The organism is Mesorhizobium sp. BH1-1-5 (assembly GCF_020165615.1).
Classification (GTDB): domain Bacteria; phylum Pseudomonadota; class Alphaproteobacteria; order Rhizobiales; family Rhizobiaceae; genus Mesorhizobium.
In genome coordinates this window covers 1-111907 of the sequence record NZ_JAIUIM010000005.1, presented here as the reverse complement: position 1 = coordinate 111907, position 111907 = coordinate 1, and the positions used below count along the sequence as shown (strand labels likewise).

At 64.4% G+C, this 111907-nt stretch carries 104 protein-coding genes, 2 tRNA genes, 1 pseudogene and 1 riboswitch (1 of these 108 cut by a window edge); of the genes and pseudogenes, 50 read left to right on the top strand and 57 right to left on the bottom strand.

From position 1 onward, the window contains the following. The 3 genes from trmFO to LB572_RS08525 all read right to left on the bottom strand — a co-directional run. On the bottom strand, positions 1-966 hold the 5' portion of the coding sequence (gene trmFO / locus LB572_RS08535) for a methylenetetrahydrofolate--tRNA-(uracil(54)-C(5))-methyltransferase (FADH(2)-oxidizing) TrmFO (protein ID WP_224667416.1). Its footprint begins 444 nt before the window's first position; only the first 966 of its 1410 coding nucleotides appear in the window; its start codon is at positions 964-966; its stop codon lies beyond the left edge, outside the window. A gap of 426 nt (positions 967-1392) precedes the next feature. After that, the gene (locus LB572_RS08530; protein WP_084508100.1) at positions 1393-1533 is read right to left on the bottom strand and encodes a DUF1127 domain-containing protein; all 141 of its coding nucleotides are present in this window, start codon (positions 1531-1533) and stop codon (positions 1393-1395) included. Positions 1534-1584: 51 nt separating this feature from the next. Further along, entirely contained in the window at positions 1585-1725 is a 141-nt protein-coding gene (locus LB572_RS08525) for a DUF1127 domain-containing protein (protein ID WP_006335194.1), read from the bottom strand. Positions 1726-1958: 233 nt separating this feature from the next. Between LB572_RS08525 and LB572_RS08520 the strand changes: the two genes are divergently transcribed. Together LB572_RS08520 and LB572_RS08515 are read left to right on the top strand one after the other, a co-directional pair. Next, a complete protein-coding gene (locus LB572_RS08520) occupies positions 1959-3077 on the top strand; it encodes a DUF2157 domain-containing protein (protein ID WP_224667415.1) in 1119 nt (372 codons plus the stop codon). Beyond that, complete coding sequence (locus LB572_RS08515) at positions 3074-3655, top strand: GDYXXLXY domain-containing protein (RefSeq protein WP_224667414.1); 582 nt, start codon at positions 3074-3076, stop codon at positions 3653-3655. The genes LB572_RS08520 and LB572_RS08515 overlap by 4 nt, the downstream gene beginning before the upstream one ends. Positions 3656-3984: 329 nt before the next feature. Here LB572_RS08515 and LB572_RS08510 read toward each other — a convergent pair. Then, positions 3985-4069, bottom strand: a tRNA-Leu gene (locus LB572_RS08510). Positions 4070-4513: 444 nt separating this feature from the next. On the opposite strand from LB572_RS08510, the gene tig reads away from it, so the two are divergent. Both tig and LB572_RS08500 read left to right on the top strand, forming a co-directional pair. Beyond that, positions 4514-6028 (top strand): trigger factor, encoded by a 1515-nt coding sequence (tig, locus tag LB572_RS08505; RefSeq protein WP_140807061.1) that lies wholly within the window; start codon positions 4514-4516, stop codon positions 6026-6028. Positions 6029-6220: 192 nt separating this feature from the next. Next, positions 6221-6733: a hypothetical protein gene (locus tag LB572_RS08500; RefSeq protein WP_224667413.1), complete on the top strand. Its 513-nt coding sequence runs from the start codon at positions 6221-6223 to the stop codon at positions 6731-6733. 8 nt (positions 6734-6741) lie between these two features. Here LB572_RS08500 and LB572_RS08495 read toward each other — a convergent pair whose 3' ends face one another. Continuing rightward, a complete protein-coding gene (locus tag LB572_RS08495; protein WP_224667412.1) occupies positions 6742-7356 on the bottom strand; it encodes an isochorismatase family protein in 615 nt (204 codons plus the stop codon). A gap of 39 nt (positions 7357-7395) precedes the next feature. After that, complete coding sequence (locus LB572_RS08490) at positions 7396-7917, bottom strand: MarR family winged helix-turn-helix transcriptional regulator (RefSeq protein WP_224667411.1); 522 nt, start codon at positions 7915-7917, stop codon at positions 7396-7398. A gap of 90 nt (positions 7918-8007) precedes the next feature. On the opposite strand from LB572_RS08490, the gene LB572_RS08485 reads away from it, so the two are divergent. After that, positions 8008-8451 (top strand): DUF417 family protein, encoded by a 444-nt coding sequence (locus tag LB572_RS08485; RefSeq protein WP_140807057.1) that lies wholly within the window; start codon positions 8008-8010, stop codon positions 8449-8451. Between the two features lie 40 nt (positions 8452-8491). Continuing rightward, positions 8492-10021 (top strand): MFS transporter, encoded by a 1530-nt coding sequence (locus LB572_RS08480; RefSeq protein WP_224667410.1) that lies wholly within the window; start codon positions 8492-8494, stop codon positions 10019-10021. Between the two features lie 48 nt (positions 10022-10069). Here the strand turns inward: LB572_RS08480 and radC are convergent, their stop codons facing one another. Both radC and LB572_RS08470 read right to left on the bottom strand, forming a co-directional pair. Further along, a complete protein-coding gene (gene radC, locus LB572_RS08475) occupies positions 10070-10831 on the bottom strand; it encodes a RadC family protein (RefSeq protein WP_224667409.1) in 762 nt (253 codons plus the stop codon). Positions 10832-11014: 183 nt separating this feature from the next. Further along, positions 11015-11857, bottom strand: a complete 843-nt coding sequence (locus tag LB572_RS08470; RefSeq protein ID WP_224667408.1) for a LysR family transcriptional regulator — start codon at positions 11855-11857, stop codon at positions 11015-11017. A 97-nt stretch (positions 11858-11954) separates the two neighbouring features. On the opposite strand from LB572_RS08470, the gene LB572_RS08465 reads away from it, so the two are divergent. Beyond that, positions 11955-12923: a quinone oxidoreductase family protein gene (locus tag LB572_RS08465; protein ID WP_224667407.1), complete on the top strand. Its 969-nt coding sequence runs from the start codon at positions 11955-11957 to the stop codon at positions 12921-12923. A gap of 51 nt (positions 12924-12974) precedes the next feature. Here LB572_RS08465 and map read toward each other — a convergent pair whose 3' ends face one another. Further along, the gene (gene map, locus LB572_RS08460) at positions 12975-13802 is read right to left on the bottom strand and encodes a type I methionyl aminopeptidase (RefSeq protein ID WP_224667406.1); all 828 of its coding nucleotides are present in this window, start codon (positions 13800-13802) and stop codon (positions 12975-12977) included. 170 nt (positions 13803-13972) lie between these two features. Here map and LB572_RS08455 point away from each other — a divergent pair, with 170 nt between their 5' ends. The 4 genes from LB572_RS08455 to LB572_RS08440 all read left to right on the top strand — a co-directional run bounded on the left by LB572_RS08455 (position 13973) and on the right by LB572_RS08440 (position 17601). Then, positions 13973-14368, top strand: coding sequence for a hypothetical protein (locus tag LB572_RS08455; protein WP_224667405.1), 396 nt, complete (start codon positions 13973-13975; stop codon positions 14366-14368). A 112-nt stretch (positions 14369-14480) separates the two neighbouring features. Further along, a complete protein-coding gene (locus LB572_RS08450; RefSeq protein WP_224667404.1) occupies positions 14481-14717 on the top strand; it encodes a hypothetical protein in 237 nt (78 codons plus the stop codon). Between the two features lie 148 nt (positions 14718-14865). Beyond that, on the top strand, positions 14866-15837 hold the full coding sequence (locus LB572_RS08445) for an ABC transporter substrate-binding protein (RefSeq protein WP_140808351.1): 972 nt from the start codon (positions 14866-14868) through the stop codon (positions 15835-15837). 162 nt (positions 15838-15999) lie between these two features. Beyond that, positions 16000-17601: an ABC transporter permease gene (locus LB572_RS08440; RefSeq protein WP_224667553.1), complete on the top strand. Its 1602-nt coding sequence runs from the start codon at positions 16000-16002 to the stop codon at positions 17599-17601. 58 nt (positions 17602-17659) lie between these two features. Here LB572_RS08440 and LB572_RS08435 read toward each other — a convergent pair whose 3' ends face one another. Beyond that, complete coding sequence (locus tag LB572_RS08435; RefSeq protein ID WP_224667403.1) at positions 17660-18703, bottom strand: ABC transporter ATP-binding protein; 1044 nt, start codon at positions 18701-18703, stop codon at positions 17660-17662. 213 nt (positions 18704-18916) lie between these two features. Here LB572_RS08435 and LB572_RS08430 point away from each other — a divergent pair, with 213 nt between their 5' ends. Beyond that, complete coding sequence (locus LB572_RS08430; protein WP_140808355.1) at positions 18917-19222, top strand: DUF982 domain-containing protein; 306 nt, start codon at positions 18917-18919, stop codon at positions 19220-19222. Between the two features lie 31 nt (positions 19223-19253). Here the strand turns inward: LB572_RS08430 and LB572_RS08425 are convergent, their stop codons facing one another. The 8 genes from LB572_RS08425 to LB572_RS08390 all read right to left on the bottom strand — a co-directional run bounded on the left by LB572_RS08425 (position 19254) and on the right by LB572_RS08390 (position 31237). Then, a complete protein-coding gene (locus tag LB572_RS08425) occupies positions 19254-19940 on the bottom strand; it encodes an aspartyl/asparaginyl beta-hydroxylase domain-containing protein (protein WP_140808356.1) in 687 nt (228 codons plus the stop codon). A 103-nt stretch (positions 19941-20043) separates the two neighbouring features. Then, positions 20044-21537, bottom strand: coding sequence for an efflux transporter outer membrane subunit (locus tag LB572_RS08420; RefSeq protein WP_224667402.1), 1494 nt, complete (start codon positions 21535-21537; stop codon positions 20044-20046). A 13-nt stretch (positions 21538-21550) separates the two neighbouring features. After that, a complete protein-coding gene (locus LB572_RS08415; protein WP_224667401.1) occupies positions 21551-24709 on the bottom strand; it encodes an efflux RND transporter permease subunit in 3159 nt (1052 codons plus the stop codon). A gap of 3 nt (positions 24710-24712) precedes the next feature. Further along, on the bottom strand, positions 24713-26005 hold the full coding sequence (locus tag LB572_RS08410; protein ID WP_140808365.1) for an efflux RND transporter periplasmic adaptor subunit: 1293 nt from the start codon (positions 26003-26005) through the stop codon (positions 24713-24715). Next, a complete protein-coding gene (locus tag LB572_RS08405; protein ID WP_224667400.1) occupies positions 25989-29135 on the bottom strand; it encodes an efflux RND transporter permease subunit in 3147 nt (1048 codons plus the stop codon). The genes LB572_RS08410 and LB572_RS08405 overlap by 17 nt, the downstream gene beginning before the upstream one ends. Next, on the bottom strand, positions 29132-30274 hold the full coding sequence (locus LB572_RS08400; protein WP_224667399.1) for an efflux RND transporter periplasmic adaptor subunit: 1143 nt from the start codon (positions 30272-30274) through the stop codon (positions 29132-29134). The genes LB572_RS08405 and LB572_RS08400 overlap by 4 nt, the downstream gene beginning before the upstream one ends. After that, the gene (locus LB572_RS08395) at positions 30267-30452 is read right to left on the bottom strand and encodes a hypothetical protein (RefSeq protein ID WP_224667398.1); all 186 of its coding nucleotides are present in this window, start codon (positions 30450-30452) and stop codon (positions 30267-30269) included. The genes LB572_RS08400 and LB572_RS08395 overlap by 8 nt, the downstream gene beginning before the upstream one ends. 128 nt (positions 30453-30580) lie before the next feature. Beyond that, a complete protein-coding gene (locus LB572_RS08390; protein WP_224667397.1) occupies positions 30581-31237 on the bottom strand; it encodes a hypothetical protein in 657 nt (218 codons plus the stop codon). 213 nt (positions 31238-31450) lie between these two features. Here LB572_RS08390 and LB572_RS08385 point away from each other — a divergent pair, with 213 nt between their 5' ends. From LB572_RS08385 to LB572_RS08375, 3 genes are all read left to right on the top strand, one after another. Beyond that, the gene (locus LB572_RS08385; RefSeq protein WP_140807714.1) at positions 31451-32197 is read left to right on the top strand and encodes a response regulator; all 747 of its coding nucleotides are present in this window, start codon (positions 31451-31453) and stop codon (positions 32195-32197) included. Next, complete coding sequence (locus LB572_RS08380; RefSeq protein WP_224667396.1) at positions 32194-33438, top strand: ATP-binding protein; 1245 nt, start codon at positions 32194-32196, stop codon at positions 33436-33438. The genes LB572_RS08385 and LB572_RS08380 overlap by 4 nt, the downstream gene beginning before the upstream one ends. A gap of 158 nt (positions 33439-33596) precedes the next feature. Further along, positions 33597-33890 carry a hypothetical protein gene (locus LB572_RS08375; protein ID WP_224667395.1) on the top strand — a complete coding sequence of 98 codons (294 nt, stop codon included), beginning with the start codon at positions 33597-33599 and terminating at the stop codon, positions 33888-33890. Between the two features lie 112 nt (positions 33891-34002). Here LB572_RS08375 and LB572_RS08370 read toward each other — a convergent pair whose 3' ends face one another. The 5 genes from LB572_RS08370 to phaC form a co-directional block, all read right to left on the bottom strand. After that, positions 34003-34254 carry a hypothetical protein gene (locus LB572_RS08370; RefSeq protein ID WP_140807712.1) on the bottom strand — a complete coding sequence of 84 codons (252 nt, stop codon included), beginning with the start codon at positions 34252-34254 and terminating at the stop codon, positions 34003-34005. A gap of 189 nt (positions 34255-34443) precedes the next feature. After that, positions 34444-35949: a TadE/TadG family type IV pilus assembly protein gene (locus tag LB572_RS08365; RefSeq protein ID WP_224667394.1), complete on the bottom strand. Its 1506-nt coding sequence runs from the start codon at positions 35947-35949 to the stop codon at positions 34444-34446. Between the two features lie 494 nt (positions 35950-36443). Continuing rightward, positions 36444-36518: transfer RNA gene (locus LB572_RS08360), tRNA-Glu, on the bottom strand. A 155-nt stretch (positions 36519-36673) separates the two neighbouring features. After that, positions 36674-37834: a YcbK family protein gene (locus LB572_RS08355; protein ID WP_224667393.1), complete on the bottom strand. Its 1161-nt coding sequence runs from the start codon at positions 37832-37834 to the stop codon at positions 36674-36676. Between the two features lie 326 nt (positions 37835-38160). Then, positions 38161-39996 carry a class I poly(R)-hydroxyalkanoic acid synthase gene (gene phaC, locus LB572_RS08350; protein WP_224667392.1) on the bottom strand — a complete coding sequence of 612 codons (1836 nt, stop codon included), beginning with the start codon at positions 39994-39996 and terminating at the stop codon, positions 38161-38163. Between the two features lie 97 nt (positions 39997-40093). Between phaC and LB572_RS08345 the strand changes: the two genes are divergently transcribed. The 6 genes and pseudogenes from LB572_RS08345 (at position 40094) to recJ (ending at position 46391) form a co-directional block, all read left to right on the top strand. Then, entirely contained in the window at positions 40094-40501 is a 408-nt protein-coding gene (locus LB572_RS08345; RefSeq protein ID WP_181179754.1) for a hypothetical protein, read from the top strand. 47 nt (positions 40502-40548) lie between these two features. After that, positions 40549-41766, top strand: a complete 1218-nt coding sequence (locus LB572_RS08340) for an LL-diaminopimelate aminotransferase (RefSeq protein ID WP_224667391.1) — start codon at positions 40549-40551, stop codon at positions 41764-41766. A gap of 47 nt (positions 41767-41813) precedes the next feature. Further along, positions 41814-43127: a homoserine dehydrogenase gene (locus tag LB572_RS08335; protein WP_140807707.1), complete on the top strand. Its 1314-nt coding sequence runs from the start codon at positions 41814-41816 to the stop codon at positions 43125-43127. Positions 43128-43328: 201 nt separating this feature from the next. Further along, positions 43329-44311, top strand: a pseudogene (gene glpX, locus LB572_RS08330) (class II fructose-bisphosphatase). A gap of 70 nt (positions 44312-44381) precedes the next feature. Continuing rightward, complete coding sequence (locus LB572_RS08325; RefSeq protein WP_224667390.1) at positions 44382-44606, top strand: DUF6434 domain-containing protein; 225 nt, start codon at positions 44382-44384, stop codon at positions 44604-44606. After that, positions 44607-46391 carry a single-stranded-DNA-specific exonuclease RecJ gene (gene recJ, locus LB572_RS08320; protein WP_224667389.1) on the top strand — a complete coding sequence of 595 codons (1785 nt, stop codon included), beginning with the start codon at positions 44607-44609 and terminating at the stop codon, positions 46389-46391. 16 nt (positions 46392-46407) lie between these two features. On the opposite strand, the gene LB572_RS08315 is transcribed toward recJ, so the two are convergent. The 3 genes from LB572_RS08315 to folE form a co-directional block, all read right to left on the bottom strand. Next, positions 46408-47373, bottom strand: coding sequence for a patatin family protein (locus tag LB572_RS08315; protein ID WP_140807703.1), 966 nt, complete (start codon positions 47371-47373; stop codon positions 46408-46410). Positions 47374-47457: 84 nt separating this feature from the next. Further along, positions 47458-47916, bottom strand: coding sequence for a phosphoribosyl-AMP cyclohydrolase (hisI, locus tag LB572_RS08310; RefSeq protein WP_140807702.1), 459 nt, complete (start codon positions 47914-47916; stop codon positions 47458-47460). Positions 47917-47956: 40 nt separating this feature from the next. Next, positions 47957-48589 (bottom strand): GTP cyclohydrolase I FolE, encoded by a 633-nt coding sequence (gene folE, locus LB572_RS08305; RefSeq protein ID WP_140807701.1) that lies wholly within the window; start codon positions 48587-48589, stop codon positions 47957-47959. Between the two features lie 236 nt (positions 48590-48825). On the opposite strand from folE, the gene LB572_RS08300 reads away from it, so the two are divergent. After that, positions 48826-49272, top strand: coding sequence for an iron-sulfur cluster assembly scaffold protein (locus LB572_RS08300; protein ID WP_040981567.1), 447 nt, complete (start codon positions 48826-48828; stop codon positions 49270-49272). A gap of 9 nt (positions 49273-49281) precedes the next feature. On the opposite strand, the gene LB572_RS08295 is transcribed toward LB572_RS08300, so the two are convergent. Further along, a complete protein-coding gene (locus LB572_RS08295) occupies positions 49282-50187 on the bottom strand; it encodes a LysR substrate-binding domain-containing protein (protein ID WP_224667388.1) in 906 nt (301 codons plus the stop codon). A 92-nt stretch (positions 50188-50279) separates the two neighbouring features. On the opposite strand from LB572_RS08295, the gene LB572_RS08290 reads away from it, so the two are divergent. From LB572_RS08290 to blaOXA, 3 genes are all read left to right on the top strand, one after another. Beyond that, positions 50280-50438: a hypothetical protein gene (locus LB572_RS08290; RefSeq protein WP_224667387.1), complete on the top strand. Its 159-nt coding sequence runs from the start codon at positions 50280-50282 to the stop codon at positions 50436-50438. A gap of 61 nt (positions 50439-50499) precedes the next feature. Next, on the top strand, positions 50500-50874 hold the full coding sequence (yidD, locus tag LB572_RS08285) for a membrane protein insertion efficiency factor YidD (RefSeq protein ID WP_224667386.1): 375 nt from the start codon (positions 50500-50502) through the stop codon (positions 50872-50874). A gap of 145 nt (positions 50875-51019) precedes the next feature. Beyond that, positions 51020-51832: a class D beta-lactamase gene (blaOXA, locus tag LB572_RS08280; RefSeq protein WP_224667385.1), complete on the top strand. Its 813-nt coding sequence runs from the start codon at positions 51020-51022 to the stop codon at positions 51830-51832. A 67-nt stretch (positions 51833-51899) separates the two neighbouring features. Here blaOXA and LB572_RS08275 read toward each other — a convergent pair whose 3' ends face one another. The 7 genes from LB572_RS08275 to LB572_RS08245 form a co-directional block, all read right to left on the bottom strand. Continuing rightward, positions 51900-52868 carry an ABC transporter permease gene (locus LB572_RS08275; protein ID WP_224667384.1) on the bottom strand — a complete coding sequence of 323 codons (969 nt, stop codon included), beginning with the start codon at positions 52866-52868 and terminating at the stop codon, positions 51900-51902. After that, positions 52865-53857: an ABC transporter permease gene (locus tag LB572_RS08270; RefSeq protein ID WP_224667383.1), complete on the bottom strand. Its 993-nt coding sequence runs from the start codon at positions 53855-53857 to the stop codon at positions 52865-52867. The genes LB572_RS08275 and LB572_RS08270 overlap by 4 nt, the downstream gene beginning before the upstream one ends. Then, positions 53854-54603, bottom strand: coding sequence for an ATP-binding cassette domain-containing protein (locus LB572_RS08265; protein ID WP_224667382.1), 750 nt, complete (start codon positions 54601-54603; stop codon positions 53854-53856). Before LB572_RS08265 ends, LB572_RS08270 begins: the two co-directional genes overlap by 4 nt. After that, positions 54593-55354 (bottom strand): ATP-binding cassette domain-containing protein, encoded by a 762-nt coding sequence (locus LB572_RS08260; RefSeq protein ID WP_224667381.1) that lies wholly within the window; start codon positions 55352-55354, stop codon positions 54593-54595. Before LB572_RS08260 ends, LB572_RS08265 begins: the two co-directional genes overlap by 11 nt. Before the next feature lies 1 nt (position 55355). Then, positions 55356-56306, bottom strand: coding sequence for a threonine/serine dehydratase (locus LB572_RS08255; RefSeq protein ID WP_140807694.1), 951 nt, complete (start codon positions 56304-56306; stop codon positions 55356-55358). Further along, positions 56303-57319 (bottom strand): succinylglutamate desuccinylase/aspartoacylase family protein, encoded by a 1017-nt coding sequence (locus LB572_RS08250; RefSeq protein ID WP_140807693.1) that lies wholly within the window; start codon positions 57317-57319, stop codon positions 56303-56305. The genes LB572_RS08255 and LB572_RS08250 overlap by 4 nt, the downstream gene beginning before the upstream one ends. A 74-nt stretch (positions 57320-57393) precedes the next feature. Then, positions 57394-58581 (bottom strand): substrate-binding domain-containing protein, encoded by a 1188-nt coding sequence (locus tag LB572_RS08245; protein ID WP_224667380.1) that lies wholly within the window; start codon positions 58579-58581, stop codon positions 57394-57396. A gap of 128 nt (positions 58582-58709) precedes the next feature. Between LB572_RS08245 and LB572_RS08240 the strand changes: the two genes are divergently transcribed. The 4 genes from LB572_RS08240 (at position 58710) to LB572_RS08225 (ending at position 63797) form a co-directional block, all read left to right on the top strand. Beyond that, entirely contained in the window at positions 58710-59579 is an 870-nt protein-coding gene (locus LB572_RS08240; RefSeq protein WP_224667379.1) for an IclR family transcriptional regulator, read from the top strand. Positions 59580-59821: 242 nt separating this feature from the next. Next, positions 59822-61795 (top strand): threonine--tRNA ligase, encoded by a 1974-nt coding sequence (thrS, locus tag LB572_RS08235; RefSeq protein WP_224667378.1) that lies wholly within the window; start codon positions 59822-59824, stop codon positions 61793-61795. Positions 61796-61879: 84 nt separating this feature from the next. Continuing rightward, positions 61880-62821: a lysophospholipid acyltransferase family protein gene (locus LB572_RS08230; protein ID WP_224667377.1), complete on the top strand. Its 942-nt coding sequence runs from the start codon at positions 61880-61882 to the stop codon at positions 62819-62821. A 361-nt stretch (positions 62822-63182) separates the two neighbouring features. Then, complete coding sequence (locus tag LB572_RS08225; protein WP_224667376.1) at positions 63183-63797, top strand: outer membrane protein; 615 nt, start codon at positions 63183-63185, stop codon at positions 63795-63797. Positions 63798-63813: 16 nt separating this feature from the next. Here the strand turns inward: LB572_RS08225 and LB572_RS08220 are convergent, their stop codons facing one another. Continuing rightward, positions 63814-64779 carry a hypothetical protein gene (locus tag LB572_RS08220; RefSeq protein WP_140807413.1) on the bottom strand — a complete coding sequence of 322 codons (966 nt, stop codon included), beginning with the start codon at positions 64777-64779 and terminating at the stop codon, positions 63814-63816. Positions 64780-64950: 171 nt separating this feature from the next. Here LB572_RS08220 and LB572_RS08215 point away from each other — a divergent pair, with 171 nt between their 5' ends. Continuing rightward, complete coding sequence (locus LB572_RS08215; protein WP_224667375.1) at positions 64951-65535, top strand: nitroreductase; 585 nt, start codon at positions 64951-64953, stop codon at positions 65533-65535. Here the strand turns inward: LB572_RS08215 and LB572_RS08210 are convergent, their stop codons facing one another. Next, positions 65536-66264 carry a TetR/AcrR family transcriptional regulator gene (locus LB572_RS08210; protein WP_224667374.1) on the bottom strand — a complete coding sequence of 243 codons (729 nt, stop codon included), beginning with the start codon at positions 66262-66264 and terminating at the stop codon, positions 65536-65538. 141 nt (positions 66265-66405) lie between these two features. Between LB572_RS08210 and LB572_RS08205 the strand changes: the two genes are divergently transcribed. Next, the gene (locus LB572_RS08205; protein ID WP_224667373.1) at positions 66406-67080 is read left to right on the top strand and encodes a methyltransferase family protein; all 675 of its coding nucleotides are present in this window, start codon (positions 66406-66408) and stop codon (positions 67078-67080) included. Positions 67081-67082: 2 nt separating this feature from the next. Here the strand turns inward: LB572_RS08205 and LB572_RS08200 are convergent, their stop codons facing one another. Together LB572_RS08200 and LB572_RS08195 are read right to left on the bottom strand one after the other, a co-directional pair. Continuing rightward, a complete protein-coding gene (locus LB572_RS08200) occupies positions 67083-67964 on the bottom strand; it encodes an HpcH/HpaI aldolase/citrate lyase family protein (RefSeq protein ID WP_224667372.1) in 882 nt (293 codons plus the stop codon). After that, on the bottom strand, positions 67964-68416 hold the full coding sequence (locus LB572_RS08195) for a MaoC family dehydratase (RefSeq protein WP_224667371.1): 453 nt from the start codon (positions 68414-68416) through the stop codon (positions 67964-67966). The genes LB572_RS08200 and LB572_RS08195 overlap by 1 nt, the downstream gene beginning before the upstream one ends. Positions 68417-68567: 151 nt before the next feature. Here LB572_RS08195 and LB572_RS08190 point away from each other — a divergent pair, with 151 nt between their 5' ends. After that, the gene (locus LB572_RS08190) at positions 68568-69689 is read left to right on the top strand and encodes a DUF2336 domain-containing protein (protein WP_224667370.1); all 1122 of its coding nucleotides are present in this window, start codon (positions 68568-68570) and stop codon (positions 69687-69689) included. A 19-nt stretch (positions 69690-69708) separates the two neighbouring features. On the opposite strand, the gene LB572_RS08185 is transcribed toward LB572_RS08190, so the two are convergent. The 3 genes from LB572_RS08185 to parE all read right to left on the bottom strand — a co-directional run bounded on the left by LB572_RS08185 (position 69709) and on the right by parE (position 74426). Further along, on the bottom strand, positions 69709-70146 hold the full coding sequence (locus tag LB572_RS08185; RefSeq protein ID WP_224667369.1) for a VOC family protein: 438 nt from the start codon (positions 70144-70146) through the stop codon (positions 69709-69711). Between the two features lie 86 nt (positions 70147-70232). After that, a complete protein-coding gene (locus LB572_RS08180; RefSeq protein ID WP_224667368.1) occupies positions 70233-72329 on the bottom strand; it encodes an FUSC family protein in 2097 nt (698 codons plus the stop codon). A gap of 42 nt (positions 72330-72371) precedes the next feature. Then, complete coding sequence (parE, locus tag LB572_RS08175; protein WP_140807404.1) at positions 72372-74426, bottom strand: DNA topoisomerase IV subunit B; 2055 nt, start codon at positions 74424-74426, stop codon at positions 72372-72374. A gap of 254 nt (positions 74427-74680) precedes the next feature. Here parE and cpaB point away from each other — a divergent pair, with 254 nt between their 5' ends. From cpaB to LB572_RS08130, 9 genes are all read left to right on the top strand, one after another. After that, positions 74681-75601, top strand: a complete 921-nt coding sequence (cpaB, locus tag LB572_RS08170) for a Flp pilus assembly protein CpaB (protein ID WP_224667367.1) — start codon at positions 74681-74683, stop codon at positions 75599-75601. A 29-nt stretch (positions 75602-75630) separates the two neighbouring features. Further along, positions 75631-77070 carry a type II and III secretion system protein family protein gene (locus tag LB572_RS08165; RefSeq protein ID WP_140807402.1) on the top strand — a complete coding sequence of 480 codons (1440 nt, stop codon included), beginning with the start codon at positions 75631-75633 and terminating at the stop codon, positions 77068-77070. 4 nt (positions 77071-77074) lie between these two features. After that, complete coding sequence (locus LB572_RS08160) at positions 77075-77353, top strand: hypothetical protein (RefSeq protein WP_140807401.1); 279 nt, start codon at positions 77075-77077, stop codon at positions 77351-77353. Positions 77354-77366: 13 nt separating this feature from the next. After that, complete coding sequence (locus LB572_RS08155) at positions 77367-78581, top strand: AAA family ATPase (RefSeq protein ID WP_140807400.1); 1215 nt, start codon at positions 77367-77369, stop codon at positions 78579-78581. Next, positions 78578-79999 carry a CpaF family protein gene (locus LB572_RS08150; protein ID WP_224667366.1) on the top strand — a complete coding sequence of 474 codons (1422 nt, stop codon included), beginning with the start codon at positions 78578-78580 and terminating at the stop codon, positions 79997-79999. Before LB572_RS08155 ends, LB572_RS08150 begins: the two co-directional genes overlap by 4 nt. 4 nt (positions 80000-80003) lie before the next feature. Further along, positions 80004-80969, top strand: a complete 966-nt coding sequence (locus LB572_RS34580) for a type II secretion system F family protein (protein ID WP_140807398.1) — start codon at positions 80004-80006, stop codon at positions 80967-80969. Between the two features lies 1 nt (position 80970). Then, entirely contained in the window at positions 80971-81936 is a 966-nt protein-coding gene (locus tag LB572_RS08140) for a type II secretion system F family protein (protein WP_224667365.1), read from the top strand. Positions 81937-82216: 280 nt separating this feature from the next. After that, the gene (locus tag LB572_RS08135) at positions 82217-82690 is read left to right on the top strand and encodes a tetratricopeptide repeat protein (RefSeq protein WP_140807396.1); all 474 of its coding nucleotides are present in this window, start codon (positions 82217-82219) and stop codon (positions 82688-82690) included. A 179-nt stretch (positions 82691-82869) separates the two neighbouring features. Then, positions 82870-84042, top strand: coding sequence for a GGDEF domain-containing protein (locus tag LB572_RS08130; protein WP_224667364.1), 1173 nt, complete (start codon positions 82870-82872; stop codon positions 84040-84042). A 7-nt stretch (positions 84043-84049) separates the two neighbouring features. On the opposite strand, the gene gcvP is transcribed toward LB572_RS08130, so the two are convergent. Genes gcvP through gcvT form a run of 3 tightly spaced genes read right to left on the bottom strand, consistent with a single transcriptional unit; the run spans position 84050 to position 88354 of the window. Further along, the gene (gene gcvP, locus LB572_RS08125; RefSeq protein WP_224667363.1) at positions 84050-86860 is read right to left on the bottom strand and encodes an aminomethyl-transferring glycine dehydrogenase; all 2811 of its coding nucleotides are present in this window, start codon (positions 86858-86860) and stop codon (positions 84050-84052) included. 17 nt (positions 86861-86877) lie between these two features. Then, positions 86878-87246, bottom strand: coding sequence for a glycine cleavage system protein GcvH (gcvH, locus tag LB572_RS08120; RefSeq protein ID WP_140647821.1), 369 nt, complete (start codon positions 87244-87246; stop codon positions 86878-86880). Between the two features lie 7 nt (positions 87247-87253). Beyond that, on the bottom strand, positions 87254-88354 hold the full coding sequence (gene gcvT / locus LB572_RS08115; RefSeq protein ID WP_224667362.1) for a glycine cleavage system aminomethyltransferase GcvT: 1101 nt from the start codon (positions 88352-88354) through the stop codon (positions 87254-87256). Between the two features lie 149 nt (positions 88355-88503). Next, a riboswitch (glycine riboswitch) is annotated at positions 88504-88590 on the bottom strand. Positions 88591-88919: 329 nt separating this feature from the next. Here gcvT and LB572_RS08110 point away from each other — a divergent pair. After that, positions 88920-89924 carry a hypothetical protein gene (locus LB572_RS08110; RefSeq protein WP_224667361.1) on the top strand — a complete coding sequence of 335 codons (1005 nt, stop codon included), beginning with the start codon at positions 88920-88922 and terminating at the stop codon, positions 89922-89924. Positions 89925-89926: 2 nt separating this feature from the next. Here the strand turns inward: LB572_RS08110 and LB572_RS08105 are convergent, their stop codons facing one another. After that, complete coding sequence (locus LB572_RS08105) at positions 89927-90790, bottom strand: transporter substrate-binding domain-containing protein (protein ID WP_224667360.1); 864 nt, start codon at positions 90788-90790, stop codon at positions 89927-89929. 87 nt (positions 90791-90877) lie between these two features. Here LB572_RS08105 and LB572_RS08100 point away from each other — a divergent pair, with 87 nt between their 5' ends. Then, positions 90878-91480, top strand: coding sequence for a DUF3011 domain-containing protein (locus LB572_RS08100; RefSeq protein WP_224667359.1), 603 nt, complete (start codon positions 90878-90880; stop codon positions 91478-91480). 50 nt (positions 91481-91530) lie between these two features. Here the strand turns inward: LB572_RS08100 and LB572_RS08095 are convergent, their stop codons facing one another. The 7 genes from LB572_RS08095 to LB572_RS08065 form a co-directional block, all read right to left on the bottom strand. Beyond that, positions 91531-91956 carry a GNAT family N-acetyltransferase gene (locus LB572_RS08095; RefSeq protein ID WP_140807388.1) on the bottom strand — a complete coding sequence of 142 codons (426 nt, stop codon included), beginning with the start codon at positions 91954-91956 and terminating at the stop codon, positions 91531-91533. Next, positions 91953-92762 carry a molybdopterin-binding protein gene (locus LB572_RS08090; RefSeq protein ID WP_224667358.1) on the bottom strand — a complete coding sequence of 270 codons (810 nt, stop codon included), beginning with the start codon at positions 92760-92762 and terminating at the stop codon, positions 91953-91955. The genes LB572_RS08095 and LB572_RS08090 overlap by 4 nt, the downstream gene beginning before the upstream one ends. Before the next feature lies 1 nt (position 92763). Then, positions 92764-93636, bottom strand: coding sequence for a cytochrome b/b6 domain-containing protein (locus LB572_RS08085; protein WP_224667357.1), 873 nt, complete (start codon positions 93634-93636; stop codon positions 92764-92766). 98 nt (positions 93637-93734) lie between these two features. After that, a complete protein-coding gene (locus tag LB572_RS08080; protein WP_224667356.1) occupies positions 93735-94406 on the bottom strand; it encodes a DUF1345 domain-containing protein in 672 nt (223 codons plus the stop codon). Between the two features lie 26 nt (positions 94407-94432). Continuing rightward, complete coding sequence (locus LB572_RS08075; RefSeq protein ID WP_224667355.1) at positions 94433-94900, bottom strand: YaiI/YqxD family protein; 468 nt, start codon at positions 94898-94900, stop codon at positions 94433-94435. 64 nt (positions 94901-94964) lie between these two features. Further along, complete coding sequence (gene gfa, locus LB572_RS08070) at positions 94965-95534, bottom strand: S-(hydroxymethyl)glutathione synthase (protein ID WP_140806974.1); 570 nt, start codon at positions 95532-95534, stop codon at positions 94965-94967. Positions 95535-95601: 67 nt separating this feature from the next. Further along, positions 95602-96729 (bottom strand): S-(hydroxymethyl)glutathione dehydrogenase/class III alcohol dehydrogenase, encoded by a 1128-nt coding sequence (locus LB572_RS08065; RefSeq protein WP_224667354.1) that lies wholly within the window; start codon positions 96727-96729, stop codon positions 95602-95604. 252 nt (positions 96730-96981) lie between these two features. Here LB572_RS08065 and LB572_RS08060 point away from each other — a divergent pair, with 252 nt between their 5' ends. Together LB572_RS08060 and dnaE are read left to right on the top strand one after the other, a co-directional pair. Beyond that, complete coding sequence (locus tag LB572_RS08060; RefSeq protein ID WP_224667353.1) at positions 96982-98994, top strand: acetyl/propionyl/methylcrotonyl-CoA carboxylase subunit alpha; 2013 nt, start codon at positions 96982-96984, stop codon at positions 98992-98994. 99 nt (positions 98995-99093) lie between these two features. Continuing rightward, positions 99094-102618 carry a DNA polymerase III subunit alpha gene (dnaE, locus tag LB572_RS08055; protein ID WP_224667352.1) on the top strand — a complete coding sequence of 1175 codons (3525 nt, stop codon included), beginning with the start codon at positions 99094-99096 and terminating at the stop codon, positions 102616-102618. 1 nt (position 102619) lies between these two features. On the opposite strand, the gene LB572_RS08050 is transcribed toward dnaE, so the two are convergent. Further along, positions 102620-103507 carry a DMT family transporter gene (locus tag LB572_RS08050; protein ID WP_224667351.1) on the bottom strand — a complete coding sequence of 296 codons (888 nt, stop codon included), beginning with the start codon at positions 103505-103507 and terminating at the stop codon, positions 102620-102622. Positions 103508-103683: 176 nt separating this feature from the next. Here LB572_RS08050 and LB572_RS08045 point away from each other — a divergent pair, with 176 nt between their 5' ends. Further along, positions 103684-104187: a hypothetical protein gene (locus tag LB572_RS08045; protein WP_224667350.1), complete on the top strand. Its 504-nt coding sequence runs from the start codon at positions 103684-103686 to the stop codon at positions 104185-104187. A gap of 192 nt (positions 104188-104379) precedes the next feature. Here LB572_RS08045 and LB572_RS08040 read toward each other — a convergent pair whose 3' ends face one another. Then, on the bottom strand, positions 104380-105708 hold the full coding sequence (locus tag LB572_RS08040) for a DNA polymerase IV (RefSeq protein ID WP_224667349.1): 1329 nt from the start codon (positions 105706-105708) through the stop codon (positions 104380-104382). Between the two features lie 65 nt (positions 105709-105773). On the opposite strand from LB572_RS08040, the gene LB572_RS08035 reads away from it, so the two are divergent. Then, positions 105774-106349: a GNAT family N-acetyltransferase gene (locus LB572_RS08035; protein ID WP_140808662.1), complete on the top strand. Its 576-nt coding sequence runs from the start codon at positions 105774-105776 to the stop codon at positions 106347-106349. A gap of 99 nt (positions 106350-106448) precedes the next feature. Further along, the gene (locus LB572_RS08030) at positions 106449-108011 is read left to right on the top strand and encodes a hypothetical protein (RefSeq protein ID WP_224667348.1); all 1563 of its coding nucleotides are present in this window, start codon (positions 106449-106451) and stop codon (positions 108009-108011) included. 9 nt (positions 108012-108020) lie between these two features. Here the strand turns inward: LB572_RS08030 and LB572_RS08025 are convergent, their stop codons facing one another. Beyond that, complete coding sequence (locus tag LB572_RS08025) at positions 108021-108674, bottom strand: hypothetical protein (protein ID WP_224667347.1); 654 nt, start codon at positions 108672-108674, stop codon at positions 108021-108023. Beyond that, the gene (locus LB572_RS08020) at positions 108671-108970 is read right to left on the bottom strand and encodes a DUF3572 domain-containing protein (RefSeq protein ID WP_140808668.1); all 300 of its coding nucleotides are present in this window, start codon (positions 108968-108970) and stop codon (positions 108671-108673) included. Before LB572_RS08020 ends, LB572_RS08025 begins: the two co-directional genes overlap by 4 nt. Before the next feature lie 240 nt (positions 108971-109210). On the opposite strand from LB572_RS08020, the gene LB572_RS08015 reads away from it, so the two are divergent. Further along, positions 109211-109582 (top strand): response regulator, encoded by a 372-nt coding sequence (locus LB572_RS08015; protein WP_040995610.1) that lies wholly within the window; start codon positions 109211-109213, stop codon positions 109580-109582. A gap of 33 nt (positions 109583-109615) precedes the next feature. Next, positions 109616-110989: a PleD family two-component system response regulator gene (locus tag LB572_RS08010; protein WP_140808670.1), complete on the top strand. Its 1374-nt coding sequence runs from the start codon at positions 109616-109618 to the stop codon at positions 110987-110989. 549 nt (positions 110990-111538) lie between these two features. Here LB572_RS08010 and rpmG read toward each other — a convergent pair. Beyond that, the gene (rpmG, locus tag LB572_RS08005; RefSeq protein WP_006201775.1) at positions 111539-111706 is read right to left on the bottom strand and encodes a 50S ribosomal protein L33; all 168 of its coding nucleotides are present in this window, start codon (positions 111704-111706) and stop codon (positions 111539-111541) included. Positions 111707-111907: the final 201 nt, after the last annotated feature.

Genomic DNA, 111907 nt, shown 5'->3' with positions numbered 1-111907 from the left:
GCGGTGCAGACCGCCGAGCCGTGCGAAGTCCGCGTTTTCAAGCCCCGGAATGGTGCGGAAGATGCGCACCTGCTCGGCATGCTTCAGCTTGGTCTGGAAACCGACCATGTTGTAGAGCGTGCCCAGCGCATTGTCCTGGCGAAGCTGCACCACGGCATAGGCCTTGACCGTCGGGTTGTGGGCGTTGGTCAGGCCCATCGGCTTCATCGGCCCGTAGCGCAAGGTCTCGACGCCACGTTCGGCCATCACCTCGATCGGCAGGCAGCCATCGAAATAAGGCGTGCCTTCCCACTCCTTGAACTCGGTTTTCTGACCCTCCAGCAGCGCCTGAACGAAGGTGAAATACTGGTCTTTGTCCATCGGGCAGTTGATGTAGTCCTTGCCGGTGCCGCCGGGGCCGACCTTGTCGTAGCGCGACTGGAACCAGGCAGTCTTCATATCGATCGTGTCGAAATGCACGATCGGCGCGATCGCGTCGAAGAAGGCCAGCGCATCGGCGCCGGTGGCCTCTGCGATCGACTGTGCGAGCGAGGGCGCCGTCAGCGGACCCGTGGCGATGATCGCCTGGTCCCAATCCTTGGGCGGCAGTCCGGGCACTTCCTCGCGCTGAATGGTGATCAGCGGATGCGCTTCGATCCTGGCCGTCACCGCGTCGGAAAAACCGTCGCGGTCGACCGCCAGCGCGCCGCCGGCAGGAACCTGATGCGCGTCGCCGGCGCTCATGATCAGCGAGCCGGCAAGCCGCATTTCGGCATGCAGCAGGCCAACGGCGTTGTTTTCGGCGTCGTCGGAGCGGAAGGAATTGGAGCAGACGAGCTCGGCCAGACCATCGGTCTTATGCGCGTCGGTGCCGCGCACCGGGCGCATTTCGTGCAGCACGACCGGGACGCCGGCTTGCGCGATCTGCCATGCGGCTTCGGAGCCGGCGAGGCCGCCGCCGATGACGTGTACGGGATTTTTGCTCATGAGCGCCGGAATAATCGCTTGGCGCAGCGATTGCAATTGCCGGGAAAATGGCTGGCCTGGTGACTAGCGCCAAAAACAACAACACCCGCCGGGGGAGGAGGTCCGGCGGGTGTCGTTTTGGGGGTCGATCCTCGGGAGGAGGTGAAGATCGACCGTATTCATCATCGCCGGGGAGGAGGTCGGCTCTGACGAAATTCCTTTCGTCCTTAAGGACAAAAATTCTTTTCGCCTTTGAGAAGGGGCGAAACCTTGGAAGACGAACTTCGTTCGCTTGGAAGACGAACTTCGTTCGCTTCTGGAGAACAACGCCCGCCGGGGGAGGAGGTCCGGCGGGCGCCGTTTCGGTGGTCAACCCTCGGGAGGAGGTGAAGGTTGACCGTATCCGTCAGGGTCGGGGAGGAGGTCGACCCTGGCGAAATTCCTTACTCAGATCGCCTTGCGGGCGACCATCTTGATCTCGTCGCGAACGATGCCGAGATCATGGAGCTGGCGGTTCGAAAGCCGACCCAGCTCAGTAACGGTGTCGCGGTAGACGCGCCAGTTACGATAGCTGCGGATCAGGTTCATTGTCTTAACTCTCTTCAAAACTGGTTCGGACCATTTGCGGTCCGAAGCGGATTAGACCGCCTTGCGAGCGACGTAGTGGATGTCGCTGCGGCTGATGCCGAGGTCGGTCAGTTCACGGTTCGACAGGCGGCTCAGCTCGGAAACGGTGTCCCGGTAGCGGCGCCAGTTGCGGTAGTTGCGGATCAGGTTCATGGTAGTTCTCGTTTCGTCTTTGGTTCGGATCATTCCGTTTGTGTACGAACAGAAAATAGGTGAGATCATATCGGTTTAAAAGTGCCGTTGGCGCATGGCAGCAATGCAAATTGTGCAATGCAACATTAATGGCCATTCACGCCTGCGTCACAAAGAAGGCCGAATCGGAAAATGCCGCCGCGTCAACGGTTTGGCTGCCCCGGCTAAGGAAATGACCGGGCTCGGGGGAAAGCATGGCGGGCTATGCGACACGAGTGAGGGCGGATATTGCGCGCTGGCGGGAGGCCGGGCTGGTCGATCCCGCCACGGCGGAGGCATTGACGCGCGACGTGGTGGCCAATGAACGCGCGTCGCTGAGTTTCGGCTCCATCCTGGCGATGATGGCAGCGCTTTTGTTCGGCGCCGCGATCCTGATTTTCGTCGCCGCCAACTGGGAGGTCATCCCGCGTCTCGTTCGCGTGGCGGCGCTGTTTGCGCTCATCCTTGCCGGCTATGTCGGCGGCGCGGTGCTGAAGACGCGCGACCATGCCGCGATCGGCGAGGCGCTGTGGATCATTGCCGCCGCGGCCTTCGGCGGGTCGATCGCCCTGATCGGCCAGATGTATCACCTCTCGGGCGACGAGGCCTCGGCTCTGCTCACCTGGTGCGCCGGCACGGCGTTGGCGGCGGTGGCGCTGCGTTCCAACCCGCTGACGGTGGCGGCGGTCGGCATCGCGGACGCCTGGCTGGTCCTCAAGGGGTTCGGCTTCTACTGGCGCGCGGAAATTCCGCATCTCTTCATCGTCATGGCGATCGTCCTGTTCGCCATTTCGTTCTGGACGCGCAGCCAGGCCGCGCGCCACCTCATCATCCTGTCGGTCATTCTCTATCTGGTGCTGCTTGCGACGGATCACGACACGCTGCCGGTGGCGGTTTCGCTGGCAGTCGCCTCGGCGCTGCTCTTTGCCGCCGCGGTCTTTGCGGGCGATCCGATCGAGAGGATCCTTCAGCTCGGCGGCCGGCTGTCCTTGCACGCCTTGCTCGGCTTTCTCACCGGCATGGCGATCATTCAGTTCGAACTGGCGGATGAAAGCACTTACAATAGCGGTTTCGCCGTCGCCTCGATCATAGCGCTTGCCGGCATCGTCGTGGCGATCATGCTGGCGGGCCGCGAGAGCAGGGGGCTGCGCTGGCTGGCCTATGCCGGTTTCGCCTTCGAACTTGCCATCATCTACAGCGTCACGTTGAAGTCGATGCTGGATACGGCCGGGTTCTTCCTGGCCGCGGCGGTGCTGCTCGGCATCCTGGCGCTGATCATCATCCGCGTCGAGAAGCGCATGAGGGCGCCCGCGCAGCAGGGGGCAACAGCATGACCGGCAAGAAACTCATCGTCTCGGCGCTGGTGCTGGCGCTTGTCCAGATAGGCTTTCTCAGCTGGATCATCGCCGGCCGCGCCGCAATCCTGCGCAACGGCAAGGAAGTGCTCTTGAAAGTCGAGCCCGTCGATCCGCGCGATCTCCTGCGCGGCGACTATGTCTCGCTGAACAACAACATTTCGCGCATTCCGGTGAAGCTGATCGCCAACGTCCCGCAAGGCGCGTTTTCCACCGACGACGGCTCGATCACGGTGCGATTGAAGAAGGGCGCGGACGGCTACTGGCAGCCGACCGCGGCCTGGTTCGGCAAGGCGCCGGCCCCGGCCGGCGCGGACGAGGCGGATATCGCCGGACATGTCGCCGCGGGCTGGGACCTGCGCAGCCCCGACACGACGATCGCGCCGGACTACGGGATCAATCGCTTCTATGTGCCGGAAGGCGAGGGCATGGCGATCCAGGACGACATGCGCGTACGCCCGTTCGGCATCAAGCTCGCGCTATCGGCCGATGGCACCGCACAGATCAAGGCGCTGATGGACGGCGACAAGACGCTGTTCGAGGAGCCGCTGTACTGAATTACTAGAACCAAAGCGTCTTCATGCTTTTCAGGAAGACGTCGGTTATCGGGTAGCCTGATTTGTCTCCAAGAACGGAATCGATGCCGCATTTGGGGCAGATGGCCGTCGTCCCACGTCCGGCTTCATCTTCATCAACCCATTCTTGGATATCAGAGGGAGGATAGACGGAAAGGCAAAAGAAACATCCGCAGATTAGGCTGCTCTCCACCTCTTGCCTATGGTTGGAGCCGTGTTTGTGGGCTTGCCTAAGTTCCTCAGGGATTTCCATTATCGAAGCGACATCGGCTAAGGGCGGCCTGCCATCCGAAGCTCGTCAGCGCGAAGGATGGTGCGGATGAAGGGACTCGAACCCCCACGCCTTTCGGCACTGGAACCTAAATCCAGGGCGTCTACCAATTCCGCCACATCCGCTTTTCCCCGGCAATCCCATGTAGCCATCATTCTGTCAATGTCGGGGGTTCAAGTCATGCTTATCCGGCTAAAGCGCGTCGCGTCGGAATGGATTCAGGCGACGCGCCTTGAGTTTCGTTTGATGCATGCCGTTCTCCCAAAACCGCTGCGCACTTTTGGGCGGCATGCATTGCAGCGAAGATAGTTGAAAATTAGCCTAGCCTGTGACAAAAGGCGTGTCGAATGTTACGGAACGTGAATTTCCGCTTCTGCAAGATGTGAAAAGTTATAGGTAAAACAAGAACTTATTCGCAGTTTGCAAAGCTTAGTTCAGGAGAATTTGAACCGCATCGGCGGTCAAATCGCCAGGTTCCGTACCAAAAGCCATTTCCGGCAAGATCATACCGGCAGGCTGTAAACGGTTGGGACCGTTGGCAGTCTCGTTGTTAAAACAAAGGTTCTAGGATGCAGGTCACCGAAACGCTCAACTCCGGTCTCAAGCGCGAGATCAAGATCACCGTGCCGGCCGGTGACATGGAAGCCAAGCTGATGGCGCGGCTGACCGATGCCCGCGACAAGGTGCGCATCAACGGCTTTCGCCCGGGCAAGGTGCCGGTGCAGCACCTGCGCAAGATGTACGGCAAGTCGTTCATGGCCGAGGTCGTCAACGAGATCCTCAACGACTCGACCCGTTCGATCATCTCGGGGCGCGGCGAAAAGGCCGCCATGCAGCCCGAAGTGATCATGACCGAGGACGAGAAGGAGGCCGAGAAGATCCTGGCCGGCGGCTCCGACTTCGAATTCAGCCTCAATTACGAGGTCATCCCGGCGATCGAGATCAAGGATTTCTCCGACATCAAGGTGACGCGTCAGGTTTACGACGTGCCGGAATCGGAAGTCGACGATCAGGTCAAGCGCGTCGCCGAATCGGCGCGCAGCTACGAGCCGAAGACCGGCAAGGCCGCCGAGGGCGACCGCGTCAGCATCGACTATGTCGGCAAGATCGACGGCGAGGCTTTCGCCGGCGGCGCCGGCAACGACCAACCGCTGGTGCTCGGCTCCAAGGAGTTCATCCCCGGCTTCGAGGACCAGCTGATCGGCGCGAAGGCCGGCGACGAGAAGCAGGTCACCGTCACTTTCCCCGAAAGCTACCAGGCGGCACATCTGGCCGGCAAGGAAGCCACCTTCGACGTCACCGTCAAGGAAGTGTCGGCGCCCGGCGCGCTCGAGGTCAATGACGAGACGGCCAAGAATCTCGGCCTGGAATCGCTGGAGCGCCTGCGCGAGATCGTGCGTGGCCAGATCGAGAACCAGTTCGGCTCGATGACCCGCCAGAAGGTGAAACGCCAGCTGCTCGACCAGCTCGATGCTTCGTATTCCTTCGAGGCGCCGTCGAAGCTCGTCGAGGCCGAGTTCAACAACATCTGGGCTCAGGTCAACCGCGACCTCGAAGCAGCCGGCCGCACTTTCGCCGACGAGGAGACGACGGAAGAAGAGGCGCGGGCCGAATATATGCGCCTTGCCGAGCGCCGCGTGCGCCTTGGCCTGGTTCTGGCCGAGATCGGTGAGAAGGCCGGCGTCACCGTGTCGGACGAAGAGCTGCAGCGCGGCCTGTTCGAGCAGGTGCGCCGCTTCCCGGCCAACCAGCAGCAGGAAGCCTTCGAGTATTACCGCAGCAACCCCGAAGCCATCAACGCGCTGCGCGCGCCGATGTTCGAGGAGAAGGTCGTCGACTATCTGCTCGGCCAGATCTCGGTCAACGACGTCAAGGTCGGCAAGGACGAACTGATGGCCGACGACGAGGAGGCCGAGACCGCGACTAAGGCGAAGCCGGCCAAGAAGGCTTCCTCGAAGAAAGCCGAAGCCAAGGCAAGTGAGGCAAAGACGGGCGAGGCAAAGGCGGGCGAAGCCGCCGACGAGGCCGAAGAGCCGAAGAAGAAGGCCGCGCCGAAGAAGAAGGCCGCCAAGGAAGCCGAGTAACAGGTCCCAATTCATCGATTTCGAAAGGCCGCCTCCGGGCGGCCTTTTTCATTGTGATGTGATCCATTGTGGCGGCGCGGCAACACAGACAACTTGTCTTGATGGCCTGCCGCTGGCGATACCAAGCGTTGAACATTATCTGCGCTTCATCGCGTTCGCGGCTGTTTGGAGGCACTGGTGAGGCTGGGGTTCATGATGAGAGACGTGGTCGTCGCCGCGGCGCTCTTCTTTGCCACGACCGCCGGCGCTGCCCGGGCCGAGCCGGATCTCGGCAACTGGAGCGTCGGCGCCGGCGATGACGGCCAGATCACGGCATCGCTGCACGCCAGCAACAAGCTGATCACCGGCGGCGGAGCCCTGGGTTACAGCCCGGTATTGACCTTGGCTTGCCGGCCTGACGGCGAACCGCGCTGGAGCGAATGGCTCCAGCTCAACGATGCCGTCTCCGCCAGCCGCAAGATCACCATCTCCGTCATTGTCGATGGCGGCGGCAAAACCGACGAGAGCTGGTCGGTTGGCCCGCGCGGCAGAACGCTGGTCAGGGATGGAGACGATGGCATCAGGCGCCTGGCGTCAGCCAACCGGCTGACGCTGTCATGGCGCTTCGGTCTGCTCTCGGGGCGCGGCGAGGCCGATTTCGAGCTCTCGGGCCTCTCCGAGGCGATTGGGCAGATTGCGGCAAGCTGCAAGACCGATCCGCCCTGATCCTACGCTTAGAACAGGCTTTCCAGTTCCGCGGCCGTCATCACGCGCCCGAACACCTTGCCAATGATAGCGAGCGTCGCGTCGTGCGATGCCTCGTCCAGCCCGCCATTGGCATCGCTGACGAAAGCCACTTTGTAGTCGCGCATGAAGGCGCTGCGGGCCGTCGATTCGCAGCAGATGCTCGTCACCGTGCCGATGATGATGACGGTGTCGACCTGGCCGGCGCCGCGAATGTTGCGCAGCACCGTTTCCAGCTGCGTGTTGTGGAATGCGTCGTAGCGGTGCTTCTTGATGACCACCTCGCCCGCCAAGGGGGCGAGGTGCGCGACGATCCCGGTGCCGGCGCTGCCTTCGCGCATGCCTTCGGCCTTCAGTCTCGGCTGGTAGGCGGTTTCGAGCGGCGAGATGTTGAAATGGTCGCTCAGCACATGCTGCGTGTAGACCACCGGGACGCCATGTGCGCGGCACAGTTCGATCACCCGCCGCATGACCGGAATGCGATGCCGGGCCATCGCCACTTCCATCACCGCGCCCTCGTCGACGAAGTCGCTCTGCATGTCGATGACCAGGAGCGCGGCGCGTTCTTTGTCGAACCGCCAAGGTTGTTTGTCGTTCTGAGGCATTGGCTATTCGTCCTGTTCGTATCCGTGCCGGGCGGCTCGTCAGATTTCGGGCCAAGACGCCATGTCCGCATGCATCGGGCACTGGTCTCCGGGACAGGCGGTAAATTCGCAAAGGCGGCAAAAATGGCTCACTCCGTAAGCATCCGTCGCCAGTGGCCGCATCAGCTTCTCGAGGAGGCCGGCGAGCTGCTTTTCTTCAGCGGCGGTGAGGACTTCAAGATAGTCCTTGACCGCCGCGCAACGTGCGACGAGCGCGGGCAGTACGGCTTTGCGGCCTGCCGCGGTTACATGGAGGTGGGTGGCACGCTTGTCCTCACCCTTACGAGCTTCGACGAAACCCTGGGCTTCGAGCTTATCGACCAGACGCACCGTTGCCGTGTGCGAGAGGTTCAGCGCTCGCGCGAGCTGCGCGTTGGTGATGCCTTCCCAAAAACCCATGATGTTGAGCGCAGCCGAGGCGGAGTCAGTCTGGTTGGGGTGACTTTTTAGGGTCGCCTCGACGCGTTCGGCAATTTCGCCGGCGAAAGCGGCAAGCATATTGGCGGTTCTCAGACGGGTCATGGCGGCAATCTTTATCATGAGGGGTTGACGGCGCTAGCGATTATATGGCTTATTATGTGCGTGTAGCACGCACTTATCAAGGAGGTAGTCATGGCGAATTTACAGAAATGGACCCTGGCGGCAGGGCAGGTGGTGGCTCGATACAGCGTTGTCCTCTTTTTCGTGGTGTTTGGGGTAGCTAAGTTCACCGCTGCCGAAGCGACGGCGATTCATCCGTTGCTCGTCCACAGCCCATTCTTGTTCTGGCTCCCCAGCCTGTTTGACCAGCAGCTGTCTTCGAACATCATCGGCATCGTGGAGATTGCCTTGGCCCTGATGATGGCCTCGCGTCCCTTTACGCCATGGGTGTCGGCGATCGGTAGTTACGGCGTCGCCGCCTCGCTGGTGGTCACGCTCAGTTTCCTGGCGACCACGCCGCAACTCGACCCGGCGCTCGGCGCTTTCATCGTCAAGGACTTGACCCTTTTCGGTGTGGCGCTTTGGTCGGCTGGCGAAGCTCTGGCGGCAGTAAAGCCGCGCGTGGCATCGCTTTGAAGCGGCAACGTCTGCGGACGTCGGCAATCAGGAGATGGCAATGGGCGCATCCGGCATCACCGATCCGCGCGCAGACCGGGCCACGTATCGCGAATGGATCGGCCTCGGGATCATTGCGCTGCCTTGCATACTCTACGCAATGGACCTGACCGTGCTGAACCTGGCCGTGCCGTCGCTCAGCGCCGACCTCAAGCCGACAGCCGCGCAATTGCTCTGGGTCGTTGACATCTACGGCTTTCTGGCTGCGGGTACGCTCCTCATTATGGGCGCCCTCGGTGACCGGATAGGACGGCGCAAACTGCTGCTGATCGGATCGGCGGCGTTCGGGCTCCTGTCGCTGGTCGCAGCCTTTGCACGGAGCGCCGAGATGCTCATCCTGGCTCGGGCACTGCTCGGAATCGCCGGCGCGACGATGGCGCCTTCGACACTGTCTCTCATCAGCAACATGTTCCGCGACAACCGCCAGAGGACTTTTGCCGTAAGCGTCTGGGTTGCGAGTTTCTCGTTTGGCGGCGCGATCGGCCCGGTCGTCGGCGGTTTGCTCCTGTCGCACTTCTGGTGGGGAGCCGTGTTCCTGGTGCCTATCCCCATCACGGTGGTGCTGCTGGTGGTCGGGCCGGTGCTGTTGCCCGAGCACAAGACCCCAAACGCCGGGCGGCTTGATGTCCTGAGTGCTGCTTTGTCTCTTGCGGCCGTGTTGCCAGTCATCTTTGGCATCAAGCTCGTCGCCGAGGGCGGCGGCCTCGTGTTGTCGGCATCCGCGGTCGCATTGGGCCTGGTGTTCGGGGTGCTGTTTGTAAGTCGGCAGATGGCCCTGCCTGACCCGCTCCTCGACTTGCGCCTGTTCAAGCAGTCCGTGGTGGCAGCGGCGCTCGCAGTCAACGTCCTCGATTTTTTTGTCGGCTTCGGAATTCTCGTTCTTGTGGCCCAATATCTTCAGTTGGTTCTGGGACTAAATCCGCTGGAAGCCGGCCTGTGGAGCATCCCTGCCGGCCTTGGGTTCATAGCGGGCTCCTTGTTGACTTCGGTCGTGCTCAAGCTGATGCGGCCGGCCCATGCCCTCGGCTTCGGCCTCGCTCTCGGAGCGGGTGGTCTTGCGCTGATGGCATATGCGGCGGAAATGCACAGTTTGATCCTAATCGTTCTGGGCAATGTGCTTTTCTCGATCGGCTCGGCTCCGGGCATCGCGATCGTCGCAGACCTCGTCGTCAGCGCGGCGCCGAAGGAACGGTCTGGGGCTGCTTCCGCGCTTTCCGAGACGGCCTCCGAGTTCGGTGGCGCGCTTGGCATCGCCTTGCTTGGCAGTCTGGCAACGCTGCTTTATCGCTCTGCGCTCGGCACGGCCATGCCGACTGGCGCTTCTGACGATGCGATGGAGACTGCGCTGCGCGGTATCGGCACTGCGAGCAGTCTTGCGCCAAGTCTCGGAGAGGGCAACGTGTTGTTGTCGGCAGCGCGAAGCGCCTACACGAGCGCGGCGGCGGGCTCGTTCCTGGCTGCCGCAGGGATCATGCTACTGGCCGCAATTGTTGCTGTGGCAATGCTTCGAAACCTGAAGACGCGTGGATGATGCCTCGCAGGCCTGTCTTAGCGAGCGTGTGGCAGCGACGCAGGCGGTCTAGATCAGCAGCAGGCCCTTCATCGAGGCGTTGCCCTTGCGGCCGATGATGATGTGGTCGTGCACGGCGATGCCGAGGGGCTTGGCCGTATCGATGATCTGCTTGGTCATCTCGATGTCCGCGCGGGAAGGTGTGGGATCCCCCGAGGGGTGGTTGTGGACAAGGATGACGGCGCTGGCGGAGAGCTCGAGCGCGCGCTTCACCACCTCGCGCGGATAGACCGGCGTGTGGTCGACGGTGCCGGTTTGCTGCACCTCGTCGGCGATCAGCCCGTTCTTCTTGTCGAGGAACAGGATGCGGAACTGCTCGCGGTTCTCGAAGGCCATGGCCGAGCGGCAATAGTCGAGAAGCTGCGTCCAGTTCGACAGCACCTCGCGGCCGCGCACTTCGCCGCGCGCCATGCGCTGCGCGGTGGCGGCGATGACCTTGAGGTCGACAGCCACGGTCGGCCCGATGCCTTTCACTTCCTCGAGCAGGGACGCCGGTGCGCCAAGCACCTCGGCCAGCGAGCCGAAGCGGGCGATCAGCGCCTTGGCGATCGGCTTGGTGTCGACGCGCGGGATCAGCCGAAACAGCAGCAGCTCGAGCAACTCATAGTCGGGCAGGGCGTCCGGGCCACCAGCAACGAAACGTTCGCGCAGGCGATCGCGATGGCCGTGATAATGCGGCTTTTCTTCCGCTGTAGCCTTTTTCAGGGACTTCTGCGGCGGTTCGATCCAGCCTTCGGAAAAGAACGCCCGCTCGTCCTCGACTTTGCCCATGCCTGCCCGTACCCCCGAAGGCCCGGCGGAAAGCCTACAGCATCGATTCGGAAACCGGGAGTCGATTTTCGGCAAGCCCTTGCCTGGATGCGGAAGGTGTCCTTGGCACGTCCCAATGCGCGCGGTGTTTCCAGCGCAGGCAGTCAAGGATGTGTGTATCGGGAAGGGGTCCCGCCGGTCTGCTTACCGGGCCTTGCCGCCAAGCTCGTCCATTACGGCGCGGATCATCGGTACATCCTTGATATCCGTATGCACGACCAGCCAGAGTTCACGCGTCAGCGGACCGTCCGGCAAAGGCAGTCGGGTCAAATTCAGACCTGCCGCCATGAAATCCGGCAGCAGCGCGACGCCGCCGCCAGCCTTGACGGTCGCCAATTGAAACTCCAGTGCCGTGGCGCGGATGGCGACGGGACGATCCGCGGCAATCCGCGCGAGCATCCTTTCCTGCGGCGACGAGGCCATGGTTTCCTCATAACCGACGAAGGACCAGTCCGCCTCGCGCGTCGCGGCGAGATAGGCGGGGTCGGCATAGAGGCTGAAGCCGATGTCGCCGATCTTGGTGACCGTCAGGTCGCCGTGTTCGGGTCGCGTCATCCGCACGGCGATGTCCGCCTCCCGTCGTCCAAGCGAGGCATAACGGGTCTCGCCGATGACCACGACATTTATTCCGGGATGCCTTTGCCGGAGGCGAACGAATGGCTCTGCCAGCAGCGCGGTTGCCAAGGCAGGCGGGGCGCTTACCCTGACCGTACCTGTGTGCCGATTGTCGGTATTCAATGCCGTACGTTCGATCGTCAGGGCATCTTCGCTCATCCGCGTGGCGATGCTGGCTATTTGCTGGCCCTTGGCCGTCAGCGAAAGACGCCGCCCGCGCCGGTCGACAAGCTTGGCGCCGATCTTCTCTTCCAGATGTACCACCCGTCTCGCTACCGTGGCATGCTCCACGCCGAGCGCGCGTGCGGCGGCCGAAAGCGTGCCCAGCAGTGAAAGAGCATGGAAATGGCGAAGGTCCTCCCAATCCAGCATCTGACTATTTTTTCCCATCAAATGGGGATTTATAGGCAATTTTCAATCAGCTTGCCATCTGCCATTCACCTGCCGGACATCAGGTTGGAGAATGAAGATGGATATCGCCGTTACGCTAGCCGCCACCGGAGGCGTCGACCAGCTGCGGGTGTCGGAGCGGGCGCCGCAATCTCCAGGTCCGCAAGAAATCCGTATCAGGCATGAGGCGATCGGCGTCAATTTTCTCGATATCTATCATCGCAAGGGCATCTATCCGCTGCCCTCCTATCCCGCCGTGCTTGGCGCCGAGGGAGCCGGTATCGTTGAGGCCGTCGGCGCCGAGATCGTGCTGCTCGCTCCAGGCGATCGTGTCGCCTACGCTGGCGCCCCGGTCGGCGCGTATAGCTCGACGCGCCTGCTGCCGGCGACCCGGGCGATCAAGCTGCCGGACGGCGTTGGCTCGCGCGCGGCGGCCGCATCGACGCTGAAGGGTATGACGGCCTACATGCTGCTCAACCGCACCTACGCCGTGAAGCCGGGCATGACGATCCTGGTTCATGCCGCTGCAGGCGGCCTTGGGGCTATCCTGGTCCGCTGGGCAAAACATCTGGGCGCAACGGTGATCGGCACGGTCAGCTCCGAGGAGAAGGCCGCTCTTGCTCGCTCTCACGGCGCCGACCATCTCATCGTCGGGCGCGACGCCGATCTGGTCCGGCAGGTCTTGGAGCTTACAGGCGGTCGAGGCGTCGACGTCGGCTATGACGGCATCGGCGGCGCCATGCTCGCCAAGACAATCCAATGCATACGGCCGTTCGGCACCGCCGTCAGCTTCGGCCAGGCGGCCGGACCGATCCCGCCGGTTTTGCTTGACCAGCTACGGCCCAACCGCGCTCTCGCCCACCCGAGCATAATGGCTGCGACCAACGATCAGGCTTTCTACACCGAAGCCGCGGCGGCCTTGATCGACGCCTTCAGTCTGAATATCGCGGCCGATGTTGGCGGGGAATTCGCGCTCGGTGAGGCAGCCCAAGCCCACACCGAACTCGAGGCGGGACGAACCACCGGAAGTTTGCTGCTGATCCCATAGACTGGCGCCAAACTCGCCGCTCGGTGGTCCCGCGGGCGCCAGTAGGCACCGCTAGGCCGGCAGGCCGGGGCGGTCGAGCTTTTTCGCCGACAGCGTGAAGATCTCGCAGCCGGTGTCGGTGACGCCGATCGTGTGCTCGTACTGCGCCGAGAGCGAGCGGTCGCGCGTGACCGCGGTCCAGCCGTCCGACAGCACCTTCACATGCGGCCGGCCGAGATTGATCATCGGCTCGACGGTGAAGATCATGCCCGGCCGCATCTCGACGCCTTCATTGACGGTGCCGTAATGCAGGATGTTCGGCGCATCGTGGAAAAGCTGGCCGACGCCGTGACCGCAGAAATCGCGCACCACCGAGCAGCGCTCGGCCTCGGCATAGGTCTGGATCGCGGCGCCGATTGCGCCGGTGCGGGCGCCGGGCCTGATCGCGGCGATGCCGCGCATCAGGCACTCATAGGTGACCTCGAGGAGCCGCTCGGCGGCGCGCTTGATCGTGCCCACCGGATACATGCGCGAGGAATCGCCGTGCCAGCCGTCGAGGATATAGGTGACGTCGATGTTGACGATGTCGCCTTCCTTCAGCGGCTTGTTGTCGGGAATGCCGTGGCAGACGACGTGGTTGATCGAGGTGCAGGACGACTTGGTGTAGCCGCGATAATTGAGCGTCGCCGGCAGCGCGCCATGGTCCATGCCGAATTCGAAGACGAAGCGGTCGATGGTTTCGGTCGTCACGCCGGGCTGTACCATCGGCACAAGCTCGTCGAGGCAGCGCGCGGTGAGGTCGCAGGCCTTGCGCATGCCGGCAAAGCCTTCCTCGCCATAGAGGCGGATCTGGCCGGTGTTTCGAAGGGGGGCCGTGGAGGCGTCTAGATAGGTAACCATTTTTGTCCGTTTGCCGACGTTGGCTCCAACGGAGCCGAATACGAAAATCTGCTCCAGATTTGGCACCGGAAGCCGCAAGGTTCAAGGACGAAGTGCGGTTGCCGCGTCCATTGCCGCTTTCCTTTGGCCATTCCATGGGTTAGGCCGGGTGCTGGTATCGGGAGATTGCCTTGACGGCACCTGAACGCGAAAGATCGATGCTGCTGCCGGCCAGGACCGCTTTTGCGGGCCTGATGGCGCTGCTGATGCTCGCGCTGCTGGGCTTCGCCCAGGCGGAAATCTCCGCGTCGGCCGTCTCGCTCTCGGGCGGCTCCAGCGTCAGCGCCGCCCGCCAGGGCGACACGATCGCGCTGCTCAGAACCACCGGCAAGGCCCCGGCGCTTGAAGCGAGGGCCAGCAGGCCGCTCCCGGTCAAGCTCCTCAGCGGCAATCACGGCGCGCTTGCGCCCGCATCCGGTTTCCTGGTTATCGGCCAGGCGTTGCCCGCCGAAATGGGCGTCACGGCCGTATCGGCAAGCGTAACAGCCGCACGCACCAACCAGCCGCGCGCGCCGCCCGCCGCGTAAAGCCTTAGCCGCCAAGCGCGGCCTTCAATCACAAACATTCCTTCGCGTCGCGACCCGGCGACGGCCGCTGGCCGTTCGCCGGTTGCGTGCGCGTCAATTCGAATTCCATTCAATGCAACGCATCAAGACGTTCAAGACACTTACACGCGCGGCCGCCGCGGCCTGCTTTCTGGCGATTCAGGCCGTGATCTGCCTCGGCACCCTCTACTGGGCCGTTGCCGCCACCGTTCGCATGGAAGGAACGGCGGCGATCGTGCTCGGAGCCATCTTCGCGCTGCCGTCCGCCTATGTTCTGATGGTGGTTACCCGCATGGCCTATGACGCCGAGACCGATCCGGCCAGCCAGTAACGGCAAGGGCATGGAAGAGGGACAAGGGGCAGGGCGATGCGGGTTGCGTCGCCCTGTCACATAATGGTTATCCTGCGGCCTTACTCAGGTTTTCCAGCCCCGGCGCCTGCCGGACTTCCCCAGCCGTAATCAAGAAACAGGTATTTCCATGCGCCAGATCGTTCTCGCCGCCCTATTGCTGGCATCCACCGTTGCGGGCGCCGCCGCCGACAGCACGCTGGTGCTCTACACCAGCCAGCCGAACACCGATGCCCAGCAGACGGTCGACGCCTTCATGGCGAAGAACCCGGGCATCAAGGTCGACTGGGTGCGCGACGGCACACCGAAGATCCTGGCCAAGCTGCATGCCGAGATCGAGGCCGGCCAGCCGCAGGCCGACGTGCTTCTGATCGCCGATGTCGTGACCATGGAAGGCCTGAAGAAGGAAGGCCGGCTGCTCGCTTATCCGGAAGCCAAGGTCGAGGGCCTCGACGCGGCGCTCTACGACAAGGACAGGACCTATTTCTCGACCAAGCTGATCACCACCGGCATCGTCTACAACACCAAGGCGCCTTTCGTGCCGACGAGCTGGGAAGACCTGAAGAAACCGGAAGCCAAGGGTCTGATCGCGATGCCCAGCCCGCTGACCTCGGGCGCGGCGATGATCCACACCGTCACGCTCACCGGCAATCTGGCGGAGGGCTGGGACTATTACGGCGCGCTCGCCAAGAACGGCGCGCAGGCCAGCGGCGGCAATGGCGACGTGCTGAAGGCGGTCAGCGGCGGCGACAAGCTGTTCGGCATGATCGTCGACTACATGCCGATCCGCGAGAAGGCCAAGGGTGCGCCGGTGGAGTTCGTCTTCCCGAAGGAAGGCGTTTCCGCCGTCACCGAACCGGTCGCGATCCTCTCGACTGCCAAGAACCAGGAAGCCGCCAAGGCCTTCGTCGATTTCCTGCTGTCGAAGGACGGGCAGGAAGTGGCCGCCAAGATGGGCTACATCCCGGCCCGTGCCGATGTCGCGCTGCCGGCCGGCTATCCGGACCGCGCCTCGATCAAGGTGCTCGACTATGACGCGGCGGCGGCGCTGGCCAATGATGCGCAGAACAAGGAAAAGTTCAGCGCGGTGATGAGCCAGTAGGCGGCCCGGAAGGGAACTTTGGCCACCGCGGAACATCGCGTTGCCGGGCCAGGCCCGGCATTGCCGCAGGCGGGCGGTTTCGCGCAGTCAGGCCCGATATTCGGCCAGCGTCTGTCGGCCCTGGCTGTGCTGCTGGTCATCGCTGTGCTCAGCCTGCTGCCGATGGCGCGTCTCGTGCTTGCGGCGATCGCGCCCGGGGGAGCGGTCGATTTCGCCGCCTTTGCCGGGCGGCTTGCCGGCCCCGCCGCGCTCAAGGCGATGTGGCACACGCTGGACACGGCCTTTTTCGGCGCGCTGCTGGCGCTCTGCCTCGGCATTCCGTTCGCCATCGCGGTGACGATGACCGATCTGCCAGGACGAAAGATCCTCGGCTTCCTGCTGCTTCTGCCGCTGATGATCGCGCCGCAGGTCACGGCGCTCGCCTGGCTGCATCTCTTCGGCCCGTCGAGCACGCTGCTCGGCATGCTTGGGCTGGCGCCGGTGCCCGGCAGCGGCAACCCGATGCTGGGCCGTGGCGGCATCATCCTTCTCTACGGCGTGCAACACGCGCCTATCGTGTTCATCACCATGCGGGCCGGGTTGTCGCGCGTGCCGCGCGATCTGGTCGAGGCGGCGCGGTCCTGCGGCGCGCGGCCGCTCGGCGTGCTGCGGACCATCGTGCTGCCCGTCGTGCGACCCTATGTGGTGGCCGCTGCGGCGCTTGCCTTCGTTTCCGGTGTCGGCAATTTCGGCATACCGGCGCTTCTCGGTATGCCCGTCAATTACCTGACGCTGCCAACCCTGATCTATCAGGACCTATCGAGTTTTGGCCCTGGTGTGTTGCCTCAGATCGCGGCCCTGTCGGTGCTGGTCGGCGCGCTGGCGCTTATCGGCATGGTGTTCCAGTCGCTGGCGCTGCGCGGCGCCGGGCACCGCATCGTTGCCGGCACGCCGGCGCAATTCGAGCTCGGAGGCTTGCGCGTGCCGCTCGCCTGTGCCGGCTGGACGGTCATCGGCCTGGTCCTCATACTTCCGGCCTGCGCGCTGCTGGCGACGTCGCTGGTACCGTCCTTCGGCGTGCCGCTCGGCCCGCGCACTGCAACGATCGCCAACTATACGGAAGTGCTTATCCGGCAAGCGTCCACGGTGCGGGCCTTCCGCAACTCGCTGCTCTTTGCCGGCGGCGCGGCCCTGATCCTTGCCCTTGGCGTCATTCCGATGGCCGCTCGGCTTGAGCGTTTCGACAGGCGCTGGCGGCGCGTGCTCGGCGGCATCGTCGACCTGCCTTACACGATCCCCGGCGTGGTGCTGGCGATCGCCTGCATCCTTTTGTTCCTGCGGCCGCTGCCGCTGATCGGCAGCCTCTATGCGACCGCGTCGATCATCCTGGTCGCCTACGCCATGCGCTTCCTGACGCTGGCGATGAAACCGGTGACGACGGCGGTGGGACAGATCCCACGCGATCTCGACGAGGCGGCGGCAGTGTCCGGCGCCGGTCCGCTCCGGCGGCTCGCGACGATCACCGCGCCGCTCGCGGCGCCCGCGGCCGCGGCGGGCGGTCTGCTGGTGTTCATGAGCGCCTTCAACGAGTTGACGGTCTCGGCATTGCTGTGGTCGAGCGGCAAGGAAACGCTCGGCGTCGTGCTGTTCAGCCTGGAGGAGGCGGGGCTCGGCACGCAGGCGGCGGCAATTGCCGTGTCCACGATCGCCGTCGTCATCGTGCTGCTTCTGGCGCTGGATCGGTTCGGCCGTCGCTTGCCGGCAGGCGTGTTGCCCTGGCGATGACCTTTGTTTTCTGCAATTCCGGACGGAAAACCGCTACACACTTTTCCTGGAATTGCTCTCAGGCGCCCGGCACCACCCAGGCGTCGGACACGGCGACATGCACATGCTGCCCCGTCGCCAGCGCCTCGGTGCTGTCGACCAGCAGATGCTGTCCGGCCTCAGCGAGCGCCAGCCGCACTTCGTGCACCGGCCCTCGGTAGACGCTGTCCAGCACTGTCGCCGGCAGGCCCTCGGCCGCGATGCGCAAGGCTTCCGGGCGCAGCAGGACCTTGACCGCGCCGACCGGCTTGTCGTGGCTGCGCGCCGCGAGCCGGTGGCCGGCGATATCGACGATCGAGGCCTTGTCCGAATGGCCGACGGTGTTGCCTGAGACCAGGCTGCCACGGCCGACGAAGCCGGCAACAGCGGCGTCGGCGGGAGAACGATAGATTTCCTGCGGGGGGGCGGCCTGCAGCAGCCTGCCTTTGCTCATCACGGCGACGCGGTCGGCAAGCGCCAGGGCCTCGGCCTGGTCATGCGTGACATAGACGATGGTCGCGCCGGTGCGGCGATGGATATCGCGGAAGGCGTCGACCATCGCGGCGCGCAGATGCATGTCGAGGTTGGCGAGCGGCTCGTCGAACAGGATGATCCTGGCCTCGGCGACCAGGCAGCGCGCGAGCGCGACGCGCTGCCGCTGACCGCCCGACAACTCGTCGATGCGGCGCTTGGCGAAGCCGCCCAGACCGACGATGTCGAGCACAGCCGTGACGCGGGCTGGGATATCCGCGGAGGGCACATGCCGAGCCCTCAGCGGATAGGCGACGTTTTCGGCGACATCCATGTGCGGCCATAGCGCATAGGACTGGAAGACGACGCCGACATTGCGCGCCTCCGGTGGCAGCTGCCGCTTCGGGTCGGCGACAAGCGCGTCACCAAGGAACACGCGGCCTTCGCTCGGCGCCTCGAAGCCGGCGATCAGGCGCAGCATCGTCGTCTTGCCGCAGCCGGAAGGGCCGAGCAGCGCCGTGAACGATCCCTGCGGAAAGGCCAGCGAAACGCCGTCCAGCGCGGTGGTGCCGCCATAGCGCTTGATCAGAGACTCGACCCGGATTTCGCTCATCTTTTCGCCCGCGGCAGCTGTGATGGCCGGCAATACGGTGGAAATCCGGCATTGGCAATGCAGCCGGCATCGATCCGGACTGACGCCGATCTGCCGCACCGGCGAACCTAATCTTCACCGCACTGAGGTCACATTTGCGAGTCAGAAGGCCGCAAAAGAAACTTTTCAGAACGAGCGGCGTTGCTCCGGTTGCGCCAGTTCGGGAGACAGGGAATGGACAGACTGCAATTCGAGGTGCCGGTGCGCATCACGCCCGCGCCTGGCCTGCCGGTCGAGGAAATCTACAGCGTCGAGCAGGCGCTCGATTTCCTGCAGGATTGGCCGAAGCGCCGGCAGGGCAAGGTCTACGACGCCGCGTTCAACGCCTGCTTCGGCGCGACGGTCGATGTGGCCAGCGCCGAGGAAGCCTGCCGCGCCTTCGCAGCCTTCTGCCGCGTCAGCGGATTGCTGGCGAGGGACGCCATGTTCCCCGGCAAGCGTGGCAGCAGGGCAGGGACCTATCGCGAGGCACGTGCTTGAAGCGTGACGCGCTTGAGCCTTTGCAGCTGGTTCAGCCGCCGAACGACACGCCACGATAGCGCATCCCCACCTGCACGCCGCGTACGATCACGCGCGACAGGATTTCCATATCCAGCGGCATTTGCGGACGCCACACGTCGAGCAGGAGAGCGACACGGGGCTGATCCGAGTTGTTCATGACTTCGTGCTCGAAAGTATCGTCCCAGAGCATGCATTCGCCGTCGGCGATGCGCCTTTCCTCGTGATTGATCATCATGATCGTTGCCGGACGACCGTCCGGCTGCTTCGGGATGACCAGGCCAAGATGGAACCGCATGATGCCGCGAAAAGGCCCGCGGTGCGGCGGGATGTGCTTGCGCGGGGCCAGGAACGAGACAGCCGCCGATTTGACCTCGGGGCACTCCGAAAGCAACCGGCTCAGGACCGGCATCCTTGCGATGTTTTCCGGAACGGTCATGTCGTAGGCCTTGAGCACGAACATGCGCCAGTCGAGACCATCATTGGCCGAGATATCGGCCTGCTCCGGCATGATGTCGTGGAAGCGCGGCGCCTTGTTCAGCTTCGCCGCCAGCGCCTCATCGCGGATATCCTGCCAGGCGGCGGTGAACTTCGCGGCATTGGGAAAATGCGTGCCGGCATCAAGAATGGCCGGTGCATCTATGCGCTTTTCATAGATACGGCGGACCAGATTGGTTCCCAGATCGTAGGCGCCTGACATCTCATTACCTCAACGACGCTTTTATATAGCGGGATATTGCGTGCGGGCATCGCTCACGCGAATTTGTAGACACCGTGCGCCCCGATCCCCGCTGGCCTTCGTATCACTGGGTCTTCGACGCCAGCCGCGGACCGGTGCGGACGTCGATGATTTCGGGCCTGGCGGTCTCGATCGCGCCGTTCCAGCCGCCGCCTAGGGCCTTGTTGAGGGCTATATAGTCGGTGGCGATCGAGACGCGGCTTTGCAGGACGGAATCGTCGGCGGAATAGGCCGAGCGTTCGGCATCGAGCACGTCGAGAAGGCTGGTCTCGCCGGCCTTGTAGAGCGTTCTTTCAAGCCGCGCGGCATCGCCGTAGGACTTCGCGGAGGAGGCGAGCTTGCCGTTCCTGATGCGCTCCTGCGACAGCGAAACCGTGGCGTTTTCCACGTCTTCCAGCGCCGTCAGCACGGCAGCCTTGTAGGCGACGAAATACTGGTCGCGCTGGGCTTTGGCGACGTCGACGGCTGCCTGCAACTGGCCGCCATTGAACAATGGCACGCTGAGCGTGGGGCCAAAGGACCAGCCGATGGTGGAGTTCTTGCCGAGATCGCCGAGCTTGAGAGCCGTGGTGCTTATGTCGCCGGTCAGGCTGACGCTCGGATAGCGCGCCGCCTCGGCCCGGCCGATCTTGGCGGTGGACTGCGCATATTGCCGCTCGGCCAAGCGCACGTCCGGGCGGGTGAGCAGGATGTCGGCCGGGATACCGGTCGGGATCGGCAGGCGCGGCGCCGGGATCGGTGTCGGGCGCTTCAGGCGCTCGTTGAGCGCCGCCGGCGGGCGCCCGGTCAGCACGGAAAGGCGATGCACGGCCTCGGCATAACTTGCTTCCAGGCTTGGAATGCCGGCTTCCGTGCTGCTGGCCTGTCCTTCCGCCTTGGCGACATCCGCCGCGGTCGCCGAGCCGGCCAGAGCCATCGTGCGGGTGAGTTGGGCGGTTTGCCGCTGCGATGCGGCAGAGCGCCGGGCAAGCGCTATGCGGGCCTGGTAGCCGCGTGCCTGGGCATAATTCGAAGTCACATCGCCAACCAGCGTGAGAAGGGTTGAACGCAGCTCCTCCTCGGAGGCGTCCAGTCCGTAGCTCGCCGCCTCGACGCCCCTGCGGTTGGCGCCGAAAAGGTCGAGTTCCCAGCTGGAATCGAAGCCCGCCTGGTATTGGCTATAGGTCTCGCTGGCCGTCGTGCCCGCGCTGGTTGCGGAAACCCGGTTGCGACTGGCCGATGCTGAACCGTCCGCGGAGGGGAGCAACGTGCCGACCGACTGGCGGTAGCTCGCCCGCGCCTCACGAATCTTGGCCTTGGCGCTTGCCACATCGAGATTGCCGGCAACCGCTTCGTCCACAAGCGCGTTCAGCTCGGGATCGCGCAGGCGCTGCCACCATTTCGACAATTGCGCCGGCTTGGCCGGCTTGCCCGCCTTCTGCCCGCCCCAGCTTGCCGGCATCGCCAGCAAAGGCTTCTGGTAATCCGGACCGACGACGCATCCCGAAAGCAGGGCAGCGGCAAACGCGGGCAAAAAGAGCCCCTTCGCGGTCGCGAGACCGCGTTCAAAATCAAACATTTGAGAGAAACCTTTATTCCGGAGTGGCTGTGGCTTGTGTCCCGCCCGAATTCTGCCCGCCCGTATCCTGCTTGGCCGCCCTGCCTTTGAAGATGCGGCGCACCGTGACGAACAATAGCGGCACCAAAAAGACGCCGATCACGGTCGCCGCGATCATGCCGCCCATGACGCCGATGCCGACCGAGTTCTGCGCGCCGGAGCCCGCGCCGCTGGCAATCGCAAGCGGCGTGACGCCAAGGATGAAGGCCAGCGAGGTCATCAGGATCGGCCGCAGGCGTTGTCGCGCCGCTTCGAGCGTCGCTTCTACCAGCCCCATTCCGGCCGATTGCCGCTCGATGGCGAACTCGACGATGAGGATGGCGTTCTTGGCGGCAAGACCGATCGTGGTCAGCAGCCCGACCTTGAAATAGACGTCGTTGGTTTGGCCGAAGAGGGTGGCCGCCGCCAGCGCGCCGAAAATGCCGATCGGCACCGACAGCATGACGGCGAACGGGATCGACCAACTCTCGTAAAGCGCGGCAAGGCAGAGGAAGACGACCAGCGCCGAGATCGCGTAGAGCGACATCGCCTGGTTGCCGGAAAGCCGCTCCTGGTGCGACAGCCCCGTCCATTCATGCGAATACCCGGCCGGCAGTTGCGCGACCAGCCTGTCGATCTCGTCCATCGCGGCGCCGGAGCTTTGGCCCGCGGCCGCGGCACCCTGGATCTCCACAGCCGCCGAGCCGTTGTAGCGTTCGAGGCGGGGCGATCCATAGGTCCAGTGGCTGGAGGCGAAGGTCGAGAACGGCACCATGGCGCCGCCGGAGTTGCGGACCTGCCATTTGTCGAGGTCTTCCGGCTGCATGCGGAAGTCCGGGTCCGACTGCAGATAGACCGGCTTCACCCGGCCGCGATCGATGAAGTCGTTGACGTAGTCGCTGCCCCAGGCGGTCGACAGCGTGTTGTTGATGTCGGCGAGGCTGATGCCGAGCGCGCTGGCCTTTTCCTGGTCGATGTCGACCGAAAATTGCGGCTGATCCTCCTGGCCGTTAGGGCGGGTGTTGGCGAGCAGCGTGCTCTTCGCGGCCAAGCCCAGAAGCTGGTTGCGCGTCTGGATCAGCGCCTCATGGCCGGCGCCGTTGACGTCCTGCAGGTAGAAATCGAAGCCGTTGGTGTTGCCGAAGCCCTGGATGGCGGGCGGGGCAAGCGCGAAGACCTGGGCGTCCCTGATCGTGGAGAAGGCGCCCATGGCGCGGCCGGCGACCGCCGAGGCGGCGAGCGCCGGCGTCTTGCGCTGGTCGAAATCCTTCATCCGCACGAAGGCGATGCCGACATTCTGTCCGGCGCCGCCGAAGCCGAAGCCGGAAGCGGTGAACACGCCTTCGACCGCGTCCTTCTCTTCGTTGAGATAATGGTTGGTCACCTCAGCCAGCACGCGCTCGGTGCGATCCTGCGTCGCGCCGACCGGCAGCGATGCGCTGGTGATCAGGATGCCCTGATCCTCGTCCGGCAGGAACGAGCTCGGCAGGCGGGCGAACATCCAGCCCATGCCGATGACGATGGCCAGGAACACGGCGAGGAATCGCCACGAGCGGTTGATGATGCCGTGCGAGCCGTCGCGGTAGGCGATCGTGCCGCGATCGAAGACGCGGTTGAACCAGCCGAACGGACCTCTTTGCGTCGCATGGTCCTTGGCCGGGCGCAGGATCGTGGCGCAGAGCGCCGGCGTCAGCACCAGTGCCACCAGCACCGAGAGCACCATCGCCGAGACGATGGTGACGGAGAATTGCCGGTAGATGATGCCGGTGGAACCGCCGAAGAAAGCCATCGGCACGAACACGGCCGATAGCACGGTGGCGATGCCGATCAGCGCGCCGGTGATCTCGTTCATCGATTTGCGCGTCGCCTCTTTCGGCGGCAAGCCTTCCTCCTGCATCACGCGCTCGACATTCTCGACCACGACGATGGCGTCGTCGACGAGCAGGCCGATGGCTAGGACCATGGCGAACATGGTGAGGGTGTTGATGGAATAGCCGAAGAAGGACAGCACGCCGAATGTGCCGAGCAGCACGACAGGCACCGCGATCGTCGGGATGATGGTGGCGCGCAGGTTCTGCAGGAAAAGCAGCATCACCAGGAACACCAGCACGATCGCTTCGGCGAGCGTCTTCACCACTTCCTCGATCGACAGGCGCACGAAGGGCGAGGTGTCGTACGGGTAGACGACCTCGACGCCTTGCGGGAAGGTCGAGCTCAGGCGGTTGATGGTCGCGCGCACCGCCTCGGCGGTGCTGATGGCGTTGGCGCCGGTCGCCAGGTTGACGGCGACGCCGGCGGCCGGCTTGCCGTTGTAGTGGGCTTGCGTGGTGTAGCTTTCGGCGCCGATCTCGACCTTGGCGACATCGTTCAGCCGCACCAGCGAGCCGTCGGTGTTGCTCTTGAGGATGATGTTGCGGAACTGTTCGGCGGTCTGCAGCCGGCTCTTGGCCGTCACCGTGGCGTTGAGCTGCTGGCCCTTGCGCGCCGGCAAGCCGCCAAGCTGGCCCGCCGAAACCTGCGTGTTCTGCGCCTCGATCGCGGTGGCGACATCGGTCGGCATCAGCGCATATTGCGCCAATTTGTCGGGGTCGAGCCAGATGCGCATGGCATAGCCGGATCCGAAGAGCTGCGTCGAGCCGACGCCTTCGACGCGCTTCAGCGTGTCGTTGACGGTGCTGTCGACATAGTCGGCGAGGTCGGTCGAGTTCATCTTGCCGTCGCTGGAGACGAAGCCGATGACCATCAGGAAGCCGGTCGAGGATTTGGAGACGGTGATGCCGTTGCTCTGGACGACCTGCGGCAACTGCGACTGCACCAGCTGCAGCTTGTTCTGCGTCTGCACCTGGGCGGTGTCGGGATTGGCGCCGCTGGTGAAGGTCAGCGTGATCGAGGCCGAGCCGGTCGAGGTCGACGTCGCCGTCATGTAATCGAGATTGTCGATGCCGGTCATGCCCTGCTCGATGACCTTGGTCACCGAGTTCTCGACCGTCTGGGCATCGGCGCCGGGGTAGGTGGCGCTGATGTTGACGGTTGTGGGTGCGATCTGCGGATATTGCGAGATCGGCAGCGACTGCAGCGCGAGCAGGCCGCCCAGCATGATCACGATGGCGATCACCCAGGCGAAGATCGGCCGGTTGATGAAGAAACCCGACATCGCTCAGTTCCCGGTTGCGCCAGAGGCTGGTTGCTTTGCGGCGCCGGCGGCGTTGCCGCCTGCGGGGGCGGCCGAGGCGGAGCTCTGCTCGCGGTCCTTGATCTCGCCGGTCGTCTCGTCGATCGTCACCTCGGCGGCGGTTGCATCGCCGCCGGCGCGCACCAGCTGCAAACCCTCGACGATGACGCGGTCGCCATCGCTGATGCCGGAATCGACCAGCCAGTTGTTGCCGACACTGTTGCGCACGCTGAGCGTCCGCTGCTCGACCTTGCCCTGGGCGTTGACGACCATGGCCGTCGCCTGGCCCTTGGGATCGCGGGTGACGCCGCGCTGCGGCACAAGGAAGCTGTTCTGGGCGACACCTTCCTCGACGATGGCGCGCACATACATGCCGGGTAAGAGCAGCCGGTCGGGATTGGGGAACTGGGCTCTGAGCGCGAAGGTGCCGGTGGACTGGTCGACATTGGCGCCGGCGAATTCCAGCTTGCCGTTCTGCGCATAGATGGTGCCGTTGTCGAGCTTCAGCTTGACGCTGACATTGGGCCCGCTGAACTTCAGCCTGCCTTCGTTGATCGCCTGGCGCAGGTTGAGCAGGTTGGTGCTGGACTGCGTGACGTCGACATTGATCGGGTCGAGCGAGCGAATAGTGGTCAGCACCGTTTCCTGGTTGGCCGTGACCAGCGCACCCGGCGTCAATGTCGATTTGTCGATCCGGCCGGCGATCGGCGCGGTGATCGAGGTGCGGTTGAGGCTGATCTTGGCGGTCTCGACGCTGGCCTTGGCCGAAGCGACGTCGGCCTGGGCCTGCGCCAGCGTCGCGGCGGCATCGTCGTAATCCTGCTTCGAGACCACGTTCTGCTTCAGCAGCCCGGAATAGCGGTCGAACTTCGCCTGCGCGGTGGGGACGGCGGCTTCCGCCTTCTGCTGCGTGGCGACGGCGCTGTCATAGGCGGCCTGATAGCTCGCCGGATCGATGAGGTAGAGCGGCTGTCCCGCCACCACCTCGGCGCCTTCCTGGAACAGGCGCTGCTGGATGATGCCGTCGACCTGCGGGCGCACCTCGGCGACGAGCGAGGCGGCGGTGCGACCGGGCAGCTCGGCGGTGATCGCGACCGATTGCGGATGCAGCGTGACGACGCCGACCTCGGGCCTGCCGACGCCGCCCATGCCGGGCGGCACCTGGCTCTTTTCCTGCGAGCAGGCCGCCAGGAGAAGCGTGGCGCACAGTATTCCTGCCCAGGGAGACAGGCGGCGCGGCCTCGCCAGCGACGGAGAACGATCAGGTTGGGTATGCATTGGTTGGATCTTTCCCTGGAGTTGCGGTTCTCGCCTGGCCGGCCGCGCCGGGGGCTTCGACCAACAGCTTGCCGAGATGGCGGGCGAGGAAGCTCTGGATGTCGTCCATGAAGGTGTAGATCACCGGCACGTAGACGAGGCTGAGCACGGTCGAGGAGAGGAGCCCGCCGATCACGGCGATCGCCATCGGCGCCCGGGTCTCGGCGTCGGCGCCGATGCCAAGCGCGATCGGCAGCATGCCGGCGCCCATGGCGATCGATGTCATGACGATGGGCCGGGCGCGCTTGCGGGCGGCGTCGAGCAGTGCCTCGAAGCGGCTCATGCCATGCTCCTTCTCGGCGACCAGGGCATATTCGACGAGCAGGATCGAGTTCTTGGCCGCGATGCCCATCAGCATCAGTATGCCGATCAAAGGCGAGATGCCAAGTGCCTTGCCGGTGACCAGAAGGAAGCCGAGCGCGCCGCCGACCGACAGCGGCAACGCCACCAGGATGGTCACCGGCTGCACGAAGCTGCGGAAGAGCAGCACCAGCGTCAAGTACATCAGGATGATGCCGGCGGCGATCGCGGTGGCGAAGCCGGAAAACAGCTCCTGCATGCGCTGGGCATCGCCGCGCGCCAGCTCGTGCACGCCTTGGGGCAGGCTTTCCATGATCGGCAGCGCGCGAATGGCGGTCGTCGCCTGGCCAAGCGTCAGGCCCGAGAGATCGGCCTCTATCGTCGCGCTGCGGCTGCGGTCGACACGCGTGATGCTGTTCGGCCCGGCATTGAAGCCGATGTCGGCGACGGCGCCGAGCGGCACCGTGCCCTTGCTGCCGGCCAGTGGCAGGACGGCAAGCTTGGCCGGGTCGTCGATGGCTCCGTCGGGCAAGGTGACGACGATCGACACCTGGCGGTCGCCGAGATTGTATTTCGCCAAGCTGGTGTCGGTGTCGCCGATGGTGGCGATCTTCACTGTCGCGGCGATCTCGGTCGGCGTGACGCCAAGCTCGGCAGCCTTGGCGCTGTCGGGCCGCACGATCAGCTCGGGCTTGGTGGTTGCGGCCGTCGAGGTCGGGTTGATGAGGCCCGGCACGGATTTCATCTCCTCGATCAGCGCGTTGCTCGCCTTCTCGAGCGCCGCGCCGTCGTCGCCGACCAGCGTGATCGACACCTTGGCGCCGGCGAAGCCGTCGGCGCCAAACTGGATGCGGGCGCCGGGGATGCCGTTGAGCTTCGGCGAAGCCTCGGCCTCGAACTGCTGCTGGCTCATGCTGCGTTCGGCGCGCGGCTTGAGGTTGACCGTGATGGTCGCGGTGCGCACCTCGGCCGAGCTCGAGCCCTGGTTCGGCCCGCCACCCGACGAGACGGCCGTGCCGATGGTGGCGAACACGCCGTCGACGGCCGGCTCCTGCTCGAGCCGCTTGGTGATCTCCTGCACCACCGCCGTAGTCTGCTCGATGGTCGAACCGGGCTGCAGCTCGACCGAGATCATCGAGCGGCCGCGATCGGCCGCCGCCATGAATTCGGTCGGCAGCTTCGTTGCCAGCGCCATCGAGCCGGCGAAGAAGGCGATGCCGGCCAATAGCGTGATCCAGCGGTGGTCGAGCGCCTTGCGCAGCAGCCAGAGATAGGTCGGCACCCAGGCTGGCAGGTCGTCCTCGTCATGGCCGCCGGCACGCACCAGATAGGCGCCCATCAGCGGGGTGAGCATGCGCGCCACCAGCAGCGAAAACAGCACCGACACGCAGACGGCGACGGCAAAGGAGAAGAAGAACTTGCCGGGAATGCCGGGCATGAAGGCCACGGGCAGGAACACGGCGACGATGGTGGCGGTGGTCGCCACCACGGCCAGCCCGATCTCGTCCGCAGCTTCGATTGCCGCCTGGTAGGCGCTGACGCCGGTCTGGCGCATGTGGCGCACGATGTTCTCGATCTCGACGATCGCGTCGTCGACGAGGATGCCGACCACTAGCGACAGCGCCAGCAAGGTGATGTTGTTGAGCGAGATGTCGAAGGCCGCCATCACCGCGAAGGTCGGGACCAGCGACAGCGGCATTGCCACCGCCGACACCAGCGTCGCCCTGATGTCGCGTAGGAACAGCCAGACCACGCCGATGGCGAGCAGGGCGCCGAGCCAGAGCGCCTCGAGGGCGGCGTCATAGCTTTCTTGGACGAAGCCAGACGAGGAGGTGACTTCGGTGAACCTTGCCTTCGTGGTCTTCGCGCCCATGTCGGCGATCGCGGCGCGGGCGGCCTTGACCACATCGATTTCGCTCGAGCCGACCGATCTGTAGACGTTGAAGGCGACGACCTGCCTGCCGTCGAGATAGGCGGCCTGGCGCGGCTTCTCCCAGCTGTCGACGACGGTGCCGAGGTCGGAGAGCTTGACGTCGCCGGCACCATTGAGCGCGATGCGGGTATCGGCCAGCGCCTCGAGCGTCGTGGCGCTGGCGAGCGTGCGCACCGACTGCTCCTGGCCGCCGATATTGGCGCGGCCGCCCGGCTGGTTGACGTTGTTGGAGGCGAGCGTCTGGCTGACATCGCCGGCGCTGATGCCGAGCGCCGCAAGGCGGTCGGGGTCGAGCTCGACGCGGATGACCCGGTCGACGCCGCCGGAACGGGTGATCTTGGAGACGCCGTCGACACCGAGCAGGACCTTAGCGACGTCGTTGTCGATGTACCAGCTTAGTTGATCGGGCGACATGGTCGGCGCCTCGACGACAAAGGTCAGCACCGAATTGCCGGTTGCGTTGACCTTCGCCACGACCGGCGTCTGCGCGGTGGCAGGCAGGCTGGACTGCACGCCGGAAACGGCGTTGCGGACATCGTTGGTGGCGGTCTCCGGGTCGGTGCCGAGGGTGAACTCGACCGTGGTGACGGACGAGCCCTCGCTGATCGAGGTCGAGACGTCGTCGACGCCTTCGAGGGTCGCGACCGCGTTCTCGATGACGCGCGCCACCTGGACTTCCATTTCGCTCGGCGCCGCGCCCGGCTGCGCCACCGTGACTGTGACGGTCGGCAGGTCGATGTCGGGCATGTTGTTGGTGCGCAGATGCATGAAGCCGTAGACGCCGGCGATCGCGAGCGACAGGAATAGCACGATGGTCGGAACCGGATTGCGGATCGACCAGGAGGAGATGGCATTCATTGTGCCCGCTCCGCCGTGCTTGCGGCATCGGCCGTCGCTTCGCCGGCAGCGACGCGTACGAGGTTGCCGTCGTTGAGGAAGCCAGCGCCGGCGACGACGACGGAGAGGCCTTCCGACAAGCCGCGTTGGATGGCGACGCGGCCATTCTGGCGCGTGCCGGTGGCGACGGGACGCGCGCTGACCTTGCCTTGATCGTCGACGACGAACACGGCCGGCTTGCCGTCATGCCAGACCAGGGCCGTCTCGGCGACGGCGAGTTGCCGGGACGCCGCCGTCTCGATGGTGACGCGGGCAAACATGCCAGGCTTCAGGCCCGAGCCTTCACCGACCGCGACATAGACGGTGGCGAGACGCGTCGTCGCGTTGACCGTCTCGGCTATCTGGGAAACGCTGCCGGAAAAGGCGCGACCGGACGCGTCGACGATCTTCGCCGCCTGACCGACCGAGATCGCCGCCAGATCCTTTTCAGGGACGAGGACGCCGACCTCCAACTTGCCGTCGCGGATGATCTTCATCAGCTCGGTGCTGGCCTGGACGATGGAGCCAGCCACGGCCGGCTTGCTGGAGACGACGCCATCAAAGGGGGCGCGGATGGTCGTCCTGTCGAGTTGGGCCTGCAGCCGCTCGGCGGCGGCTTCGGCCTGGTCGACGCCGGCCCTGCCGGTCTTGACGGCGGTCGCCTTTTCCTCGGCGGTCTCCGTGCTGACGGCGTTGCTGGCCAACAGCTTGTCGGCGCGCGCGGCGGCCGACAGCGCGGAGTCGAGCGTCGCCTGCGCCTGGGCGACGGCTGCCTTCTGCTCGGCAAGCTGGGCCTTGAGAAGCGAGTCGTCCAACCGGGCGACGACATCGCCGGCCCTTACATGGTCGCCCTCGGCCGTCAGGACCTCGGCCAGGCGCAGGCCGCTCTCTTCCGCGCCGATCGTCGCTTCCTGCCAAGCGGCCACCGTGCCGGTGGCGCTGACGGAGGACGTGATCGCCTCGGGACGGACCCGCTCCACTGAAACGGTGAGCGTGGCGGCCTGAGCAGGCGCGGCTTTCCCGACCTCCGGCTCCGGCGCCCCGCGGCCATAGGCCTTCAGCATCGCGGCGACGCCGGCCGCGACCAGTACGGCGACGAGGAGAAGATGGCTTTTACGCAATTTTCCGGTCATGATTTTCGGTGTTCGATGGCGAGATCGGAAGCGACAGGCGGTAGGCGGCGAAGCTCAGCCGGATCGCCCCCTTGAGCACCTGCTTCGACAGGATCCGCTGCGTGGCACTGGCGCCGGGGCGGATCGTCAGAGGCGAGCCCACGGAGGCAAGCAGCCGCAGCATCATCAGGGCTTCCCACATCATAATGCGTTCCATGCTTGCTGGCGGACGCGCGGGGGCGTCCGCCAATTCGCAAAAAAAGTACCGGCCGGCCCTTGAACGGGTGGGTCAGGGGAGCCGGCCGGCGCAGCCGGTCAGAGTTGCTCGCCATTCCAGGGTAGGGGTGGGGGGAGCTGTCCGCCGTGATCAGGCAGACCTCTGGGACCGGCTGCATCCGGCGGATCACCCCATGGACCGGGGGGCGGGCCGTGCGGCCAATCCGCCGAAGCAAGTATTTCGAGCTGCTCGGGCGTCAGCTTGGCGCGTAGCGCCTCAATGGCGTCCTTGAGCTTGGCGGCGGAGGCGGCGCGCTTGGTCACCTCGTCGGCCAGCCTTTCCTGGAAGGCGAAAGGGTCGCGCGTTGCCTGGTCCGGCTTGCCGCCGGCAGCATCGTCCGGTCCGCGGCCGGCCTGTCCGAAATCGGGCCGCGGCGGCGGCGCCAGCACCGCTTGCAGCGCGCTGGTATAGTCGCGCCAGGCGTCAAGCTGCTCGGAGCGGATGCCGATCCGGGTCTCGAGCAACGAAAGGTGCGCCGCGAGCATTTCGGGCCGCGGGCCGAAATCCTCCGCTCCATGCCGCATCGCCCAGTGCTGATCATGCCACGGCTTCATCGGGCCGGGACCTGCATCGTCCTGCCGGCCGATTGCCGGCGGCTCGTCGCTGGGTGCTGCGCCCGGTTCCGGTTGCGCGGCGAACACGGGGTGGATGGCCGCGACCGAGAAGAGGCCAAGCGCCAGAAATCTGCTTCGCATGACATGATCCTTTCCTGCATGCTTCGGATGCCAGGGAGGATAGGAAGCGTCTTTTGCCGCATTGCTTCGGCGCGTTGCCGAAGGTTTCCGGAAAAAGGAGATTTGTTTCCGAATGTTTCCGGCGTCGTCGTGGAAACGTTCCGTTGCAATTTTCCATGCCGCTTGGCGGCGTCGCTCCCTATAATCACGGACGAAAAGGCAAGCGGGCGAAGAATGCAGGCACAACCCCACATCCTAGTCGTCGACGACGATCGCGAGATCAGGACGCTGCTCGGGCGCTATCTCGACGGGCAAGGCTTTCGCGTGTCGGTGGCGGCGGACAGGCGCGAATGCGAGCAGAAGCTCGGCTCAGGCCAGTTCGACCTGATCGTGCTCGACGTCATGCTGCCGGACGGCTCCGGTCTCGACATCTGCCGGAGCTTGCGCGATCGCAAGCCGCACATCCCCGTCATCCTGCTGACGGCGCTGAAGGAAGATGTCGACCGCATCATCGGGCTGGAGCTCGGCGCCGACGATTATCTCGGCAAGCCGTTCAATCCGCGCGAGCTCTCGGCCCGCATCCGCGCCGTGCTCAGGCGTTCGGCGCCCGAGGAGGCCGCCCCGCCCAAGGTTCGCGTCTATCGTTTCGCCGGTTACCGGCTGGAGCCGGATACGCGCAAGGTGATCGACGCCGATGGCGCCCTGATCGACCTGACCGGCGCCGAGTTCGACCTGCTGCAGGTTTTTCTCGACCGGCCCGGCCGGCTGCTGTCACGCGACCAGCTGCTCGACCTGACGCAAGGGCGTGAACGCGATCCGCTCGAGCGTTCCGTCGATGTGCTGATGAGCCGGCTGCGAAAGAAGTTTACCGAAGCGGGCGAGGCGGCTCTGTTCAAGACCGTGCGCAATGGCGGCTATCAACTGACCGCGCGCGTCGAGACGACTGAGTACCGGGTCCCGGCAGCGGGGACCGAAACATGACTTCGCTGCGCCGGCGGCTGATCATCCTGCTCGTCGTGTCGATCCTCGGCGTGGTCGGGCTCGCCACCTTCGTCGCGGTCAAGGTGCTCGGCGGACCATCGCCCGAACTGATCATGGGCCCGCTTGCCCACCAGATCCAGTACATGGTGCAACTGGCTCCCGGCCATGCGCCGAATTCAAGCGAGGCGCCCGTCATCGTAAAGGATCGCCCGGCCGACGGCTTCGAGGATCGCAAGCACACTAGGGTGTTGAACGAGATCCTGCGCCATGACGGGCTGAATGTTTCGGCCGTGGTCAGCCGCAATGCGGGCAGGCCGGGAATGGTCGCTTCGGTCGAACTGCCCGACCACCGCTGGATGATCGTCGACGTTCCCGATCTCGGCCCGCCGCGCGATGTCTGGTACGGGCTGGCGGGCTGGATGGCGTTGATCGTGCTCGGGGCGACGCCGGTGTCGATCTATTTCACCGGTGTGCTGGTGCGGCCGCTCGAAATGCTCGAAGCCGCTGTCAGCAAGATCGGCTCGGACGGCATGCTGGCGACTTTGCCGGAGAAAGGCTCGGCCGAGGTGAGGGCCACCGCCCATGCGCTCAACGAGCTGTCGGCAAGACTGAAGACGGCGATGGAAAGCCGCATGCGGCTGGTGGCGGCGGCCGGCCACGATCTCAGGACCCCGATGACCAGGATGCGGCTCCGTGCCGAGTTCCTTGAGGAGGACCGCGAGAAATGGCTGAGCGACCTGGATGAACTCGACCGTATCGCCGACAGCGCCATCCGCCTGGTGCGCGAGGAGGTCAACCAGGACGCGGTCGAGGCGCTGGAACTGGACAGGCTGGTCCGCGATATCGAGGTCGAGATGATGTCGCTCGGCCATGCGGTGACGATCGACCATCTCGATCCTGTGTCGGTCAGAGCCGGCGCGCTTGGCCTGCGCCGGGCGCTGCGCAACCTGATCGTCAACGCCGCCACGCATGGCAAGAGCTGCAGCGTCGCGCTTGCGGGGCGGGGCGGCCAAGCGGTCCTCACCATCGCCGACCGCGGCCCCGGCATTCCGCCGGACCTGTTGAACAAGGCCTTCGAGCCGTTCTTCCGGGTCGATCCGGCGCGCACGCAATTCATTCCGGGCGCTGGGCTGGGGCTTGCGATCGCGAAGGAGATCATCGAGCGCTACGGCGGCACGATCACGCTGGAGAACAGGCCGGGAGGAGGTCTGCTGCAGACGGTGGTGTTTGCAGCCGCCTGACGTCGGACGCCGTTCGTCCTCGGGCAATTCCAGGCCGTTGGCGCGGGCTTTCAAACGCTTTTTCAAGGCTTTGCTCGCTGCATCGTGACCGCACCGCTGTTGCGCAGCTGCGTCGCAAGAGCGAATTTGGCGATACGATGTTTTGCGAGGATGCCACCATGCCCATACGCAGGATTGCGTTTTGCGCGGCAGCGATGATCATTGCCGCCACAAATTTCGCCGATGCGAGGCCCGACACACGCAAAATGACCTGTGTGCAGACCCAGGCGCTGATCCAGAGCCGGCATGCGGTGGTGCTGACCACCGGGGCGAACACATATGAGCGTTATGTCCGCCAGTTCGGCAATGAGTGCGATGCGCCTTACGTGCCGATGGTCGACTATGTGCCGGCGAGCGACGGTCGGTGCATGGTTTATCGGTGCGAAGAGCCGGCGCCGATGGTGCCGGATTGATCGGCGCTCGGCGCATCTCGCTGCTGGATGGCCGCTGGCTTTTCTGATCGTCAACCTGCGCTAGTCTGGCTCGATGAACGGCATGCCGTTCGCCACAGAGCGCGGCTGCCGCTCACTTGACCTTCTTGATCTCCGGGCCTGCCGGCTGGTCGGTCGCTGGAGCCGGCGTGCAATCCTGCCCCGTGCATTCCAGGGCGGGGTCGTCCTTCGGCGGCAGGCAATTCTGCCCCTCGCAGTGAACGGCCGGCTGCTGTTGCGCCGCATCGCCATTCGACTGGGCAGGCTGATCCTCCGCGCGGGCGGGCTGCATCCCGGCCAGACCGGTCATTGCCACGCACAACAGCGCTGTCCGAAGCACGTTCATCCTCGTCTCCACGCCTGGGAGCCGACAGAACCTTACACTTTCGAGCCGAGGCCGGCTCCCGCGGTCCGCCAACGACGTTAACGCTGCGTTTCCGCCCCGAGCGCGGCCGTTGCGGGTGTGCGCTGAATGCTCTCGACGGTGAGGTGAGGGCGGGCTACGACTGAAGCACAGGCAAACGCGCTGTCGGCATCACCGATAGAGCTGCACCTCATTGCGCAGCGCCTTGTCGAGCGTTCCGTTGCCGAGCGGGCCGTCAACATCGACGATCTCCAGGCTAATGGCCTTTTCTGCCCCGGTGCCTTCCGGATCGTCCTCATCCTTGGCGTTCTGCTTCTGGATCGGAGCGATCAGGAACACGCTTGCGTAGCCGTCGGGCCTTACCTGGGTGTGGCCGTTGAGCTTCGCCTGGTTCGCTTTGCAGTCAATAATGGCCAAGTTCATCAGTCGACGGCTCGGATCAGCTTTGGAGAGGTCGCCCTTGTAGCACGAAGGCGTGCCCTTTTCCTTCGATGGATTCGGCGACTGGTCTTTGACCTTGTCGTTGGCGATCTCGTACATGTAGACATCGTATCGAGAGGCCGGTTTGGTCGTGTCCCCGGTCGGGTATGTCAGGCTTTTGACCGCCGTGCCGGGGTAGGTCGTGCCGTGATTAACGCTCCAGTAGGAGCTCCAGAAACTATTGGCACTTATCGGCGCGGTCATGCCTTTCAGCGAATCGTAGCCTGTGCCCGGAGGCAGCGGCAGAGCTGAACCATCCGTCGCGAGATCGTACTTGTTGCAGTTGCTCTTTTGGCTGGCGCCCTTGCGAACATTGCTCGCCGGTCGATAGTCAAGATCCCTGTTGTTCTTCAACGACCCCTGATAGATGTCGAAACGGACATTCAGGCCGGTATTGACCTGACCGAAGGTGACGCCGGTTTTGGTGATCAGGGAGTTGCGATCATAGCAAATGCCCGCGGTGCCTTTGGCCATCCCTTCCTGTATCGATGTCAGGCCGTTGCTGAGCAGTCCGTAGTTGCCTGGGCCGGGATTGCTGTCGACCTTGAGGACACGAAACTCTCGGCTGTAGGTATCACCCGACGCGAAAGCCTGCTGGATCGTCTTGCTGGTCGCCGGGGTGTCGGTCTCGAACGGGTTGCACATGAAAAGCGGAACGGTTTCGCAAATCGACTGGCTGAAACCGGCGACAGCTGTTGCACCGAGAGTGAAGGAGCCAGATCCGCCTCCCTGCAGGATCGAAACCGGGAAGATGGCGTCGAAACCGACGGGCGTGACCGTGATCTCGACGAATATGGCGCTCTTCGCATCGCCCACCTCGTCGGTGATGACATCCGCGGCGCGAATGGCAGTGTCGTCGGAGGCCGGCAGCGAGCGCAGGTAGCGGCGGCTGACACCAGCGCTTGAAAGGACAGTGGCGACCTCGGCACCGCTGGCAAACTGATACTTGTTGCCGATGATCAGTGTCGCCAACGCTCGATCGGCCCGCGTGATGCTATCCGACCTACCGTCGAGCTCACCGGCCATCGCCAGCGCGAAGGCGTCGGCTCCCTTCTGCAGATCGTTATGAAGCGCGTTCGCCCTGGTAAGATCGACTGCCAGGACAGCAAAACCGATCAGCACGGGCAACATGATCGCCACGAGAATCATGGCAACACCGCGCTGATCGTTCCAAAAAGCACGTATCCCCCGAAACATCGCGCAGCTCCCCCTTATCCCCTAGGCCGCTGACATTCCTCGTTCTATTAGAATAGGCTGATATTTGGGACTTCCGCAACCCTATTCGTAAGACCTATGTCTCAATAGTCGGGACCTTGGCGCCAAATTGCCGAACACTTAGGTCGCAATGCCTTGTGTGCGGAGGTGCGTCTACCAGGAGAATCTTCGTTGAGACGCGCGGCATAGCTGCAAGATGAATTAGGTATCGCCAATGGATGCATGCCCTCGGCCTGCAACCTTGGGCAAGTAGCCGGGTTGGAACCCTGCGTCGCTCCCTAAAGGCATCGCAGCCCGGGCCAATACTTTAAAGCGACTCAGGTTTCCCCGGCTCGGCTGGTGCAGCACCATGGATCAGCCTGAGGTTTGAACGCACCGCTGTTGAACTTGCCACGTCGAGCGCGCTCGATTCCGAGCCCGATTTGCCGGAAATCGGACAAATCCGTTCTGATGTCCGCTAAACGTTTGAAAAAAGCTGGTACGCCCAAGGGGAATCGAACCCCTGTTACCGCCGTGAAAGGGCGGTGTCCTAACCGCTAGACGATGGGCGCGCTCAGACGAAGCGGCTTATAATTGCGTTGTTGCCAACCGGCAACCCATCTGCCGCCACATGCGACAACTTTTTTCACGGCGCCGTGAAACGTGCGGCTTTAGACGGAAAAAGTGCGTTACGTGCGTGCGGATGCGGCCGAAGGGGCGGGGAGTATCAGCCGTCCTCGCCACCGCCGCTGCGGCGACGGCAGCGCCAGTTCCAGTCGCGCTCGGGGCCGACGTCGACATGGACGGATTCGGTGTGGCAATAGGTGCCGACGCCGCCGCGGCCCGGCATCGTGCGGACGTAGTTCGCCAGCTCCCACTTCGACACGCCCGGCACCTGGATGTCGGCGGCGGCGCAGTACATGTGCAGCGAGTTCTTGGCGCCGTTGGCGCGGCGGTTGCGCGAGGGATCGCGATAGCCGGAGGTGACGACCATCTTGCGGCCGAAATGGCCCTCGATCGTCTTCAGCACCCGCACCAGCGACGGCTTCAGGCAGGCGACGTCGACGCTTTCGTTCTGCTTCAGAAGGCCGTTGGGCGCGAGCCTTGCCATGCCCGCGGCCGAGGCCACCTGGTAGGAGCCACCGCCGCCCTCATCCTCGTTGAGGTCGACGTCGCTCTCGTCGTCGATGCCGGACTTGCGCTTGATCTCGAACAGCGCGGTCTGGCGAACACCGGGGAGGGCATCGGCGCCGGTGATGTGATTGGCCGGGTCGTCGATCGAGGCCAGTTGCACCGGCTTCTCGGCCGGAGTCGCCGAGGCCAGCGTCACGATCGGCTTGGCCGGCGGTGGCGTGGTCTTGGCCTGCGCGGCGGACTGGTCGCCGGAGCGCGTGATCAGGGGGGCTGGCGCTGCCGAAGCCGGGGTGGTGCTGAACAGCGAAGCGAACAGGCCCTTCTTCGGCGCGGCGATCTGCGGCTGCGCCGGCTCGCCCGCGGTCACATAAACGCCGTTGCTCATGGCCTGCGTGGTCGCCTGCGCCTTCGATGCAATGGCGGCGGCATCGCCGGCGGCGACCTGCTGGGCGACGCCTTGCGTCTGATCCGCCGTTTGCGCCTGCTGAACCAGCGGTTGCGGCGTGCTGCCGGCGATCGTGGCGGAGCCGGCCGGCACGGCGACGGCCGGGAAGGCGGCGGCTTGCGGCCGCGTCTCCGGCACATAGGCGACCTTCTCGGGCAAAGGCGTGTCGCCTTCGCTCATCACGGTCGATGCCGGGTCAGCAGGCGCCGATGCCTGCAGCGACGAATCGGCCGCGGTCGCGGTCTTGGCGCTGGATGTCGCGCTCATTTCGGCCGCGGTTGAATTGTAGGCGGGCGAAACGACCGACATCGTCGGGTCGCCGGTCGATGTGCAGGAGGCTAAAAGCACGGAAAAAAGCGCTGCCGCAATGCTGCGACTTTCCCTTCGTGCAAGACGCCAACCTGCTGATTTCAAAATAAATTCCCCCTCGGTATCCGGTCGGTTCGTTATCGCCACGCCACTCCAGCACCGTGCCGCGATAACCCTCCTGTTCCCAACCGGAAACGGGACGTGTGTCGAATCTGCAAGCCTCGAAATTATTCTGCGTCGGAAGGTGATTTGAGGCCGCCGAACGATTGACGCCACCATTTCGTCCTGTTTTGGCGGCCCGTCAACTCACCAGACATTACAGTCCGTTACACACGCACCTTGACGTAGCTGCCCGGCGCATCTCCCAAGGTTTTCATACGCTTGCCGGGTTTGCGGGCGGGTACGTGGATGCTGTCCTGGTCCTCGATCCAGTGCTGCCAGTGGGTCCACCAGGAGCCAGGATGCTCGTGCGCCGCGGCAAGCCACGCGTTGAAGTCGCCCACCGGCTTGCCGCCGGTCCAGTACTGGTATTTCTTGGCGGCAGGCGGATTGACGACGCCGGCGATGTGGCCAGAACCCGCCATCACATACTCGACGTTGCCGCCGAAAAACTGCGAGCCCAGGAACACCGAAAGCGCCGGCGCGATGTGGTCCTCTTTCGTGGCAAGGTTGTAGACGGGGATCGTGATGTCGGCCAGCGAGACCAGGCGCCCGGCAAGCTCCATCCCGCCGCGCGAGAGATTGTTCTCGAGATAGCAGTTGCGCAGGTAGAAGGAGTGGTTGGCCGCCGCCATGCGCGTCGAATCGGAATTCCAGTAGAGCAGATCGAAGGGCAGGGGTTCCTTGCCGCGCATGTAGTTGTTGATGACATAGGGCCAGATCAGGTCGCCCGAACGCAGCATGTTGAAGGCGGTCGCCATCTTGGTGCCTTCGAGATAGCCTTTCTCGCTCATCGAGCGCTCGACGGCTGCGACCTGGTCCTCGTCAACGAACACCTTGAGGTCGCCGGCATAAGTGAAATCGACCTGGGTGGTGAAGAAAGTCGCCGATTTGATGCGGTGGTCGCCTTCCTGCGCCAAGAGGGCGAGGGCCGCGCCAAGCAGCGTGCCGCCGACGCAATAGCCGATGGCGTTGACTTCTTTTTCGCCGGTGGCCTTCTCCACCATGTCGAGGCCGAATTGCAGGCCTTCGCGGATATAAGCTTCCCAGCCCTTGGCGCCGTGGCGCTCGTCCGGATTGATCCAGGAGATGACGAAGACGGTGTGGCCCTGCTCGATCGCCCAGCGGATGAAGGATTTCTGCGGGTTGAGGTCGAGAATATAGAATTTGTTGATCCATGGCGGGCAGATCAGCAGCGGGCGTTTTAGCACCGTTTCCGTCACCGGATCGTACTGGATGATCTCGGCGACGTCGCTGCGGCCGACGACCTTGCCGGGCGTGGTGGCGATGTTCTTGCCGATTTCGAAGGGCGTGTAGTCCGCCTGGCGCAGCTTCAGGTCGCCGCGGCCGGCGGCGATGTCCTCGGCCAGCATCTTCATGCCGCGCACGAGGTTCTCGCCATTCGAGGCGACGGTCTCGCGGAAGAGTTCGGGACTGGTCAGGATGAAATTCGACGGCGCGATCGCGTTCGACACCTGCTTGACGTAGAAGCTCGCCTTGTGGCGGGTGTGCTCGTCCAGGCCCTCGGCATGCTCGACCAACTCGTTCGCCCAGCGCGACGTGACGAGATAGGCCTGCTTGAGGAAATCGAAGAAGGCATTGCGGCCCCATTCCGGGTCCTGGAAGCGCTTGTCGCCACGCTCGGGCTGAACCACGTCCTGCGGCGTCTCGGCGTTGGGATTGACCTTCTGGATGGCGTTCGCCCAGACGGTCATATAGCCGGCGAAGAGCCGCGTCTGCGCTTCAAGCGCGCGTTGCGGGTCGCCCAGCCAGTATTCCGAGAGCTTGGAGAAGGTCTTGACCATGTCGACGACGGGCTCGGCGACATGATCGCGCACCTCACCCTTCTCGCGCGGCTCGGCCCAGGCGGAAGCCGCCTTGCCGGCCTGCTCGACCATGCGCGCCATGTTCAAGGCGAAGCGCTCGGGATCCTTCACCAGATATTGCTCAATGGCCGAAGGTCCGCCATTTTCCGCTTTGTCCGAATCGTCAGGTTTGGACATGGTTCGCGGGGTTCCTCCCGGAGCGTTTTCTTGACATATTACCATGGGACATCTGACCGGGTCCAATTCGCTGTAACCCGGCTGCCAGGAAAACAATATGACGATTAATGTTGGCGGGACTTTTTTTCTCAGGCCGGGTTCGATTTGCCGCACGGCGGTCGTGGCGGGGCTGGTCGGCGTGCTGCTGCCCGCCGGCGGCTGCACGAGCGCCGGCACGAACAATGCGGCGCCGACGACCTTGAGCGAAGGTCCGAAGGATACCGGCTCCTATCCCAATCTCAATGTTGCGCCGCCGGTGGCCGCCAAGCAATTCACCAAGGAGGAGACCGCCGCGAACCTCGCCCAGCTCAAGGCCGAGGAGCAGGCGCAGGTCGCCAAGGGCGGCAAAGTCAAAGCACCGGCGAATGCGGCGGCGCTCAACACGCTTGCCAAGACGCATGGCGCCGACACGCTGAAGCAGATCGAGGGCAAATGCGACCCCGCCCTCGACCCTAGCTGCAATTAGGTTTATATCGCGCGCCGAAAGCGCCCCTTCGATCGTCTGGAACTCCAATGGAAGAATTTCACAAGGTCCGCCGGCTTCCGCCTTACGTGTTCGAGCAGGTCAATCGGCTGAAGGCCAGCGCCCGTTCGCGTGGCGCCGACATCATCGATCTTGGCATGGGCAATCCGGACCTGCCGACGCCGAAGGCCATCGTCGACAAATTGTGCGAAGTGGTGCGCGATCCGCGCACGCATCGCTACTCCTCCTCGCGCGGCATTCCGGGCCTGCGCCGCGCCCAGGCGAATTACTACCAGCGCCGCTTCGGCGTGAAGCTCAATCCCGACACGCAAGTGGTTGCGACGCTTGGCTCGAAGGAGGGCTTCGCCAATATGGCGCAGGCGATCACCGCGCCCGGCGACGTCATCCTGTGCCCCAATCCGACCTATCCGATCCATGCCTTCGGCTTCATCATGTCGGGCGGGGTGATCCGCTCACTGCAGGTCGAGCCCGATGACGGCTTCATCCCGGCGGTCGAGCGCGGCATCCGCCATTCGATCCCGAAGCCGCTGGCGCTGATCCTCAACTATCCGTCGAACCCGACGGCGCTTGTCGCCTCGCTCGACTTCTACAAGGACGTGGTCGCCTTCGCGAAGAAGAACGACATCATCATCCTGTCCGATCTCGCCTATTCCGAGATCTATTTCGACGGCAACCCTCCGCCGTCGGTGCTGCAGGTGCCGGGCGCGATGGATGTCTGTGTCGAGTTCACCTCGATGTCGAAGACCTTTTCCATGCCCGGATGGCGCATGGGCTTCGCGGTCGGCAACGAGCGGCTGATTTCGGCGCTGACGCGGGTGAAATCATACCTCGACTATGGCGCGTTCACACCGATCCAGGTTGCGGCGGCGCATGCGCTGAACGGCGACGGCGCCGACATCGAGGAGGTGCGCGACGTCTACCACAAGCGGCGCGACGTGATGGTCGATTCCTTCGGCCGCGCCGGCTGGACCATTCCGGCGCCCGCGGCTTCGATGTTCGCCTGGGCGCCCATCCCCGAGCCGTTCCGCCATCTCGGATCGCTCGAATTCTCCAAGCTGCTCATCGAGCATGCGGATGTCGCGGTGGCGCCGGGCGTCGGCTTCGGCGAGCACGGCGACGACTATGTGCGCGTGGCGCTGGTCGAGAACGAGCACCGGATCCGCCAGGCGGCGCGCAACATCAAGAAGTTCCTCGCGACCACCGCCAAGCAGCCCAACAATGTGGTGCCTTTAGCTGCCCATCGTTGACTTTGCCGCACATCACATCGACCAATCCTTGAGGGGCGTCGCCGGACATGGCTGAAGCGTTGCGTGTTGGAATTGCTGGCCTTGGCACGGTTGGCGCCTCGGTGGCGCGCGTGCTGCGCGACAAGGCGGCCGAGCTTACCCGCCAATGCGGCCGCGACATCGTCGTGACGGCCGTTTCGGCGCGCGATCAAAAGCGCGACCGCGGCATCGACCTCAGCGCCGCGAAATGGTTCGACGACCCGGTCAAGCTGGCCGAGAAGGCCGATATCGATGTCTTCGTCGAGCTGATCGGCGGCGACGAGGGGCCGGCCCGGCAGTCGGTGAAGGCGGCGCTCGAGGCTGGCCGCCATGTGGTGACCGCCAACAAGGCGCTGCTTGCCAAGCATGGCGTGGCGCTTGCCGAGATCGCCGAGAAGAAGGGCGTGCTGCTCAACTACGAGGCGGCGGTGGCCGGCGGCATCCCGGTCATCAAGACGATGCGCGAGGCGATGGCCGGCAACGCGGTGACGCGTGTCTTCGGCATCCTCAACGGCACCTGCAACTACATCCTGACCCGCATGGAAGCCGAAGGCATCTCCTTCGACGCCTGCCTGAAGGACGCGCAGCGGCTCGGCTACGCCGAGGCCGATCCGACCTTCGACATCGAGGGCCACGACACGGCGCACAAGCTGTCGATCCTGACCAGCCTTGCCTTCGGGACTAAGATCGCCGCCGGCGACATCTATATGGAAGGCATCTCCAACATCACCCAGGCCGACATCCGCGCGGCGGGCGATCTCGGCTACCGCATCAAGCTGCTCGGCGTCGCGCAGCGCACCGACAGCGGTATAGAGCAGCGTGTCCATCCTACCATGGTGCCGACGGCCTCGGTCATCGCGCAGGTGCATGGCGTCATCAACGCGGTGGCGATCGAGACCGATATCCTGGGCGAGCTCCTGCTCTCGGGTCCGGGCGCGGGCGGCAATGCCACCGCTTCGGCGGTCGTCGGCGACATTGCCGACATCGCCAAGAGCCGGCCGGGCTTCCAGCACGCGCCGGTGTTCGGCTGGCCGGCGAAGGAGCTGAAGCCCTACAAGAAGGCGCGGATGCGCAGCCATGCCGGCGGCTACTTCATCCGCCTTACCGTGCATGACCGCACCGGTGTCTTCGCAGCCATCGCCAAGCGCATGGCCGACAACGACATCTCGCTGGAATCGATCGTACAGCAGGCGGCCGGCGCGGAAACGCAGGCTCAGAAGACAGTCATCCTCGTCACCCACGAGACGACGGAAGCAGCGGTGCGCAAGGCTGTCGAAGGCATCACCAAGGACGGTCACCTGACCGATAAGCCACAGGTGATCCGCATCGAGCGGGCCGAATAGAGCCTGTTTGATCGACGCATGTCTTCCGCCCGAAACCGGATCCCATTTTCGGGAGCCACGCTCGGTCGTATTCCGCCTTCAATCGATTGATTTTGCTGTCGTTTCAAAAATTGACGGGGCAAGTCTTGCCGTTGTCATGGAGCTTTGCCAGAAGAAGCGCGCCTCTGGCGGGAGGCTGAGTTTCACGAGGAAAGCCTGTTCATGAATATAGCCCAGAACATTGCCGCCGGCCTCGACCGGATCCTGACCATGGAGGTCGTGCGCGTCACCGAGCGGGCCGCCGTCGCGGCCGCCAGGCTGCGCGGGCGTGGCGATGAGAAGGCCGCCGACCAGGCCGCGGTCGACGCCATGCGCCAGGAGCTCAACCGGCTGGCGATCAAGGGCACGGTGGTGATAGGCGAGGGCGAGCGCGACGAGGCGCCGATGCTCTATATCGGCGAGGAGGTCGGCAGCGGCAAAGGCCCGGCCGTCGACATCGCGCTCGATCCGCTCGAAGGCACGACGATTTGCGCCAAGAACCTGCCCAACGCGCTGGCCGTGATCGCCATTGCCGAGAAGGGCAGCCTGCTGTTCGCTCCGGACGTCTATATGGACAAGATCGCCATCGGTCCCGGCTATGCGGAAGGCCTGATCGACATCGACGCCTCGCCGGCCGAAAATATTGCCAATCTGGCCAAGGCCAAGGGCGTGGCCGTTTCCGACATCACCGCCTGCATCCTCGACCGGCCGCGTCACGCCAAGCTGATCGACGCCGTGCGCGCCACGGGCGCTGCCATCCGGCTGATCGGCGACGGCGATGTCGCCGGCGTCATCCACACCACCGATCCGGACGAGACCGGCATCGACATCTATCTCGGCACCGGCGGCGCGCCGGAGGGCGTGCTGGCGGCGGCTGCACTGCGCTGCACCGGCGGGCAGATGCTGGGCCGGCTGATCCTCGACACGCCGGAGAAGGTGGCGCGGGCGCAGAAGATGGGCATTTCCGATCCGAAGCGCGTCTACCGCGCCCAGGACATGGCGGCGGCGACGTGCTGTTCGCGGCGACCGGCGTCACCGACGGCAATTTGCTCGACGGAGTGAAGTTCGGCCGCACCTTCATCACCACCCACACCATCGTGCTGCGCTCGTCCTCGCGCACGGTGCGCGAGATCAAGGCGCGCCACCAGGATCTGGATAAATTTTAAACCTGCTTGCAGCGCCGGATCGCAATTGTTAGCCATCCCTGTCGCCGATGCTGGCGGCAGGGATCTGACGATGAAGGCGTTCGATTGGCACGCGGATCCGATTTCGCGCACCACTCCAATCACCAAATCCTATCGCAACACCCAGAATGTGCGCCGCTTTCTCACGCACGAATGCGGCAGTGCATTCCGGTTCGACCGCCCTTTCATGGCCTGGCTCAAGGATGATACGGAAAAGACCATGGGTGATGCGGCGGACGAATGGCTCCGCCGCCAGGCTGAAAAGCGGAAAGCGTAGTTGAGCGGCGAAAAGCGCCTCTTCCTCGATGTCAGGCAGTCGGCGACGGGTGTTTCCTGGGAACACCGGCTGACTGAGCGGCAGGACATGGCCGCCTTGGCCATCGCCCAGGGCCATGGCGTGCCCGACATCGTGGCGCGGGTGCTTGCCGGGCGCGGCGTCGGCGTCGAGCAGACCGAGCGCTTCCTCGACCCGACCATTCGCGAGCTTCTGCCAAATCCGGCATCGCTGACCGATATGGAGAAAGCGGCGGCGCGGCTGGCCGACGCGGTCGTCGCCCATGAAAAAGTGGCGATCTTCGGCGACTACGATGTCGACGGCGCGGCCTCGTCGGCGCTTATCAAGCGCTTTCTCACGCATTTTTCAGTGCCGTCGGAAATCTATATCCCGGACCGCATCTTCGAAGGCTACGGGCCCAATCCGGAAGCGATGCGGGAGCTGATCTCGCGCGGCGCGAAGCTGATCGTCACCGTCGATTGCGGCACCAACAGCGCACCCTCGGTCGACGCGGCCAGAGAAGCCGGTGCCGATGTCGTGGTGCTCGACCATCACCAGGTCGGCGGCCCGCTGCCGGCGGCGGAAGCTGTCGTCAATCCCAATCGCGAGGACGACCTGTCGGGGCAGGGACATCTGTGCGCCGCCGGCGTCGTTTTCCTGTGCCTTGTCCAGACCGCCAAGGTGCTGCGCGAAAGGCTGCCGAATGCGGCGCCGGTCGATCTGCTTTCAATGCTCGATCTGGTGGCGCTGGCAACGGTCTGCGACGTGGTGCCGCTCACCGGGGTCAACCGCGCCTTCGTGGTCAAGGGGCTGCAGGTGGCGCGCCAGCAGAAGAATGAGGGGCTGGCGGCGCTGGCGCGGGTTTCGCGCATCGGCGAGCCGATCAACACCTTCCATCTCTCCTTCCTGATCGGCCCGCGCATCAATGCCGGCGGCCGCATCGGCGATGCCGCGCTCGGCAGTCGGCTTTTGGCCACCGACGATCCCGTCGAGGCGGCAAGCATCGCCGAGACGCTCGACCGGCTGAACCAGGAACGGCAGCAAATGGAGCAGGAGATGCTAGCGCAGGCGCGCGCGGAGGCCGATGCGGAGCTTGCCGGCGGCAGCGGCCCGGCAATCATCGTCACCGCCAGCAACACCTGGCATCCGGGCATCGTCGGGCTGATCGCTTCGCGGCTCAAGGATTATGCGCGCCGGCCGGCCTTCGCCATCGCCTTCAATTCGACCGGCATCGGCACCGGCTCGGGACGTTCGGTGACCGGCTTCGATCTCGGCCGGCTGGTCCGCGAGGCGGCCGAGGCCGGGCTGATCGTCAAAGGCGGCGGCCACGCGATGGCCGCCGGCATCACCGTCGAACGCGCCAAGCTCGGCGAACTGCGCGCCTTCTTCGAGGAACGCGCCGCGGCCGACGTGTTCCGGCTGCAGAACGAGGAAAGCCTGGCGATCGACGGTGCCTTGGCCGCCGAGGGCGCCACACTCCAGCTGCTCGATGTGCTGGAGAAAGCCGGCCCGTTCGGCGCCGGGCATATAGCGCCGGTCTTCGTGCTGCCCCGTCACAAGCTCGCCGATGCGCGGGCGGTCGGCACCAACCACATCCGCGTGGACCTGCAGTCGCAGAGTGGTGGCAAGCTTCAGGCTATCGCCTTTCGTGCCGTGGATACGGATCTGGGCGAATTCCTGTTCAAGAACCGCGGCAGGACCGTGCACGTCGCCGGCTCGCTGTCGGGCAATTACTGGAACGGCAACCGCACAGTGCAGTTCCGCATCAGCGATGCGGCACTGGCCTAGCAACAATATCGGGAATTCAGACCAGAACGGACTGCAGCCGGGTTAGTTCGCTGATCTGCGACTTCGTCGCCTGATAACCGAGGCTGATCGCCTCGTCGGCGCGGTGGAATTCCGTCAGGCCGATATGGCTGAGCTTGGGCTGTAGCGACATATCCGGCGGATCGCCGGCCAGCCTGGCGCGCGAGATCCGGTCCTGGATGATGTTGAAGGCCTCGACCATGACGCCGGTGATGCCGAGGCGCGTCTGGTGCGACTGGGGATTGACCTGGCCAGATCGCGGCGCGTCGTTTTCGACGAGAAGCTCGCCGGCGCTGTGCTTGATGACGGCGGCGCGACCGAACAGGTCGTAGTGCAGGTTGACCGCCACGACGAGCGGCTGCTCGTAGGCGCGGCAGACCGAGACCGGCACCGGATTGACCAGCGCGCCGTCGACCAGCATGCGGCCGTTGCAGGCAACCGGCTCGAAGACGCCCGGCAGAGCATAGGAGGCGCGCATAGCGGTGACGAGCGAGCCGCTCGACAGCCAGATCTCATGGCCGGTACGGATTTCGGAAGCGACGGCGACGAAAGGCTTCGACAGGTCCTCGAAGCGGGCGCCGTCGAGGTGCTCGCGCAGGCGCTGGTCGAGCTTCATGCCGCCGAACAGGCCGCTGCCGCGCAGGTTGAGATCGAGAAGGCCGAAGATGCGCCTTTTGGTCAGGCTTCTGGCGAATTCCTCCAATTCGTCGAGCTTGCCGGCCAGGTAGCAGCCGCCGACCAGCGCGCCAACCGAGGTGCCGGCGATCATGGATACTTCGATGCCGGCCTCGTCGAGCGCGCGCAGCACGCCGATATGGGCCCAACCACGGGCGCAGCCGCCGCCGAGCGCCAGCGAGATGCCTGCTTTCCTGCCTGGCTTCGGATCGGGCACGCCGCCGGACGATGCGGGGCCGTTGGCCTCCCGAACGTCAGGTTTGCTGCGCAATGACGCCCATTCGAGCATCACGATCTCCCATGTCCCATATCCCTTGTACCACAAGGACGTTCGAGAATAGTGAATATGAGTGGTTTGTGAATATTGAACGGTTCACAGAGGCTTCCGATACGTTTGGTCCGCATCGAACAGCGGCCTGCTGCCGTCGTCGGCAAGCGTCGCCTTGCCGTCGTTCAGCCCCACCGTCCGATAAAAGCAGGAACGTCTGCCGGTGTGACAGGTTGCGTCGTGGCCCAACACTTTGACGCGCAACCATATAGCGTCCTGGTCACAATCCGTGCGCATCTCGACGACGTGCTGGAAATTGCCGGACGTCTCCCCCTTCTTCCACAGCGCGTTGCGCGAGCGCGACCAGTAATGGGCGATGCCGGTCTCCAGCGTCAGCGCCAGCGCCTCGGCATTCATATGCGCGACCATCAACAGCATGCCGTCGCCGGCATCGGTGACGACGACGGTGACGAGGCCCGCGGCATCGAAGCGCGGAGAAAGGACAGAACCTTCCTCCAGCGCTTTCTTGTCTGATGAGGCTTTCGGAAATTTTAGTGCCGACATCGCCGGTCCTTATGTGTTTGGGCCGGCGAGGGCCGGCAAATCAGCCGCCGGCGCGCACCATGGTGACGAAGCGGACCTGCTCTTCGGGCGTATCCTTGAAGACGCCGGTGAAGGTCGAGGTCAGCGTGGTCGAGCCCTGCTTGCGGATGCCGCGCATGGCCATGCACATATGCTCGGCCTCGAGCATGACGGCGACGCCGCGCGGGTTGAGCACGTCCTGAATGACGCCGGCGATCTGCGCGGTCATCGCTTCCTGCGTCTGCAGGCGATGCGCGAAGATGTCGACGACGCGCGCGATCTTCGACAGGCCGACGACCTTGCCGTCCGGCAGATAGCCGACATGCGCCTTGCCGATGATCGGCACCATGTGGTGCTCGCAATGCGAATGGAACTTTATGTCCTTGACGATGACGAGATCGTCATAACCGGCGACTTCCTCGAAGGTGCGACCAAGCTCGTCGGCCGGGCACATGTCATAGCCATTGAACATTTCGCGGAAGGCTTTGGTGACACGCTTGGGCGTATCGATCAGACCCTCGCGCTCGGGGTTGTCGCCCGTCCAGCGCAAGAGCGTGCGCACGGCGGCTTCGACCTCGGCCTCGGTCGGCCGGTCGGTGACAGGCTTTTCCATATAATCGGACGGGGGCATGATTTTCTTGATGACGGCATCCATAAAGGCGTCTCCCGTAGTCCCACTCAAAGGTGGGACGAGTTGAACGGACCACGACCTTTTGGGTGAAAATCGCCCATTTCCATCCCGCAAGCGGCGTGAACATTGGAGCAGGGACAATGGCTTGTCTTCGCCTTGTCGATGCCCGACTGCCACCATTATATATGGTTCCAGCAAAGCGAAAGGAAGACGCGAGAGCGGCAAAGCCTGTTCGCTGGGCGGCGACGGATTGGAAAAATATGATCGACGACGTCTACAATGCGAAAATTCTCGGCTTCGCCGGAAACATAGGGCGGATCGGCCGGCTCGACGATGCCGACGCGACGGCCAGGGCGCATTCCAAATTGTGCGGCTCGACCGTCACCGTCGACCTCAAGATGGACGGCGACGTGGTGACCGATTTCGCCCATGACGTGAAGGCCTGCGCGCTCGGCCAGGCCTCGTCGTCGATCATGGCCCAGCATGTGGTTGGCGCCAGCGCCGACGAATTGCGCGCCGTGCGCGAAACCATGCTGAAGATGCTCAAGGAGAACGGCGCCCCGCCGGAAGGCCGCTTCGCCGACCTCAAATATCTGGAACCGGTGCGCGACTACAAGGCGCGCCATGCCTCGACCATGCTGACCTTCGACGCGGTGGTCGATGCGATCGGCCAAATCGAGAAGAAGCGCGCCGGACAGGCGGCTTGAAGGTAGCGGCTAGTCCGCTCCCCGGGTCACGGCGAACTCGCTTCGGACCCAGTCGGCGAACGCCCTAGCGGGTTCCGGCAGGTCCGCCAAGCTCCTGGCCACCAGCCAGTAGGCGCCGGAAGCGACATCGATATCGAACGGTTTGATCAAAGTGCCTGACGCGAGCTCCTCGCCGATCTGCAGGAGGTCGCCGAGCGCCACGCCATGGCCGAGGAGTGCCGCCTGTTTCGAAAGCGAGATGTCGGCCAGCATCGGGCCACGCGCGGGAACCGCGTCGGCGGGCACGCCGGCCGCCTGGAACCAGCGTGCCCAACCCTGGCGGTTTTCCTCATGCAGCAGCGTGTAATGGCGAAGGTCGATCGGCTTTTCCAGGGGAGGGCCAGAGGCCAGCAGCGCCGGCGACAGAACCGGAGAATCGACGGTCGAGGCCAGGCGCTCGGCCTCTGTGCGCGGCCATGAGGTGGCGTGCGCGCTGAAACGCAAGGCGAGCTCGGGCTGATCGCTGCGGAACTCGATCGGCCGTGGATCGACTTCGAGGGACACGTCGATGTCGGGTCGCAATTGGCGAAAGCGGTTGAGCCGCGGCACCAGCCATACGGCTGCCAGCGACGGCTCGACGCTGATGCGGACCACCGATTGCGCCGGCGAGGCCGTCAGCTCGGAAAGCACGCGGTCGATCTCGTCGAAGCTTCTGACCAATCGGTCGAGCAGCCTTTGTCCCGCATCCGTCAGTTCGACGCGGCGATGGAGGCGAACAAACAGCGGTCTTCCAAGGAAGGTCTCCAACTCGCGTATCTGCCGGCTGATCGCAGCCTGCGAGACATAAAGTTCCTCGGCCGCCCGGCTGAAGCTCAAATGCCGGCCAGCCGTCTCGAAGCTCCTGAGCGCCGTCAGCGGCAGCCGTCCTCGCTTCATTTCGCATAACCTCAAGTTATCCGATGCGGAAATTATACCCGTTTGAGGAGGAAGGCCAGCGGCAGTCTAATCCGTTTCAAAGGAGACCTGCCATGAACGAGTTCCTGGCCATTTTCAGCGATGTGATACGGATAGCGACCTTCCAATGGCACGGCGAAGTCGTGCGCGGCGGCCACCATAACTGTCGCGATCTTCCCTCCCATCATCGCCCATGGAACGGCAGCCATGCAGCGCACCGTTCCAGACCGTGAGGGCATTGCGTTTCGGCGCCGAAGCCCACATCTATCGCGCAGTGAAACAGGCTGTGGAGCGATGGGCGACCATCACGGGCATACACGTGGCGTCCGGCCGGCGCAGCACGGGCGCAACTGGCCGGGGCCATGGCGCAAAACGCCCGGGCGCATCCTGGGCACGTCGCTCGTGCGCCTCTATCAACTGACGCTCTCAGGCTTCGTCGGCAACAGCTGCCGGCACCTGCCGACCTGCTCCGAATATGCGTATGAGGCGATCGCCCGCCACGGCCTGTGGGCCGGCGGGTGGATGGGGCTGTTCCGAATCTTGCGTTGCGGGCCGTTCGGAACGCATGGCATCGACCGCGTGCCGGAGACGCTTGCGGCGCGCTATGCCTGGTTCATGCCCTGGCGCTACTGGCAGATCGGCAAAAGGCACCGCGAGCCCGAAATCTGATCGCTTTGGCCGTCACGCGCGACCCGGATTTAACGATCCGGTAGGGTTAACGCGAAGCTGCACAAACACTGCGAATTTGAGACAAAATCGAGACAAGCCGCCTCGCTAAGCCGCTCCCGTAATCTCATTCCGGAGTGACTTCGCCATGCGCCAGATGGACCGCTATCCCTTCATTTTCGCCATCGTCCTTTTCCTTCTGGCCTGGATGCTGGGCCTGCCGGTGCGGGCGCAATCGGCGCCGCTCGACGACATCCACTGCACGCTCATCCAGGATTCACAAAGCGGCGCGACACTTTACCAGGACGGCGTCTGCGACCAGCGCGTCAGCCCGGCATCGACATTCAAGGTGCCGCTCGCGCTGATCGGCTACGATGCCGGCATATTGAGCGACCAGCACACGCCGAGCTGGGACTACAAGCCGGACTTCAAGGCGGCCAAGCGTGACCAGAAGACCGTCGATCCGACGATCTGGGAGCGCGATTCCATCGTCTGGTATTCGCGCGAGATCACGCGGCGTCTCGGGGCGGAGAAGTTCGCCTCCTATGTGTCGAAATTCGGCTATGGCAACAAGGACGTCTCGGGCGACGCCGGCAAGGACAACGGGCTGACGCAATCCTGGATCAATTCCTCGCTCGAAATATCGCCGGTCGAGCAGACGGCCTTCCTGCGTCAGCTGCTTGCCGGCAAGATGCCGGTATCGGCGAAGGCGCATGAGATGACCCAGGCGATCCTGCCGACCTTCGCGGCGGGGGACTGGACGGTGCAAGGCAAGACGGGCAGCACGAAGCTTGGCCAGGACGGCAAGCGCTCGCTCGGCTGGTTCGTTGGCTGGGCCGCGAAGGACGGCCGCCGCATCGTCTTTGCTAGGCTGGTCGTCGATGCCAAGCGCACCGACCAGCCGAAGGGCCTCGCGACGCGAGCGGCGTTCCTCAAGGATTTGCCGCAACTGGTGAAATGAGTCTCGCCCGACGCAAACCAGTTGCGGCTGATCGGGCGGCGCGCCAGCCACGCTCGAGCGGTCGCGCTCAGATCAGCGTGCGGACATGGGCTTCGCGGCCGTAGATCGAGACCAGTGCGAGAATGACGATCCCCAGCGCGGCCTGTACCGTGGAGGGCGCGAGCCCGAGACCAATCAGGAACGTGTTGAGCTCGATCAGCACCGCCGAGCCGGCAATCGTGCCGACCAGGCTGCCGCGCCCGCCGACGAGCGCGGTGCCGCCGATCACCACCGCGGCAATGGTCTGGAACAGGTAAGGTTGGCCGACATCGCCATAGGCCGAGCCGGTGAAGCCAAGCAGCAGGATGCCCGCGAGCGCGGCGAACAGGGCGCTCAGCGCGTAGCTGACGATGACGATCCGATGCGGATCGATCAGCGCCAGCGGCGCTGCCGTCGGGTTGCTGCCGAGCGCATAGACCTGCCGGCCGAATGGCGTGCGCGCAAGCATCACGTGGACAAAGATCGCCATCACCGCGAAGCACGGCACGACCCATGGGACGGGCAGTGGGCCGATCGTTCCGCCGATCGACACGAACTCGCTCAGATAGGCTGGAGCCGAGCCGGTCGGCAGCCCGCCCGTCCACATCAGTACGATGCCCTGTACCGTCGTGCCGACGCCGAGCGTCACGATCAACGGATGGATCCTCAGGAAAGCGGACAGCGCGCCGTTGAGGGCTCCGATGGCCATCGACAGCAACGCCACGACGAAGCAGACCAGCCAGAACGCCATCCCGTCGCCATAAAGCGAGGCGGCAACGACATTGGCGAAGCCGATGACGAAGGGGATCGACAGGTCGATTCCGCCAAGCAGGACAACCAGTGTCTGGCCGATGGACGCCACGGCTATGAATGTCGCCAGAACGAGCATCGAGCGGATGGCGAACGGTGCGCCGAAACCCTCGATCGCCAGCGAGCCGAGGAGGAGCAGCACCAGAGCCATGGCAATGGCGCCAAGGGTGCGGCGGGTGTTGGCGTCGAGGCCGGAAAGGACGTTCATCTCGATCCTCCCGCGATGCGGCCGGTCAGCGCGTTCAACGACACGGATGCGACCAGGATGACGCCGTAGAGCGTATGCAGCAGGAAGCTCGAGACGTTGAAATAGGTGAGCGTGCTCTGCAGCAGGAAAATCACCGCCGCGCCCAACGCCGCGGCCGCGAAGCCGCCGCGCCCTCCAGCGAGGCTCACGCCGCCGAGCGCCACGCCGGAGATGGCGACCAGCGTGAAGGTGGGACCGACATTGGGGTCGGCCGAGCCGAGCAGCGCGCTGAGCAAAAGCCCTCCGGCGCCGGCAAAAAGGCCGCCGAGCGTGTAGGCGAAGACACGCACGCCGGTCACGGGAACGCCGGCGGTGAAGCAGGCACGGTCGTCGCTGCCGCACGCCATCAGCCAATCATAGACGGTCAGGCGCTTCGCCAGCAGCCAGATTGCCGCCATGCCGGCGAGCGGAACGATGGAGTAGGGGCCGGCAAGGGTCTTCAGCCAGGCGGGTGCCGCGCCCTCCGGCGCAGGCAGAAGGCTCAGCGTCACACCGCTGAGCACCAGATAGGTGCCGAGCGTGGCCACGATCGGCTGGATGCGAAGCACCGCCGAGAGCAGTCCGTTGAGCAGCCCGACAAGCGCGCCGATCGCAAGGGCGACCGGCACCAGCACCCAGGGTTGGTCGATGCCCAGATCGCCCGCCAATACCTTGATGAGGATGATGTTGATGAACCCCATCAACGGACCGATCGACACGTCGATGCCGCCGCGTCCGGCCATGATCGACGGCATGGAGGCGATGGCGGCCGCCATCGTCGGGCCGGCCAGGCCAATGACCGTGCCCCACGAGCCGGGCAGCATCCAGGCGCGGTTCAACCACAGGTCGACGATAAGCAGAACGACAAGGATGACCAGGGCCGGCGCCGACTCCCGACGACCGGCCAGGAGCGCTCCGATGCCATGGGATCGCGCTGGCGTGCTGCCCGCAATTGGTGCGGCGGCTGTCATGCGACGCGCCCGAACATTGCCGCGATCACTGTGCTGCTGTTCATATCGGCCCCCGAAAAGGTAGCGACGAGGCTCTGCTCGCGGAACACCAGAAGCCGGTCGCAGAGGCGGAAGATTTCCTCGAGTTCCGAGGACAACACGACGAGCGCCATGCCTTCCTGTCGCGCGAGATCGCGGAAGGCCTGGTAGAGCGTTTCACGGGTCCGCTGATCGACACCGCGAGTGGGGTCGTTGAGGAGAAGGATCCTCGGCTCGCGCGCCAGCCAGCGCGCCAGCAGCACCTTCTGCTGATTGCCGCCCGAAAGGGCGGTGATCGGCTTGTTGCCGCCGGGCGCGACGATCGACAGCCGCTCGCGGTAGCGCTCGAAGCGCTCACGCCTGGCGCGCGTGCTGATCAATCCGAAGCGACGATCGCGCCCCAGCGTCACCATGCTGAAATTGTCGAGGATCGACAGCGAGGGGAAGATGCCATTGGCTCTGCGGTCACGGGCAAGATAAGCGATGCCCAGCCGTGTCGCGTGTCGGAAATCGTCGATTTCGACATAGCCGGCGCTGCCATGACGGACAAGGACGCGACCGCCGACCGGCGCACGCAAGCCGGCAAGCGTTTCGAGGAAGGCGTCCTGGCCATGTCCGTCGAGACCGGCGAGGCCGACGATCTCTCCCGCATGGACGAGTTCGTCCAGCCCTGGCAAGTTGTGAGCAAGCGATACGCCTTCCACACGCAGGGCCGGCTCAGACGGCATGATCGAGCTCCCTGGCGGCGGCGGGCGCCATCAATTGCAGCAGCCGCTCGGCGGAGACCGACGCGGTTTCCAGCGTATCGATCAGTTGCCCATTGCGCAGCACGGTGACCCGATGGGCCAGACGCATCACCTCGTCCATCCGGTGCGAGATGAACAGCACCAGCCCGCCCGCCCGGGCATGGTCCTCGATCATCTCGAACACCGCGTTGCGGTCGCCGAGATCGAGCGCGGCGGTGACCTCGTCAAGCACAAGGACTTTTGGGCGGCGGACCAGGGCCCGCGCAAGCACGACCAATTGGCCCACCGCCAGCGACAGCGACCCGGCCGGCGCATCGAGATCGATCGGCAGGCTGGTGATCCGCGAGAGAGCCGCCGCCGCGATGCCGTGACGCGCCGAGCGGCTGGCGCGCCAGCCGAAAGCCGAGCCGGTGCCGAGCACGATGTTGTCGGCCACCGAGCGCTCGGGGGCGAGCAGCACCTCCTGGAAGACGGTCGCCAGGCCGAGTTGCTGGATGCGCGCCGGATTGGAACCGGTGACCGGCCGGCCAAGCATGCGGATACTCCCGGAGGAGGGCGCGACGATCCCCGAAAGCAATTTGACCAGCGTGCTCTTGCCGCAGCCGTTCTCGCCGAGGATGGCGTGGACCGAGCCTGGCTGGAAAGCCAGATCGACGTTCGACAGCGCCACGGTCTCGCCATAGCGCTTCGACAGACCGCACGCTTCGAGCATCGGGGCGCGCTCGCCGGTCATCTCACTGGCCGTCCGCGCCGACGCCGTTGCTGCCGGCGCCGCAGATAAGCGTCGCGACCTTTGCGCGCGGCGGCAAACGGAGCCTGCCCGAGCGCAGGGCCGCGATGCCGGCAGCGCCGCTCAGGTCGGCCGCGATGCCGAATTCGAACCACAGCCAGCGCGCAGCCGCCAGCATGTCCTCGTCGGTCACCAGGACGATCTCGTCGACATGATCGTGCACGATGCCGAAGATGCGCTCGTCCGTTCGTCCGCAAGCCATGGTGGCGATGCGGGTGGTGACGGCTGGCAGGGTGACCACATGGCCGGCGGCAAGAGAGGCCTGGAGCGTCGGCGAACCGGTGGGCTCGATGCCAATGATACGGATCGAAGGTTTCAGCGCCTTGAGGGCTACCGAAATGCCGGAGATCAATCCGCCGCCCCCGATAGCGACCAGCACGACGTCGAGCTCCGGCAGCGCGTCGATGAGCTCAAGCCCGATCGTGCCCTGGCCAGCCACGACCTGGGGATCGGCAAAGGGGTGGAAATAGGCTGCGTCGCGCTCCTTGGCGAACGCCAGGGCCGCACGGTTGGTGGCGTCCCAGATGGCGCCCTCGACGCGGACCTCGGCGCCCCACGCACGGAGCTTTTCGATCTTCGCCTGCTCGGCCGTCTCGGGCACGAACACCGTCGCCCGCACTCCGGCGATCGTCGCCGCTCGCGCCGTCGCGAGGCCGTGATTGCCCCCCGAAGCGGTCACGATGCCGGTGGCGAGCTCTTGCCGGGGCGTGGTCAGCAGGCGGTTGGTCGCCCCCCTGGCCTTGAAGGAACCGGTCGGCTGCAGCGACTCGAGCTTCATCCAGACTTCGGCATCCGCCAATGGCTGCCGGGTCGCCGTCGCTTTCACGACCGGCGTGCTTCTGATGTATGGGGCTATGCGTTCGGCCGCCGCTTGCACATCGTCGAGGCCGATCACGGCAGTTGCCCGCGATAGGGCGTCGCCACGACCATGCACACGTTGCCGGGCCGGACCTGGCCCGGCTGGCGACGGACGTAAACAATGCCGTTGGCCCGGTAATAGAGCGTTTCGGGGGCGCGGCCGGGATTGGCAAGGAAATGAATGCGCCCGGCCGGCTCGCCGGCATGCACCTCGACGCCGTTGAGATGCAGCGGTTCGAACACGCCTGTCTCGGTGGCGAGCACATAGGCATCGGGAGTGATCTCATAGATGTCAGGCCGCGTCATGGAGGGCGGCCCATCTTTTCCGGGCGGCAGCACGCCAAAATGCGCCAGCAGGTTGCGCAGGCCTCGCCGGACGACCGCCAGCGCTTCGATGGACACCCCGCCGCCGCCGGCGAGTTCTGTGCCGACCACCGTCAGTCCCGCACGCACCGCCGTGGCCGTCGAGGTTCGTGGATCGCCGCGGTTGGAGATGATCACGACCATGGGCGCGCCGAACGCCACGACCGCATCGATGTTGCGCTTGAAATGCGCCGGATCGGCGGCCGGCTCGATGGCGGCGCTCGGCACGTTCACCGATGATGAACCGCCGGAATGGAGGTCGACGAAAACATCGGCCATCGGGAACAGGACATCGCTGATGTAGGCGGCGATCTGGGCGGTGATGGTGCCGCCGTGGTCGCCCGGGAACAGGCGATTGAGATTGAGGTCGTCGACCGGCGAGGTCCGCCGACCCGCCACGACCGCGGGCAGATTGATCGCCGGCACGATGATCAGCCGGCCCGAGATCGAGGCCGGATCGAGATCGCGGATCAGCTCGCCGAGCGCGATCGGCCCCTCATATTCGTCGCCGTGGTTGCCGCCCTGCAGCAGGATGGTCGGCCCCTTGCCGTTCTTGATGACGGTGAGCGGGATCGGCACGACGCCCCAGGCATCCTCATGAACGGAAAGCGGGAGGTTGACGAAGCCGATCTGCTTTCCGTCCTTTTCGAAATCGATATCCGTGCTGGCCGTGCTGACAAGCTTCATGGTTGTTCTGCCAAAAATGTCTGGAAGTGAGGAAGGGCCCTCCGAAGAGGGCCCTTGGGAGGTCTCGGCGGGCGTTACTGGGCGCAGGGATCCGGCGTCTTGGCGTAGTCGAATTCCGGCGTCGGCGCCGGCTTCTTGAAATACCCGTTCATCAGGTCCTCCGGCATCGGATCCTGCGGCGCGACCGGGAAGACCGACACGGCGTCGGCCGTCATGCATGAGCGGTACCATGAACCGAGGTCGCCGATCTTGACGTCGGGTACGGGGATTTCCACGAGGCTCACCTTGGGCTCCTGGCCCAGCAGCATCCGCACGCCGACGCGCACGGCCGTCTGCGCGGTCCATGACGGCAACAGCGCGCCGCCGGTGAACTTGAAGTCCGGGTGCGCTTTCCAGTAGCCGAGCGCATCGCCTGAAACGCTGCCGGTAATGACGGGCGCCGGCCGGCCCGCCTGCGCGAAAGCCTCGGCCACGACGCGCGCTTCGCTGCCCGAGGTCCACACCGCGTCGACCGGACCCGGATGGGTGGCGAGCGCCTGCAGCACCACCGTCTTGGTCACCGCTGCGGTCCAGTTGCCGTTGACGTCGCGCACGACCTTCACGCCGGGCGATTCCGCGAACGCCTTGTCGGCTCCGGTGCGCTGCTCGGCGACGAGCGGGCTGCCGGCAATGCCCTCGACCCGCAGCACATTGCCTTTGCCGTTAAGCGCCGTGGTGATGTCCTTGGCCATGTCATAGCCGAACTTGATGTAGTTGGAATCGACGCTGACCGCGTAAGGGGTGGTGACGAGGCCCACCGAGACCACCGGAATGCCCGCCTTATAGGCCGCCTCGATGGCGTCGTTCAGCGCGGTCGACGATCCGGCCACGACGGTGATGATGCTGCATTTCTTGTCGATGAAGGCACGGAGCTGGGCGATCTGCTGGCTGGTGTCGCCGTTGGAGTCCGAAAGCTCGAAGCTGCTGACGCTGCCGTCGGCCTGGAAAGCGCCGACGAGGCTCTTGAAGTGGCTGGTCAGCGCCACCCGCCAGGGATTCCCCTGATACGATTCAGAATGGCACCATTTCCACGGCTTGGCCGGCATCGCGAAGCCGTCGAAGGCCGACGGCTGCACGTTCTGCTCCGCCCCGACATAGAGGCTCTGCAGATTGTCCGGCAGCGTGGCGAGCGCCGCCTTGCCGTCGGCGAGAGCGGCTGTCGGGAGTGCCAGTCCGGCGAGCAGCAGAGCCGGGAGAAGTATGCGAACAGCATGCGTATCCATGGTCGAGTTCCCCTTTGGTTTTATATATGATAGCATATTTTAATAGGTAATAGAAACTTTGCGCGCTTGTCAATCGCCGCCGAGATCAGCAAATTCCCGCGGACCGGAACGAACGGGACCAGAATCAGATGGTTGGGCCAAGGAAAAGCGACGTCGCCGCGCGGGCGGAAAAGACGCCCGGCGAGGCGCAGGCAACCTATCTCGCGCCCGCGCTGGAGAAGGGCCTGGACGTGCTCGAGCTGCTTGCCCGGCAATCCGAGGGACTGACCCAGAGCCAGATCGCGCAGCAGCTCAGCCGGTCGCTGCAGGAGGTCTACCGCATGGTCGTCTCGCTGGAGCGCCGCGGCTATATCCGTCGCGGACCGCAGGACGAGGCCTTCAGGCTGTCGATGAAGCTCTACGACCTGGCGCTCGCTTTCCCGCCGATCGAGATGCTCACCACGGCGGCCAACCCGATCCTCTTGCGGCTCGCGGCCGAAACGCAGCAGTCGATCCTGCTGACGGTGCTGGAGGGGGCTTTTATCCGCACCATCGCCTATGCCGACAGCCCGGCGCCGCTCGGCTTCCGAGTGCGGCTCGGCACATCGAGCCCGGCCGAGCATACCGCCTCGGGCCGGGTGATCCTCGCCTTCCAGCCGCCAACGATACGGGAGTGGAATTTCGATGCGCTCGCAGCCAACGGCATCGATCGCGCGGAATTGCGACGGGTGCGGCAGCGCATCGAAGCTATCGCCGCGCGGCACTACGAGCTGATCGCGGGCGAAAACATTGCCGGTATCACCGATGTGAGTTTCCCGATTCTCGATGGCCGGGGGCAGGCCTTGGCCGCGCTGACAATGCCTTTCCTTCAGTCGGTGCGCGGGCGGGTGCCGATCCAGCAGGCAGCCGCTTCGCAATTCAAGGCGGCCTGCGAGCTGTCGAACATCCTGGGCGGCACGCCGCCGGCGCCCGAGTTCCCGCTATCGGATCCATTGACCCGCGCTCCACATCCCGAATGAGCAGCTTCATACGGCGCGGCGCATTTATCGATTCCCCGACACCGCACAAGCAAGAAAAGCGGAAGCAGGCGAAGGCTTTACGACGACATTTCCTGGCGAGCGCTCTTTACCTGATGCGACACTGCCTCTAAAACCGCGCCGCTGCCGGACGCCTCCGGCTAACCCTCTGCATGCCGCAACGCATCCTGCGGCATGCATTTCACCACCCGCGCTCGTTTGCGGGACTGGATAGGAGAACCCTGATGCCGAATTCCGTTTCCATGACGTTTCCCGATGGCTCGGTTCGCGACTACGACGCGGCGCTGACTGGCGCGGGCCTTGCAGAATCGATCTCCAAGTCGCTGGCCAAGAAGGCTGTCGCCTACAGCCTCGACGGCACCGTACGCGATCTTTCCGATCCGCTCGGCACGTCCGGCAAGGTCGAGATCATCACCCGCGAGGATCCGCGCGCGCTGGAACTCATCCGCCACGACACGGCGCATGTGCTGGCAGAGGCCGTGCAGGAGCTGTGGCCGGGAACGCAGGTGACCATCGGGCCAGTGATCGAGAACGGGTTCTATTACGACTTCGCCAGGAACGAGCCGTTCACGCCGGACGATTTCCCGGCGATCGAGAAGAAGATGCGCGAGATCATCGCCCGCAACAAGCCGTTCACCAAGGAAGTGTGGCCGCGCGAGAGGGCGAAGAAGGTCTTTGCCGACAAGGGCGAGCGCTACAAGCTCGAACTGATCGACGCCATTCCGGAAGACCAGGACCTCAAGATCTACGCCCAGGGCGACTGGTTCGATCTCTGCCGCGGCCCGCACATGGCTTCGACCGGGCAGATCGGCAATGCCTTCAAGCTGATGAAGGTGGCCGGCGCCTATTGGCGCGGTGACTCGAACAACCCGATGCTGACGCGCATCTACGGCACGGCCTTTGCCGACCAGGCGCAGCTCGACGCCTACCAGACGCTGCTGGAAGAGGCCGAGAAGCGCGACCACCGCAAGCTCGGCCGCGAGATGGACCTGTTCCATTTCCAGGAAGAGGGGCCGGGCGTCGTCTTCTGGCACGCCAAGGGCTGGAAGATGGTGCAGAACCTGATCAGCTACATGCGCCGCCGCCTCGACGAGCATGGCTATCAGGAAGTCAACGCGCCGCAGGTGCTGGACAAGAGTCTGTGGGAGACGTCGGGACACTGGGGCTGGTATCGCGACGCGATGTTCAAGGTCACCGTCGCCGGCGACGACACCGACGACGACCGCGTCTTCGCGCTGAAGCCGATGAACTGTCCCGGACATGTGCAGATCTTCAAGCATGGGTTGAAGTCTTATCGCGAACTGCCCGTAAAGCTGGCAGAGTTCGGCAATGTGCATCGCTATGAGCCGTCGGGCGCGCTGCACGGACTGATGCGCGTGCGCGGCTTCACGCAGGATGACGCGCATATCTTCTGCACCGAGGAGCAGCTCGCGGCCGAATGCCTGCGCATCAACGACCTGATTCTGTCGACCTATGCCGATTTCGGCTTCGACGAGGTCAGCGTGAAGCTGTCGACGCGGCCGGACAAGCGCGTCGGCACCGACGAGGCCTGGGATCATGCCGAGGCGATCATGAGCAATGTGCTGGAGACGATCCGCGCGCGCTCCGGCAACCGCATCAAGATCTCGATCAATCCGGGCGAGGGCGCGTTTTACGGGCCGAAATTCGAGTATGTGCTGAAGGACGCCATCGGCCGCGAATGGCAGTGCGGCACCACGCAGGTCGACTTCAACCTGCCTGAGCGTTTCGGCGCCTTCTATATCGGCTCGGATTCGGAGAAGAAGCAGCCGGTGATGGTGCATCGCGCCGTGTGCGGCTCGATGGAGCGTTTCCTCGGCATCCTGATCGAGAACTATTCCGGCCATTTCCCGCTGTGGTTCGCGCCGCTGCAGGTGGTGGTGGCGACGATCACCTCGGATGCGGATGAATACGCCATGAAAGTGGTCGAGCGGCTGAAGGCCGCGGGGCTGCTGGCCGAAGCGGATCTGCGCAACGAGAAGATCAACTACAAGGTGCGCGAGCATTCCCTGGCCAAGGTGCCGGTCATCCTCGTCTGCGGCAAGCGCGAGGCCGAGGAGCAAACCGTCAATATCCGCCGGCTGGGCTCCCGCGACCAGGAATCGCTGAAGCTCGAGGATGCGGTGAAGTCTCTCGCCGACGAGGCGGTTTCGCCGGATCGCAAGCGTCGCGCAGCCTGAACTACCAGCACTCCCTGAAAATGGCGGTGGCGTGTCCACCGCCATTTTCATATGCCTGTCACGCCAGCCCTGTAACGAGCCGCCATGCTCAAATTGAAACTGCGGGAAAGACGGTTTCCCGAGCTCTCCTACGCCAATGCGCATCAACCGGTGCTGACGCGCTGGTTCATCCATTCCGTCGAGGGCTTGTCGGGTCGCGACCGTTTCGCCGTGCTTTACGATTTCTGGCGCCGCCAAGTGGTGCCGACCGGCGACCGCGTGTTCAGCCGCATGCTGGAGTTGATCGACGTCAAGGTCCACAACGCGGTGCAGTGGCCGCCGGCGGCGCTGCCGGACACGCCGCTGGTCATCGTCGCCAACCACCCCTTCGGCATCGGCGACGGCATTGCGGTGCTCTCGCTCGTCGAGCAGTTGGGCCGGCCATTCCGGGTCATGATCCACAAGGACCTGCTCAGGATCCGCGAGATGGAGCCCTATTCGCTGCCGATCGATTTTTCCGAGACCAAGGAAGCGCTGAAGAACAACATGGCGGTGCGCCACGAAGCGGTGCGGCTGCTGAAGGAAGGCGTCACCATCGTCGTCTTCCCGGCCGGCGGCGTCGCCACGGCGCCGAAGGGTTTTGGCCGCGCCATCGACCTGCCGTGGAAGATGTTCCCGGCCAAGCTCATCCAGGACGCCAAGGCATCCGTCATCCCGATGTATTTCTCCGGCCAGAACGGCCGCCTGTTCCATCTCGTCAGCGGCCCGATGAACATGGCCGAGCGCGACAACCGCGTGGCGAAGTTCATCGGCAAAGCGTCGCTGACGCTGCGCACCTCCTTGCTGATCCGCGAGTTCGCCCGCCTGTCGGGCAAGGCGATCGAGGTGCGTGTAGGCGACGTGCTGAGATGGAGCGACATCGAGCCGTTGCGCGACCGCAAGGTGCTGCTCGACCGTCTCTATCGCGCTGTCTTCGACCTGGCGACCCCGGCCGCGCAGCGTGGCCGCGTGCCGTTTCTGCCAAAGCGGATGCGCAAAGCGGCCTGACGGGTAAGCTGGCGTTTCCTGGCGGCATAATAGTCTCGGACGATCTATATTTTAGATTTTGCTTAAATAATTTACAGATATTCATGCTGTTGCTGCGTGGCCACAGTCACAAGTTGCAGGATTTGCTATCAAAGGCTTGGCGGGGCGCTAAGCCGATGAATATTGCCAAGTCTATTGTATTGACGGGACTGGTCTTGGGCGTCCACGGGATCAATATTGACTCCGCCAGGGCGGGCGATGCCTCACCGTCCTGGAGCGGCTTCTATGCCGGCGCCAATATCGGCTATGGCTGGATTCGGGCGACGTCGGGCTCCCTCCGCATACGGCTATTCCCGACCTCGTGCCTGTTGTGGAAGCCCTTGTGAGAGCCGGCTCGTTCCCGACGTCGTTGTCGCCCGCCGCGCGCGGCGTCGTCGGTGGCGGCCAAGCCGGTTACAATTGGGAATTGCCGTCGGGCTGGGTTGTCGGCGTGGAGACGGACCTGCAGGCCTCGGGCATCAAAGGCTCGACGAGCGCGACCATCATCGATCCGCATTATTTCGACGAGGATCTGGGTCAGGATGTCTTTTTCGACAGCACACGCACAGCAGTCAGCAAGAAAGTGAATTGGTACGGCACTGTGCGCGCCCGCGCGGGCTATCTCCTCGATCCGCGATGGCTTGTCTATGCCACCGGCGGCCTTGCCTACGGCAAGACGAGCCTGGGTTTTCATGTCGAGGACCTGATCCAAGGCTGCTTGCCCGACGCCACGATTTGCGGCGACGGCTCAAAGTCGGGCGTTCGCCTGGGCTGGAGTCTCGGAGCCGGCGTCGAGACGATGCTGGCGCCGAACTGGAGTCTGAAGGCGGAATATCTGTATGTTGATCTCGGCAAGCGAAGCTTTGATGCCTCCACCATAACGCCGGTGGATTTCAAGGTATCAGCCAAATATCAGGAACAAACAGTACGTGTCGGGCTGAACTACCACTTCAACTGAGCCGATGAAGCGCCGCTCAGTCCGCGCCTTCTTCGGGGTCGATGGCTGAGGACTCGTTGGCCAGAACCTCGATTTCCTGGTTCTGGCCGGCAACGACAGCAAAGTCCTTCTGGTAGATGCGGTCGCGGTTCTTGGCGATGATCGTGTACTGGCCCTCGGCCAGCACCATCGAGGCGAAGGCGCCGACCGCCTCCTTGATCGGATCGCCGCTCTCGTTGAGCAGTGACCAGGACGTGTCGGCAATGGCTTCGCCGCCGGCCTCGCGCACCAGCTTCATCGTCATCTCGGCGGCGCGGTGCTCGACAGTCGCCTCCGTCAGCTTGCCGGCCTCGACGCGGATATCGGAGCGGATCACGGCGTTGACCGCGCCGTAGGTGGAGACGACGTGGTAGGTGCCGGCGTTCAGCCGCACCACGGTGTTCGGCGCGACGTCGGGGGCGATCAGCGGCCGGTCGCCATTGGCCGCCGCCTCGCCTTCATAGATCGAGAAGCGCAGTTTCTTCGAGGGGATGGGCGCGCCGCCCGACGTCACGGCGTCGAGCTTCAGGCCGCCGGCATCGAGCACGAGGCTTTCGCGCCGGGCATCCTTGCCGACGGTGATGCGCTTGGTGGCGCCGGCGCGTCCATAGGAGGCATGGACGAGATAGCTGCCAGGGTCGAGCTGAAACACGGCCGTGCCGCCATGCGCGGATGCCACCATCGGCAGCTTGCCGTCGCTGGCGGGCTCCGGCTTGAAGACGCGCCAGACGATGCCGCGGGTGATGTCGGAGCCCTTGTCGGTCAACTGCGCCGACAGCGTGATGGCGCCGCCATTGCCGAGCGCCAGCGGGCCTTCGCTCTTGGGGTTCGCATAGCTGGAGATGCCAGGCAGCTTGATGTCGCCGACATCGTTGGCATTCTGCGCCAGCGCGTAGGAAACCGGCACCGCGAACAACGCGGCGACCAGCCAGACCACGACAAAGCGCAGAGTCCCCTCAAACATGCCTTGCGTTGAAGCCCAAGGCGGTGGCAATTTCAAGGCCTAGGAGCGCGCTGCTTTCTCTCGGCTGCTTCTTATCCGGCGCAAAACGCCACCGCCCGAGCCGCCCGACCTCCCGATGGCGTGCTTCAGCTCAAAATCGAATGCTATTGAATGCTTAGGAGACTTGCGCCCATGGCGTCGCCGATCATCGACTTCCTGCTCACCCGCAATTCCGCGCCGATCCCCGATCTCAAGGAGCCGGCGCCGAGCGACGCCGAGATCGCGACAATGATCGCGGCGGCCTCGCGGGTTCCCGACCACGGCAGGCTCGAGCCTTGGCGTTTCATCCTTTATCGCGGCGAGGCGCGCGTCGAGATCGGCAAGAAGCTGGCAGCACTTGCCGAACAGCGCGAGGGCCCGTTGCCGGAAGGCCGGCGCAATCAGGAACTGGCGCGCTTCTCGCGCGCGCCGCTGGTGATCGGCGTCGTGTCGGTGCCGAAGGAGAATCCGAAGATTCCGCAGTGGGAGATGTTCCTGTCGGGCGGCATGGCGGCCATGAACCTGATGATCGCGGCCAACGCGCTGGGCTATGGCACCAACATGATCAGCAACTGGTACTCCGATGTCGCCGAGGGCAGGGCGATCCTCGGGCTTTCGCCGCAGGAGCGCGTCGTCGGCTTCGTCCATATCGGCTCCTATCAGGGGCCGGCGCCAGAGCGGCCGAGGCCCGATCCGGCAAAGCTCTATGCCGACTATGCAGGCCCCTGGGCCGGATAGTCACATCCCGCGCGCCTTGGAAGCCGCGGCGGGACTGTCGCGACGCGCCGTCATGACGGCGCGCACGAAACCCGGCTCGCCGATCCGGATGCTGCCGTCAGGAAGCCCCAGAATGCGGTCGAGCGCGATCTCGTAGAGCCTGACGCGCTTCTCGAGGGCGTCGATGGCGATCTCCATATCGGCATCGTTGCCGCTGGCGAACGCCTTGGCGGTGACGTCATGCGTCGCCAGGCCGAACTGCATGACGATGTCGGCGACGCCTTCCGGATCGAAAGTCCGGAAGGTGCCATCCTCGACACCTTGCCGGATGATCTCCACCAGCACCGGCGAGAAAGACTTGCTGGCCGCAAGGTTGATGCGATGGAAAAGCACCAGGTTTTCCGGGCGGAACAGCGTCGCGAACAGCGCCCATGCTTCCGCCGCGGTCTCGATCTTGGCCTGGCGCGACGTCGCCAGCAGGGCGTTCAAGCGTCCAAGCGGATCGAGGTCCGGATCGTCGACGATCTTCTGGACGCCGGCCAGCGCCTGCCTGGCGAAACGCTCCGCCAATGCCTCCAGCAGGGCCTCCTTGGAGGCGAAATAGTGGTAGAAGGCGCCTTTCGAGACGCCAGCGGCCGCAATGACGTCGTTGAGGCTTGCCTTGTCGTAGCCATGCGTCAGGAACAGGGCCTGGGCATGATCCAGCAGTTCTTCGCGTCTTAGTTCCGGATGCTTGATGATGCGGGGCATGGCGAAACCTTGTGCATGCGGCGGCCGTTCTCGTCCAGATGCCTCGCGTTGATTGCGCTTGAGAATAGACTGTCGGTCGGTATAATAGACCACTGGTCGGATTCGGCAACAGTGGCGGGGGGACGTCACGGAAGGTTGGTCATGATCGCGAGATTGGTTTTCCAGACATTCGTATGGTTCGGCATCATGGGCGTGCTGCTGTTTCTGTCGGCCGGCACGCTGCACTGGACCGGGGCCTGGGTGTACATAGCCGTGATGGTGGGACTGAGCCTTACCATGGGCGTGGCGCTGGCCCGGCGCGATCCAGGCCTGATGAACGAACGCCTCCGCCCGCCGATCCAGAAGACACAGACGACGGCCGACAAGATAGTGCTGAGCATATTGCTGCTCGGTATCTTCGTCTGGCTGGCCCTGATGGGGCTCGACTTCCGTTTCAGCTGGTCGGCAACTCCCGTCTGGGTGCAGGTGGCCGGCGCGCTGATCCTGCTCGTCGGCATCTGGATCTGCTATCTCACGATGATGGAAAACAGCTTCGCGGCGCCTGTCGTGAAGATCCAGGACGAGCGTGGGCAGAAGGTGATCACCACCGGTCCGTATGGCTATGTCCGCCACCCTATGTATGCAGGCGCCATACTCTATTTCGCCGGTACCGCACTTCTGCTCGGCTCCTGGTGGGGACTGGCATCGGTGCTTGCCTTCATCGCGCTGCTCGCCATCCGTACCTTCATCGAGGAAAAGACCTTGCGGACCGGCCTGCGGGGCTATGACGACTACGCCGCGCGCGTCCGCTACAAACTGATCCCGATGGTCTGGTGACCTCAGCCAGGGCTGCCTCCCGCCCTGGCACGGGCCAGCAAGCGCTCGGCCAGCCGCAGATGCGGCCGGTCGTACATCTTGCCGTCGATGCCGACGACGCCCGGATTTCCCGCCGCCGTAAAGGCGTCGACGATCGCCTGCGATCGCCCGACCGCTTCGGCGGACGGCGTGAAGGCGGCGTTGATCACCGGCACCTGCGCCGGATGGATCGCCATCTTGCCGGTGAAGCCGTCGCGCTCGGCCTCGCGGCATTCTGTCTCGAAGGCGGCCATGTCACGGAAATCGGGAAAAACAGTGTCGACGGCAGCGACTTCCGCTGCTCCCGCCGCCAGGATGGTCATGGTGCGCGCCAGCCGAAACACGTCTGTGTAGCGGCCGCTTTCGTCGCGGGTCGAGCGTGCGCCGATCGCGGCGGACAAATCCTCAGCGCCCCAGGTCAGGCCGGCAAGCCGAGCGCTCGTTCCAGCATAGCTCGCCGCCGCCAGCACGCCCGCCGCGGTCTCGGTGATGATCGGCAGGACTTTGATGCCGCCGTCCGGCAGCCCGTTTTCGGCCTCATGTACCCGGAGCTTTGCCGCTAGCTGTTGCACGTCCTGCCCGCTGTTCGACTTGGGCAGCATGATGCCGTCGGGCTTCGCGGGGACAAGGGCGGCAAGGTCGTCGTCGGTGAGGCCGGTGGTAAGATCGTTGACCCGCACATAGATGGCCGAACCCGTCCTGTGTCTTTGGCTGGTGACAAACCCGGCTGCGATCGCGCGTGCCGCCCCCTTGTTCGCAGCGGCGACGGAATCCTCGAGATCGACGATGACCACGTCGGCGCCGGCCTCGAATCCCTTTTCCAGCTTGCGCTCGGAATCGCCAGGCACGAACAGCAGCGATCGCATCAGGCCGCCTTCTTAAGCATCATCGCCTGCCGGGTGCATTTGGCGACGAGAACGTCATTCTGATTGTAGGCTCGATGCTCGAACTCGACGATGCCGCGGTCGGGTTTCGACTTGGACTCGCGCATGGAGACGACCGTCGTCTCGACCCGGATGGTGTCGCCGTGAAAGACGGGATGCGGGAACACGGTCTCCGTCATGCCGAGATTGGCGACTGTGGTGCCGACGGTGATGTCGTTCACCGAAATGCCGATCATCAGGCCGAGCGTGAACAGCGAATTCACCAGCGGCTTGCCCCATTCGGTTTTCGAGGCGAAGTCGAAATCGATGTGCAAAGGCTGCGGGTTCAGCGTCATCACCGAAAACAGCATGTTGTCGCTCTCGGTCACTGTCTTGCGCAGCGTGTGGTGGAAGACATGGCCGACGACAAACTCTTCCAGATAAAGCCCGGCCATGGTCGATCTCCTCCAATGTGCTTGCTTGATAGGCGTTGGCCGCGCGTCCATCAAGCCGGTTAAGAAACATGGTGAACCGTTCGTAAACCATTTCCAGACTACCGTTCGCAACGGGGCCGGGAACATTCCGGCATGGGCGTAGCTGGTCGGTATGGTTGTTTCGCACTTTCTAAAGTGGATTGATACGGCAAGGGTTTCCGAGCGTGCCGCCGCCGCGAGCGCGCTGGCGCGTGCCTATATCAATTCCGATCTGCCGTTCGAGGATCGGTGCGCCGCGGAGGCGGCGCTGACGCTGCTTCTGGACGACGCGTCCTCCAAGGTGCGCCTGGCGCTTGCCGAGGCGCTGTCGATGAGCCATCACGCGCCGCCGCAGGTGATCAGCGCCCTGGCCGCCGACCAGCCGGAAGTGGCCGCGCTGGTCCTGGCGCGTTCGCCGCTGCTTACCGATGCCGATCTGGTCGAGCGCGTCGCCTGCGGCCAGAAGGCGACGCAGAAGCTGATCGCCAACCGTCCGGTCGTGTCGATGTCGCTGGCGGCGGCAATCGCCGAGATCGGCGAGCCGGAAGCCTGCGCCGCGCTGGTCGGCAACAGCGGCGCCGAGATCGCTTCGCTGAGTTTTCGCCGCATGGCCGAGCGGCACGGCCACCTGCCGCTGGTGCGTGAGGCGCTGATTGCCGATCAGCGCCTGCCCGCCGATTGCCGGCACATGCTTTTGGTCAAGCTCGGCGAGACCCTGAAAGGTTCGCCGCTGGTGCTGGCGATGATGGGGGCGGCGCGCGCCGACCGCGTGATGCGCGACGCCTGCGTGAAGGCCTCGGTCACGCTGATCGAGGGAACGCGCATGGAAGAGCATGCGGCGTTGATCGAGCATCTGAGGTTGCGCGGCGACCTTACCGCAAGCTTCATCATCCGCACCATCGCGCATGGCAAGGTCGATTTCTTCGGCTCCACGCTGGTGGCTTTGGCTCAGCAGTCCGAGCAGCGTGTGACCGCGCTTCTCGCTGGCGGGCACGACGTGGCGCTGCAGGCGCTGTTCCGCAGCGCCGGATTTGCGCCGGCGACGCATGGCATCATCCTGCGCGCGCTGAAAATCTGGCGCGAGGTGGCCAATGGCCGGCGTGTCGCCGGCGTGCAGGAAGTGAGTTGGCTGATGCTGAAGGAACTCGGCGGCCAATCGGCCGAGGGCGATCTTGCGGGGCTGGTGAAGTCGATCCATCTCGACGCCTTGCGCGAGAACGCGCGCGGACATGCGCTGGCCATCGCCGCGGCCTAAAGCAAGTTTTACTCAGGTCTCAGCCGAGTTCTTGGGCGAGCCCGATGAGAAGCCCTCCAGGCCCGCGGATGTAGCAGAGCCGATACGCGTCTTTGTACTGGACCACTTCGCCGACGAGCTCGGCGCCGCGTTTGCGGAGCCTCTCAAGCGTGTCGTCGACATCGTCCACGGTGAACATGGCACGGAGGTAGCCCAGGGCATTCACCGGGGCGTTGCGGTGATCCGCGACGACAGTCGGCCTGAGGAAGCGGGACAACTCGAGCCGGCTGTGGCCGTCCGGCGTGCGCATCATGGCGATCTCGACGTGCTGATCGCTAAGTCCCGTGACACGTCCGGCCCATTCTCCTTCGATCGTGGCCCGCCCCTCGAGCTCGAGGCCGAGCTCGCGAAAGAAATCGATCGTCGCGTCGAGGTCCTCGACGACGATTCCGATGTTGTCCATCCGTTTGAGCGCCATGTGTCCACCCTAAAAAGTATCGACCTGTCCAACAAGGAACCGTTCCTGAAACGGTTCGATCTGAAACGCGGCACGCCCCGAATTGTTCAAGCACGACCCTTCGCAAAGAAATCCGGATAGTCTTCCATCGCCGCGGCGATGATGCGCAGCGAGGCGGCGATCTGCAGCATTTCGAGCCGATCGCTGCGTTGGGCGATGTTGGCCGCATATCGCCTCGCCACCGCGACGGTCGCGGTCTGCGGCTCTTCCGGCCGTCTAAACAGCAATTCGCGCGCCAGGCCGCGCAGGAAATTGCCGATGGACTCGACCGTCTCGTGCGGGACGGCAGAGTTCAGTTGCGCGTGGCGCAGCCGCAGCACCTCCAGCCCTACGGTGACGGCGGCGATGCTTCCGCCAAGGACGGGGTCGCCCTTGCGGCCCGTCCGCTGCACCTGCGGCATCAACTGGTTGATCCGGTCATAGGCGAGGCTTTCGAAGGCCGAGCGCCGGGGTACCCGTTCATGCAGGCAAAGCCGCGCGAGATCCTCGCGCATCGCCTGCGAGATGCGCTCCACGGTGACCCGGGGATCGGCAGGCAGCACGACGATGAAGACGCCGATGGCAATCAGGATGCCGACCAGGATCGACGCCGAGCCGGCGAAGAACGCCCCTGGATCGTAGACCATCTGCTGATGCGGGCTGAGGAAGGCGAGGAAGTTGATGGCGAAGGCGGTGGCGACGCCGACATGGCGCGGATTGGCCATGCCGAGCGCCGCCGGCACCAGGATCGGCACGACAAAGAGCGTGAACCAGCCGAAGCCGGGCAGCGCCGGCAGCGCGACCTGGCCGACGAGGAACGCGAAGGGCAGCGCGATCAGCGTCCCGGTGAAGAAACCCCAGGCGGACTGCACCGGATCCGGACGCGCCGCGAACAGGCTGGAGACGACGGCGACGAGGATGACGGTGCCTGCGGCCTCCGACCATTTGGTCGTCAGCCAGAAGATCGCCACGAGCAATGTCGCGAGCGTGGCGCGCACGGCGTTTCGCCATGCGGCCTGGTAGTCGCGGTGGACGACCAGCGCCGGCTGGCCTCGATCGCTCGATTTCCGGGAGGCGGGCGAGCGAAGCGCGTCAAGCCCGCGCATCACCTGCTTAAGCGCCTCGGCGAAATCGCCGGCAATGGTCAGGCGGGTGATGGTGCCGACCTTGTCTTCACCGGTATCGTTGGGGCCGGCATCGTTTGGGTTGGTATCTTTGGGCAGGTCGGGCATCTCCCTGGCCTTGCCGGCGATCGCGTCGAGCCGGGCGACCCAGGGGGCCGTGTCTTCGAGCGCGCCGGGCGTCGCCGCCAACTCGCCGACGAAGGCTTTCAACTCGCGGCGCATCGGGATGAGCGCCGCATTCCTCGGCGCGCGGTGGCTATGCAGCGCGCGCGCCGCCGAAAGCGCCCACAGCAGCTGGCCGATCGTGCGCCGCACCGGATGCGCGCGGGTGGCGAAGCTCGGCGCCTCCAGTCGCGCATAGGTGCGCATCTCGGCGAGCGTCTGGGCATCGGTGATCAGCTTGCGCTGGAGCGCGGCAAGGCTTGCCGGATCGCCACCGGAAAAAGCGCCGGACGCATATTCGGCGAGGTCGAGGATGCTGCGCTTCAGCCTGGAGATGATGGCGTCGGCCGCGAGCTTCGGCAGGATCAGCCGGCTGGTGACGCCTGCGCAGACGATGCCGAGCACGATCTCGGCGCAGCGCGCGATCGCCAGGTCGACGACGATGTGCGGCTGTCCGAGGGCCGGCAGGCTGATGATCATCGCGGTGTAGCCGGCAAGCGCGGCGCCATAGGCTTCCGGGTTGCGCAGCAGCGACGAGACCAGCGTGCAGACGCCGATCCAGAGCGCCAGCACGCTCACCAACAGCCAGGGATTGGCGCCGAACAGCGATGTGATGCCGACTGCCGCCAGGCCGCCGGCCAACGTGCCGAGCAGCCGGTAGAAGCCTTTTGCCAGCACCATGCCGGCAACCGGCTGCGCGACGATGAAGACCGTCATCATCGCCCATTGCGGATGGTCGAGCTTCAGCGCGTAGGCGGCAAGCAGCGCGATCAGCCCGGCCGAAACCGTGCGCAGGGCAAAAATCCAGTCCGAACGGGTCGGCTGCGTCAGACCGCTTAGCGTCGTCTCGACAAGCTCGTTCAACCGCGTCCAGGTCACATCGGTTCTCCGTGCCGGAGATTGTTATGGACCAGCAGGCGATCAGATATCCAGCACGTCCGCCTCGGCGAATTCGGCGCGCTCCTGGATGAAGCGGAAGCGCGCCTCGGGCTTGGTGCCCATCAGCGCGTCGACGGCATCCTTGGTGGCCTGCTCGGCGTCGATCACGTCGACCCTCAGAAGCGTGCGCTTCCTCGGATCCATCGTGGTCTCCTTGAGCTGCGAGGCCATCATCTCGCCCAGGCCCTTGAAGCGGCCGATCTCGACTTTGCCGCGTCCGGTGAACTCGGTGCGCAGCAATTCGTCCTTGTGCGCGTCGTCGCGGGCATAGCCGACCTTGCCGCCCTGCCGGATCGAATAGAGCGGCGGCACGGCCATGTAGAGATGGCCGCCGCGGATCAGGTTCGGCATCTCCTGGTAGAAGAAGGTGATCAACAGCGAAGCGATATGCGCGCCGTCGACGTCGGCGTCGGTCATGATGATCACGCGGTCGTAGCGCAGGTCCTCGTCGCGGTATCTCGAGCGCGTGCCGCAGCCGAGCGCCTGGGTCAGGTCGGAAATCTGCTGGTTGGCGGCAAGCTTGTCGTTGCCGGCGGAGGCGACGTTGAGGATCTTGCCGCGCAGCGGCAGAACCGCCTGGCTGGCGCGGTCGCGCGCCTGCTTGGCCGAGCCGCCGGCCGAGTCGCCCTCAACGATGAAGATCTCGGCGCCGGCGGCGGCGTTCTGCGTGCAATCGGCGAGCTTGCCCGGAAGGCGTAGCTTGCGCACCGCGCTCTTGCGCGAGACTTCCTTTTCCTGGCGGCGCCGCACGCGCTCATCGGCGCGCGCGATGACCCATTCGAGAAGCTTCGAGGCTTCCTGCGGATTGTCGGCCAGCCAGTGGTCGAACGGGTCGCGGATGGCGTTTTCGACGATGCGCATCGCCTCGATCGTCGCCAGCCTGTCCTTGGTCTGGCCGACGAATTCCGGCTCGCGAATGAACACGGACAGCATGCCGGCGGCCGAGATCATCACGTCCTCGGTGGTGATGATCGAGGCGCGCTTGTTGCCGATGAGGTCGGCATAGGCGCGCAATCCACGCGCCAGCACGTTGCGGAACCCGGCCTCATGCGTGCCGCCTTCAGGGGTCGGAATGGTGTTGCAGTAGGAGTTGAGGAAACCGTCACCGCCGAACCAGGTCACCGCCCATTCGAGCGAACCGTGGCCGCCCTGCTTGTCGCTCTTGCCGGCGAAGACCTCGCGCGTGACCTGGAATTCGTCGCCGAGCGACGCCTTGAGATAATCCTTGAGGCCGCCGGGGAAATGGAACTCGGCCTTGGCCGGCGTCTGGTCCTTGTCCTTGATCAGCGACGGATCGCAGGTCCAGCGGATCTCGACACCGCCGAACAGATAGGCTTTCGAGCGTGTCATGCGGTAAAGCCGCGCCGGTTCGAAGGCGGCGCCCTTGCCGAAAATCTGCTCGTCGGGATGGAAGCGGGTCCTCGTGCCGCGGCGGTTGTGGACCTCGCCGAGATGCTCGAGACCGCTGACCGGGACGCCGCGGGAAAAACGCTGGCGGTAAAGTTGGCGACCCCGCGCGACTTCGACCTCGAGGTGGTCGGACAGCGCGTTGACGACCGAGACGCCGACGCCATGCAGGCCGCCGGAGGTCTCGTAGACCTTGGAGTCGAACTTGCCGCCCGAATGCAGCGTCGTCATGATGACTTCGAGCGCCGGCTTCTTGAATTTCGGATGCGGATCGACCGGGATGCCGCGGCCATTGTCGGTGACGGTCAGGAAGCCGTCGGCGGAAAGCTCGACGTCGATGAAGGTGGCGTGGCCGGCCACAGCTTCGTCCATCGAATTGTCGATGACCTCGGCGAACAGGTGATGCATCGCCTTGTCGTCGGTGCCGCCGATATACATGCCCGGACGGCGCCGCACCGGCTCCAGCCCTTCCAGCACCTCGATGTCGGCGGCGCTGTAGCTTTCGCTGCCGTCGCGGGCGGCGGTCGAACGCTTCGCGGCCTGCACCAGCGGATCGGCGGGCCGCGAGGGCGCGCGCACCGGCTGCGCCGGTTTTTCCATCTTGCCGAAGAGGTCGTTGCTGTCGTCCATGCTGGGCCTAGCGTCCGGTAATGCGAATCACGTCTCGATACTGCCACGCTTTTGGCGGGCGAACGAGTTCCTGTTCCGTTCAGGGATCAAACTGTCTCTTATTCCAAAACCATTCGATAACCAAGCCGGCCGAAATAGGGCGATCGGCGGGTGGTGGGATTCCTGATTCTTTAACAATGACGCCTAGCGTGAGGCCTAACTAACAAAAGACCACGGGCGTCAGGGGTTTCGTTGTGAGGGGCAGGGCCATAACCATGATCGGCATCGCCGCCGTCTTCGGCGCGATCTCGATCTTTGCGGCGGATTTCTGGGTCAAGAGCCAGGCGAAGGCTCAGCCCGAGGTCAAGGTCGTCACGGTCGAAGCCCCGCAGCAGCCCAAGGTCGAGTTCAAGACCATCGTGGTGGCTCAAGCGCCGCTGCGCTACGGCATGGAGCTTGGGCGGGCGCAACTCGCCGAGATCCCGTGGCCGCAGGATTCCCTGCCGCAGGGCGCTTTTCCGACCATCGACAAGCTGCTTGCGGACGGCAGCCGGGTCGTGCTGTCGCCGATCGAGGTCAACGAACCGGTGCTGCTCGCCAAGCTGTCGGGACCGAACGGCCGCGCCACCCTTTCCAACATGCTGTCGCCGGGAATGCGGGCCGTCACCATCCGCACCGACGAGATCGCCGGCGTCGGCGGCTTCATCACGCCGGGAGACCGCGTCGACGTCGTTTTGACGCGTGACGCCGGAGACATCCAGGAAGTGTCCAAGAATGCGCTGGGAGCAGCCGGCTCGACGGTGACCTCGGAGGTCGTCGTCTCCGACGCCAAGGTGCTTTCGGTCGGGCAGGGCGCTGACGAACGCAAGACCGAGCCGCAGATCGCCAATTCCGTGACCATCGAGGTGACCAACGAAGGGGCGCAGAAAGTGGCGCTCGCCCGCACCGTCGGCACCTTGTCACTGTCCTTGCGTTCCGCAGCCGACGCCAGCGCCAGCAAAAGCGGGCTCACGACCATCTCGTCCTTCGGCGGTTCGGTTGCCGCAAGCACGCAAGCGAGCGCCGCCTCGCTCGTCAATGCGGTGACGAAGGACCAGGACGAGCCGAAATTCAAGACGGTGATCGTGACGCGCGGCGACAAGGTCGAGGAATACAAGGTTCCTTCACGGGAACCGCCGCAGGAACTGCAGCAATAGCCGGTGGGGACCGGCGGGGACGGGGCAAGATGTTCGGGTTTGATGTATTTCGGACGACCGGGGGATGGCGCCTTCTCGGCGCGATCGCGCTGGCGGCGGCAATGCTTGGCGTCGCCGCGCCGGCAAGGGCGGACAATGACGTCGTCTATGTCTCGGCGAACAAGAACGCTTCGATCAAGGTCGCCAAGGGCAAGCCGAAGACGATCATGACGAGCGCCGCCTTCTACCAGATCGTCATCGGCGATCCGGAGATCGCCAACGTCAATCCGCTGACCGACAAGTCATTCTATGTGCTCGGCAACAATCTGGGCACCACAGGCATCGCGCTCTTCGACCAGAACAAGCAGCTTGTCGGCACCATCGACATCGAGGTGACGCTGGATACCGACCAGTTGGCCAGCACCATCCGCGCCAGCGTGCCCGACGCCAAGATCAAGGTCGGTTCAGCGAACGGCCGCGTGGTGCTGTCGGGCGAGGCCGACGACGCGGTCGCCGCCGACAAGGCCAGCAAGATCGCGTCGCGCTTTTCCGGCAACGAGGAAGTCATCAACTCGGTCAACATCTCGTCCTCGCAGCAGGTGCAGCTCAACGTCCGCTTCGTCGAGATCAACCGTCAGGCCGGTCAGGACCTCGGCGCTAAATACAGCGCCAATTTCGCCTATGGCATAGGCAACCGCAAAGTCGTGCTGAACCCGGATGGGGGAAGCGTGACGGGGGCCGGAACCGGTGAGATCATCGGCAGCCTCTTGTCGAACGGCGTTTCGATCGACATCGCCATCAAGGCGCTGGAGGAACGCGGTCTGGCGCGGCGGCTGGCCGAGCCGAACCTGATCGCGCGTTCGGGCCAGACGGCGAGCTTCCTTGCCGGCGGCGAGTTCCCGATCCCGGTTTCCGAAGACAATGGCAAGATCAGCGTCACCTACAAGAAATACGGCGTCGGCCTGGATTTCACCCCGACGGTGCTGAAGGACGGGCTGGTGAGCCTCGACATCGCGCCGGAAGTGTCCTCGATCGACCCGTCCGCTTCGATCCAGGTCAGCAGCGGCATTTCCATTCCGGCCTTCATCGTGCGCCGCGCCAGGACATCGGTCGACCTCAAGAACGGCCAGAGCTTCATGATCGCCGGCCTTCTGCAGTCGCAGAACGACATCACGACATCACGGGTGCCGGGGATCGGCAAGCTGCCGGTGCTCGGTCCGCTGTTCTCGTCGAAATCCTATCAGCGGCGCGAGACCGATCTGGTCATCATCGTCACGCCTTACCTGGTCAAGCCGGTCGATCCCTCGAAGAAGATGGTCGAGCCGACCGATGGCACCCAGCCGGCAAGTCCCGCCGATTACTTTCTGAACAACACGGACGAAGTGGACGCTTCGGCGCCGAAGCGCCCGGTGGCACTGGCGGACGGCAGCGCCGCCCGCCCGGTGGCTGCCGCCACGTCCGGCCACTTCCTCGACCTGCCGAAGGACTAAGGCCATGCGCAGCCTTTCTTGCATTGCTCTGCTCCTGGCCGGTTTCGCCAGCGGTTGCACCAGCGACGACTACATGCGCGCGGAAGGGGTGACGCTGGCTGCCGGCAACGCGCAGGCGTCCAACACCGCCATGCAGATGGTCGATCCATGGAAGTATGGCGTCCAGAACACAAAGCTCCTGGTGCCGGCCCAGCGTCCGGGTTCCGGGAGCACCGCCGTCGGTGCGAAAGCCGGCTCCGGGTCGTCATCGACGACATCATCATCATCAACGACATCGGACTGATGGGCTGACGCCGATGGCATCTGGCAGCAAGACAAAGAAGATCCTGCTCGTTTCGACGGACAGGACATTTTTGCAAGACACGCGTACGGCTTTCGCGGCCTCCGAGGTCATCGAGCTTCTGACGCTGGAAAAGAGCGTCAACGAGCTGCGCGGCGAGATCCTCGAGACAGACTTCGGCACGGTCATCGTCGACATGGACGCGGCCAAGCTCGAGGAGATCGAGTCGCTGCAGCGCGTCATGCGGCGTCTGGAAGGCAGCGTTCCGGTGGTCGTCGTGACCCAGGAATTCAACGCCGCGGCGGTGCGCATCCTGGTGCAGCTTAAGGTCGCCGATTTCCTGGTCAAGCCGATCACCACGGCCGACCTCGTGCGTTCCGTCATCCGTGCGCTGCAGGGACCGGGGCGGGAAGAGAACACCGAATCGCATATCTATACCTTCATGCCGGCCGCCGGCGGCGTCGGCACCACCACGCTGGCCCTGCAGACGGCTTTCCAGCTGCATCATTCGGTGACGCGCGGCGCATCGACCTGCGTCGTAGACCTCAATTTCCAGCAGGGCGCCTGCGCCGAGTATCTCGACCTCGAACCGCGCTTCGACATCACCGAAATCGAGAACCAGCCGGAGCGCCTCGACCGGCAGTTGCTCGACGTGATGCTGTCCAAGCATGCGAGTGGGCTGTGCGTGCTTGCCGCTCCCACGCGCCCTTCGGACATGCGCTCGTTCAAGACCGATGTCGTGGTGCGTATGCTCGATCTCGTCGCGGCTTATTTCGACAACGTCGTCATCGACATGCCGCGCACCTGGTTCCCCTGGACCGAGACGGTGCTGCTTGGGTCGAACAAGCTCTATATCGTCGCCGAGATGACGGTGCCCTGCCTGCGTCATACGCAGCGTCTCATCCAGGCAGTCTATGAGACAGCCGGCAAGGAAGTGAAGCCCAACGTCATCGTCAATCGCTTCGAGCAGAAGATGTTCGACAGCGGCATCAAGCAGGCCGACGTTCAGGAGATACTCGGCGAGCATTTCGTCGGCGGCATCTCCAACAATTACCGGCTGGTGCGCGAGGCCGTCGACCGCGGCGTGCCGCTGCACGCCATCGACCCCAACGCCAATGTCGTCAACGACCTGAAGAAGATCATCCTGCCGGAGGAGGCCGTCCAGACGGCGGTCAAGTCGAAGTCGCTGTTCGGCCTGGGCAAGGGCTTGCTGAAGAGGAAGGCAGGATGAACAGTCGCTTTTCCAACCTGCAGAGCCGCGACGTCCGTCCGCAGCGGGCGCCGGAACCCGCGCCCGTCGCGCACAATGCTGTCGTCATCCCGACGACCCGCAAGCCGGCGCCGCCGCGGCCTGAGGCAGCGCCTGCAAAAAACGCCAACAAGGTGCTGGACGCACGCGTGCGCATCCATCGCATGCTACTCGAAGAAATCAACCTCGTGGCGCTTGAGCGGCTGCCCCGGGATGAAATGCGCCGGCAGGTGCATGAATTCGTTTCGGAAAAGACGCGCGAGGAGCGGATGGCGATCAACATCGCCGAGCTCGACTCGCTGGTCGACGATATCGTCGACGAAATGGTCGGCCTCGGCCCGCTCGAGCCGCTGCTCAAGGACCCCGAGATCAACGATATCCTGATCAACGGCCATGAGAACTGCTTCGTCGAAAGGCGCGGCAAGCTGCAGCAGGTCCACATTCCGTTCAAGGATGAGGCGCATCTGCTTCGAATCATTAATAAAATTGTCGCGGCGGTCGGCCGTCGCGTCGATGAATCGCAGCCGATGGTCGACGCCCGCATGCTCGACGGTTCGCGCTTCAACGCGGCGATCCGCCCGGTCAGCGTCGACGGGCCGCTGGTGTCGATCCGCAAATTCTCCAAGAACAAGCTCGGCTTGCACAAGCTGGTCGAATTCGGCGCCATCACCCAGAACATGGCCGAAGTGCTGGCGGCGGCCGTGCATGCCCGCAAGACCACGATCATCTCCGGCGGCACCGGCACCGGCAAGACGACGATGCTCAACGCTTTGTCGGCCTTCATTCCGGAAGACGAGCGCCTGATCACCATCGAGGACGCGGCCGAGTTGCAATTGCAGCAGCCGCATGTCGCGCGCATGGAAACGCGCCCGGCCAATATCGAGGGCCATGGCGAATTGAAGCAGCGCGACCTGGTCAAGAACGCGCTGCGCATGCGGCCCGATCGCGTCATCCTCGGCGAGTGCCGCGGCGAGGAAGCCTTCGACATGCTGCAGGCGATGAACACCGGCCATGAAGGCTCGATGGCCACCATCCATGCCAACACGCCGCGTGACGCCATCTCGCGTCTGGAGCAGATGCTTGGCATGACCGGCATGCCGATGACCGTGCAGTCGATCCGCAGCCAGATCTCCAGCGCCATCGACATCATCGTCCAGCTGACACGCCTTTCCGACGGCAAGCGCAAGGTGACCAGCGTCGCCGAAGTGACCGGCATGGAAGGCGACGTCATCCAGATGCAGGAGATCTTCCGCTTCGTGCGCACCGGCATGGAGGCGGACGGCAAGATCCTCGGCCATTTCGAAGCGACCGGCATCCGCCCGCGTTTCCTCGAAGACCTGCGCAACATGGGCATCGAATTCCCGGGCAAGTATTTCGAGCCCGGCCGGCCGCAGGACTAGACCGGTGTTCGAGGGATTCAGCCCGGTCTATGTCGTTTACGCCGCCGCGGCGCTCACCGGCATCATGATCGCCGAGGGCCTTTATTTGCTTTATGCCGGGCGCAGCGACAAGCGCACGGCCATCAACCGCCGCATGAAGCTCGCGGAAAACAAGATCAGCCAGGAGCAGGTGCTGATCCAACTGCGCAAGGAGCGCGGGATCGACGGCCGCGGCTCCATCTTTTCCCTCGACCGCTTCCACGCCCTGCGCACGCAGTCCGGCATGACCACGCCGCTGCCGAAGTTCCTGATGATCACCTCGGGCGTGGCCGCGGCACTGGCGCTTTTAGGCATCTGGAAGGGCCTGCCGCTCCTGTTCGGCCTCATCCTGCTCGTCGTGCTGCTGCCGGTCTTGCCGGTGATGGTCATGCGCTTCATGCGCAAGCGCCGGCACAAGCGTTTCGGGATGCAACTGCCGGAGGCGCTGGAGCTGATCACGCGCGGCCTGAAGGCCGGCCATCCGGTGCCGGTGGCGATTGCCATGGTGGCGCGCGAAATGGCCGATCCGATCGGCACCGAGTTCGGCGTCGTCGCCGACGAGGTGACCTATGGCTCCGACCTGGTCTCGGCGCTGAACAATCTTTTCGACCGGGTGGGGCATGAGGACCTGCCGCTGTTCGTCACTGCGGTGTCGATCCAGAGCAGTTCGGGCGGCAATCTGCGCGAGATCCTCGACGGCCTGTCGGCGACGATCCGCGACCGCGGCAAGCTGCGCCGCAAGGTGCGCGCCATTTCGACGGAAGGGCGCATGTCGGCCTACATCCTGACCGCGGTGCCGGTGCTGTTGTTCACCGCCATCATGGTGCTGATGCCGCAGTTCTATCAGGATGTCTGGGACGTGCCGAAGACCTGGTACATGCTGGGCGGCTCCATCGCCTGGCTGCTGCTCGGCAACGCCATCATGTTCAAGATGTCGAATTTCAGGTTCTGAGATGGAAGACGTCATCCGCTTCCTCGCCTCGCTCGCGCCCACCTCGCTGGTGCCGGTTGCGGTGCTGCTTCTCGTGCTGGGCGGCGGCGCCGTCGCCTGGCCGCTGGTGCTCGCCAAGGGCGGTCGCGGCGAAGTCAAGCGCCGGCTGAAGGTCGAGATATTGCAGCCGGCAGAGCGGGCGGAGCCCGCGCCCAAGAAGAGCACCAATGCCGTGCGCGAGAAGGCGGTGAAACGGGCGCAGGAGTTCTACGCCAAGAGCGACCCGGAAAACGTCGCGCGGCTGCGCTTGAAGCTGATCCAGGCCGGCTATATGGAGCCGCGCGCCGTCGGCATGTTCTTCCTGATCCGTTTCACCACCCTGGTCGGCGCGGCGCTCGGCGCATTCCTGATCAACCATTGGGCGGCAAGTGCCGAGTCGACCATGACCAGCCGCTGGACCTTCATCATCCTGTCGGGCGCCGGCGGCTATTTCCTGCCGGGCCTTGTGCTGACGCAGAAGGTTCGGGAAAAGATGCGCGAATACCGCAACGGCTTTCCCGATTTCATGGATTTGATGATCGTCTGCTCCGATGCCGGCATGAGCATGGAGGCCGGCATCGAGCGGGTCTCGAAGGAACTAGCCAGGACCTATCCGTCGCTCAGCCAGAACCTGATCCTGGTGTCGCTGGAGTTACGGGCCGGGCGCAGCCTCGACGACGCGCTGAAGGCGCTTGCCGACCGCCTCAGCCTCGACGAGGTTCGCTCCTTCGCCACGCTCTTGCAGCAATCCAAGGAACTCGGCACCAGCCTGTCGGGCTCGCTGCGCGTCTTTTCCGACGAGATGCGGCACAAGCGCATGTCGCTGGCCGAGGAGAAGGCGCATGCCCTGCCGGCCAAGATGTCGGTTCCGGTGACGGTCTGCATCCTGCCGGTGGTGCTGATGATCGCCATTATCCCGATCATCGTGAAGCTGACAGCCGCCCACTGAGGTGTGTCGATATTCAGGTGATGCCGGCCTGCAAATGGCGGCTTCCTGCGCTTCCGGTGCTCACGTACTTCAAGTACGCTCCGCTCTGGTCCTCGTAAGCCACCATTCTCGGCTCGGCCTGACCTGAATCTCAACACACCTCGACGGTCGCGGGACGCTGGTTAACGCATCCTTGGCGCGCAACCGAATTTTAGCTGCATTTCGGCACCGAAGCTTAATCGCTCTTCTGTATTGTTTTTCCTGAAGAACGACCCGGCAAATCGGGCGATGGGGCAGGGGCATGCGTCAGAGACTTCCCAGGGCAGCGGCGGCGTTGGCGGCCGTCTTGATGATCACCGGCTGTACGACGAACAACAACGTCGACACGACCAAGACCACGGCGATCCAGCCGGTGGCCAAGGATGTCAGCGCCAACGACCTCGTCGAAGGCAAGGCGCAGTTCCGCGAGGCGAATTTCGGCCTGGCCGAACAGCATTTCCGCAAGGCGGTCGAACTCAAATCCGACAATGCCGAGGCCTGGATGGGGCTTGCCGCATCCTATGACGAGCTTGGCCGCTTCGACTTCGCCGACCGCGCCTATGCGCAGTTGCTGAAGGTCGCGGGACGCAAGCCGCAGATCGTCAACAATATGGGTTATTCGCAGCTCTTGCGCGGCAACAAGAAAAAGGCGCGCACGCTGCTGCTCGAAGCCAAGGCGGGCATGGCCGACCAGACGGTGGTCAACGCCAATCTGGCGCTGCTCGACAAGGGCTGATGCCTCTGCGGTTCGCGCATCCCGTGTACTGTCACGGGATTTCGCCTCACATGTCGACGCTTTGTAAACCCTGTGTCGAGGTAGCGTTGGGCATCGGCCGAAAACGGTTTGCGCCAGCTGCCGCCAGCCTACATTGAGGGGACGGGCACCGGCTAGACGCTAGAGGCAGTTCTTCAGGGATGTTGGATTTCAGTTCGCTCCTGCTCGCGGCGGCGCTGTCGGGCACCTGCCTCAGCATCACCATGTTTGCGATCTGGCTGACCACGCCGCGGGCGCGCTTCGTGCTCACGGTCGCCTGCGGCATCCTCGTGCTCGTCGCCCATGTCGTCGCGTTCTGGCGCTACACCAAGGATCCCGATCCCTGGCTGTGCCAGGCGGTGTTGGCGCTGCTGACCCTGGGTTTCCTGATCATCTGCCTGTCGGCCATGCAGTATCTCGGCTTCCGCGACTACCGCCGCGCCATCGTGCCGGCGCTGGCCGCGATGGCGGCCTGCGCGCTGGTCACCTATCTCGGCTTCGACGGCATCGGCTTCCAGATCACCTATGCGGCCGTGACGGCGTTGCTCGCGGCGATCGGGGCGATGTTCTGGATGAAGGGGGATCACGACCGCCGGATCCTGCTCGTCGTTTCGTTCCTCAGCGGCGCCTGCGGCTTGTCCTTCGCGCTGTGCGGCCTGGCGTTGCTGGCGCAAGGGCAGTGGGTGCTGGGTGCTGCGCCCGACAATTGGGCGGAGCGGCTGAACTCCGTCGTCGCGGTCGCCTGCATGACAGGCCTCGGCGCGCTGACGCTTTCGCTGCACCATCTGCAGGCGCAGATCGAGCTCAAGGCTGAAACCATGACCGATCCGCTGACTGGCCTGATGAACCGCAGGGCGCTCAACGAGCTCTATGGCGACCGCCGCTTCGGTCCATTCATGGCGATCGCCATGTTCGATCTCGACCATTTCAAGATGACCAACGACGTTTTCGGCCATCCCGTCGGCGACCAGGTCCTTTGCCGCTTCGCGGCGGTGATCAAGAAATACGGCAGGGCAGGGGTCGACGCCTTTCGGCTGGGCGGCGAGGAATTCGCGCTCGTCATGACGCGCGTGACGCCGGAAAAGGCGCATGACATGGCAAGCCGGATCGGCGTCGCTTTCGGCACCGAGGTCGTTCCGACCCATCGCGGCCCGCTGCGCAACAGCGTCAGCGGCGGCATGGGATTCGGCTCGGCCGCGGGCCGTCCCCTCGACGAAGTGCTGGCGCAAGCGGACGCCGCGCTTTACGCGGCCAAGCGTGCCGGGCGCAACCGCGTCATCGCTCGGGACGAAGCGAGCCAGCCCGATGCCGGACCGGCCCTGAAGACTGCCTGAGCAAACGCTACTCCGCGGCGCCGAGATATTCCGACAGCGGCGGGCAGGAGCAGACCAGGTTGCGGTCGCCGGCCACGTTGTCGATGCGCGAGACCGGCGGCCAGTATTTCGCCGCCAGATCGGCGTCGCCCGCCGGATAGGCCGCCTCCAGCCGCGAGTAGGGATGTTTCCACTCACCGGCAAGCGCTTCCGCCGCGGTGTGCGGGGCGTTGACCAGAGGGTTGTCGCCGGATGGCCATTCGCCCTTCGCCACTTTCGCAGCCTCGCCTGCGATGGCGATCATCGCCTCGCAGAAGCGGTCGAGCTCACCCTTAGGCTCGGACTCGGTCGGTTCCACCATCAGCGTGCCGGCGACCGGGAACGACATGGTCGGCGCGTGGAAACCGTAGTCGATCAGGCGCTTGGCGATGTCGTCGACGCTAATGCCGGCGCTGTCCTTGAGCACGCGCGTGTCGAGGATGCACTCATGCGCGATGCGGTCGCTCCGGCCCTTGTAGAGCAGCGGGTAGTGCGGCGCGAGCCGGGTCGCCACATAGTTGGCCGAAACGATCGCCGTCTCGGTCGCCTGCTTCAGGCCGGAGCCACCCATCATGCGGATGTACATCCACGTGATCGGCAGGATGGACGCGCTGCCGAAGGGGGCGGCGGCAACGGCATGCGCCGAGCCTTCGGTGACATGGCCCGGCAGATAGGGTTTCAGATGCGCCCTGACGCCGATCGGGCCGACGCCCGGGCCGCCGCCGCCATGCGGAATGCAGAAGGTCTTGTGCAGGTTCATGTGGCAGACGTCGGCGCCGATGTCGCCGGGGCGGGCGAGGCCGACGAGCGCGTTGAGATTGGCGCCGTCGAAATAGACCTGGCCGCCATGCTCGTGGATCAGCGCGCAGAGATGACGCGCGCCTTCCTCGTAGACGCCATGCGTCGAGGGGTAGGTGAACATCAGCGCGGCAAGGTTCTTGGAATGCTCGTTGGCCTTGGCGCGCAGGTCGTCCATGTCGATATTGCCGTCATCCAGGCAGCGCACGACGACGACGTTCATGCCCGCCATCGCAGCGCTTGCCGGGTTGGTGCCATGCGCGGAGGACGGGATCAGGCAAATGGTGCGGTGGCCTTCGCCGCGAGCGCGGTGATAGGCGCGGATGGCGAGCAGGCCGGCATATTCGCCCTGGCTGCCGGCATTGGGCTGCAGGCTGACGGCGTCGAACCCGGTGATTTCCGACAACCAAGCTTCCAGGTCGTCGGCCATCTTGCGATAGCCCTCGGAATGGCCGGCCGGCGCGAAGGGATGCAGATTGGCGACGCTCGGCCAGCTCACCGGCATCATCTCGGCGGCGGCGTTGAGCTTCATGGTGCAGGATCCGAGCGGGATCATGGTGCGGTCGAGCGCCAGATCCTTATCGGCCAGCCGGCGCAGGAAGCGCATCATCTCGGTTTCGGAATGGTTGTCGTGGAAGACCGGCTGGGTCAGGAATTCCTTGCCGCGCGGCTTGCCCGGCATGGAGCTGTCTCCCGCCGCGCCGGGCTTGGCCCCGAACAGAGCGGCGATCGCCTCGAGATCGGCTTCCGTGGAGGTCTCGTCGAAGGCGACGCTGACGCGGTCGGCATCGATGAGGCGCAACAGCCGGCCGGTCTTCTCGGCGGCGGCGGCAATTGCCGCGGCCTTGCCCTTCACTTCGGCGGTGACCGTGTCGAAGCGGCTCGTGCCAAGCACCGATACGCCAGCGGCCTTGAGACCCGAGGCGAGGCGGCCGGCCAACCCACGAATCTGCCCAGCAATCGCCTGCAGGCCGGCGGGGCCGTGCCAGATCGCATAGGCCGTCGCCATGTTGGCGAGCAGCGCCTGCGCGGTGCAGATGTTGGAGGTGGCCTTGTCGCGGCGGATGTGCTGCTCGCGCGTCTGCAGCGCCAGCCGGTAGCCCGGGCGGCCCTTGGTATCGGTAGACTGACCGACGAGGCGGCCAGGCATCAGGCGGGTCAATTTGTCGGAAACGGCGCAATAGGCGGCGTGCGGACCGCCAAATCCCATCGGCACGCCGAAGCGCTGCATGGGGCCGACGGCGATGTCGGCACCGAGCTTCGCCGGCGCGTCAGCCAGCGTCAGCGCCAGCGGGTCGGCAATGAAGACGACCAGTGCGCCTGTAGCGCGGGCCTTTTCGATCGCCGCCTTGTGGTCGCCATAGACGCCGAAGGTATCTGGCCAGGAGACGAGCAGGGCGGCGGTGTTGTCGTCGATCGTCTCGCCGTCGACCTCGATGCCGAGCGGCTCGGCGCGGGTGCGCACGACGTCCAGCGTCTGCGGATGCGGCGTGCCGGCGAGCGCCACCTTGGTGCGCTTGTCGCGATGATGGCGCAGCGCGATGCCGACGGCCTCGGCGACGGCGGTCGCTTCATCGAGGAGAGAGGCTGACGCCACCGGCAGGCCGGTGAGCTCGGCGACCAGGGTCTGGAAATTGAACAGCATTTCCAGCCGGCCTTGGCTGATCTCGGCCTGGTAGGGCGTGTAGGCCGTGTACCAGGCCGGGTTCTCGAACAGGTTGCGCTGGATGACCGGCGGCACGAAGACGCCATGATAGCCGGCGCCGATGAAGCTCTTCAGCACCGTGTTCTTCGCCATGATCGCCGACAATTCGGCCAGCGCTTCTGCTTCGCTCGCTGGAGCGGGCAGGTTGAGCGGCAGGTCGAGGCGGATCGACCGCGGCACCGCCTGGCTGATCAGCGTCTCGACGGACGGGACGCCGATCACGGCAAGCATGGCTCTGACATCATTGACACCCGGACCGATATGGCGGGCCGAGAAGGGAGTAAGCGCTGCGGTCATGTCTTTATGTCCTGATATCAGCCGATATGGGCTTTGTAGCCGGCCTCATCCATGAGGCTGTCGAGTTGGCTTTCGTTGGCGAGCTTCATCTTCCAGAGCCAGCCGTCGCCGGTCGCGGCCGAATTGACCAGCGAGGGGTCGGCCGACAGCGAGGCGTTGGCTTCGGTGATCTCGCCGTCGACCGGCGCGTAGACGTCCGATGCCGCCTTTACGGATTCGACGACGACGGCGGTGTCGCCCTTGGCGAGCTTGCGGCCGATTTCCGGCAGCTCGACGAAGACGAGATCGCCGAGCTGTTCCTGCGCATAGTCGGTGATGCCGACAGTGGCGACGCCGCCCTCGACGCGCAGCCACTCATGGTCTTCGGTGAAATAGGTCTTTGCCATCTGGAAATCATCCTTTGCGGTAACGGTGTGGGGTGAAGGGCAGGGACGCGACATCGACCGGGATTTTCGTCCCGCGGACGTCGGCGAAGAGTTTGGTGCCGGGCTTGGCCAGCGCGGTGTCGACGTAGCCCATGGCGACGGGGTGGCCCGTCGAAGGGCCGAAACCGCCCGATGTGACGTGGCCGGCCGGATTTCCGTCGCCATCGATGAGCGCCGCGCCGGCGCGCACCGGCTGGCGCCCGTCAGGCTTCAGGCCGGCGCGTTTCTGCGACGGCCCGCGCTCGATGATCGAGCGCAGCGCGCCGGCGCCGATGAAATGGCCGGCGGCCCGGATCTCCTTGGGTATCGCCCACATCAGTCCGGCGCTTGCCGGGTCGATCTCCGGCGTCAGGTCCTGGCCGTGCAGGCAAAGACCGGCCTCAAGCCGCAGGCTGTCGCGCGCGGCAAGGCCAATCCACTGCACGCGCTCGTCCTTGAGCAGGCTGGCGACGAGATCGCGGGCATCCGCCTCCGGCAGGCCGATCTCGAAACCGTCCTCGCCGGTGTAGCCGGAGCGGCTCATGAACCAGTTTTGACGCGGTTCGACCCCATGCATGAAGAGCAGCGAGCCGGTTTCGATGCCAGCCCTGGCAAGCGCGGCCCAGGCGTCCGGACCCTGGATCGCCAGGAAAACGCGGTCGAGCGGCTCGACCCTGGCATCGAAGTCGGCGGAGAAGTCCCGTAGATGCTTCTCGTCCTCCACCGCGTTGCCGGCATTGGCCACCACCATGAACCGGTCGTCGCCCAGGCGCGTGACGATCAGGTCGTCAATGATGCCTGCCGCCTCGTTGAGGAAGAAAGTGTATTTGGACTGCGAGATGTCCAGCGCGCCGGCGTCGAGCGGGCAGGCGCGGTTCAACAACGCGGCGGCCCCCGGACCGGAGACCTCGAACAGCTTCATATGCGAGATGTCGAACAGGCCGGCATGCTCGCGCGTGTGAAGATGCTCCTTCATCACGCCGGGTGGGTAGGTGAGCGGCATCGACCAGCCGGCGAAGGCGCCGAAGCGCGCCCCCGCGGCCTGATGCAAATCCTCAAGGGGCAGATGTCTGGTGTGGTCGCCTGTCATGTCTTCTCCAGAGTCGCACGCAATCGACCGCCGTAGGCGGCCTAGTTCGTGCCCCTCTGTCTGAAGCCTGAGAGACTTGCGCCCCGTAACTCTGTCGGCAGCGCTTACACCTTCGGCGCGGGAAGATTCCCGACTTTCCAGAGTTGTCTTTCCCGTTTACGGTTCTTTTGCCTGAGAGATTTCGGGCGATTTCCCCTTCGGCGACAGCTTTCGCTGCTCTCTCCCGCAAACAGGTAGGACTCAGTTGCCCGAGCCCTCGACGCGCCATCCATAGCCCGTCGGCGACACCTTGTCACCTCCCAGCGACATTTAAGATGCGCCGATATTCAGGTGAGGCCGGCCTGCAAGTAGCGGCTTCCTGCGCTTCCGGTGCTCACGTACTTTAGTACGCTCCGCTCCGGTTCTCGCAAGCCACCACTTTCGGCTCGGCCTGACCTGAATCTCGACGCATCTTAAGCGCCCAAACCGGCAAGGCTTCGCTAACCACGCCATTTGCCGGTTTCTCAAGACAATGCTGATAAAGCTGACGGATAACGCCGGCAAAGGCGACGGGCAGGGACGGCAAATGGGCGAATTGATCATGAGCGCTCCGGTGGCGGGGCTGACCTCGAAGAACAAGATCACGGCCGAAGACGTGACGATGCTGCGGCGCGAGGTGTTCGCGGACGGCGTGGTGAGCCGCGGGGAGGCGGAGGCGCTGTTCGCGCTCGACCAGACGGCGCGCGACAAATGCGGCGAGTGGACGCCGTTCTTCGTCGAGGCGGTGACCGACTACATCGTTCACCAGGAAAAGCCGGAAGGCTATATCTCCGAGCAGAATGCCGACTGGCTGGTCCGCACGATCTCGCGCGACGGCATGGTCGACAGCCAAACCGAGCTCGAGCTGCTGGTGCATGTGCTGGAGGAAGCGAAATCCTCGCCCGGCCAGCTCTCGGCCTATGCGCTGGAACAGGTCGCGCATGCGGTGATGGACGGCAAGGGTCCGCTGATGCATGGCGGCAGCCTGGTTCCCGGCCATGTCGCCAAGTCCGAGGTCGATCTCTTGCGCCGCATCCTCTACGCCTATGGCGGCGACGGCAACATCGCCATCAGCAAGGCCGAGGCGGAGGTCCTGTTCAGGATCAACGACCGGACCGCGGCGGCCGACAACGATCCGTCCTGGAACGACCTCTTCGTCAAGGCGATCGCCAACTATATCATGTGCTCGACCGGCTACGAGCCGCCGACGCGGGAGGTGGCGCTTCGCCACGAGACCTTCCTCGACGAGGCGTGCCCGACGCTTGGCGGTTTCTTCAGCCGGATGGTCTCGGGCGGGTTCGCCGCGATCCGCGAAGCCTATCATTCGCCCGGCGATATCGAGGCGGAATGGGAAGCCAGGAACCGGGCCAACGAGGCGCTAGCCCGCCGCGCCGAGACGATCGATGCCAGCGAGGCCGAATGGCTTGCCGAGCGCGTCGGCGGCGGCCAGCGGCCGCTGCGCGACAACGAGCGCGCGCTGCTGACGCTGATCAGGCAGGCTTCGCCGGAAATCCATCCGGCCCTGAAGCCGCTGCTCGAGAAAGTGGCCTAGCCTTACTGCTTGGGCTTGGTTGGTTCCGGCTTGGCCTGGTCTGTCTTGGCCTGGTCCGGCTTGGCCGAGGTATCGAAGCGCGACATCCATTTGAAGCCGCCGAACCAGTAACGTCGGACACCGGCGATGGTGCCGTCGGCGACGCGCGCGCCGATCCAGTTGTTGACGTATTGGACGAGGCGGATGTCGTCGGGGCGCAGGGCGAATGCCTCCGGCGTGCGCAGCAGCGGGCCGCCGACCAGCCTGAATTTCGCATCGTAGAGCCTCGCCGCCATCTGCGGCGTCGGCGAGGTGGCGACCATCGCCTGCGCGTCGCCGCCGATGATCGCGGCAAAGACGTCGGCCGTGTTGTCGAAGGACAGGATGTTCGCCTTCGGAAAGGCTTCCTTGGCAGCCGCCTCGTCGGTGGAATTGGACAGCACGGCGATCTTATATCCCGGCGCCGTCAGCGCCTTTCCCGGCCTTTTGCCGAGGCTGGCGATCGAGGCCACCATGCGAATGTCGGCGGTGCCGGTCGGATTGGAGAACACAACCTCGCGAGCGCGCTCCGGCGTGCTGGCATAGCCCGCGGCGATCAGGTCGAAATCGCCCTTGAGCAGACGCGTCTTCAGGTCGTTCCACGGCACTTCGACCAGCTTCAGGTCGACGCCGAGATCGGACGCCAGGGCGCTGGTCAGGTCGACATCGTAGCCCGCGAATTTGCCGTCCGCGTTCTTGAGGATCCATGGCGGGTTGAGCGCCACGCCGACCGTCAGTGTCTTCTGGTCGATGACGCGCTTCAGGCTGTCGTCGGCGCGAGCCGGCAATAACGCCAGCCAGGCAGAGAGAACAAGTATGATCGCCGCGATCATTTTGTTAGCGCGCATGAATATATCCTCGCTGCAGTCTGTCTGGTTGTAAGACTTACACAGAGGTGCCATTCTGTCGATAGCGAACCCAATTGGAGACTTGCGATGTCGGCGCGGATGGCGGTTACCGGTTCGATGGTGTTGCTGGCCAGCTTCCTGGGCAATCCGGCGCAACTGTCGCTGCTGCCCGATGCCGCGCAGGCCGCAGGCCCGATGCGCTTGGTCTGCTCGAGTTCCAACTACCGCTACTCCTATTGCGGGGTCGACACGCGTGGCGGCGTGCAATTGACCAACCGGCTTTCGAAGTCGCGTTGCCAGTTCGGCACAAGCTGGGGCTATGACGGCGGCGGCATCTGGGTGGACAAGGGCTGCTCGGCGCAATTCCTGATCGCCGGCTCCGGCCGAAGGCCGTCTCCGGGCGATGCGGCCGCGGCCATCATCGTCGGCGGCATTGTCGGCGCCATCCTCGACAACAATGACAGGCACGGCCGCCATTCGGACAATTACTATCCGAGGCCGAAGCCGCGCCGCGACGATCGATGGATCGACCCGACGCCGCAATTCGACAGGGACGGCAATCCCAATTTCGACACCCATGGCAACTATCAGGGATGTCACGGCATGGGCTGCAGGGTGGATAATCCGGATGAGATGGGGGACGCGCCGCCCGAGCCGGGCCAAACCACGTTCGACAGCTCGGACGAATGATCGCGCCGCCGAGCTTCGCATACTGAACGCCAAGCTCGTCCGGCCGCCGCCTAGCCGATCGTCTTGCAAAGGATGATGTTGGAATGGCCTTCGGGCCACCCGGTCAATTCGGCCATGCGCTCGAAGCCGGCTTTTTCGTACAAGCCTGGCGCCTGGAAGTCGTGGGTCGAAACCCATATCCGCAGCGAGCCGCGCGCGGCGGCCTCCGCGACGAAGGCATCGAGCAGCTTCCTGCCGTGGCCAAGGCCGCGATAGGCTTCGTCGACCCACATCAGCGTGAGCTCGGCGATGCCGGCCCAGGAATAACCGGCAGCGGCCCCGACGGCGCGCCCTTCATCATCCCGTAGGACAAAGACGAGAGCGCGGTCGTCGCCACGACCGGTCAGCCGCCGGTTGTCGGCGTCGAGACGCGCCTCGATGGCATCGGGCCCGGCTGCCGCAAGATCGTGCTCGGCCTGCAGGCGAGGGCCCGTCAAATCCCGCCATACCAGTCGTAGCCATTGTCTTCCCAATAGCCGCCGCGGCCGCCGCCGACCTTGGCGAAGCTGTCGACCAGCTCGATCTTGTAGAGATATTTCGGCATCTTGTAGCCGAGCTGGCGCTCGACCCGCACGCGCAGCGGCGCGCCGTTCTCGACCGGCAGCGGCTTGCCATTCAGGCCATAGGCCAGGATCGTCTGCGGATGGCGGGCGTCGATCAGGTCGATCGTGCCGTAATATTTGATGTCGCCGGACAGGCTTTGCTCGATCGTGTCGAGGCAGTGGAACATGACGTAGCGGGCCTCAGGCTTCACCACCGCCTGGTCGAGCACAAGCGACAGCGGCGTGCCGGTCCATTTGGCGATGCAGCTCCAGCCTTCGACGCAATCGTGGCGGGTGATCTGGGTGCGGCTCGGCATGTTCTGGAGCTGCTCGCGGGTCAGCGACAAAGGCTTTTCGACAAGCCCGGTTACCTCCAGCCGCCAGTCCGCGAAATTGTTGGCGAGCAGACCTTTGTAGGTGTCGTCGTCGGGCGCCGTGACGCCATTCGGTCGCTGTGGCTGGCGGATATCGGCCTCGGTGAATTCCGGCGCCAGCGCGTCCCGGCCGGCGAGCAGGCGTTGCGCGCGCCAGGTCAGGCCATTGGCGTTTTCGAGGAAGTTGCGCAGGCCGCCGCCGATGCCGAGGCCGCTGTCGAACGCGTCGCAGCCCGAGAGCGCGATGCCGGACAGGCTAAGGCTGCTGGCGGTGAGGAACTTTCTTCGGCTCATTTGGAGCTTGGGGCTGATCTGGAACTTTGCCATGTCAGGCGCTCCTCTCGGTCGGCTGGTCGTGCTTTGCAGGCGGGTCGGTGCGGTACCAGCCGGTGATGATCGAGCGCAACTCGTTGATCGGGCCGGCGGCCAGGATCATCAGGATGTGGATGATGAAGAAAAGGACGAGCAGCACCATGACGGTGAAGTGGATGGTGCGCGCCGTCTGCCTGCCGCCGAGGATTTCGTTGAGCCAGGGCAGCACCGAATTCATGCTCGGCGACATGGCGAGACCGGTTATGATCATCAGCGGCAAAAGCACGAAAAGCACGCCGCCATAGGCCATTTTCTGCAGCGTGTTGTATTCGCGCGTGTGGTGGAATTTCAGCTTTGCGTGGTCGACGATGTCGCGCGGCAGCCTGCGCAGGTCCGACACGCGAGGGGCGAGGTCGCGGCGGATGTGGCCGTTGATCAGGCCTGCGATCAGCCAGATGAGCAGCGTCGTGGTCAGGATCCAGGCGAAGAAGAAATGCACCACGCGGGCGGTGCCGAGATCGTAGTAAGAGGGGATCGTCGCCCAGGCCGGGAAGGCGCGCTGCGTCTGCTGTCGGGGTGGACCAGACCAGCCGAGCACGCCGGTGGTGTCGAAGCGATGACCGAAGATTTCGGTGAAACCACGGGGGCCGTTCGTGGTGTTTTCGGCGCCGATCTCGAGAATGGTGTTGTTGAACTCGAAGCCGGACTGCTTGCCGATATAGAGCTGCGGCCGCGCATTGAAGATCTGCAGGCCGGAAAGCAGCATGAAGAACAGCGAGAAAGCCCAGATCCAGTGGGTCAACCGCGTCCAGCGCGACTGCCGATAGATGAGGGTCGTGTCCTTGCCGTCCGCCTTGGCGGCGGATTGGTTGTTGGCAACAGTGTCCATCTTGCCTCCGGCCGCCTCGTGCAGGCGGCTTCTCAGGTCATTGTCTCCCCCTCAATACGTCGCCGCACAAGGCAATGTTTCATGCGATCACGGATTTATTACGGAGCGCCCAGGCTGACCGCGAGATTGACCGCCGCGGCAACGATCACGGTGTTGAAGAAAAAGGTCAGGATCGAATGGACGAGCACCACCACTCGCATTTGCGAGGTCGTGATGGCGGTATCCGCCGTCTGGGCCGTCATGCCGATCACCGTCGCGAAGTAGAGAAAATCCCAGCCTTCGGGTCTCTTGTCGCCGGGAAAATCGAGGCCGCCGACCGGCATCTTCTTCTTGGTCGTCTCGTCAATCTCGTCGCCGTCCTTCCAATAGAGATGGGCATAATGCAAGGACGCCATGGCGTGGATGGTGAACCAGCCGAGCGGGATCGAGAGCATGGCGAAGGCGAGCTGCAGGGGATGCGCGGCATCCTTCTGGTTGATGAGCAGGAACAGCGAGACGATGGCCGCGCCGACGACAAAAAGCGTGACGGCGAAGATCAGGAACACCGGCAGGTCGGTCGCGCGCGCGTTCTTGCTGAGATAGCGGCCGGTGAGGCTGGGCATCAGGGCCAGCACCAGGGCGATATAGCTTACGAAGAACAAATTTGCGCCGATCGAGTAGGGCATCGGCGCGCGCAGCAACAGGGCAAGCAGCAGCGCGACGATGCCGACGGCCGCGGCGAGGGCGAACTGCATGTGCCGATGCATCGGCGTCTTGAGATCGTCACCCATGGCCCGAGGCCCCTGAAGACGTTGGATCAGTCCGGTGTGACGGATTTGAGCGCGCGCCGCAAGATGCGGTCGAGCTCGCCGAGAAATTGCGATCTGTCCTTTGGCGAGAAGCTGGCGTTGAAGCCCCGGCTTTCGCCGGTCTCGCGCAGATGCTGCTTCAAATCGCGCATCGCCACCGCCATGCCGATGGTCTCCGGCGTGAAGGGGCGGCCGGTGGGGCCGAGCACATGCGCGCCGAGCGCCACCGTGCGCGCGGCCAGCGGGATATCGGCCGTCACCACTATGTCATTGGCCCGGGCGTTCTCGACGATCCAGTCGTCCGCCGCATCCGCTCCCTTGGAGACGACGACGTTGCGGATCATTGGATCGCGCGATGGCCGCAGGCCGCCATTGGAGACATAGGTGACGACGACGCCATGGCGCTCGGCGACCTTCTCGACCTCTGCCTTGACCGGGCAGGCATCGGCGTCGACATAGATGGTGGGAGCGGGCATCTTCTCTCCAAACGAATATGGGGCCGGCTTTCGACCGGCCCCATGGCAGAAATATCGCAACTTGTCAGGCCGGCAGCGCGCCGGACTTTTTCGCCGTCCAGGTGGCGATGTAGTCCATCAGGCCGGGGTTGAGGCAGTCATAGGGCTCGAGCCCGATCGACTTCAGCTGGGCGCGGATGCCGTCCATCCGCTTCGGGTCGACGCCGGATTCGATGATCGAGGAGACGAAGGCGGTGAAGCCCGGTGGCGACCAGCCGTCCTCCTCGAAGCGCTCGGGATGGATGAAGGACAGGCCCTTGAAGGGATGGTCGCGCTCGACCGGGCCGTACATGTGGACGCCGCAGCCGGTGCAGGCATGGCGCTGGATGAGTGCTGCCGGATCGACCACCTTCAGCTTGTCGCCGTTCTCCGTCACGGTGACGTCGCCCGTGCCGGCAACGGCCACGACCGAGAACACGGCGCCCTCCGGCTTCCAGCACTTGGTGCAGCCGCAGGCGTGGTTGTGGGCGATCTGGCCCTTGACCTTCACTTTCACCGGCTTCGAGGTGCAAAGACAGACCAGCGTGCCGCCGGAGAAGGATGCGCTTTCCTTCGGCAAGCCATTGTCGATCGAGTGATGCAGTTTTTCGGCCATTCCTGTTTCCTCCCATGTTGACAAAAAAGGGTCGCCGGCACTCCGGCCTGCGGCCCGGTGGGTTGCTTCAGTAAACCACGACACTCCTGATCGATTTGCCCTCATGCATGAGGTCGAAACCCTTGTTGATGTCCTCGAGCTTCAGCGTGTGGGTGATCATCGGGTCGATCTGGATCTTTTTCTCCATGTACCAGTCGACGATCCTGGGCACATCGGTGCGGCCGCGCGCGCCGCCGAAGGCGGTGCCCATCCAGCTGCGGCCGGTGACCAACTGGAACGGCCTGGTCGATATCTCCTGGCCGGCGCCGGCAACGCCGATGACGACCGACTTGCCCCAGCCGCGATGCGAGGCTTCCAGCGCCTGGCGCATCACCTTGGTGTTGCCGGTGCAGTCGAACGTGTAGTCGGCGCCGCCGATCTGGTCGGCGCCGCGCTTGGTCATGTTGACCAGGTAAGGCACGACGTCGCCGTCGATCTCCTTCGGATTGACGAAATGCGTCATGCCGAACTTCTCGCCCCAAGCCTTCTTGTCGTTGTTCAAATCGACGCCGATGATCATGTCGGCGCCGGCAAGGCGAAGCCCCTGGATGACGTTGAGGCCGATGCCGCCGAGGCCGAAGACGACCGCGGTCGCCCCTTGTTCGACCTTGGCCGTGTTGATGACGGCGCCGATGCCGGTAGTCACCCCGCAGCCGATATAGCAGATCTTGTCGAAGGGGGCGTCGGGATTGACCTTGGCCACCGCGATCTCCGGCAGCACGGTGAAGTTGGAGAAGGTCGAGCAGCCCATATAGTGGAACAGTTTTTCGCCCCCGAGCGAGAAGCGTGACGAACCATCGGGCATCAACCCTTGCCCCTGCGTGGCGCGGATGGCGGTGCACAAATTGGTCTTCCTCGACAGGCAGGACGGGCACTGCCGGCATTCGGGCGTGTAAAGCGGGATGACATGGTCGCCCTTCCTGACCGAGGTCACGCCCTTGCCGACATCGATGACGATGCCGGCGCCCTCATGGCCCAGGATCGCCGGGAACAGGCCTTCCGGATCGGCGCCCGACAGCGTGAACTCGTCGGTATGGCAGATGCCGGTCGCCTTCACCTCGACCAGCACCTCGCCCTCGCGCGGACCTTCAAGGTCCACCTCCATGATCTCAAGCGGCTTTCCGGCGGCAACGGCTACGGCGGCACGCGTTTTCATGAGGCACTTCCTCCCAAGCGATCTGTAAGTTTTAGCTAACGGCAAGCTGTTTGTGGCGAATGCCGGCCTGCCATCCGTTCGGCGTTACGGGCAAGCTTAGCGAGTTCCGCGCTGGCGGCCAACGTCTCTTGCGACGTTTTTCGGCGCGGTTTCTGCAATCGGGACCGCCCCGGGAAGCCAATCCGCGGGCACTTGAGGCGCGCCGGAATTGTCCATAGAACTGGATCGCTTCGCCGGAGGAACGACATCCGAATGTTCAAGAAGATCCTGATCGCCAATCGCGGCGAGATCGCCTGCCGCGTGATCAAGACGGCACGCAAGATGGGGATTGCCACCGTTGCGGTCTATTCGGATGCCGATCGCGATGCCGTACATGTCGAGATGGCCGACGAGGCGGTGCATATCGGGCCTTCACCGGCGGCGCTGAGCTACCTGGTCGCCGAGAATATCATCGCCGCCTGCAAGGAGACCGGCGCGGAAGCCGTGCATCCGGGCTATGGCTTCCTGTCCGAGCGCGCGTCTTTCTGCGAGGCGCTGGAGAAGGAAGGCATCGTCTTCATCGGGCCGAAGCCCAAGGCCATCAAGGCGATGGGCGACAAGATCGAATCGAAGAAGTTCGCCAGCCAAGCCAAGGTCTCGACTGTGCCCGGGTGGCTCGGCGTCATCGAAGACCCCGACCATGCCGAACTGATCGCCGGTGAGATCGGCTATCCGGTGATGATCAAGGCCTCGGCCGGCGGCGGCGGCAAGGGCATGCGCATCGCCTGGACCAAATCGGAGGTGCGCGATGGTTTCGAGCGCGCGCGTTCGGAAGCGAAAAGCTCCTTCGGCGACGACCGCGTCTTCATCGAAAAATTCGTCGTCGATCCGCGCCATATCGAAATCCAGGTGCTGGCCGACGCGCATGGCACGGCGCTTTATCTCGGCGAGCGCGAATGCTCGATCCAGCGCCGCAACCAGAAAGTGGTCGAGGAGGCGCCGTCGCCATTCCTCGACGCCAAGACCAGGAAGGCGATGGGCGAGCAGGCGGTGGCGCTCGCCAAGGCCGTCGACTACCAGAGCGCCGGCACCGTCGAGTTCATCGTCGACAAGGACAAGAACTTCTATTTCCTTGAAATGAATACGCGATTGCAGGTCGAGCACCCGGTGACCGAGCTCGTCACCGGCATCGACTTGGTCGAGCAGATGATCCGCGTCGCCGCCGGCGAAAAGCTCGGCATCGGGCAGAGCGACGTGAAGCTCAATGGCTGGGCGGTGGAAAGCCGCCTCTACGCGGAGGATCCTTTCCGCAATTTCCTGCCGTCGATCGGCCGGCTGACGCGTTACCGGCCGCCGGAAGAAGGTACGTTCGGCGACGTCGTGGTTCGCAACGATACCGGCGTCACCGAGGGCTCGGAAATCTCGATGTTCTATGACCCGATGGTGGCGAAGCTCTGCACCTGGGCGCCGACACGGCTCGAGGCGATCGACGCGATGTCGGAGGCGCTCGACAGCTTCGTCGTCGACGGCATCGAGCACAACATCCCGTTCCTTTCGGCGCTGATGCAGCACCCGCGCTGGCGCGAGGGGCGGCTGTCGACCGGCTTCATCGCCGAGGAATATCCGGACGGCTTTGCGCCGGTCGAACCGGATGGCGAGGAGAGGGCGGTGTTCGCCGCCGTCGCAACCGCGATCGAGCTGCTGCGCCGCGACCGGCTCGACCGCCTGAGCGGCCGGCTGGCGCCGCATTCCGGCCATCTCAAGCGCGACTGGGTGGCGAAGGTCGGCGCCGACTATCTTCCGGTCGAAATCGTCGACGGCATGGTTTCCATACCGATGGAGGTCGATCTGTCGATCGACGGCGGCAAGCCGTTGACGGTCGCCTCCGATTGGCGACCGGGCGACGCGCTCTGGCAGGGCACGGTCGGCGGCGACAAGGTCGTTGCACAGATCCGCCCGATGCTGAACGGTTTGCGCATTGCCTGGAAAGGCATGTCGGTGACGGCGCGCGCCATGTTGCCGCGCACCGCCGAGCTCGAAAGGCTGATGCCGGAAAAACTGCCGCCGGACACCTCGAAGATGCTGCTCTGCCCGATGCCCGGCCTCGTCGTCTCGATCGCCGTCGCAGAGGGCCAGGAGGTCAAGGCCGGCGAGACGCTGGCTGTGGTCGAGGCCATGAAGATGGAGAACGTGCTGCGCGCCGAACGCGACCTCACGATAGCCAAGCTCAACGCCAAGCCGGGCGACAGCCTGGCGGTCGATGCCGTGATCATGGAGTTCGCCTAATCGGCTTGCCGTGCACACGTGATCGCTGGACTCGCATCGCAGGCTCCTGGACAATACATCTCACACCGATGTTGAGTCCTTTCGAGCGACACGAAGCCCATGGCGGATGAACGACTTCCACGCGACCCGTTGCAGCGCGAAGCGGCGGTGAAGGCTGCGCGGCCGGAAGCGCCGGCGCGTACTTTCATCCATCTGCGCGTGCATTCGGCCTATTCGCTGCTCGAGGGCGCCTTGCAGCTCGGCGCGATCGTCGGCCACGCCGTCAAGGACGAGGCGCCGGCGATCGCGGTCACCGACACCAACAATCTATTCGGCGCGCTCGAATTCGCCCAGAAGGCGGTCAAGGACGGCATCCAGCCGATCATCGGCTGCCAGATCGACCTGGCCTTTTCCGGTGAGGCGAGCGATGGCCAGCGCGACCGCCGCCGCCTCGGCCCCGAAATGTCGCCGGTCGTGCTGATCGCCGCCAGCGAGGCGGGTTATGCCAATCTCGTGCGGCTGATCAGCAAGGTCTATCTGGAGACGTCGCCCGGCGAGCCGGTGCATCTGACCAGCGCGATGCTGGAGGGCCGCGGCGACGGCCTGATTTGCCTGACCGGGGGGCCGCGCGGCCCGGTCGGCGCCGCTCTGAAGGCCGACCGGCGCGACCTCGCCGAACAGCGGCTGCTGTTCCTCAAAGGCCTGTTCGGCGACAGGCTCTATGTCGAATTGGAACGGGTAGCCGGCTATGACCGGATGGTCGAGAAATCGACGGTCGATTTGGCCTACACGCATGAGCTGCCGCTGGTCGCGACCAACGAGGCTTTCTTCTCAAAACGCGACGACTATGAGGCGCATGACGCGCTGATCGCCATTGCCGAGGGCTCGGTGGTTGCGGCCGACAACCGCCGGCGGCTCACGGCCGACAATTTCCTGCGTAGCCAGGCCGACATGGCACGGCTGTTCTCCGACCTGCCGGAAGCGATCGACAACACGGTCGAGATCGCGATGCGCTGCTCCTATTATCCGAAGAACCGTAACCCGATCCTGCCGCGTTTCACCGGGGGTGATACCGCCGACAAGGACGCGGCGGAAAAGGCCGAGGCGGCCGAGCTTGCCCGCCAGGCGCGCGAAGGGCTGGAAGCGCGGCTTGCCGCGCACGGGCCGACGCCTGGCTATACGGTCGAGCAATATCGCGAGCGGCTCGAATTCGAGCTCGGCATCATCGAGAAGATGAAGTTCCCGGGCTATTTCCTGATCGTGGCCGACTTCATCAAGTGGGCGAAGGCGCAAGGCATTCCGGTCGGGCCGGGGCGCGGTTCGGGCGCCGGCTCGCTGGTCGCCTATTCGACCACCATCACCGACATCGACCCGCTGCGCTTCTCGCTGCTGTTCGAGCGCTTCCTCAATCCCGACCGCGTCTCGATGCCAGACTTCGACATCGACTTCTGCCAGGACCGGCGCGAGGAGGTCATCCGCTACGTCCAGCAGAAATACGGCCGCGACCAGGTCGGCCAGATCATCACCTTCGGGACGCTGCAGGCGCGCGCCGTGCTGCGCGACGTCGGCCGCGTGCTGCAGATGCCTTACGGCCAGGTCGACAAGCTCTCCAAAATGGTGCCGCAGAACCCGGCCAACCCGGTCAAGCTGGCGGACGCCATCGCCAACGAGCCGCGCTTCGCCGAAGAGGCGGAGAAGGAACCGATCGTCCAGACGCTGCTTGACATGGCGCAGAAGCTGGAAGGCCTCTACCGCCATGCCTCGACGCATGCCGCCGGCATCGTCATCGGCGACCGGCCGCTGTCCGAGTTGGTGCCGATGTACCGCGATCCGCGCTCCGACATGCCGGTCACCCAGTTCAACATGAAATATGTCGAGCAGGCGGGGCTGGTGAAGTTCGACTTCCTCGGCCTGAAGACGCTGACCGTGCTGGAGACCGCGGTGAAGCTGATCCGCCGGCGCGGCGTCGACATCGATCTCGCGACGATCCCGCTCGACGACCCCGATACCTACGCCATGCTGTCGCGCGGCGAGGTGGTCGGCGTGTTCCAGGTTGAAAGCGCCGGCATGCGCAAGGCGCTGATCGGCATGCGGCCTGACTGTATCGAGGACATCATCGCGCTGGTGGCGCTCTACCGCCCCGGCCCGATGGAAAACATCCCGACCTACAACGCCAGAAAGCATGGCGAGGAGGAGATGGCCTCGATCCATCCCAAGATCGACCATCTGGTGAAGGAAACGCAAGGCGTCATCGTCTACCAGGAACAGGTGATGCAGATCGCGCAGGAGCTTTCCGGCTATTCGCTCGGCGAAGCCGACCTTCTGCGCCGCGCCATGGGCAAGAAGATCCGCGCCGAGATGGACAAGCAGCGCGAGCGCTTCGTCACGGGCGCGGTCGAGCGCGGCGTCTCGAAGCCGCAGGCCGACTTCATCTTCGACCTCCTGGCCAAGTTCGCCGACTACGGCTTCAACAAGTCGCACGCGGCGGCCTATGCGGTCGTTTCCTACCAGACCGCCTATCTCAAGGCGCATTACCCGGTCGAGTTCCTTGCGGCGTCGATGACGCTCGACATGAGCAACACCGACAAGCTGGCCGATTTCCGCCAGGACGCCATGCGTCTCGGCATCGAGGTGGTGGCGCCGTCGGTGATGTCGAGCTTCCGCCCCTTCGAGGTCGGCGAGAACAAGATCTTCTATTCGCTGGCGGCGCTCAAAGGCGTCGGCGACGCGGCGGTCGAGCACATCGTCGCGATGCGCGGCGAGAAGCCGTTCAGGAACCTTGCCGATTTCTGCGAGCGGGTCGATCCGAAGATCGTCGGCAAGCGCGTCTTCGAAAGCCTGATCATGGCCGGCGCGCTCGATTGCTTCGGCCACGACCGCGCCCAGATGATGGCGGGCGTCGAGCGGATGATGGGCCTGGCCTCGCTGGCGCAGCAGAACGCCATCTCTGGCCAGGCCGACATTTTCGGCGCTTCTCTTGGGAGCCAATCGCAGGCGCTCAACCTGCCGCAGACCGATCCGTGGCTTGCCGCGGACAGGCTGCACCGCGAGTTCCAGGTGGTGGGCTTCTACCTCTCGGCGCATCCGCTGGACGAATACAAGGCAGCGCTCCAGAAGATGCGCGTGCAGAACTGGGCTGAATTCTCGGCCGCCGTCAAACGCGGCGCCGCGGCCGGACGCCTCGCCGGCACGGTCACCTCCAAGCAGGAGCGCAAGACCCGCACCGGGAACAGGATGGGCGTGGTGCAGTTCTCCGACACGACGGGGCAGTATGAGGCTGTGCTGTTTTCCGAAGGTCTGGCGCAATATCGCGACATGCTGGAGCCCGGCAGTTCGGTGGTGATTATGGTTGCAGCCGAAGACAGGCCCGAGGGCGTAAACCTGCGCATTAACTCGGTGCAATCACTGGACGATGAAGCCAGCCGCATCCAGAAAGCGCTGCGCATCTTTGTCAGAGACGATGGACCATCATCAATCATTCAATCGCAGCTCAAACAGCGTGGCGACAGTCAAGTCAGCATCATCGTTCTCAAGGGAGAGGCGCAGGGCGAGGTTGAGATCGGCCTGGGCAATTATCGCGTCTCGCCGCAAATCGCTTCCGCCATGCGTGCGGTGCAGGGCGTGGTGGAAGTGGAATTGGTTTAGCTCAGGGCGTAGCCGCTTCCGCCTCCACCACCCGCGGCGTCTTGCGCTGCAGATTGAGCAGGTTGCCGGCCAGGATCAGGGCGGCGCCGCCGGCGGTGAAGACGTCGATCTGCTCGTGATAGAGCAGCCAGCCGACCAGCGCCGACAGCGGCACGCGCAGGAAATCCATCGGCGAGATGATCGTGGCATCGGCATGGGTGAGCGCGCGCGCCAGGCAGAAATGCGAGGACATGCCGGTGAAGGCGATGACGAAGATCCATGGCCAGAGCCCGGGCGAAGGGTTGTGCCAGCTGTAGAGAGCCGGGATCAGGCCAACCACCGACTGGATGATCAGCATCCAGAAGATGATGCGCACCACGCTTTCGGTCCTGGTCATCGACTTGACCAGCACCATCGAGATGCCGAAGCAGACCGCGGCGCCCAGGACGACGAGGTGGCCGGGATCCATCGAACCGGCGCTGGGGCGCACGATGACGACCACGCCGATCAGGCCAAGCACGATCGCCGTCAGCTTCGACCGCGACAGCCTTTCCCCCAGAAAGCTGACCGCCAGAATCGCTGTCCAGATCGGCGTCGTGAACTCGATCGAGATCAGCACGGCGAGCGGAATGAGGGTGAGCGCATAGAGCCAGGCGGCCTGGCCGGAATAGTGGATGACGTTGCGGGCGATATGGGCAAACGGGCGCTCGGTGCGCATTGCGGCAAAGCCGCCATTCATCATCACCAGCGGCAAAAGGATGAAGAAACCGATCACCGAGCGCAGTTCCAGCACCTGGAAGACGCTTAGCTCGGCCGTCGTCTCGCGGCCGGCAACCGACATCGCCAGCATCGAGGCGATTGACAGAGCCATCCAGAACGCGGCTTTTGGGATCGAGGGAGCGGGCGCCATTGCCGCTATCTCGCAAGCCGAGGCCCCTGCCGCAACTCATAGTGGCGGCATTCGACTGGGCCAGCGGGTGGCGGTGTCAACAAACCGTCATCGCCGCGGCGGAACCTGACGCCCGGGCACCCGTTGAGTCCGGGCTTTCCGTCGGAAGGCTTATCATCGTGAAAGGGGACGTTTTGATGAAATCGACTGCTGCCTTGCTGGCCGCGGCCTGCCTTTTCTGCTCGACGGGCGCGCATGCCGACGAGGCGGCCTTTCTGCGCTCGCTGCAGGGAAAGTTCTCCGGCAAGGGAACCGTCAGGATCAGAACCAACACGCCGGTGATGAACATCAATTGCACCTTCACCTCGGACGCGACGGCGGACTCGCTGTCGCTCGACGGCGCCTGCCGTGCGTTGTTGATCATGTCGCGCGAGATCCGCGCCGACCTGAAGGTCAACGGTGGGAGCTACAGCGGCACCTATATCGGCTCGCGCAGCGGGCCTGCCGGGCTCAGCGGAAGCCGCAAGGGCGACGCCATCAATCTCGACATCCACTGGGCGAAAATCGTCAATGGCGACCGCGACGCGGAACTGACGGTCGAGAAGATCGGGCCGGACAATATGCGCATGACGGTGACCGACATGGATCCGGCGACCGGCAAGATGGTGGTGACGAGCCGGATCGATCTCAAGCGCAGCTGACCTTTGCTTTGACGCAATTCCGGACGGATGGCTACGACGAAGTCGCCGAGCCTAAAGCGCGTCGCGATCTTTCAGATTCGCGCCATGCGCTTTAGGCTTTTGATTTTGCGCATGTCTTTATCCCGAAACCGGTTCCCACTTTCGGGAGGCATGCTTTAACCGCTCACACTTTTCCTGGAATTGCTCCAAATGTCACTCTTCCAGCGGCTCGGGCGGATTGGCGGCGCGGCCCTTGCCGAATGTATAGCCGGTCTCGACGGCTTTCCTGCCGAACTTGTCACGCAATGCGTCCATCGCGCCTTCCGCCAGCGCGCGCTTGCGCGACTGCATGTCGACCAGATCCGGCGGATCGGCCTTTTCGTCGTCGGAGAGGTCGCTGACGCCGATGCCGAGCAGACGGAATCTTGTGCCGTCGGCCTCGCGGCGCAGCAGGTCGAGCCCGGTCTGGAAAATGCGGTCGGCCAGGCGGGTCGGATCGCCGAGCTGGCGGTTGCGGGTGCGGAGCTTGAAATCCTGTGTCTTCAATTTCAGCACCACAGTGCGGCCGGCAATGCCGGATTTCTTCAGCCGCGCCGACACCTTTTCAGACAAGCCGCGCAGCACCGGCACCAGTTCCGCCAGGGCGGCGATGTCGGTGTCGAAGGTGGTCTCGGCCGAAACGCTCTTGGCGTCGCCATCGGGATCGACCGGGCGGTCGTCCTCGCCGCGCGACAGCCTATAGAGCCGGTCGCCCATCGTGCCATAGCGGCGCATCAGGTCGCCGCGCTCCATGCGCTGCAATTGCGCGATCATGCGGATGCCGTCGCGCTCCAGCGTCCCGGCCAGCGCCTTGCCGACGCCCCAGATCATCGTCACCGGCTGCGCGGCGAGGAAGTTTGGCGCCTCGGCTTCGCCGATCACCGAAAAGCCGCGCGGCTTGCGGAAATCCGAGGCGATCTTGGCCAGGAACTTGCAGTAGGAGAGGCCGGCCGAAACGGTGATGCCGAGCTCCTTTTCCACCGTCTGCGCGAAGCGCGCCAGCACCAGCGCCGGGGGCATGCCATGCAGCCGCTCGGTGCCGGCGAGGTCGAGAAAGGCCTCGTCGATCGACAGCGGCTCGACCTGCGGGGTCAAGGCCAGCATCAACGCGCGGACTTCGCGCCCTACGCCGACATATTTTTCCATGTTGGGCGGGATCACCACCGCTTCGGGGCAGAGTTCGAGCGCCTTGAACATCGGCATGGCCGAGCGGACGCCCTGGATTCGGGCGATGTAGCAGGCCGTGGAGACGACGCCGCGCCGGCCGCCGCCGACGATCACCGGCCTGTCCTTCAGCGCCGGGTTGTCGCGCTTTTCGATCGCTGCGTAGAAGGCGTCGCAATCGATGTGGGCGATCCTGAGCCGGTAAAGCTCGGCGTGACGTACGAGGCGTGGGCTGCCACAGCGATCGCAGCGACGCGTCTGCGAGCGCTGGAGAGCCAGGCAGTCACGGCAAAAACCGTGTTCGGGATTGTTGACAGGAGCCGCCATCGCTGCGAACATAAAGAGAACAAACGCAATGGTACGACAGCGCAAGGCTGGCAACAAGCTTAGCCTGGGGAGAACGCATGAGCACGACCATAGCACCGCTGACGCCTGAGCTCTGGCCCGATTTCGAAGACCTCTTCGGCAAGCAGGGCGCCTGCTACGGCTGCTGGTGCACGCATTTCCGGCTGGCGCCGGCGGAGCGCCGCGCCAGCGACAAGGAGCGCAACAAGGACCACATCAAGGCGCGCATCGAGGCAGGTCCGCCGCCGGGGCTTTTGGCGCTGGAGGAGGGCAAGGCCATCGGCTGGATGCAGATCGGTCCGCGCGCCGACGTGCCCGAGTGGAACAATCAGGGCAGGGGCTCGGCGCCGGTCGATGCTGCCGACGCCGGTGACCCGAACGTCTGGGCGATCTCCTGCTTCTTCATTCGCGTCAAGGCGAGGGGCCGCGGCGTCTCGCATCGGCTCGTCGAGGGCGGCATCGCTTTCGCGCGCGAGAACGGCGCGAGGCTGCTGGAAGCCTGCCCGATCGACCTGTCGCGCGATTCGCGCTCGATCGGGCTTTTCGTCGGCTCCTCGCGCGTGTTCGAGAAAGCCGGCTTCGAGAGACTTGTCGAGCGCAAGCCCGGCCGGCCGCTGATGCGGCTGGTGCTTTAGCCGGATGCGCTTTTAGCCTACAGTCGGCGTCTTGCGGCTGTAACGCTTCTTGCCTACCAGAAGCGGATTGTTCGCCTTCCGAGATCACGGAGAACCGACGTGAAGCGTATTTTGCCACTTGCCTTCGCCCTTGCGCTCAGCGCGCCGGCTTTTGCCCAGACCGTCGACAATCAAGGCGCCAAAACGCTGTCCGACAATCTGGCCCGCTATTTCGGCAAGCAGGCGTTCGACAAAGGCGTGCTCAAAGTTTCGGTCGAGGGCGACGCCTATAAGATCGCGCTTGACGTCAAGGCGCTCGTCAATGCTGTGCCCGAGCAGAAGCTCCTGAAATTCGATATGGCGCCCTATGCCTTGATGGTGAAGCCACGCAGCGACGGGTCCTGGGATGTCTCGTCGAATTTCTCGCAAGGCGCGTCCTTCGAGTTCGATGGGCCGGAAGGCCGTCAGAGCATGGAGTTCACGATCAAGGACGGCAAGCTGACCAGCGTCTACGATCCGGCGCTTGCCGCCTTCACCAACGCCACGAGCTCGTTAGCCGGGATGACCATGACGTCCCGGCAAGCCAAGCAGCAGGCCGACGTCTCGACTGGCGCCGGTACCGCCACCGTCACGGCGACGAAGTCCGCCAATGGCGGCGTCGACTTCACGGCTACGCAAAAAGTCTTGGACTTCGTCGAGAAGATCAAGATCGACGATCCCGACAGCGGAATGAATTTCCCGCTCACCTTGAAAACCCCGGAGCTTTCGGTCGATGCAAGCGGCAAAGGCGTGCATACGAAGCCGCTGCTCGATCTGCTTGCCTTCGCCGTGGCCAACGAGGACGAAGCCAAGCTCAAGGCGAACCAGGCGGAGCTCAAATCGCTCATGCTGGCCGCGCTGCCTGTCTGGGAAAGGATCGACGGCAATTACGGTTTCAAGAATTTCGAGGTGGAGAGCCCTGTCGGCAAGTTCGGGGCGACGCAATTCAGCACCGCTTTCGGCATGGACGGTGTCTCCCAGAACGGCAAGGTGGACTACTCGATCAAGGCAGCCGGCCTGACAATCCCGCGGCAGACCCTGCCCGAATGGACCGCGCCATTGCTGCCGACCGACGTCGATCTGAACTTCGGAGGCGCCAATATCGATCTCGATACGATGGCGAAAAAGGCGATCGAAGCCTTTGATCTCAATAAGAATCCGCCGCTTTCGGATGAATTCGGCAAGGCTTTGATCGCCGATTTCAAGGCCAAGAATCCGAAGGTCGTGATCGGGCACAGCACGGTGAAGAACGGCGCCATCGAGGTCGCCATGGAAGGTGAGATGACCTTCCCCGGCGAGAAGCCGGATGCGACCTTGACCGTCGACGTCGCCGGCTACGACAAGATCGTCGATGCCCTGAAGGAAGCGGCCAAGAGCGATGAGCAGACGGCGCAGGCCTTCCCGTTTGCCTTGGCCGTCAAAGGCTTCGGCAAGACGCTGCCGGACGGGCGGCTGGAGTGGATGATCAACACCAAGGCCGATGGGTCCGTCACGGTCAACGGCGCTATGCTCAAGGGGCCGGATGAAGTCCAGGACGACAATTCGGGCGGCGATGACGGCGCGAACGGAACGGATAATTCGACCGGAGGCGACAATTCGGACGGCGGCGACAATGGCGGGGCCGGAGCGAAGCTGCAGCCCTGATAGGTTGAGCTAGAGCCCGAGCGCGGCCGCGATCTTCGGGGCCGCCTCGCGCCAGTCTTCGACCGAGATGATGTCTTGCGGCGTCGGCGGCAGGAAGGCGCGCAGCGCGTTATCGGCCATCAGATGGAAGAGGTGGGCATCCGCGACGGAATTGCGCGCCGAGATCAGATTGGAGGGCTGGTCGTCGACGAAGGCGATCGGTCGGCCCTTGACGCCGCGCAATTTCGCAATGGCCGGTCCCTTGGCCATTTCCGTCGTCAGCAGCGGATAATTGAGCCCCAGCGCATCGAGATGCGCTCGGCGCACGGCGCGGTGCTTGTGCGGCATGGCGGTCAGCATGACGATCTCGGCGCCTCGGCCAAGCATTGCGAGCGCGTCCGCGGCGCCGTCGGCGATGCTTTGCCAATCCGCCTGGGCGTCGAAGAATTCCCCCAGGAGCGCCGTCACCTCGGGTTGCTCGATCAACCGGCCGGTTGCCGTCTCGGCGATGTTGCCGGTCAATCGGAAGGAAGCCAGCGTCAGGCCGAAACCGCGCGACTTCAGATAGTGCGGAAACGGCCGGATGAATTCCAGCACGACGTCGTCGACATCGAGCACCAGCAGCGGCCGGTCGTCGGCGGCAAGCTCCTCGATCTGCCGCGCCGTCTCGGGATCGTCGCTCATGTCGAGCGCTCGTGGTCGTCGTTGCCGAGCGGCAGCGCGCGCAGTGCCTTGCCGACGGCGGCAGGCGGCGTGCCGGTTTCCTCGGCGAAGCGCAGCAGCGTCGGCTCGTGCGCCAGGATGAACTGCAGGACGCCGGCAAGGAAGCCAGGCTCCGCGGCGACCTTGCGGATCGACTGCGCATCGATGCCGGTGATCGCCAGGAAGCGGGGTAGAAGTTCCGGATCGGCGGCAACGAAGCCCAGCGCCTTGACGGCAATGGTTTCCGCTTCTTCGCGCATTGACGCTGCGTTCGCCATCATTACCTTTGGAATGGTGGATTTTTTCGAGTCTCCTTCCGCATAACGGCAAGCGTCGCTTGCGGCAAGCCTCCGCTCTCTCCCGTACAACGTCCGAAAGGTGGAATTGGTGCAGCTTTCCAACCTCCGGTTTCCGTTTCGTCAATCATATTGGGCTAGAGTGGAAAAGGGTTGGGTGCGGTCCGAAGGGGACGCATTGCGACGGCCTTCGGCTTCGAGGGCGGTCGGGACGGGAAACTGATGGCTAAGAAGGTCATGATCGTCGAGGACAATGAGCTCAACATGAAGCTCTTTCGGGACCTCATCGAAGCCAGCGGTTACGACACTGTTCGCACGCGTAACGGGCTGGAGGCGCTGGATCTCGCGCGCCAGCACCGGCCGGACCTGATCCTGATGGATATCCAGCTGCCCGAAGTCTCCGGCCTGGAAGTGACCAAATGGCTGAAGGAAGACGACGAGCTGCATTCGATTCCGGTCATCGCCGTCACCGCCTTCGCCATGAAGGGCGATGAGGAGCGTATCCGCCAGGGCGGCTGCGAGGCCTATATCTCCAAGCCGATCTCGGTGCCGCGCTTCATCGAGACGATCAAATCCTATCTGGGCGACGCCTGATGCCCGAGACCAGCAGAACCGGAGTTTGTTGAGATGACCGCGCGGATCCTCGTCGTCGACGATATCCCCGCCAATGTGCGGCTGCTGGAGGTTCGGCTGCTTGCCGAGTATTTCGAGGTGCTGACAGCCAGCAATGGCCCGGACGCGATCGAGACCTGCGAGAACGGCAAGGTCGACGTGGTGCTGCTCGATGTGATGATGCCGGAAATGGACGGTTTCGAGGTCTGCAAGCGGCTGAAGAGCGATCCGGCGACATCGCATATTCCAGTCGTCATGATCACCGCGCTCGACCAGGTGTCGGACCGGGTGCGCGGCCTCGAGGCAGGCGCGGACGATTTCCTGACCAAGCCGGTTAACGACCTGCAGCTGATGACGCGCGTGAAGAGCCTTGTCAGGCTGAAGTCGTTGACCGACGAGCTCAGGCTGCGTGCCTCGACCACGCGCAATATCGGCATCGAGGAGCTTCTGAGCCGCGATTTCGCGACCGAGGACGTCAAGCCGAGGGTGCTGCTTGTCGACGAGCGCAAATCGTCCGTCGAGCGTATCCAGAAGATGCTGCGCAACAGCGCAGAGCTCGATGTCGCAACCGATCCGAATGCGGGGTTCTTCCAGGCGGCCGAGACGCCGTACGAGTGCGTGCTGGTTTCGACCGCCTTCGCCGACTTCGATGCGCTGAGGCTCTGCTCGCAGCTGCGTTCGCTCGACCGCACCCGCTTCCTGCCGATCATGCTGCTCGCCGACGAGGGCGAGGAGGGCCGCATCCTGCGTGGCCTGGAGCTCGGCATCAACGACTACCTGATCCGGCCGATCGACCAGCACGAATTGACGGCGCGGCTGCGCACGCAGGTGCGGCGCAAGCGCTACAACGACCAATTGCGCGCCAGCGTCGCCCAGACGATCGAGATGGCGGTGATCGACGGGCTGACCGGGCTGCACAACCGGCGCTATCTCGACAGCCATCTGCAGACGCTGTTCGATCGCGCCGCGGCGCGGCGGCGGCCGCTGTCGGTGATGATCACCGATCTCGATCGCTTCAAGTCGATCAACGATACGCATGGGCACGACGGCGGCGACGATGTGCTGCGCGAGTTCGCCAGGCGGCTGCGCAAGAATGTGCGCGGCATCGATCTCGCCTGCCGCTTCGGCGGCGAGGAGTTCGTCGTGGTTATGCCCGACACCGACGGTACGGTCGCCGAGAAGGTGGCCGAGCGCATCCGCGCCGAAATCGCGCAAGCGCCTTTTGCCATCGGCAACGACGGCAAGGCGATCGAGGTCACGGTCAGCGTCGGTGTGTCCTCGCTCCTGAAAGGGACCGATAGTGTCGCGGCGCTGATGAAGCGCGCCGACCTGGCGCTCTATGAAGCCAAAAGCGGCGGCCGCAACCGGGTCGTCGCCAAGGCTGCCTGAAGCGCGTCACGATCGTTCAGGTTCGTTCCGCGCGCTTTGAATTTCTGCTTTTGCGCATGTCCTTGTCCCGAAACCGGTTCCCACCGTTGGCAGACATGCTTTGGTAAAGGCGCTAATTCGCAGTCGTCCCAACAGGGTTACGAATTTACCTTAACCCAAGCGATTCGCGAGCGGTGGTTAAGAAATGGTTGATTTTTATAAGGTCTTGCGCAAATCTGCGACACATAGACAGAAGACGAGGCCGGCACGAGGGTAGACTAGCCGGCCCGATCCGAAAAATACCCCATGATGCTCAGGTCCGCCGCATCTCCTGGGTCCGTGGGGTCGGCCGGCCGGCGCTGGCACATAGTGGCCTCCTCGTACCGCTGCCAAACGCCGACCGGCCCCCTTTTCTACAAGAACCGCCATTGGGACCTTGCGCAGACAGCCGCGCAGGGTCCTTTGCCGTCCGGTCTTTCCTCCTGTCGGAAAACGGACTTTCCTGGAGTTGCTCCAAAAACAAAAACGCCGCCCAGAGGCGCGGCGTTTTGATTTCTCGGGATAACCAGATTACTTGATCTTGGTTTCCTTGAACTCGACGTGCTTCTTGGCGACCGGGTCGTACTTGCGGAACGAGAGCTTGTCCGTCTTGGTACGGCTGTTCTTGCTGGTCACGTAGAAGAACCCGGTGTCGGCGGTCGACAGAAGCTTGATCTTGATGTTTGCGGCTTTGGCCATGATGTTCGTCCGTTAATGTTCGTGGAGTTTTGGCCGCTGGAGCACGGGAAAACACCCGGAGGCGGGAAACTTGGCGCGACACATAAAGAACGCGCCCGGAAAGTCAAGCCCGAGCGCCTTCCAGTGTCGTAAGCACATGAGTTGTCCGGGTTAGGTAGCACATGAGTTGTCCGGTTTTATCGCCAGCGCATGGAGGCTGGG

What these genes read in the sequence shown, in the direction of transcription:
- LB572_RS08530 (WP_084508100.1), bottom strand. Translation starts at nt 1,533, where the DNA reads ATGAACCTGATCCGCAGCTATCGTAACTGGCGCGTCTACCGCGACACC.
- LB572_RS08525 (WP_006335194.1), bottom strand. Translation starts at nt 1,725, where the DNA reads ATGAACCTGATCCGCAACTACCGCAACTGGCGCCGCTACCGGGACACC.
- LB572_RS08520 (WP_224667415.1), top strand. Translation starts at nt 1,959, where the DNA reads ATGGCGGGCTATGCGACACGAGTGAGGGCGGATATTGCGCGCTGGCGG.
- LB572_RS08515 (WP_224667414.1), top strand. Translation starts at nt 3,074, where the DNA reads ATGACCGGCAAGAAACTCATCGTCTCGGCGCTGGTGCTGGCGCTTGTC.
- tig (WP_140807061.1), top strand. Translation starts at nt 4,514, where the DNA reads ATGCAGGTCACCGAAACGCTCAACTCCGGTCTCAAGCGCGAGATCAAG.
- LB572_RS08500 (WP_224667413.1), top strand. Translation starts at nt 6,221, where the DNA reads ATGATGAGAGACGTGGTCGTCGCCGCGGCGCTCTTCTTTGCCACGACC.
- LB572_RS08495 (WP_224667412.1), bottom strand. Translation starts at nt 7,356, where the DNA reads ATGCCTCAGAACGACAAACAACCTTGGCGGTTCGACAAAGAACGCGCC.
- LB572_RS08490 (WP_224667411.1), bottom strand. Translation starts at nt 7,917, where the DNA reads ATGACCCGTCTGAGAACCGCCAATATGCTTGCCGCTTTCGCCGGCGAA.
- LB572_RS08485 (WP_140807057.1), top strand. Translation starts at nt 8,008, where the DNA reads ATGGCGAATTTACAGAAATGGACCCTGGCGGCAGGGCAGGTGGTGGCT.
- LB572_RS08480 (WP_224667410.1), top strand. Translation starts at nt 8,492, where the DNA reads ATGGGCGCATCCGGCATCACCGATCCGCGCGCAGACCGGGCCACGTAT.
- radC (WP_224667409.1), bottom strand. Translation starts at nt 10,831, where the DNA reads ATGGGCAAAGTCGAGGACGAGCGGGCGTTCTTTTCCGAAGGCTGGATC.
- LB572_RS08470 (WP_224667408.1), bottom strand. Translation starts at nt 11,857, where the DNA reads ATGCTGGATTGGGAGGACCTTCGCCATTTCCATGCTCTTTCACTGCTG.
- LB572_RS08465 (WP_224667407.1), top strand. Translation starts at nt 11,955, where the DNA reads ATGGATATCGCCGTTACGCTAGCCGCCACCGGAGGCGTCGACCAGCTG.
- map (WP_224667406.1), bottom strand. Translation starts at nt 13,802, where the DNA reads ATGGTTACCTATCTAGACGCCTCCACGGCCCCCCTTCGAAACACCGGC.
- LB572_RS08450 (WP_224667404.1), top strand. Translation starts at nt 14,481, where the DNA reads ATGCAACGCATCAAGACGTTCAAGACACTTACACGCGCGGCCGCCGCG.
- LB572_RS08445 (WP_140808351.1), top strand. Translation starts at nt 14,866, where the DNA reads ATGCGCCAGATCGTTCTCGCCGCCCTATTGCTGGCATCCACCGTTGCG.
- LB572_RS08440 (WP_224667553.1), top strand. Translation starts at nt 16,000, where the DNA reads ATGGCGCGTCTCGTGCTTGCGGCGATCGCGCCCGGGGGAGCGGTCGAT.
- LB572_RS08435 (WP_224667403.1), bottom strand. Translation starts at nt 18,703, where the DNA reads ATGAGCGAAATCCGGGTCGAGTCTCTGATCAAGCGCTATGGCGGCACC.
- LB572_RS08430 (WP_140808355.1), top strand. Translation starts at nt 18,917, where the DNA reads ATGGACAGACTGCAATTCGAGGTGCCGGTGCGCATCACGCCCGCGCCT.
- LB572_RS08425 (WP_140808356.1), bottom strand. Translation starts at nt 19,940, where the DNA reads ATGTCAGGCGCCTACGATCTGGGAACCAATCTGGTCCGCCGTATCTAT.
- LB572_RS08420 (WP_224667402.1), bottom strand. Translation starts at nt 21,537, where the DNA reads ATGTTTGATTTTGAACGCGGTCTCGCGACCGCGAAGGGGCTCTTTTTG.
- LB572_RS08415 (WP_224667401.1), bottom strand. Translation starts at nt 24,709, where the DNA reads ATGTCGGGTTTCTTCATCAACCGGCCGATCTTCGCCTGGGTGATCGCC.
- LB572_RS08410 (WP_140808365.1), bottom strand. Translation starts at nt 26,005, where the DNA reads ATGCATACCCAACCTGATCGTTCTCCGTCGCTGGCGAGGCCGCGCCGC.
- LB572_RS08405 (WP_224667400.1), bottom strand. Translation starts at nt 29,135, where the DNA reads ATGAATGCCATCTCCTCCTGGTCGATCCGCAATCCGGTTCCGACCATC.
- LB572_RS08395 (WP_224667398.1), bottom strand. Translation starts at nt 30,452, where the DNA reads ATGATGCTGCGGCTGCTTGCCTCCGTGGGCTCGCCTCTGACGATCCGC.
- LB572_RS08390 (WP_224667397.1), bottom strand. Translation starts at nt 31,237, where the DNA reads ATGCGAAGCAGATTTCTGGCGCTTGGCCTCTTCTCGGTCGCGGCCATC.
- LB572_RS08385 (WP_140807714.1), top strand. Translation starts at nt 31,451, where the DNA reads ATGCAGGCACAACCCCACATCCTAGTCGTCGACGACGATCGCGAGATC.
- LB572_RS08380 (WP_224667396.1), top strand. Translation starts at nt 32,194, where the DNA reads ATGACTTCGCTGCGCCGGCGGCTGATCATCCTGCTCGTCGTGTCGATC.
- LB572_RS08375 (WP_224667395.1), top strand. Translation starts at nt 33,597, where the DNA reads ATGCCCATACGCAGGATTGCGTTTTGCGCGGCAGCGATGATCATTGCC.
- LB572_RS08370 (WP_140807712.1), bottom strand. Translation starts at nt 34,254, where the DNA reads ATGAACGTGCTTCGGACAGCGCTGTTGTGCGTGGCAATGACCGGTCTG.
- LB572_RS08365 (WP_224667394.1), bottom strand. Translation starts at nt 35,949, where the DNA reads ATGTTTCGGGGGATACGTGCTTTTTGGAACGATCAGCGCGGTGTTGCC.
- LB572_RS08355 (WP_224667393.1), bottom strand. Translation starts at nt 37,834, where the DNA reads ATGTCGGTCGTTTCGCCCGCCTACAATTCAACCGCGGCCGAAATGAGC.
- phaC (WP_224667392.1), bottom strand. Translation starts at nt 39,996, where the DNA reads ATGTCCAAACCTGACGATTCGGACAAAGCGGAAAATGGCGGACCTTCG.
- LB572_RS08345 (WP_181179754.1), top strand. Translation starts at nt 40,094, where the DNA reads ATGACGATTAATGTTGGCGGGACTTTTTTTCTCAGGCCGGGTTCGATT.
- LB572_RS08340 (WP_224667391.1), top strand. Translation starts at nt 40,549, where the DNA reads ATGGAAGAATTTCACAAGGTCCGCCGGCTTCCGCCTTACGTGTTCGAG.
- LB572_RS08335 (WP_140807707.1), top strand. Translation starts at nt 41,814, where the DNA reads ATGGCTGAAGCGTTGCGTGTTGGAATTGCTGGCCTTGGCACGGTTGGC.
- LB572_RS08325 (WP_224667390.1), top strand. Translation starts at nt 44,382, where the DNA reads ATGAAGGCGTTCGATTGGCACGCGGATCCGATTTCGCGCACCACTCCA.
- LB572_RS08315 (WP_140807703.1), bottom strand. Translation starts at nt 47,373, where the DNA reads ATGCTCGAATGGGCGTCATTGCGCAGCAAACCTGACGTTCGGGAGGCC.
- hisI (WP_140807702.1), bottom strand. Translation starts at nt 47,916, where the DNA reads ATGTCGGCACTAAAATTTCCGAAAGCCTCATCAGACAAGAAAGCGCTG.
- folE (WP_140807701.1), bottom strand. Translation starts at nt 48,589, where the DNA reads ATGGATGCCGTCATCAAGAAAATCATGCCCCCGTCCGATTATATGGAA.
- LB572_RS08300 (WP_040981567.1), top strand. Translation starts at nt 48,826, where the DNA reads ATGATCGACGACGTCTACAATGCGAAAATTCTCGGCTTCGCCGGAAAC.
- LB572_RS08295 (WP_224667388.1), bottom strand. Translation starts at nt 50,187, where the DNA reads ATGAAGCGAGGACGGCTGCCGCTGACGGCGCTCAGGAGCTTCGAGACG.
- LB572_RS08290 (WP_224667387.1), top strand. Translation starts at nt 50,280, where the DNA reads ATGAACGAGTTCCTGGCCATTTTCAGCGATGTGATACGGATAGCGACC.
- yidD (WP_224667386.1), top strand. Translation starts at nt 50,500, where the DNA reads ATGGGCGACCATCACGGGCATACACGTGGCGTCCGGCCGGCGCAGCAC.
- blaOXA (WP_224667385.1), top strand. Translation starts at nt 51,020, where the DNA reads ATGCGCCAGATGGACCGCTATCCCTTCATTTTCGCCATCGTCCTTTTC.
- LB572_RS08275 (WP_224667384.1), bottom strand. Translation starts at nt 52,868, where the DNA reads ATGAACGTCCTTTCCGGCCTCGACGCCAACACCCGCCGCACCCTTGGC.
- LB572_RS08270 (WP_224667383.1), bottom strand. Translation starts at nt 53,857, where the DNA reads ATGACAGCCGCCGCACCAATTGCGGGCAGCACGCCAGCGCGATCCCAT.
- LB572_RS08265 (WP_224667382.1), bottom strand. Translation starts at nt 54,603, where the DNA reads ATGCCGTCTGAGCCGGCCCTGCGTGTGGAAGGCGTATCGCTTGCTCAC.
- LB572_RS08260 (WP_224667381.1), bottom strand. Translation starts at nt 55,354, where the DNA reads ATGACCGGCGAGCGCGCCCCGATGCTCGAAGCGTGCGGTCTGTCGAAG.
- LB572_RS08250 (WP_140807693.1), bottom strand. Translation starts at nt 57,319, where the DNA reads ATGAAGCTTGTCAGCACGGCCAGCACGGATATCGATTTCGAAAAGGAC.
- LB572_RS08245 (WP_224667380.1), bottom strand. Translation starts at nt 58,581, where the DNA reads ATGGATACGCATGCTGTTCGCATACTTCTCCCGGCTCTGCTGCTCGCC.
- LB572_RS08240 (WP_224667379.1), top strand. Translation starts at nt 58,710, where the DNA reads ATGGTTGGGCCAAGGAAAAGCGACGTCGCCGCGCGGGCGGAAAAGACG.
- thrS (WP_224667378.1), top strand. Translation starts at nt 59,822, where the DNA reads ATGCCGAATTCCGTTTCCATGACGTTTCCCGATGGCTCGGTTCGCGAC.
- LB572_RS08230 (WP_224667377.1), top strand. Translation starts at nt 61,880, where the DNA reads ATGCTCAAATTGAAACTGCGGGAAAGACGGTTTCCCGAGCTCTCCTAC.
- LB572_RS08220 (WP_140807413.1), bottom strand. Translation starts at nt 64,779, where the DNA reads ATGTTTGAGGGGACTCTGCGCTTTGTCGTGGTCTGGCTGGTCGCCGCG.
- LB572_RS08215 (WP_224667375.1), top strand. Translation starts at nt 64,951, where the DNA reads ATGGCGTCGCCGATCATCGACTTCCTGCTCACCCGCAATTCCGCGCCG.
- LB572_RS08210 (WP_224667374.1), bottom strand. Translation starts at nt 66,264, where the DNA reads ATGCCCCGCATCATCAAGCATCCGGAACTAAGACGCGAAGAACTGCTG.
- LB572_RS08205 (WP_224667373.1), top strand. Translation starts at nt 66,406, where the DNA reads ATGATCGCGAGATTGGTTTTCCAGACATTCGTATGGTTCGGCATCATG.
- LB572_RS08200 (WP_224667372.1), bottom strand. Translation starts at nt 67,964, where the DNA reads ATGCGATCGCTGCTGTTCGTGCCTGGCGATTCCGAGCGCAAGCTGGAA.
- LB572_RS08195 (WP_224667371.1), bottom strand. Translation starts at nt 68,416, where the DNA reads ATGGCCGGGCTTTATCTGGAAGAGTTTGTCGTCGGCCATGTCTTCCAC.
- LB572_RS08190 (WP_224667370.1), top strand. Translation starts at nt 68,568, where the DNA reads ATGGTTGTTTCGCACTTTCTAAAGTGGATTGATACGGCAAGGGTTTCC.
- LB572_RS08185 (WP_224667369.1), bottom strand. Translation starts at nt 70,146, where the DNA reads ATGGCGCTCAAACGGATGGACAACATCGGAATCGTCGTCGAGGACCTC.
- parE (WP_140807404.1), bottom strand. Translation starts at nt 74,426, where the DNA reads ATGGACGACAGCAACGACCTCTTCGGCAAGATGGAAAAACCGGCGCAG.
- cpaB (WP_224667367.1), top strand. Translation starts at nt 74,681, where the DNA reads ATGATCGGCATCGCCGCCGTCTTCGGCGCGATCTCGATCTTTGCGGCG.
- LB572_RS08165 (WP_140807402.1), top strand. Translation starts at nt 75,631, where the DNA reads ATGTTCGGGTTTGATGTATTTCGGACGACCGGGGGATGGCGCCTTCTC.
- LB572_RS08160 (WP_140807401.1), top strand. Translation starts at nt 77,075, where the DNA reads ATGCGCAGCCTTTCTTGCATTGCTCTGCTCCTGGCCGGTTTCGCCAGC.
- LB572_RS08155 (WP_140807400.1), top strand. Translation starts at nt 77,367, where the DNA reads ATGGCATCTGGCAGCAAGACAAAGAAGATCCTGCTCGTTTCGACGGAC.
- LB572_RS08150 (WP_224667366.1), top strand. Translation starts at nt 78,578, where the DNA reads ATGAACAGTCGCTTTTCCAACCTGCAGAGCCGCGACGTCCGTCCGCAG.
- LB572_RS08140 (WP_224667365.1), top strand. Translation starts at nt 80,971, where the DNA reads ATGGAAGACGTCATCCGCTTCCTCGCCTCGCTCGCGCCCACCTCGCTG.
- LB572_RS08135 (WP_140807396.1), top strand. Translation starts at nt 82,217, where the DNA reads ATGCGTCAGAGACTTCCCAGGGCAGCGGCGGCGTTGGCGGCCGTCTTG.
- LB572_RS08130 (WP_224667364.1), top strand. Translation starts at nt 82,870, where the DNA reads ATGTTGGATTTCAGTTCGCTCCTGCTCGCGGCGGCGCTGTCGGGCACC.
- gcvP (WP_224667363.1), bottom strand. Translation starts at nt 86,860, where the DNA reads ATGACCGCAGCGCTTACTCCCTTCTCGGCCCGCCATATCGGTCCGGGT.
- gcvH (WP_140647821.1), bottom strand. Translation starts at nt 87,246, where the DNA reads ATGGCAAAGACCTATTTCACCGAAGACCATGAGTGGCTGCGCGTCGAG.
- gcvT (WP_224667362.1), bottom strand. Translation starts at nt 88,354, where the DNA reads ATGACAGGCGACCACACCAGACATCTGCCCCTTGAGGATTTGCATCAG.
- LB572_RS08110 (WP_224667361.1), top strand. Translation starts at nt 88,920, where the DNA reads ATGGGCGAATTGATCATGAGCGCTCCGGTGGCGGGGCTGACCTCGAAG.
- LB572_RS08105 (WP_224667360.1), bottom strand. Translation starts at nt 90,790, where the DNA reads ATGCGCGCTAACAAAATGATCGCGGCGATCATACTTGTTCTCTCTGCC.
- LB572_RS08100 (WP_224667359.1), top strand. Translation starts at nt 90,878, where the DNA reads ATGTCGGCGCGGATGGCGGTTACCGGTTCGATGGTGTTGCTGGCCAGC.
- LB572_RS08090 (WP_224667358.1), bottom strand. Translation starts at nt 92,762, where the DNA reads ATGGCAAAGTTCCAGATCAGCCCCAAGCTCCAAATGAGCCGAAGAAAG.
- LB572_RS08085 (WP_224667357.1), bottom strand. Translation starts at nt 93,636, where the DNA reads ATGGACACTGTTGCCAACAACCAATCCGCCGCCAAGGCGGACGGCAAG.
- LB572_RS08080 (WP_224667356.1), bottom strand. Translation starts at nt 94,406, where the DNA reads ATGGGTGACGATCTCAAGACGCCGATGCATCGGCACATGCAGTTCGCC.
- LB572_RS08075 (WP_224667355.1), bottom strand. Translation starts at nt 94,900, where the DNA reads ATGCCCGCTCCCACCATCTATGTCGACGCCGATGCCTGCCCGGTCAAG.
- gfa (WP_140806974.1), bottom strand. Translation starts at nt 95,534, where the DNA reads ATGGCCGAAAAACTGCATCACTCGATCGACAATGGCTTGCCGAAGGAA.
- LB572_RS08065 (WP_224667354.1), bottom strand. Translation starts at nt 96,729, where the DNA reads ATGAAAACGCGTGCCGCCGTAGCCGTTGCCGCCGGAAAGCCGCTTGAG.
- LB572_RS08060 (WP_224667353.1), top strand. Translation starts at nt 96,982, where the DNA reads ATGTTCAAGAAGATCCTGATCGCCAATCGCGGCGAGATCGCCTGCCGC.
- dnaE (WP_224667352.1), top strand. Translation starts at nt 99,094, where the DNA reads ATGGCGGATGAACGACTTCCACGCGACCCGTTGCAGCGCGAAGCGGCG.
- LB572_RS08050 (WP_224667351.1), bottom strand. Translation starts at nt 103,507, where the DNA reads ATGGCGCCCGCTCCCTCGATCCCAAAAGCCGCGTTCTGGATGGCTCTG.
- LB572_RS08045 (WP_224667350.1), top strand. Translation starts at nt 103,684, where the DNA reads ATGAAATCGACTGCTGCCTTGCTGGCCGCGGCCTGCCTTTTCTGCTCG.
- LB572_RS08040 (WP_224667349.1), bottom strand. Translation starts at nt 105,708, where the DNA reads ATGTTCGCAGCGATGGCGGCTCCTGTCAACAATCCCGAACACGGTTTT.
- LB572_RS08035 (WP_140808662.1), top strand. Translation starts at nt 105,774, where the DNA reads ATGAGCACGACCATAGCACCGCTGACGCCTGAGCTCTGGCCCGATTTC.
- LB572_RS08025 (WP_224667347.1), bottom strand. Translation starts at nt 108,674, where the DNA reads ATGAGCGACGATCCCGAGACGGCGCGGCAGATCGAGGAGCTTGCCGCC.
- LB572_RS08020 (WP_140808668.1), bottom strand. Translation starts at nt 108,970, where the DNA reads ATGGCGAACGCAGCGTCAATGCGCGAAGAAGCGGAAACCATTGCCGTC.
- LB572_RS08015 (WP_040995610.1), top strand. Translation starts at nt 109,211, where the DNA reads ATGGCTAAGAAGGTCATGATCGTCGAGGACAATGAGCTCAACATGAAG.
- LB572_RS08010 (WP_140808670.1), top strand. Translation starts at nt 109,616, where the DNA reads ATGACCGCGCGGATCCTCGTCGTCGACGATATCCCCGCCAATGTGCGG.
- rpmG (WP_006201775.1), bottom strand. Translation starts at nt 111,706, where the DNA reads ATGGCCAAAGCCGCAAACATCAAGATCAAGCTTCTGTCGACCGCCGAC.